The sequence below is a fragment of the Nocardia sp. CNY236 genome (assembly GCF_000482385.1).
Taxonomy (GTDB): Bacteria; Actinomycetota; Actinomycetes; order Mycobacteriales; family Mycobacteriaceae; genus Nocardia.
This window is the reverse complement of the sequence record NZ_AXVD01000002.1, coordinates 173015-288357: the sequence shown is the minus strand read 5'-3', so window position 1 is coordinate 288357 and position 115343 is coordinate 173015. Positions and strand designations below refer to the sequence as shown.

Here is a 115343-nt window from a genome sequence, read left to right as displayed (position 1 = left end):
GGTCGCAAGCGCGCGCGCCAACTGTGGGGCGCGGGGTCGACGAGTTCGCGAGCGCGTTGGTCCAGACACATCTGTAGTTGCCGCGCCAGTGTGGCGCTGCTGGACCAGCGATCGGCGCGGTTCGGTTCGAGGCAGGTCAGCAGGACCCGACGCAGTGCGGCCGGGCAGTCGGGTGGAACCCGCTCCAGTGCCGCAGGATCGACCCCAGCGCTGCGTCGTTGCAGCATGGCCTCCAAGGTGGTGTTGTCTCCCTGGGACTGCGCGGCTGCCGTGCTGTCATCGAACGGCTTGACTCCGGTGAGTAGTTCCCACAGCACGACGCCGAGGGAGTAGATATCGGCGCGGGTGTCCAGATCGGCGGCGCTGTAGTCGAAGCCGGGATGGCAGGCTTCCAGTTGTTCGGGTGACATGTAGCTCAGTGATCCACCGAAATAGGCCACTGGACTGGCGCCTTCCACATTGCGACTGAAACTGATGTTGAAGTCGGCCAGTTTCGGCACGGCCTCGGCGGTGAGCAAGACATTGGCCGGCTTCACGTCACGATGCAACACACCGTGCGCCGAGGCGTAATCCAGGGCTTCGGCCAGCCGCTGACCCAGCCAGGCCACCGTCTCCGGCCAACTCGATTCGGCGATCTCGGCGCGCACGCTGGAATCGGTGGGACGAATCTCGCCCTTCTCCTCCATCGCCGCATCGACCGCATCCAGCAACAGTCGACCGTTGCGTTCCTGTGGCGCGGTCGCCCGCACCCAGCGCAGCACACCCAGCAGGGTGCCGCCGGGCAGGAACTGCATATACAGCAGACGTAATCGGCGCCCGGAGGTGTCGGTGTGGTCGAGCAGACGTTGATCGAACACCCGCACGATGTAGTCGTGGTCGAGTTGGGCCAGCGTCTGCGGCTCGGTGCCGCGATCGGCGGATACCTTGACCGCGACCAACCGTTGCAGCGACCGTTGCCGGGCCAGGAAGACCCGAGCGAAAGCACCCCGACCCAGGCTGGTCAACAGGTCGAAATCATCGATCTGCTGGCCGGTGTGCACCTGGTCGAGCATGTCACTTTCACCCGTACCGGTGTCGATCGTGGTCGGCAGGGCGGTGGCCGCGCCTGTCGGGTCGGCAGAGGTCGTTCCGGTCATCGCTGCTCCGGTCGTGGCCATTGCGGTCATCTCGTAACTACGATCGGACCCGATGGTTTGGTTCAATCCGGTGTCGTCGAGGGCAGAGCGGGTGAGTTCGACACCGACCCGGGTGGAATCCTCCGGTAGCGCGCGACGCGTGCTCTGATCCATGTCCTCGGTGTTCAGCAGGCTACGCAGTTCTTCGGCTTGACACGGGTATTCGCGCAGACACTCGCGGGGATCCACCCGTTGCCCGCTGTGGCGTCGGATGACGAACTCCTCGTATACCAGACCAGCGGGGATCTCATCGAGCGTGAGTTCCGGAAATTCGGCACAGTAATCGGTCAAGCGCTTACGAGCGGTCGGTTCGGGCATCGTGCCCGTCCCCGCCCGCCGCAGCCAGCGATTACGCAGGTCGACGCGGATCAGTTCGACGAGAGCCTCGCGACGCAGAGTCCTTGCGTCGGGGAGGTAGTCGGTGATCGTCGGCGGCCGGCGAGTGGATTTCCAGGCCGCTGTGAAGGCAGCCACCGCATCGAATTCGGTATGCGGCAAGAGACCGTAGTCGTCGGTACTCGTACCGGGATCGGAACTTCTTTCGGAGTTCACACTCATACTCGGACCTAGTGGCTCGGCGGACACCGCGTCATCCGCATCGGTCGTTCTTCCGGGGCGGTGGAAATTCTCGCCACACCCGACACCATTATCCCCCGCGCCGTATTCGAAATGATAACTTGCGGCTCGACAGTGGATCACCCGATTTCGGCAACGAGGCGACGGGGGACGACCGGCACATGTCAGATGAGACCGCGGTGGTGGCAGATGGCTCGAATGCGGGCAATCGTCGGGCGGAGCCGTCCCCGACACGTGGCCCGGCGGTGACGATTGCGGCGGGTGTACGTGATGGCCAGCTGTTGCCAGGCCGGATTGCCGCGGATGCCATGCTGGGTTTCGCAGCAGCGTGTCGGGAGTCGAATGCGCTCGGCGCAGTCCCGACGCACCAGGTCATGGTCGAGGCCGCCAGGGTTGCGCGACGGGTCGACCTCGACATGTTGCCCTTGGCCGGCGTGCCGGTCGGGGTCGAACGCACCGCGCCGGTCGAGGCCGGCCATTCGGTCGTTACCAGATTGCAGGACGCGGGCGCGGTGATCGTCGGCCTCGCCGGCGCGAGCGCGGACAATCCATTCGGGCGGGGTGCGGTCGCGTGTAATCCGTGGAACACCGCACGTGTGGCCGGTGGTGCGGCGGGCGCGGCAGTCGCGGCTGGGTTGGTACCGGTCGCGTGCGATGGCGGTGATGGCGAAGCACGAGTGGCGGCCGCTCACTGTGGGGTATTCGCTATCGAGCCGGGTCGCTATCGCGGTGTCGACGCTTCTGCGTGCGCGACGATGGTGGAGGCCGGCGTGCTGGCGACCACGGTGGACGATGCCGCGCTGGTATTGGCCGCGTTGGCTGTGCGGCAGGATCTGGCGGACGTCGACCCACCGGGTCGACTGCGCATCGGTGTGGCCGTCGACCCGCCGTCGCGGCTGATTCGTGTCGACCGGCATTGGAGAGCTGCCGCCCGCCGAGCGGCGTCGATCGCGGCCGTGGCGGGCCATGCGGTCGGTTCGACGGTGCTTCCCCATGACGACCCGACATTCGCGGTTCTCGTGCGTCGGTTGGCTTCCGGCGCCCACGATTGCTCGGCGCCGTCCCGGTCCACTCGGCTGGCGCGCCGGGCGGCCCAGTGGGTGGGCGACCTCGTGTGCCCGGACCAGATAGACCGGGTCGAGGCACACCTACTGGAATTCTTCGACCGTTACGACGTGTTGATCACCCCCACGGTGGCAGCGCCACCGCCACCGAGTCGACCTCGGCAACTGTACCGCCGGTCGGCGAAGCTACTCGCCGACATGAGGTCTTCTCCTTTTATCCCATTGTGGAATCTCGTTGGTTGGCCTACCGCATCCGTGCCGATGGGTGTGCATCCTCGGTCGCGAACCCCGGTCGCAGCCCAGTTGGTAGGCCCGCCTGGAAGCGAGTCCACGCTATTGCGGCTCTCGGCGCAAATGCAGGCCCACCGCCCTTGGCAGCGCACGGTCTCCCGAGGCTCGGCTGCAGGAGTCAGACGCTGACCGACTGGCGTGCTGCGAATCCTCCCTCGACGGCGCGTCCGGCGAACTCCAGAATGGTCGGCCGATGGTCATCGGCGCGCCATGCCACAGCGAGTTCGCATGGCGCCAGCCCAGCAACCGGTCGTGCCGTCAGACCGGGCCAGCGGTACATGGGCACGTTGTTTTCGGCGAGCAGACAGACGCCGAGGCCCAGACTCACTGCTTCCAGCCGGTCTTCGGGAGTTGCGGCTTCGGCGCCGATCTTCGGCGGGCGTCCGCCGCGTCCATCGTTGCCAAGCCAGAAGTCGCGGACCGCACCCGCCTCCGTCGGCAGCGCGACGAACGGTTCATCGAGCAACTCGGTGAACTCGACTGTCCCCGAGACGGCCAGGGGATGATTCTCCGGGAGGAGTACCCAACGCTGCTCGGTACGCAGCACCTGCCAGCGATAGCGGCTGTGATCCGGCAGTGGAAGCCAAACCAGAGCCAAGTCGGCTTGGCGGCCGGCGAGCCCACTGGAGGAGTCGGTCCAGGAGGCCGCGTGGAGCGCGAGGCGGTGTCCGCTGGCGCTCTCCAGGTCGTTGAGCAGTCCCCGACCCAGCGCGGACTGGATGCCGACCCGAAGGACTTCGCCGGCTTCCTTCAGTGAGACGTTGGTGACCTCCCACAACTCCAGGATCTTGCGAGCACCCTCGAGCAGTTCCTTGCCGGCTACGGTCAGCGCCACGCTGCGTTGGTTGCGGTCGAACAGGACCACGTCGAGTTGGCGCTCCAGTTGGCGGATCTGACGCGACAGGGTGGGTTGAGCGATGTGCAGCCGCTGAGCGGCGTTGGTGAAGTGCAGTTCCTCAGCGACGGCGACGAAATACCGCAGGTCGCGCAAATGCGGGTCCATAGCCCCTTGCTATCAGAATCGGTCTTGAATTTCCAGCCTTATCAGGCCGAAAAGTTCGTATATGGCAACGGAAACAGTCGTCAGGTTTGTTAGAGACAGCATATTGCTTGTGTCAGTATTGCGCAGCATGCGGACGGCGAATTTCTAGCATCCTCCGATATATCTTGCTGCGGCCAGTTTGAGACTATTTGACCAGCGTTAATAGGCATATCGCATGGATGGGATCCTCACTTTCGTGGCTTGCGAGGATTGCCGCAAATCGGCTGTTTGTGTGCTATCCAACAGTTGTCGCATGTGGCCGGCTCGATAGTGATATTCATCACAATAAATGGCGAGCCCGAGTGGCTTGCGCGCCCAGTGCTCATCCGCACAGAGCGCCGCCGCTGGGAATCCCAGCGGCGGCGCCCGAATCCATGGCGAGAATCAGCCGCTGCGCGCTCGCTTCTCGTATGCCTCGCGTTGTTCGGAATCGACAGCATCGAGCACCAGGTGGCTCGAGCCCAGGGCCCGGCCGATACGGTCACCGAGCCGATCCGGCAGCAATCCGACGACCCGGGTGACGAATCCGGCCACCGCGGTTACTCGGACCTTCGACTTCGGCCTCGCGATCAGGGTGGCGACGGCGTCGGCGATCTCCTTTGGTTCGGCGTTGCGGAAGGGACCGGAATCGAGGCCGGATCCGAGTTCGGTGTTGGTGATCGTAGGCAGTACCGAGGAAAAACTCAGACCGCTACCGTGATACTCCTCGCGGAGCGTGTCGGTGAATCCCACCACCGCGTGCTTACTCGCATTGTAGGTGGCCAGGCCCGGAAGGTGCGTCTCGCCTGCGAGCGACGCGATATTGACGACATGCCCGGTGCCGCGCGGCAGCATCCGATGTAGGCCCAGCTTGGATCCGAGGATCACGCCGTAGATGTTGATATCGAGAATTCGACGGGTGACGTGGTCCGATTCGTCGGTCAGTTTGCCGGTCGGCATGATGCCCGCATTGTTGATCAGGACGTCTATCGGGCCGAGCGTACGTTCCACGTCATCGAGGAACTGCTCGAAGGAGGCCGGATCGGTGACATCGAGCCGGCCCTGGTACTCGAATTCATGTGTGGTCCCGGCCTCCTTGACGGCCGCCTCGTCGATATCGCCGATGGCGATCTGCGCGCCGAGACCATGCAAGGTGCTTGCGGTGGCCAACCCGATGCCGCGAGCGCCGCCCGTGATGACGACCACTTTGTCACGAATCCGCGCAGCCTGGCGGCGACTGCGTCGTGTCGCGGTCATTTGGTGCCTCCCCCGAGTTTCAGGAGCGCGGAGACGTTCAGCCGCCGAAGGCCGCGGGCCCCCGCCGCACGCATGATCCCGAGCATGACGAGAAGCTTGGACATCGAATACGGATACCAGAACAGTTCTTTGGGCCGAGGCGGCACGAGCGGCGTGGTGATCGCTTGCTGCCGGCAATATTTGCGTACCCCGTTCGCCCCGCCCCAGCGCGCACCGACGCCGGACAGGCCCCAGCCGCCCATCGGCAACGCGTAGCTGAACAGATTGGCGAATACATCGTTGATGTTGACCGCGCCCACATCGAGCTGTCGGGCGATTCGGGCGCCGCGGGCCTTGTCGTCCGTCCATACCGAGGCCGACAGTCCGTACACCGAGTCGTTGGCCAGTCGGATCGCTTCCGCCTCGTCGGCGACCTTCATCACGGGTAGCGTCGGGCCGAAGGTCTCCTCGGTGACACACGACATGGTGTGGTCGACATCGACCAGTACCGTCGGCTCGAATGCGGTGCCGAACGCGGCGCGTCCACCACCGGTCAATACGGTCGCTCCTGCAGCGACGGCCTCATCGACGTGCCGTTGTACGAGGGCTGCTTGATTCTCGTTGGCCAGCGCGCCGATATCGAATCGCGAGTCGTGTCGGTCGATGCCTTGACGCAAGGCCTCGACATTGGCAGTCAATTTGGTGACGAACTCGTCGTATACCGCCGCCTCGACATACACCCGCTCTACGGAGATGCATACCTGTCCGGAGTTGAACATGCCGCCGAATGCGATGCCGTGCGCCGCGCGGTCGAGGTCGGCGTCGGCCAAGACGATGGCGGGGTCTTTCCCACCCAGTTCGAGGCTGTAGGGGACCATGCGCTCCGCGCACGCGGTGGCGATCTTGCGACCGGTGGCGGTGGATCCGGTGAACTGGACGAAGTCGGCGTTGTCGACTACCGCCGCGCCGGTCGCTCCGGTCCCGGTGACCGCACTGAAGACCGGTGGGGCGCCGATGGCCGCCCAACCCTTCGCCAGTTCGACCGCGGACAGCGGGGTCACCTCCGAGGGCTTGAGGACAACTGCCGCGCCAGCGGCAAGCGCAGGAAACACGTCCATCACCGGCATGGCCAGCGGAAAGTTCCATGGTGTGATCACACCGACCACCGGGTACGGACGATAGACCGTGGTCAGACGCTTGACCCTGGCGAGTGGACTGTGTGGTGAGGGGTGCTCCTCGGCGAGGAACTCGGCCGCACCCCGCGCGTAGTATCCGATCAGATCAGTTGCGAAACCAGGATCTATCAGTGCTTCCGCCCATGGCTTCGCGGTCTCCGACTGCACGACCGAGGCCAGCCGTTCGGTGTTGTCGATCAACCAGTCCTGGAACTCGAGCAGCCACGCCTTACGCCCCTTGGGGCCGATCGCTTCCCACTCCGGCTGATACAGACGCAGCTCTTGGACCGTGGCCGCGACTGCCGCCGAGGTCTCGTTGGGCACTGTGCCGACGATTTCGCCGGTCCCGGGGTTGTGGACGTCGATGACGGATGGTCGGCCGAGCTCTGCAGTCTTCTCGGGCGGCGCGTGCTCGGCCGCCGCCGTTGGTGTGGTGCTGTTCGGTCCGGGCGCCGGTTCGATCTTGGTCACTGTTGTTCTCCGCCGATACTGCGTCGATTGGTATTGCCGGAGTGTCGGCGAAGCATGGTCTACTGCTGTGATTCGCGACACACATATATGATCGTGACACAATAGAAGCGGACTTTCTTGGCCTATTTGGTCAACCGCTCTGGAGCTTTCTGTGGTTTGGATACAATCATGAGGTAGCTTGTGAGGTTCAGGGGATGACAATGACCGATCCACCGGCTCCGAGCACCGAATCCTGGCCGAGTCCGGATGTGGATCAGGTGCGCGCGTGGTTGGCCGACTACGTCTCGGATGCGATGCGTGTTCAGACTCTCGAACGGATCGTCACCAGGCTCGACGATGTCGTTGTCGCGCGCATTCCCGAACTCGCTGATCGCGATATGCGTCGTGACCTCGCGGCGAGTACTCGGGCTCAAGTACGCATCGTGCTCAGCCGCCTGGCCAGCGACACCTTCGAATTCTCGCTGCCGCAGGAGGCGCACGTGTTCGCGCGTAGCGTCGCCCAGCGAGGATTCGAGCTTCGCCTGCTGTTGCGCGTCTATCACGTGGGGATGGAGGCAGTGCTGGCCTATATGACCGAAGTGATCGAGCAACGCCGTTCATCCACGCCGGGACTGGAGCGTGTGGTGCTGCTGCGGTTGTTCGAGCTCACCACCAAATGGGTGAGCGCCTCGGTCGAGTTGCTCACCGACACCTATATGCAGGAGCGAGAGCATACGCTGCGCGCCGCGCTGAATCGGCGGACGGAGACCGTGCGGGCGCTGCTCGCCGGTGACGAGGTGGACGCCGGTCAGGCGTCGACCAGGCTGGGCTATCGGCTACGGCAGCAGCATGTGGCCTTCGTGTTGTGGACCGACGAGTTGGGGGCTGCGCCTCACCGCCCGAACGCGGAGGCGACCGGCTCCTTGGAGCGAGTCGCGGTGGAGCTGTCCTCGGCTCTCGGCAGCGGACCTGTGTTCATCGTGCCTTCTGGTGCCAGCGCCCTATGGGCATGGGTCGGCGTGGAGGACGCGGAACACGGTATCGAGCTCGGTGTGCCGGGGCAGGTGGAGAGGCGGACCGCGGCATATGTCGAGGCCCCGTTTCGTGTCGCGTTCGGCGCGCCGGGCGAGGGTGTCTCTGGGTTTCGCCAGAGTCATCGCGAGGCAGTCGCTGCCAGACAGGTGGTCGAACGTTCACCTGGAAACAGTCGACGGGCCGTCGGGTATCCCACCGTGGAGATCCCGTATCTGGTGGGCGTGGACGACGAGGCCATGCGTGGGTTGGTGCGGCGTGAACTGGGAGCGCTGGCGGGCCGGGACGCGAACACCGCGCGACTAAGGGAGACTCTGCGTGTCTACCTGCGCAGTCGCCATAGCCCGGAGGCGGCAGCGAAGGAGCTTGGTGTGCACAAGAACACGGTCCGCTATCGCATGCAGCGGATCGAACAGCTCATGGGTTTTCCGATCGAAACCCGAAGCATGCCCGTGCAGGTCGCGTTGGATTGTGTCGCTGTCTACGGCGCCGACATCCTGTCCTGAACGAGCTTCGATCACCCGCCTGCCGATCACCCGCCTGCTGCGGCCTCGCGCGCAGCGATACGACGCAGCGGCGGTTCGGTGGTCGGCGGAACCCTGCGCTCGGGCAGTTCGGCGAGCAATGTCGTGGTCGCCGCCGCGATGGCCGCGACAGCCTTGTCGACCGCGGGTTTGGTGGTCGAACTCAGGCCGGACAGGCCACCGACCTTGCGCACGTACTGCTGTGCGGCGGCATAGATCTCCTGATCGGTTGCTGCAGGTTCCAGGCCACGCAGGACGGTGATGTTTCTACACATGTGAGAACACTAGCCTCAGATCGCGACCGGCGTCAGCGCAAGCCGACACCGCTGTGAAAATCCTTCGAGCCGCACCCGTTCGGCACGGTGGGGAAAACACCGAACCGTCGGCAAATACCTGCCGGATGCAGCCGCGAATGGGGAACAATCGGGTCATGTCTGCACGCGGTGTACCCACCTTGACGACGTTTCCGTACTCGGAACTGGATGAGCGCGAAGAAGACCATTGGTCCGGTGCGGCGGTCTCCGACGCCGAACTGCGTGCATTGGCGCTCGGGGCCTTCTATTCGGCGCGTTGGGACGCCTTTCACGACGCGCTGCTGCTCGGACCGGAGCGGGTGCATCCACTCGGTGACCGGCGCGAACTGGCTATCGATACGTTGACCGGTGCGTGGGGGATCACCGATGGCACCGAGGCGCAGGCGTCGATGGAGCAACTGCTCGGTGGCATGCATGCCCCGCTGTATGCGCTGGTGCATCCCTTGGTCATGGCCTCGATCAATGCCAGTGAGCGGGACCGATTCGGTGAGCGTGCCGATCGCCACCGGGCCTTTCTACGACAAGTCGCCGCATTCCGCGGCATGGACAATCCGGAGGTGTTGGTCCGCGACTACGACATCTGGTCGCAGGCAATCAAGATCGGCTTCACAGATCACCTGGTGCGGCCACTGCCCAGCGACATCCACGCCTGGGACCTGGCCAGGGTGGTCGCGGTGGCCAGGATGGCCTACACCGCGGGGTACCTCGACGCCGACGTGGCGTGGCGCTACCTGCGCCGTGCCCTACCCTTGGCGCAGCGCAAATATCGCAATTGGCGGCAGTTCGGGGACGCATATCTCACCGGCTGGACCTACTGGCAGGCCTGCGAGGACCTAGCCGAGCTCAAGAGTGGCGGCGTCGACCGCCGTCGGGAATTGCTACGGCTGTGGCTGCGTCCGACCAGTCCGTGGCGTCGGGTGGCCCTGAACTCAGTTTCCGTCGGGGAGTGAGCGCAAAATGCCGCGCCCGTAGCGCTGGAACTGAGCGTCATCGACCATTCCGAGGGAGTGCCGCTCGACCAGGAGTTCCCATTCCGAATACAGCTGGGCTACCCCGGGGTCTGCCGCGCTGGTAGCGCCATCGGCGGATTCCCGGCGCACCGCGAAGTTCACCGCGCAGGTGACCCGCTCGGTGTCGGCGCGATCGGCTCCCGAGAAGCGCAATGTCCGACTGCCGTCGTGCACCTCGACGCCTGTCGAGTCACGCCCCACGGTCATCTCGCTGGAGCCCGTGGCAGAGGCTACGGTGGTACGCGCACCGGTCACCACCGGTATGGGCAGTTCGTGCGCATACCGGGATTCGCCGATGGGGATGAACAGCAGGCGTTCGGTCGTCACGGCCAACAGGCCGGTGTCCGCGCCCGCTGGTGGGTGCGCCGTCATAACGGCAGTCTCCAACACGTACTCATCCGACGTCACGCACCGATGGAGGGCCGCGATCGCCTGCTTCACGTCCCGTCGTGCTCGCATTCGGTCCGTTGCTCGGTCCACGTCCGCCCGCATGGGGCCGCCGCGGCCCCATGCGGGCACCGGAGGCTGCAGGTCAGGGGCGGCGACATCGATCCGCTGGGTGGTCAGGATGTGGGCATTGATCCGGTCTACGATCCCGGCCGCAGCGGGGACGTCGTGCTCGGCGATCAGGACCGGCAGCGGCGTGCGGTCTGCGGGCACACCCGTGAGGACCGGCGTCGGGTATCGCAAGTAGATTTCGATGACCACCGCGTCGTCGGCCCGTCGGTTCAACCGTACTTTGAGCAGGTCCGACACCGGGACATCGAGTACGCGCTCGCCGTCGGATCCGGGTCTCAGCACGGTCAGTCTGCCGCGGCCGTGACGCAGAATCGCTGTGGGTGTCCGTAATTCGACTATGTCCATACCCCCTGCGCTCGTGTCCGATGTGCGGCATTCTCGCGTGTTCGGTGATAGGTGAACTACCGCCTCCCAGCTCGTCGTACCCGCCGTGATGTTGTGTCGTCGCTCACGATAGGCCGAACATGCCATGATTGTTGCCACTTGGAGGAAGCCGGACGTGGAGACGTCGGGAACCACCGGTGGCCCCTGTCCGTTTACCTCCTTAACTGCACCTGCAGCCCAACTGTGCGATGTGTCGAGTAGACCGTACGCGGTAACGTGGCATGTCCGCATCCGAATCCTTGCGGAACCGGACGCGTCGAACGCATCGCTAGGCAAGGACCGGAGACACCGGAAAGGACTGGCCGTCACGGCCGACGCTCTATGAACCGCAAGACTGTGTTTCGCACCCTGGCCATAGTTGCGGGCATCGTGCTCGTGATCTATGCGTTCAGCCATTTCGGCAATGACACGCGGGGCTGGAAGAACGTCGATACCTCGGTCGCTCTGAGTCAGCTCGAGAACAAGAGCAACGTCCAGAAGGTTCAAATCGACGACCGTGATCAGCAGCTACGCATCGAACTGAAGAACGGTAACGACGCCACCGACGGTGAAACCAAGATCTTCGCAAAATATCCGGGCGGCGGCGAGACCTCTGCGCAGATCTTCGACGCTGTGAAGAACTCCGGTGCCGACTACGACACGGTGGTCAAGCAGGAGAGCTGGTTCACCCAGATCCTGTTGTTCGTCATACCGATGGTCATCCTGTTGGGGCTGTTCGTGTTCGTGATGGCACGGATGCAAGGTGGCGGCCGCGGCGGCATGATGGGCTTCGGCAAATCGAAGGCCAAGCAGCTGTCCAAGGACATGCCCAAGACGACCTTCGCCGACGTGGCCGGAGCCGACGAAGCGGTCGAAGAGCTCTACGAGATCAAGGACTTCTTGCAGAATCCGGTTCGCTACCAGGCCTTGGGTGCGAAAATCCCCAAAGGGGTTCTGCTCTACGGTCCGCCCGGCACCGGTAAGACGTTGCTGGCTCGTGCGGTCGCCGGCGAGGCCGGCGTACCCTTCTTCACCATCTCCGGCTCGGACTTCGTGGAAATGTTCGTCGGCGTCGGCGCTTCTCGGGTGCGTGATCTGTTCGAGCAGGCCAAACAGAACAGTCCGTGCATCATCTTCGTCGACGAGATCGACGCGGTCGGCCGGCAGCGCGGCGCCGGGCTGGGCGGTGGCCACGACGAACGCGAGCAGACCCTCAACCAGCTGCTGGTCGAGATGGACGGATTCGGCGACCGCACCGGCATCATCCTGATCGCGGCTACCAACCGCCCCGATATTCTCGATCCGGCGTTGCTGCGACCAGGTCGATTCGACCGACAGATTCCGGTCAGCAACCCCGATCTCGCCGGGCGTCGCGCCATTCTGCGTGTGCATTCACAAGGCAAGCCGATTTCGCCGGAGGCCGATCTGGACGGTTTGGCCAAGCGCACTGTCGGTATGTCCGGCGCGGATCTGGCCAATGTGATCAACGAGGCGGCTTTGCTCACTGCTCGCGAGAACTCTGCGGTGATCACCGGCGACTCGCTCGAGGAATCGGTCGACCGAGTCATCGGCGGTCCCCGCCGCAAGAGCCGAATCATCAGCGAACACGAGAAGAAGATCACCGCATACCACGAAGGCGGACATACCCTTGCCGCCTGGGCGATGCCGGACATCGAGCCGGTGTACAAGGTCACCATCTTGGCGCGAGGCCGTACCGGCGGCCACGCCATGACGGTGCCCGAGGACGACAAGGGTTTGATGACTCGCTCGGAAATGATTGCGCGCCTGGTCATGGCGATGGGTGGCCGTGCCGCCGAGGAATTGGTGTTCCACGAGCCGACCACCGGCGCATCCTCCGATATCGACCAGGCCACCAAGATCGCCCGTGCAATGGTCACCGAGTACGGCATGAGTGCCCGGCTCGGTGCAGTCCGCTACGGTCAGGAGCAGAGCGACCCGTTTCTCGGCCGTTCCATGGGAATGGGCTCGGAATACTCGCACGAGGTGGCGGGCGCGATCGACGAAGAGGTTCGCAACCTGATCGAGGCCGCGCACACCGAGGCGTGGGCGATCCTCAACGAGTACCGCGACGTGCTCGACGACCTGGCCACTGCCCTATTGGAACGGGAGACCTTGCACCGCAAGGATCTCGAGCAGGTCCTTGCGGCGGTACAGAAGCGTCCACGCATCACTACATTCGATGATTTCGGTGACCGAGTGCCCTCGGACAAACCGCCGGTGAAGACGCCGGGCGAACTGGCCGCCGAACGCGGTGAATCCTGGCCGCCGGAGCCGCTGACGAAGCCGTTGACCGCGGCCACGCAGCGCGAGCAGCAGCCCGCCAACGGCTATCCGCCGCACGATGATGGTCGTGGCGCTGCACCGCAGTACGGGGCGCCCGGCTACCCGTTGCCGCCGTCGTCGGCTCCTGCCTACCCGCGCTCGGGGACACAGGGCTCCCGCCCTGATTACGGCGCTCCTGCGGGTTGGTCGGCACCCGGCTGGCCACCGCGAGACGAGCCGCCGCGGCCCGCGCAAGCCGGCGGCTGGGATCCACCGCAGCACGCTCAGCCCGTCTACCCGCAGCGGGGCGGTCCGGAAGATCACGACCACACCAGACAAGCCGACCACGCCGGGCACGGTGATCAGGCCGGCTACGGCAATCGTGCGGGCTATGGCGATCCCGCGGGCTATGGCGATCGTGCGGGCTATGGCGATCGTGCGGGTTATGGCGATCGAGCAGGCTATGGCGATCAGGGTTACGACGAGCCACGTCGCGAATCCGACCGGTGAGGATTGCGCCGGCGGGTGAAATAGGGCGATAGGGATAGACCGAACGGTCGATTCCGAGGTATGCCGATTAGTCTCGACTGTGGGGCGCCCAGCCTGCCGACGCCCCAGGAGTTTGGAGGTGTCCTCGATTGTCGGCCAACAATCACGACGGTGGCCACACCCTTACCGAGTCGGAGGGTGCACGGCACCGCGGTGTCGACATCGGTACCGCCGAGCGCGGACCGGTCGCTCTGCACACCGGCACGTCCTTCGACCAGGACCGCGCCGAGGCCGCGGTTCGGGAGTTGCTGATCGCCATCGGCGAGGATCCGGATCGGCCGGGCCTTCGTGGCACGCCCGCGCGGGTCGCGCGCGCCTACCGAGAGACGTTCGCCGGCCTCTACGTAGAACCGGATTCCGTGCTGGACACCACCTTCGACGAGGGGCACCAGGAACTGGTATTGGTACGGGACATTCCGCTGTTCTCCACCTGTGAGCATCACCTCGTCTCGTTTCACGGGGTCGCCCATGTCGGCTACATTCCGGGCCCGCACGGTCGGGTGACGGGCCTTTCCAAGTTGGCCAGGTTGGTCGATCTCTACGCCAAACGCCCGCAGGTACAGGAGCGTTTGACCAGCCAAGTAGCTGATGCCGTCATGCGCAAGCTGGACCCGCGAGGGGCGATTGTGGTCATCGAGGCCGAACACCTGTGCATGGCGATGCGCGGAATTCGCAAACCGGGCGCCAGTACCACCACGTCCGCCGTGCGCGGACTTCTTCAATCCAATGCTGCCTCGCGCGCCGAGGCGCTGGACCTCATCGTACGGAAGTGAGTGCCGCTCAGGTGAACGATCTCGTCGGCGCGGGTGCGCGCGACGGTCGCCCGTGTGCGGTGATGGGGGTGGTCAACGTCACCGGCGATTCGTTTTCCGACGGCGGCAGATATCTGGATCCCGACGCAGCCATTGCACATGGTGTTGGGCTCTATGCAGCCGGCGCGGACATCATCGATGTCGGTGGTGAGTCGACCAGACCGGGTGCGGTTCGCATCGCGGCCGAGGTCGAGGCCGCGCGAGTGCTGCCGGTTATCCGCGGGCTGGTCGCGGCGGGCGTACCGACCAGCGTGGATACCATGCGTGCCTCGGTGGCAGCGGCGGCGATCGAGGCGGGAGCGATGGTGGTGAACGATGTCTCCGGCGGGCGTGCCGACCCCGACATGGTTCGGGTGGTGGCCTCCGCTGCGGTTCCATGGATTCTCATGCACTGGCGTGCGGGCGCCGGCTACCGACACACCAGTCCTGCCGATCACTATGACGATGTCGTTGCCGAGGTGCTCGCCGAGTTGACCGTTCAGGTCGACTCGGCCGTCGCTGCGGGGGTGGAACCCTCCCGCCTGATCCTCGACCCTGGTCTGGGTTTCGCGAAGAACGCCGAGCACAACTGGGCGCTACTCGGTGCACTGCCCGATTTCGTCGCATCTGGGCTACCGATCTTGATCGGTGCGTCGCGCAAGCGCTTCCTCGGCGCATTGCTCGCCGACGACGCCGGTCCGCGTCCGCCCGACGGTCGTGAGACGGCAACCGCAACCATTTCGGCGCTTGCCGCGCTCCACGGAGCGTGGGGTGTACGCGTGCACGACGTACGCGCGTCATTGGATGCGATCAGTGTCGCCGCCGCGTGGCACGGTGCCGCTCGGCAGCGTGCGGCCCAGCACGACGCCGACCGATCCAGAATTCGAGGAGAGCACCGATGAGCCGGTCACCGGTTGGCGTCGAAGCAGTCGCGCCCCTATCCGATCCGCGGCGGAGTGGAACGGATCGGATCGAACTGCGTGGCCTACGCGCTCATGGGCATCACGGGGTGTTCGATCACGAACGCCGCGATGGTCAGGAGTTCGTGGTCGACCTGACGGTATGGGTCGATTTCACCGCCGCCGCGGCGTCCGACGACTTGGCGGACACTGTCGACTACAGCGTGTTGGCCGAGCGCGCGGTCGGCATCGTTCAGGGACCTGCGCACCATCTGATCGAGACCGTGGCGGCGCACATCGCCGACGATGTGCTGGCCGATCCCCGGATCGAGTCGGTCGAGGTGGTCGTGCACAAACCAGCGGCGCCGATTCCACAGTCGTTCACCGATGTTCGGGTAGTCGCGACACGCAGTCGTCGGGGTCGCGCCGAATGAGCGAATACGCAGTCGTGGTGGTTGCGCGCATCGAGTCGGTCCGAGCGCAGGAGGGTCCATGACCCGTGCGGTGCTGTCCATCGGATCGAACCTGGGTGATCGGCTCGCCCACCTGCGGTCCGTTGTCGACGGATTGGGCCATCGAGTGATGGCCGTTTCCGCGGTGTATTCGACTGCGCCCTGGGGTGGTGTCCCGCAGGAGGACTACCTCAATGCCGCGGTGCTGGTGGAAGATTCGGCCTTCAGTTGTGCGGACTGGTTGCGGCGGGGTCGAGACCTGGAGGGCGCCGCCGGTCGGGTTCGCAGCACACGCTGGGGGGCACGGACGCTCGATGTGGACGTGGTGTGGTGCGCGGCGGTACGCGACGGTCGGCTGGCAGCATGTCGAAGTACCGATCCGGATCTGATTCTGCCGCATCCGCAGGCGCATCGCCGAGCGTTCGTGCTGGTGCCCTGGCTGGACGTGGCTCCGGACGCGGTAATCGAAGTCGAGGGCAGGTCGTATGCTGTCGTGGATCTGCTGGCGCGCATGGACTCGACCGAGCGCGCGGGAGTACGCCGCACCGAGTTCTCACTGACGGACACGTCGCTGTGAAACCGAAGCCGACTCGCATCCTCGATCTGGTGGCGAACGTGCTCGTCGCGACGATCGTCGCCTGGATCGGCACCAGGTTGGCATATGACACCTTCCCGCCGATCTCGGTCTTCGCCGGGGCGTCGCTCTATCCGGTGGCTGTCCTCGAGGTACTACTCGCTTTCGTGATCCGAGCCAGGGTCGGCGACGATCAGATCGGCGATGGTCGACACCAACTGCATCCGATCACGGTTGCTCGCGCCGTAGCGCTGGCCAAGGCATCGGTGCAGGTGGGCTCCGTCGCTGGCGGCATCTGGCTCGGATTCCTGTTGTGGGTCTTTCCGCAGCGTGGCGCACTGCGTGCCGCGGCTGCCGACAGCCCAGGCGCGATCGTGGGGATGCTGGCGGGGGCAGCTCTGGTGGCCGCGGCCCTTTGGCTGGAGTATTGCTGTCGAGCGCCGGAGGATCCATCCAATGATGTAGCTACCACATAGCTAGTGCCTCGAACGGGATCGCGAAACAGAACCTGGGCGTGGACTGCTGTTTTGGCTACCCTGGCTGGCATGGTTTCACCCTCCCGTAACAGCACGTCCCGTCGATGGTGGGACGCAGCGGGAAGGGTGTCCCTGGGCGGCTTGATCCTTTTGGGCCTGCTAGCCAGCATTTTTCTGGTATTCAGCGAGAATGTCCAGTTCGTCCGTGTGGGGTTGGTCGCGGCGCTGTGGGCCGCAGCCATCGGCGCACTCGCCGCGACGAAGTACCGCAAAGAAGCGGCGATCGGCTCGGCCAAGGCTCGCGATCTACAGACCGTCTACGAGTTGCAACTGGAGCGGGAGGTCACTGCTCGACGCGAGTACGAACTCGGCGTCGAGGCGAGAGTGCGAGCGGAGGTGGGTGCCGATGCGGACCAGCTCACGGCGCTGCGAGCCGAACTCGCGGTGTTGCGGCAGAGCCTGCAGCGATTGTTCGACGGAGGCCTGCCGCAGGATCGCCCGGCCCTGCGAGCAGATGCGACCAGAATTCAGGAGCTGACCGGCTCTGGCACGGTATCGGCGAATGATAGCTCGGCGGACGCCAAGATATGGGCCGTTGTCGCCGACCAGCAACCGCCCGGCGGCACCACACCGGTTTTCGAGCCCGACCATCCCGCGCCGCCGGCCTTCGCCAGCCCTTTCGACGAGCCGGTCACCGCAGAGACCGATGTGGTCTCCCCGGAGGACGGCGAAATCCCCGGACCTGCTGGGCCGGTGGAATCGCGCGGCTGGGCGGACTCCGGTATCGCGCCGGGTGCTGCGTCACCCGGTCGCCGCACGACCGCGCCGACCGTAGCGTCCCAATCACGGCCGACGAACGCGCCCACAGTGGGAATACCAGGCCGTCGGCAGCATCGACGTCGGGGCGGCAGTGACGATGCCACATCGTCGCGCCGGTTGTCCGTTGCCGAAATCATGGCCAACCTGCAGTCCGAGGACGGGCAACAGCGGTGATCGCGGTCGCGTGTCGACACGGAACTGCGTTCTAGATCACGCTCCCTGCTCTGGCATCCGCAATCTGTGTGTCGATATCCTACGGGGCGTACCGTCCGGTACCCGCAGAGCGGGACTGGAACGACATCGAGAGGACAACGGTGACCTCGAGAAGGGTTGATTTCGATGCCGTGACCGCGGGTCGCGACATGGCCCCTGCGCGTTTGACGGTGGGAATCGTCTCGGCAGGACGCGTGGGCTCTGCGCTGGGCGCAGCACTGGAGCGAGCCGGACATGTGGTGTTCGGCGTGTGCGCGATTTCCGATGTCTCGGTGCGTCGCGCTCGGACGCGACTGCCGGATTCGGAGATCCTGTCGATCGAAGAGGTCGCTGCTCGCAGTGAGCTGTTGCTACTGGCCGTTCCCGATGCCGAGCTCGCCGGCCTGGTCCAAGGTTTGGCCCGTGCGCGTGTCGTGCGACCGCGCACGATCGTGGCGCACACGTCGGGAGCGAACGGTGTCGGTGTGCTCGCTCCCCTCGCCGAGGTCGGCGCCGTTGCACTGGCCATCCATCCGGCTATGACCTTCACCGGCCACGACGAAGACCTGCGCCGTTTGGCCAACGCATGTTTCGGCATCACCGCCGCCGACGAAGTCGGCTACGCGATCGCACAGTCGTTGGTGATCGAAATGGGTGGGGAACCGGTCAGGGTGCCCGAGGACAGTCGCATGCTGTATCACGCTGCGCTCGCACATGGCAGCAATCACCTGCTGACGGTGGTGGTCGACGCGTTGGCCGCGCTACGTGTGGCGTTGGACGGTCCCGGACTGCTCGGTCAACAGGAAATCGACGATCAACCGGGGGGGCTGGCCGAGCGCTTGCTCGCTCCTTTGGCTTCGGCCGCGCTGGACAACGCATTGCGTCGCGGCCAGTCGGCCCTGACCGGCCCAGTAGCCCGCGGCGACGCGGACGCAGTGGCTGCGCATCTATCGGCTATGGCCGCAGTGGATTCGCGGCTGGCCGAGGGATATCGTGCGCTCTCGCTGCGCACTGCCGAACGGGCGGATGCCGCCCCCGCGATCTTCGAGTTGCTGGAAGGACATTGATGTTCGAACCGAAACCGGGCGCCTACGCGCCCGGGAAGCTGACCGTGCACCACGATCCCGCAGCTCTTGCCGCCGTTTCCAGTGCCCTGCGAGGTGTCGGTCGTACTGTCGCTCTGGTTCCGACCATGGGTGCGCTGCACGAGGGCCATCGTGCGCTCGTGCGTCGGGCCAAACGGACCAATCAGGTTGTCATCGTATCGATTTTCGTCAACCCTCTGCAGTTCGGCGCGGGCGAGGACCTCGACAGTTATCCCCGAAGCCTGGACTCCGACATCGAGCTGCTCCGCGCCGAGGGAGTCGAGTTGGTGTTCGCGCCGAGCGTGTCCGACATGTACCCGAACGGCTCGCGCACCACGGTGCTTCCCGGTCCACTCGGCGTCGAACTGGAGGGCGCCAGTCGCCCAGCTCATTTCGCAGGCATGCTCACTGTGGTTGCCAAACTGCTCCAAATCGCCCGCCCGACCGAGGCGTTCTTCGGTGAAAAGGACTATCAGCAACTCACGCTGATCCGACAGCTGGTCGGTGACTTGAACTTCGATGTGAAGATCACCCCGGTCGCGACGGTACGTGAGCCCGATGGATTGGCCCTGTCCTCACGCAACCGTTATCTCGACGCGGCACAGCGCGAGTCGGCGCTCGCGCTGTCGGCGGCATTGATGGCGGGCATGTACGCCGGGGGATCGGGTGCGGCCGCGGTGCTCGCGGCGGCTCGGCAAGTACTCGATGCTGCGAGCGGTATCGAACTCGACTATCTGGAGTTGCGCTCGGCCACGTTGGGTCCCGCGCCCGCAACAGGGAATGCCCGACTACTGATTGCGGCAAGGGTAGGGGACACCCGGCTGATCGACAATGTCGCCGTCGTTCTCGATGCTCCGACCGACAGTCGGCCGGTCTCTGGTTCGCGGCTTGTTGCGAACTCCGCTCGAGCGGCGTCCGAGCCCGCTCTGCTCCCACCCGTGAACTAGAAAGGGCGATGCCTTGCTGCGCACAATGATGAAGTCGAAGATCCACCGGGCGACCGTGACACACGCCGATCTGCACTATGTCGGCTCGGTGACGGTGGACCAGGATCTGCTCGATGCCGCCGACCTATTGGAAGGCGAGCAGGTCTGCATTGTGGACATCGACAATGGGGCCCGGCTCGAGACCTATGTCATCGCCGGCGAGCGGGGGTCCGGAGTGATCGGGATCAACGGGGCCGCGGCGCACCTGGTCCATCCCGGGGATCTGGTCATCGTGATCGCCTACGGTCAGCTCGACGAGCAGGAGTTGACCGAGTACGACCCCAAGGTCGTGTTCGTGGACCAGCGAAACCGTCCGGTGGAGCTGGGTTCGGACCCCGCGCATGCCCCAGAGGGCTCGGGTCTGACCTCGCCGCGCAGCCTGTCGGTCGTCTGAGAACCGGCGACCGAGACATGTTGTTGGCCATCGATGTCCGAACCACCAGTATCGAACTCGGGCTCTTCTCCGGCAGCGGGGCCCATGCGACACTGGTGCGGCACTGGCGGATGCATACCAACTCGCTGTTGACCGCCGATGAATTCGCGATGCAGGTACGTGGGCTGGTCGGTGCGCAGTTGGACGAAGTGATCGGCGTCTGCGCGCTCTCGACGGTCCCTCCGGTGCTGCGGGAACTGCGCGGAATGTTCCGCCAGTACTGGGGGCATGTACCACACGTATTGGTGGAACCCGGCGTGCGTACCGGGATTCCACTGTTGGTCGACAACCCGAAGGAAGTAGGCGCGGACCGAATCGTCAACTGCCTCGCGGTCCATCAACGGTATTCGTCCCCGGCGATTGTCGTCGACTTCGGTACGGCGATCTGTGTGGATCTGGTTTCCGAGAAAGGGGAGTTTCTCGGCGGAGTCATCGCCCCAGGCGTGGAAGTCTCCATGGAAGCGTTGGTGGAGCGCAGTGCATTGCGGCGTGCCGAGTTGACCAAACCGCGTTCCGTGCTGGGGAAGAACAGCATGGAGTGTCTGCAGTCGGGGGCGGTGTTCGGTTTCGCGGGGTTGGTCGATGGGCTGATCGATCGGATTCGCGACGAGTTGGCGGCATTCGCCGGTGACGACGTCGCCGTGGTGGCGACCGGCGCGACCGCTCCGCTGATCATCCCGGAGTCCGAGACCATCGACAACCATGATCCCTATCTCACGCTGACTGGGCTGCGGTTGGTCTTCGAGCGCAACCAGCGCCGCAGGTGACGTGCCGTACACGGCGTGATGAAACGGCCACGTGTAGAAACTGCACAGCATCCTGATACGATGCGTTGGTGTTCTTCATGAGTGCGCAGGAGTGTTGTCGAGGCTGACCGGCCTCGACCGATCGAGGCCGACCATCTGACCTCGACCGACACAACCTCCTGGAGATTCGCTCATGCGTTCTTCGCAACGTCCTGTATTCCCGCTATTCGGTGCCTCTGCGTCCACCGTGCCGTTGGACCGGCCATCTGGACTCGTCTCGCCCACCCGGTGGCGTCTGGCCGATCTGGTGTGTTTGACCGACGTCTACTCCGAAGGAATATCGGCCGACTTCTACGATTCTGTACGCGGCGATCGGTCGGCCGATACGCGTTGGGCGATCAGACTGTCGGTCGAAGACGAGGTCGACGTGTGGTTGATCAACTGGGCGCCAGGCGCCTCGACCGCGCTCCACGACCATGCTGGATCCCTCGGTGCGCTCACCGTGCTCAGTGGTGCACTGTCCGAATACCGCTGGAACGGAACCGAACTACAGCGCCGCACCCTGAGCGAGGGTGATCGAGCAGGATTCCCGATCGGTTGGGTACACGACGTCACGTGCATGCCCACCGGTGCGGTCGGCGATACCGATTTCACCGCGCCCGCCGTTCGGACGCTCAGTGTGCACGCGTATTCTCCGCCGCTCACTGCCATGTCGTATTACGAGGTGACCGTTCAGGGCACTCTGCGGCGCACCCGAACTGTCCTTACCGATGAACTCCAGGGTGATCGGTGATGAACCACTCGACCATCGCCCGAAGGTCGGCGAACACGCAGACCCACCTGAACCGCGTATACGCCGGCGAACTGCCCGACGCGGTGGCTAGGGGCGCCATTCTGGTGGATATCCGGCCGCAGGCACAGCGTGGGCGGGAGGGGACCCTACCCGGTGCTTTGGTAATCGAGCGCAATGCGCTGGAATGGCGGTTGGACCCGTCGAGTTCGGCTCGGTTGGCCCTGGCGACCGATCATGATGTGGAGTGGATCATCGTCTGCTCCGAGGGCTATGTCTCGAGTTCGGCCGTTGCAGCGCTACAACGACTCGGATTGCGCCGGGCAACCGACCTCGTCGGCGGCTATCGGGCATTGAAGGCGACCCGGATGCAGCACGTCGCTGTCGGCGCGGCCCACTTCGCGCGTGAGGTCGCCGCGCTTGCCTCTCTGTAATTCTCCGGTCGCTTTCTGTCTCGAAATACCGCACTCTGCAGCTGTTTTCGACCTCAATCTATGCACGCACGCTATTTTTCGGTCTTCGCACCCGCAGTCCGGCCGTATCCGAAAGCTCAACCGAACCGAGACCGTTTCGTTACTGCGGGCCAAAGTCCGGGCGGGCCGCAAAACGATTTTTGGTGCACGCTAGTGTTGTGCGACGTGAGCACTCCGAACTCTGCATCATCGAGCGTGTCGACATCGGATTCGAGCCCTGCCATAGGGTCCGACACCGACGGCGCGCCAGAGCAGATACGGATTCGGCGAGACAAGCGTCGGCGACTACTCTCGGCGGGCGGTGAAGCCTATCCGGTCGCCGTCCCGCGCACGCATAGCCTGGCAGAAATTCGGGCCGCATATCCGGACTTGCCCGCGGACGCTACGACCGGCCATGAGGTCGGCGTTGCGGGCCGTGTGATTTTTATGCGCAATACCGGCAAGTTGTGTTTTGCCATGCTTCAGGACGGCGACGGAACCAAGCTGCAGGCGATGGTCGGACTCAACGGCGTCGGCGCGGATGCGCTGGCCTCCTGGAAGGCCGATGTCGATCTTGGTGACTTCGTTTTCGTGCATGGGGAAGTCATCGCCTCGCGGACCGGGGAGTTGAGTGTCATGGCCGACTCCTGGCTGATGGCGGCGAAGGCGCTGCGCCCACTGCCCGTGGCGCACAAGGAGATGAACGAGGAATCACGGGTAAGGCAGCGTTATGTGGATCTGATCGTGCGCCCGGAGGCCCGGGAAATGGCGCGTACTCGGGTCGCTGTGGTGCGTGCCCTACGCGCGGCGCTCGAGCGTAGGCAGTTCCTCGAGGTAGAGACCCCGATGTTGCAGACGCTGCACGGCGGGGCCGCGGCCCGACCGTTCGTTACGCACTCGAATGCCCTGGAAATGGACCTCTACCTGCGCATTGCGCCCGAACTCTACTTGAAGCGCTGTGTAGTCGGTGGCTTGGAACGGGTTTTCGAGATCAATCGGAACTTTCGCAACGAAGGTGCGGACTCCACGCATTCGCCCGAGTTCGCGATGCTGGAGACGTACCAGGCGTATGGGACCTACGACGACTCGGCGGTGATGATCCGCGAATTGGTGCAAGAAGTTGCCCAGGAGGTGTTCGGTACCCAGGTGGTGACTCTGGCCGACGGCACCGAATACGATCTGCGTGGCGAGTGGGCGACTGTCGAGATGTACCCTTCGCTGTCGGATGCGCTGGGTGTCGCGGTCACCCCGGAAACATCGATCGCCGAATTGCGTGCGCTTGCCGATCGGGTCGGGCTGGAAATTCCGCAAGACAAGGGCTATGGTCACGGAAAAATCGTCGAGGAACTATGGGAACACCAGTATGGCGACAAGCTGTACGCGCCAACTTTTGTGCGCAACTTCCCGGTCGAGACGTCTCCGCTGACGAGGCAGCATCGCACGCTGTCGGGTGTCACGGAGAAGTGGGATCTCTATGTGCGCGGCTTCGAGTTGGCAACGGGCTATTCGGAATTGATCGATCCGGTGGTCCAGCGCGAACGGTTCGCTGCCCAGGCGCGGTTGGCCGCGCAAGGCGATGCCGAGGCGATGGTGCTGGACGAGGACTTCCTGGCCGCGATGGAGCATGGCATGCCGCCCACCACTGGAACCGGTATGGGAATCGATCGCTTGTTGATGGCTCTGACGGGATTGGGAATCCGAGAAACGATACTGTTCCCAATTGTGCGTCCGGTCACTAGGTGACCAGTACTGCAAAGAAGCGACTCCGTGTTGGAGTTTCCGGAATTCGGGGTATTCTTATCTCGGGTAATCGGCCCAGTATACGGGTCGCACGATTTCGAGAGGACGTTCATCTCATGGCAAAGAAGGTCACCGTTAGCCTGATCGACGATGTCGACGGTGAGTCCATAGCGGACGAGACCATTGAGTTCGCGATCGACGGTGTGTCATACGAGATCGACTTGTCGTCGGCAAATGCAGCGAAGCTTCGCGATGGTTTGGACGAGTGGGTTTCGAATGCGCGTCGAGTCAGTGGTAGGCGTCGGGTCAAAGCTTCCTCGGCTGCATCCGGTGCTCCCAAGAGTCGGGTCACCATCGACCGGGAACAAAGTGCGGCAATTCGCGAATGGGCGCGTCGGAATGGGCACAAGGTGTCCGCGAGGGGTCGTATCTCTGCCGACATCACCGATGCGTACAACAAGGCCGCGAAGGGATAGTTCAATTGTCGTCCGCCGTCCTGGCGAGTCGTGTGACGCCGGGACGGCGGTGTTGTTTTGTGATAGAGCTTCGAACACGGGCGACAGCGATCTTGCCCGGGGATACCCGGACGCGGCACCATGGAAACGTGCGACAGTCACTGGCGGCATGGAGAGGTTGAGAGGTATCGGGGCAGTGCCAGGATTCGTCGGATCGTTTTTACGCTTTACCGATGACGCAGGTCGGCAGCAGGAGTTCGTGCTCGCACCGGAGCGTGGCCGCGTCACGATCGGGCGTTCTTCGCATGCGGATCTCGCCCTGAGGTGGGACGCAGAGGTCTCTCGGCTGCACGCGGCGATCGAATATCTCGGGGCACACTGGACCATCATCGATGACGGTCTGTCCCGCAACGGCACCTTCGTCAACGGCGATCGCCTTGCCGGTAGGCACAGACTGATGGCGGGCGACATCATCCGGGTGGGTACGTCCCGGGTTTCTTTCCACGAATTCGGGAGTGTGACCGATGACGTGACGCGGACGTCTCTCGCTTCGATTCCCACGGCACGTTCGCTCACCGCGACGCAACGCTCGGTATTGGTCGCGTTGTGCCGGCCTTACAAGCATGGGGCGGGTTTCGCCACTCCGGCGTCCAACCAGCAGATCGCCGAGGAGTTGTTCCTCAGTGTCGACGCGATCAAGACTCATCTGCGTACGTTGTTCGCCAAGTTCGGAGTGGAGGATCTGCCACAGAACCAGAAACGGGTTCGCCTGGCCGGACTGGCCATGCAGAGCGGGTTGATTTCCGACCGGGACTTGTAGGCCTTCGTCCTTTTGTCGGGTCGAGCTACCCCGACAGCCGCAACGGTACGGAGGCGTCAGCTCGAAATCCGGTCGGGTTCTCACCAGACCGGAGGCATTTGCTCCTAGTTCGCTGGAGCGCAGTCGGTGCCTGGATGGTGCGGTATCGTTCTAGAACAGGTTTCAAATGTGGAGGTTGCCGTGCCCCGTATTCGATGCTGGTCTCTGCTCGTCGTAATGCTTGTCGCCGTTTCCGGTGCCATGTCCGGCGCCGCACATGCCCAGCAATATCCAGTCGAATACGACTTCTCTGTCGGAACTCTGGCCGAGATAGCGCATCCGGGCGGGTCGTTGCCCGGCGCCAACGACTGGAACTGCCGACCTGGCGCCGCACATCCGAACCCGGTGGTCCTCACCCACGGCACCGGCGGTGGAAAGCAGACCAATTGGGGCGTCTACGTGCCGTTGTTGGTCAACAACGGCTACTGCGTCTATGCGGATACCTTCGGAAACTACGACATACCCTGGCCCGGTTCGGCCATTGGTGGGATGCTTCCGATCGAGCAGAGCGCCGGGCAGCTCGCGGCATTCGTCGACCAGGTGCTCGCCGCGACCGGCGCCGCTCGGGTCGATATCGTCGGCCACTCTCAGGGCAACTTCATCGGAAATTACTACGTCAAGCGGCTCGGTGGAGCGGCAAAAGTGGACAAGTTGGTCGCATTGGCGCCTCCGTGGCTGGGCACCGACGCCGGGTTGGAGGAGGTCCGTGAGTACCTCGGGCTCCTGGGTGTGCGGGAGGCATACGACGCTGGCATCGAGGCACTGTGCCGATCTTGCGTGCAATTCTCGCCGAACTCGGATTTCGTCATGGCGCTCAATGCGGATGGCGTCTATCACCCGGACGTCGCATACACGAATATCGTGACGGCTCGGGATGAATTGGTGGTCCCGTACACCGCGGGGTTGGTGGACGGTGTCGGCGTCACCAACATCGTGGTTCAAGACGGTTGCCCGACGGATTACAGCGAGCATGCGGGTCTTGTGGGCAGTCCCCGGGCGGCGGCCTTCGCGCTCAATGCACTCGATCCAGCGCACCCTCGCCCGGTGCCGTGCAGTTATATCGCTCCATTCACCGGGAGGCCGTCCTGACCCACGCGGTCGTCCTGAACCGATCGCTGTCCCGCGACCGTCCGGCCATCCGTTCGCTGAGGGCAAAACCTGGTCGGAAACGAATCCCGCATCGCTCACGTTATGAGTGAATGACGGTGCCGTCGGCTGTCGCCAATAGGGTGGACGGGCGGACGGCAGCATCCCCCGCCAACTACAGTGGAGGAGGGGGCCGCAACCCCCCGGGCTTCATGGCAGGCTGACGCCCACGGTTGTACACAACGCACTGCGGCGTCTGTTGCCAGAATGTCGGAGCAGGAGAGTGAGGGAGCGATGTTCGAGAGGTTCACCGACCGCGCGAGGCGTGTCGTTGTCCTGGCCCAAGAGGAGGCCAGGATGCTCAACCACAACTACATCGGCACCGAGCACATCCTGCTGGGGCTGATCCACGAAGGCGAGGGCGTCGCAGCCAAGTCGCTGGAATCGCTCGGTATTTCGCTGGAGGGCGTGCGCAGCCAGGTGGAGGAGATCATCGGCCAGGGGCAGCAGGCTCCCTCCGGTCACATTCCGTTCACACCGCGGGCCAAGAAGGTGTTGGAGCTGAGCCTGCGTGAGGCCTTGCAGCTCGGCCACAACTACATCGGCACCGAGCACATCCTGCTCGGCCTCATTCGTGAGGGCGAGGGCGTGGCTGCGCAGGTGTTGGTGAAGCTCGGCGCCGATCTCAACCGCGTGCGTCAACAGGTCATCCAATTGTTGTCCGGATACCAGGGCAAGGAGCCGGTCGAGTCGGGTTCGCGCGGCGAAGCGGGTACTCCGTCCACGTCACTGGTACTCGACCAGTTCGGCCGAAACCTCACCCAGGCTGCACTCGAGGGCAAGCTCGACCCGGTCATCGGCCGCTCGAAGGAGATCGAGCGTGTCATGCAGGTGCTCAGTCGCCGCACCAAGAACAACCCGGTGCTGATCGGCGAGCCCGGCGTCGGTAAGACCGCCGTTGTCGAGGGTCTCGCGCAGGCCATCGTCAACGGTGAGGTGCCCGAGACCCTGAAGGACAAGCAGCTCTATACCCTCGATCTGGGTTCGCTGGTCGCCGGCAGTCGCTACCGCGGTGATTTCGAAGAGCGCCTGAAGAAGGTGCTCAAGGAGATCAACACGCGCGGCGACATCATTCTGTTCATCGACGAGCTACACACCCTGGTCGGCGCAGGCGCTGCCGAGGGAGCCATCGATGCGGCGTCGATCCTCAAGCCCAAGCTGGCCCGCGGTGAGCTGCAGACCATCGGTGCGACCACGCTCGACGAGTACCGCAAGTACATCGAGAAGGATGCCGCTCTGGAGCGCCGCTTTCAGCCGGTGCAGGTGGGTGAGCCCACCGTCGAGCACACCATCAATATTCTCAAGGGTCTGCGCGACCGCTACGAGGCGCACCATCGAGTTTCCATCACCGACGGCGCTTTGGTCGCTGCCGCCACTCTGGCCGACCGGTACATCAACGACCGCTTCCTGCCGGACAAGGCGATCGACTTGATCGACGAGGCGGGCGCTCGGATGCGAATTCGTCGTATGACCGCCCCGCCGGACCTGCGTGAGTTCGACGACAAGATCGCCGAGGCACGTCGGGAGAAGGAATCGGCGATCGACGCGCAGGATTTCGAGAAGGCTGCGCGGCTGCGTGACAAGGAAAAGCAGCTCGTCGCCAAGCGTGCTGAACGCGAAAAGCAGTGGCGCTCAGGCGATTTGGATGTTGTCGCCGAGGTCGATGACGAGCAGATCGCCGAGGTGCTGGCGAACTGGACCGGCATTCCGGTGTTCAAGCTCACCGAGGAGGAGACCACCCGGCTGCTCCGTATGGAGGAAGAGCTGCACAAGCGGATCATCGGCCAGGAGGATGCCGTCAAGGCTGTCTCCAAGGCGATCCGCCGCACACGGGCTGGTCTGAAGGACCCGAAGCGTCCGTCGGGTTCGTTCATCTTCGCCGGACCGTCCGGTGTGGGTAAAACCGAGTTGTCCAAAGCGTTGGCGAACTTCCTGTTCGGTGATGACGACGCGCTCATCCAGATCGATATGGGCGAGTTCCACGATCGGTTCACCGCCTCGCGGCTGTTCGGTGCGCCCCCGGGATACGTCGGCTACGAAGAGGGCGGCCAGCTCACCGAGAAAGTGCGTCGCAAGCCGTTCTCCGTGGTGTTGTTCGATGAGATCGAGAAGGCACACCAGGAGATCTACAACACCTTGTTGCAGGTCCTGGAGGATGGTCGCTTGACCGATGGCCAGGGCCGGACGGTGGACTTCAAGAACACAGTGCTGATCTTCACCTCGAATCTCGGCACTGCGGACATCTCGAAGGCCGTCGGCTTGGGCTTCTCGCAATCCAACACCGAGGGTTCGAACTACGAGCGGATGAAGCTCAAGGTCAACGACGAGCTGAAGAAGCACTTCCGGCCGGAGTTTCTCAACCGTATCGATGACGTGATCGTTTTCCACCAGCTCACCACCGAGCAGATCGTCGAGATGGTGGACCTGATGATCGGTCGCGTAGCTACTCAGTTGAAGAACAAGGACATGGCGATCGAACTCACTGCGCCGGCGAAGAACCTGCTGGCCAAGCGTGGATTCGATCCCGTACTCGGTGCTCGTCCGCTGCGGCGCACCATTCAGCGCGAGATCGAGGACCAATTGTCGGAGAAGATCCTCTTCGGCGAGATCGGTCCCGGACAGACCATCTCCGTGGATGTGGAGGGCTGGGATGGCGAGGGCTCCGGCGAGGATGCCAAGTTCACCTTCACCGGCAAGGCCAAACTGACCAAGGCCCCTGCCGAGGAGAAGCCGGAGGTCGTGTTGACCGGCGCCACCGAAGGCTCGGCAGAGTCGGCGGCCAGCGGCGAATAGATTTCACTCGACCAGAGGGTCTCGGTTCCACCGAATCGGTGGAACCGAGACCCTCTGGTCGTTGTGAAGCCGGACTCTCCCATGGAGATAACTGTTTGATTGCCGTTGGGGGTGACTACTCGTGATGGTGCATTGGCCAAACCATTGCCCATGGGCTTTGGGATTGGCCGACCGGTGGTCCGCCGATGGGCGGACGAGGGTAGTTTCGTGCCGAGTTGTCGGACGTTCATCAGCGAAAGGACCGTGATGCCCACACGTACCGCGCGCACCGCTTGGACCGGCACCCTGCACCAGGGCTCGGGTCAGGTCGAGCTGACCAGTTCAGGCATAGGGAAATACGATGTGTCGTTCCCCGAGCGTTCCGCTGACACGGCGAATGGTACGACCAGTCCGGAGGAATTGCTTGCGGCCGCACATTCGTCGTGCTACGCGATGGCGCTCTCGGCGCAGATTGCCAACGCAGGCGGTGTTCCGGATAGCCTGGACATCACCGCGGACGTAACTCTCGGCCTGGACCCGGTGGGTGGTTTTCGGATCACCGCGGTCGCATTGAAGGTCCGTGGTCGCGTCCACGGTATCGGAGCCGATGCGTTTCAGGCTGCGGCCCACGCCGCGAAAGCGGGTTGCCCATTGAGCAAGGCGTTGGCGAGCGTGGATCACATCGCCCTCGACACGGCGGCCGTTGCGTACTGACCACCGCCTCGTCCCCGCGCACTCGAAGCGCGGGGAACGGGGCGACCAGCCTGGCGGGCGCGGATCAGGCTACCGATGTGGTCGCTCGATTTTCCGGCGTGCGGGCTCGTTCCGAGAACTCGGTGAGGGCCGCGAAGCCCAACGCAAGGCAGGCCCACAGCGTCGCGGTCTGGGCCAGCGATGCCACTCGGAACTGCCACAGCAACGTAGCGGGGAAATCGGTGCCCACCTCGTTGGCGCCCGGCAGGACGATGTAGCCGACAGCCGTCACGAGAACGAATGCGGCAACGCCACCGATCAACCCGAGCGTGGGCAACATTCGACCGCGTAGGACCCGAAACGCCCCCACCGCGGCAGCCACGGCCGCGATCCCGAGCAATACTGTTGCCAGCCACAGCAGCGTCCGCTCGTTCATGGTATCCGGATTGCCCACTGCCGGCGGATTGGCCGGATACTTGAAGAACGGCACCGCCACGATCGCCGCCCAGCCGGCAGCGCCCAGAACCATTGCCAGCAGTGGCCCGGGCAGCGACGTATAACGCCGCACGACATGTGCAACCGAAGAGTACAAGGCACCGAGGGCAAGTCCCGCCAGTCCGAGCGCTAGGAACTGCCCGAACTTCTGGCCGGTGCGGCTTACCAGTGCTTCACCCTCACCATGGGAATGCCCACCCGATGATTCGCCGTGATCGGAGTGGCCGTGCTCGGATGCGGAGCCTGCCTCTTCGAGAGCTATCGCGGCATCCAAATGAGGTTCGCCGATGAAGTATCCGACTGTCGCGGCCACGATCCCGGCGACCAGACCGGCCAGCAGGCCCCGCATGAGCAATGTGGCCAGCGAGCCGCTCAGTGGCACGGAAGCCCCAACAGATGGCGGCCGTCGTGCATCAGCTCGTGGAGAAACATCCCGCTGCGCGAAATCACGCCCTGGTCGAATCCGACCAGGTAGAGCGTGAGCAACGCGAGCACGACGGCACTTGCTATGACAAGGGCGCCGGATAGCGGCGATTCGGATGCCCTGCTGGGTGAATAGGCGATAGCCATTCGAGTCCTCCTCGGGATACGCGTCCCATCGGGTGGTGGCGCGACGGTGCCGGTGTCTGGCTTTCCGGCACCGGACTCGGTGCATGGAACACAGTGGCGCGACCGCTCCGGAATTTCACCGGAATTACCGCATCACCCTCGCATTTGTCCCTCGAACTGTGACATCTATAGACGCCCGGCGTCAACAGGCCCGGCATGGCGGCTGCGGTTGGGCCCGCCGGCCGGGCGGTTCGCGTGGACACCAGGCGTCTGGGTCAGCTCGCCGGTTTCGCGGCGACGTCGAGTACGACCTCGAACTCCAGTAGCGATGCGCCGGTCGCGACCGGCTTGCGCGCTTCGCCCGCATGTGCTTCACGCGCGGGTCCATCCCGCCACGCGGCGAAGGAATCCTCCGAGTCCCACTGGGTGACAACGAAATACCGGTTCTCTCCGGCGACCGGGCGTAGGAGCTGGAAGCCGAGGAAACCAGGTGAATTCTCGACGGTATGCGCACGATGGGCGAACCGCTTCTCCAATTCGGGGCCGGCGCCTTCTGGAACCTCGATTGCGTTGATCTTCACAACAGCCATGCCCCCACGCTAGCGTTCGCCGCCCGACATCCGCCCGAGTATCTCGTATTGTCGAACTGATGTTGCATGACGAAGGCGGAGCAGGCGTCCCGATTTTGCTACTGCACGGCTTGATGGGCAGTGCGCGCACATGGTCTGCCCAGCTGGATTGGTTGCGCGGATTCGGTCACGTCTACACCTTCGACGCAGCGGGCCATGGCAGGCCGGCGCCTGTGGAGCCGACCACCGAGGCCTTCGTCGCAGATCTGTCCGCGGGCATCGCGACGATCACCGAGCCGATGGTGGTGATCGGGCATTCGATGGGTGCGTTGCACGGATGGATGTTCGCGGCCACGAGACCGGAGCGGGTCCGAGCGTTGGTGGTCGAGGACATCGCCCCCGATTTCACCGGGCGCACGGCCGCCGACTGGGCCGCGATGATCGAGCTGTGGCCACAACCGTTCCCCGATGCCGAGGCGGTGCTCGAGTATTTCGGACCGGTGGTCGGGCGGTATTTCCTGAACTCGTTGCGGTACGAGGTCGACGGGTATCGCCTGCACGGCTCGGTGGCGACCTTCCGCGGTATTTCCGAGGAATGGGGGTTGCGCGACTTCTGGCAGCAATGGCGCGCGGTGCGGGTGCCCGTGCTGCTGTTGGAGGCGGAGCATGGAATCACCCCGCCGGGGCAGATGCGGCAGATGGCCGCCACGCACCCGGACGCCGAGCATGTCCTCGTTCCAGGCGCGGGGCACCTCGTCCACGACGAAATGCCCGAGCGCTACCGGACCGAGGTGGAGCGCTTCTTGCGACGAGTGCTCGTCGACTGAGCGCCTCGACCGGGTCCGAGTGTCGCCACCTGCGCGCGGGTTCAGCGCTGTTCGGGAATGTGTCGTTCAGGGGCGGTATCACCTTCCCCTGGCGGATCACCTTCCCCTGCCAGCGCGAACAGTCCAGCCGCGGTTTGTTCGACCAGGCCATCGGTCAGTAGCGAATCCAACGCACGGTCACGCTGACCGGGGTCACGGGTCCACGCCAGGTCCAGGCATATCCGTTCTACCGGCCCACCGGCCAGCCGCAACACCTCGAGTAGGCGCCCGCGAGCCTGGCGGTCGGTGCCGTCGTACTTCTGGCCACGGCGGACGATATCGGACGCCGGCCGGCCCGCGGCGACCCACGCGCAGCTCGTGAGTGGGCAGCGCGTGCAGTCGGGAGTGCGTGCGGTGCACACGGTGGCCCCGAGTTCCATCAAAGCTGCAGAGAAGACGGTGGCCAGTTCGACCCGGCGTGGCAGCAGGGCCTCGGTTTCGACGAGGTCGCGCGCCGACGGATTGCCCGCCGCGGCGCGTCCGTGGACTGCCCTGGCAACTACGCGACGGACGTTGGTATCGACCACTGGAACACGTTGGCCGTAGGCGAAGCAGGCAATCGCGCGGGCGGTGTAAGCGCCGATGCCGGGCAGGTCGAGCAGGAGGTCCACCTCGGCGGGCACCTCGTCGTGGTATCGGGCAGCCAGTACGCCGGCGCACTCGTGTAGCCGCAATGCGCGGCGAGGATAGCCCAGCGTGCCCCAGGCGCGAAGTACATCGGCGGGGGAGGACGCGGCCATCGCCGAAGGCACCGGCCAACGCACCACCCACTCACGCCAGACCGGTTCGACCCGCGCCACCGGGGTCTGTTGCAGCATGACTTCACTCATCAATATTTGCCAAGGGGTGACCGTGGTGGTGCGCCAGGGGAGATCGCGCGCGGCCTGGCGATACCACGTCACCACAGCGTTGACCTCGATATGCCGCGGTGCTTCGACCTGCGCTGTCCTCACCGTTTCCACCCCGTCACCGACGTCCGAAGTTGCTCACTTGTAACCAGTCATATTCGCCAGTTACGCAACCTTTGTGCACAATGGTCGATATGCCCGATTTGGATCCGATCAATGCCTGGAAATCCCTTCGAGATGGCAACGAGCGCTTCGTCGCCGGCGCGATGCTACATCCTGGCCAGGGAGCAGCCGACCGGGCCGCGCTGGTCGGCGGCCAGCATCCGCACGCGATCGTGCTCGGTTGCAGCGACTCGCGCGCCGCTGCCGAGTTGATCTTCGACCAGGGCCTGGGCGACATTTTCGTGGTGCGCACCGCGGGACACGTGGTCGACAACTCGGTGGTCGGTTCGATCGAATACGGAGTGCAGGTGCTCCGAGCGCCGCTCGTCGTCGTGTTGGGACACGAGAGCTGCGGTGCGGTGAAGGCAACCATCGCTGCGCTCGACGGTGGCGGGGTCCCCGGCGGATTCATTCGAAGCGTGGTGGAGCGCGTCACGCCGTCCATTCTGACCGGACGGCAGGACGGGTTGTCCACTGTCGACGAGCTGACGGCCAGGCACGTAGAGGAGACCAGCCGGCTACTCATGGACCGGTCGACTGCACTGGCTCAGCGCATCGAAGCCGGCGAATGCGCGATCGTTTGCGCGACCTATGGACTGGGTGATGGTCGAGTGCAGGTTCATCGGACCATCGGCGATATCGGCGCGGCTGCCTGATCCGTCTGGTCGGCGGTCGGTGCGCCGGAATGTACCCGCCGCCTCCGGGACCCGCACGGCCGACACGCCGAGGCCCTGACTCGCTGCGCCCGGTCCTGCACCTACCGTTGAGTCGTGCTGGAACCGCATGGACCGCTGCCACCGGAGATCTACTGGCGTCGACGTGTGCTCGCCGTGGGAATCCTGGTCGTCGCGTTCGCATTGGTGAGCTGGGTGACGCTGGTGATCCTGCGCGGAGGTGGTGCGCCCGGCGATGCCGAGTCCGACTCGGTCGCGGTCGAATCCACCGAATCCGCCGCGGCCGAGCCATCGGATGCGGCGGACCTCGAGGCGCCGACACCACACGCCGACGCCACCCACGTGGTATCCGCAGGGCCGTGCCCGGACCAATCGCTGGCAATCAAGGTCACGGTCGAGCAGCCGACGTACCAGGTCGGTGAACAGCCGGTGTTCGGAATCGTCATCACCAACATCTCGACGGTGACCTGCACTCGCGACATGGGTTCCGGGCTCCAACAGGTTTCGGTCCATACGCTCGACGGTCAGCGGCAATTGTGGTCGAGTACCGACTGCTATCCCGATGGCCAACCCGACATTCGGACGATGAATCGTGGCGAGCAGGCGGCGTTCACCGTGACCTGGTCGGGCTCCACATCGCAGCCGGAGTGCGTGGGTGAACGGCTGCAGGTGCCGCCCGGTGCCTACAACGTGGTTGCGCAACTCGGCACGGTGCGCAGTGCGGCCGAGCCGTTCAATCTCGCCTGAGCGAGTGGCCGTTCGATCTCGCCTGAGCGAGTGGCCGTTCGATCTCGCCTGAGCGAGTGGGCTCAGCCTGCTCCCCGAGTCGTCGTCGGGCGCGGGGCGCGGATCCCCGACGTGCGAATGGCCGTGCGCACGTCGCCGACCTCGTGTATTTGCATCGTGCTTTTCACCGAGTTCAGGCCTGGGGGCACCAGCGCAGTTGTGAACCCCAAGCGTTCGGCCTCGGCCAGTCTGCGGGCCAGACCGGTGATCGTGCGAACCTCACCGGCCAACCCCACCTCGCCGAGTATCACCCAGCCCGGAGGTAGTGGGACATCGGCCTCGGCGCTGGCGATGGCCAGTGCGATGGCCAAGTCCGCGGCCGGTTCGACCAGTCGCATTCCGCCGACGGTCGCGGCATAGACATCGCTCCGGCCGAGGAATACCCGGCCGCGGCTCTGCAGGACCGCCAGCACCATGGCGACTCGGTTGTAGTCGAGCCCGCTCACTGCGCGGCGTGGTTGCGGGATCTCGGTTTTCACAGTCAAGCCCTGTACTTCACCTAGCAGTGGCCGTTTGCCGTCCATGGCAACGGTGATCGCGGTCCCCGGCACCGAATCGGTCCGGTGGTGCAGAAACAGGCCGGACGGATCATCGACGCAGGTGATGCCCTGTTCATTCAGTTCGAAACAACCCACTTCATCGGCGCTGCCGAAACGGTTCTTGACGCCGCGCACCATCCGGAGGGTGGAATTCTTGTCTCCCTCGAACTGCAGCACCACATCCACCAAATGCTCCAGTGTGCGTGGACCGGCCACCGCGCCGTCCTTGGTGACATGACCGACCAGCAGAACCGCGATCCCTCGAGTCTTCGCCAAGGAGGTCAGGGCGGCGGTCACCGCGCGTACTTGAGCGACACCGCCGATGGCGCCATCCGTGTCGGGCGCGAGCATGGTCTGTACCGAGTCGACCACGACCAGGGTCGGGCGCACCTGCTCGACATGCCCGAGCACGACAGCCAGATCCGACTCCGATGCCAAGTAGACCCGGTCGTGTACCGCGCCGGTGCGATCGGCACGCAGCCGAACCTGCCCGGCCGACTCCTCCGCGGTGACGTACAACGATCTCTCGTCGCGCTGGGTCGCCCAACGATGTGCCACCTCGAGCAGCAGGGTCGACTTGCCGACACCGGGCTCTCCGGACAGCAAAACCACCGCGCCGGGCACCACGCCACCACCGAGGACTCGGTCGAGTTCGCCGACACCCGTCGACCGCGCTCGGGTGACTCGAGAGTCGATCTGTGTAATCGGCGCTGCTGCCGTCGTAGGCAGCATGGCCACCCGGCCGCCGGAACCGACTCCTGGCCCGGCGACTACCGCGTCGATCGTCCCCCAGGCCCCGCATTCGGGACATTTGCCCACCCACTTGGCAACGTCATGCGAACACGCGGAGCACCGGAAGATCGGCTTGGTCTTTGCCACACGCGCACCCTACGCACCGCGTCGGACAGCGATGCCTAGCGTGTGCTCGGCGATGTCGTCAGTGCCCGCCGCCGGCCCCGGCTTCGGCCGGACCCGACATGTCGGATTCGTGGCGCTCGGTGTGCAGACCGGCGTCGACCGGGACCGAAACCTGCACGGTTCCGTTGTTCTTGAAGTTGAACGAGAGGTTGTAGGTCAGACCAGGTGTGATGTCTGCGGTCAGGTCGGTGATCTCGATATGGATCGGATTGGCTTCGGGGTTGTCGGTGGTGTCCGCTCCGGTGCCGTGTGCGCCCTGATCCTCCGCGGTGGTGGTGGTCGTTGTCGATTCCGGCTCGGCCGGCTCGGATGCGGCGACGACAGTCCGCTGCGGTGCGAGTTCGACGCTGTCCGCGCCCTCGGCCGGAGTGATCTCGACGGTACCCAGATCCGAGGTGATGCTGACCAGTTCGTCAGCGACGGCCTCGGCGGTGTTGATCATGGACAACGCGACGATCGCCTTGTCGCCTTCGCTATTGGTGTAATCGGTGCCGTCGGCGGGGTACACGATGTGTACGTTTCGCAGTGCGATACGGCCGACATCGGCACGGTTGCCGTTCACCGCGGCCACCTGATCCGCGGTCTGGGAGATCTGGCCCGCGCCGCAGCCGGACAGGGTGATCGCCGCCCCGGCGGCGAGTGCGGCAACCGTCATCACGCGACGTCGCGCCCTCTGCGGGGCAGTCACAGCTTTCAGGGCAATCACGGGTTGTCCCTTCATGTCGACCGGGCTCTAGCTTCGCTCGGGAGCGTAATAACTAGGCAGCGTAGTAGTTCCCTGGTGGGACCCGAGCGCGGGGGCGGTGCTCCCACGAGCATCGCCCCCGCGAAGCCGGTCGGTGGCCGCCGCGAAGCTTGTCGGGGTGTCGGCAGGGGTACCTCATGGCGACACCCCGTGGGTCGGTAACATTTTGGTGGACGTTCTCGAGTTGCGGTGCGGATGCCGAGTTCTGATCGAGGCGACATGGTCGCCGAAGCCGCGGGATAACTCGTTCTGGCCCAACGCAATGCATACCGCCTGGCTTCTGTCAAGTCCCGCAGTTGCCTCGTTGTGGCCCTGACCTGCACAGTTGATCGCGCCGTTACCGAGTCGCATGTTAAACTGTGAACATCGAAAGGGGCACGGGACACATGATGTTTAAGGTCGGAGACACCGTCGTTTACCCCCACCACGGAGCGGCGCTGATCGAAGCAATCGAGACTCGCACCATCAAGGGTGAGCAAAAAGAGTATCTGGTCCTGAAGGTCGCCCAAGGCGATCTTACTGTTCGCGTTCCTGCGGAGAACGCCGACGATGTCGGCGTTCGTGACGTCGTCGGCCAAGAGGGGCTCGACAGAGTCTTTCAGGTTCTACGCGCCCCGCATACCGAGGAGCCGACCAACTGGTCCCGCCGTTACAAGGCCAACCTGGAGAAGCTCGCCTCCGGTGACGTGAACAAGGTGGCCGAGGTCGTTCGTGATCTCTGGCGCCGGGAGCAGGATCGCGGCTTGTCCGCGGGCGAGAAGCGCATGTTGGCGAAGGCCCGGCAGATTCTGGTCGGCGAACTCGCGCTCGCCGAGGGCACCGACGACGGCAAGGCCGAAACGCTGCTCGACGAGGTCCTCGCAGCGGCTTCTTGACCGTGGCTGCGTTCGATTCGACCACGGTTGGGTTCGATTCGACCACGGTTGGGTTCGGCGGTCGTCGGGACGGCGGCCCTGTTGTCGCCTTGGTTCCTGCCGCTGGTCGCGGCGTGCGCCTCGGGGAAGCGACCCCCAAGGCGTTCGTGACGATCGGCGGTACGCCCATGGTTCGGCTCGCGGTGGAGCGGCTGATCGCCTCGGCTGCGGTCGATCGAATCATCGTGATGGCACCCAGCGACCTCGTCCGGCGCGCCGCTGCTGTCGTGCCGACGTCGGATTCGGTCCGTGTCGTCGTCGGCGGCGCCGAGCGCGTCGACTCGGTGCGGGCTGGCATCGCCGCGGCGCCCGACGCTACGCATTATCTGGTGCACGACGCCGCCCGTGCACTGACCCCGCCCGCGCTGATCGCGCGGATCGCAGCGGAGCTTCGTGCGGGCTGTCCCGCGGTCGTTCCTGCATTGTCGGTCGCCGACACCATCAAAGCCGTCGACTCCGCGGGTGCGGTGACCGGCACACCGGATCGTGCTGGACTGCGGGCGATACAGACGCCTCAGGGCTTTTCCGCCGACCTGTTGCGCAGGGCCTACGCGGCGGAAGGCGCCGACGTCACCGATGATGCGGGACTGGTCGAACGGCTCGGTGTTCGAGTCGCCACGATCCCCGGTGATCCATTGGCTTTCAAGATCACCACACCGCTCGATCTCGTGCTGGCCAACGCCGTACTGGCCGGCGCCGACCTCGGTCGGGTGGTGGCGCCGTGAGTATGCGTGTCGGTATCGGCAGTGACGTTCATCCGCTGAAGGCCGGGCGTCCCTGTTGGATGGCGGGGCTGTTGTTCGACGGTGCCGATGGCTGCGCGGGGCACTCCGACGGCGACGTCGCGGTACACGCGTTGTGCGATGCCCTGCTGTCGGCAGCCGGGCTCGGTGATGTCGGCACGGTGTTCGGAACCGGACGTCCGGAATGGGCAGGTGTCTCTGGCGCGGCCATGCTGAAAGAGGTGCGCAGACTGCTGGGCGAAGCAGGCTTCGACGTGGTGAACGCAGCAGTGCAGGTGATCGGCAATCGGCCCCGAATCGGACCCCGCCGCGTCGAGGCACAACAGGTGCTCGGCGAGTTGCTCGGAGCTCCGGTGTCGGTGTCGGGCACCACCACCGACGGCCTCGGCCTGACCGGTCGCGGCGAGGGGGTCGCGGCAGTGGCGACCGCGCTGCTGAACGCGTGTCGCTGAGCCTGCTCCCGCGGACCCGAGCCGGTCCAAGAACCCCCTTGTACACCAGCTAGGATCGACTGCCGTGACGCTGCGCCTCTTCGACACCGACACGCGGACCGTGCGTGATTTCACGCCGTTGGTCCCCGGCCGTGCCTCGGTGTACCTGTGCGGCGCCACCGTGCAAGGGCAGCCGCATATCGGCCACGTCCGCAGCGGAGTCGCCTTCGACGTGTTGCGTCGCTGGTTGCTCGCGCACGACTACGACGTGTGGTTCATCCGCAATGTGACCGATATCGAGGACAAGATCCTGGTCAAGTCCGGTGAAGCGGGCAGGCCGTGGTGGGAGTGGGCGGCTACCCACGAGCGCGCTTTCGACCGCGCCTATGACCAGTTGGGAGTGCTGCCGCCGTCTGCAGAACCCCGTGCGACCGGCCACATCACTCAGATGGTCGAGATGATGCAGCGACTGATCGATCGTGGGCATGCCTATGCTTCCGCGGGCAATGTCTACTTCGACGTGGTCGGTTATCCCGAATACGGGAAGTTGTCCGGTCACAAGCTCGACGACGTTCATCAAGGCGAGAGTGCGGGCGACGGCAAGCGTGACCCCCGGGACTTCACCTTGTGGAAGGCAGCGAAGCCGGGCGAGCCGAGTTGGCCCTCGCCGTGGGGACCGGGCCGACCGGGGTGGCACCTGGAATGCTCCGCGATGGCGGAATTCTATCTCGGGCCGGAGTTCGACATCCATTGCGGTGGTATGGATTTGGTGTTCCCGCACCACGAGAACGAGATCGCCCAGTCGAAGGGGTCGGGCGCCGGGTTCGCCAGGTACTGGTTACACAATGGCTGGGTGACCATGGGCGGGGAGAAGATGTCCAAATCACTGGGCAATGTCCTGTCGGTGCCGAATGTGCTCACGCGGGTTCGGGCGGTCGAACTGCGGTTCTACCTCGGCAGCGCACATTACCGATCGATGCTGGAGTATTCGGACAAAGCGCTGTCCGATGCGGCACAGTCCTACCAGCGCATCGAAGCATTCGTGCACCGGGTGATCGATCGCGGCGGCGAGATTCCGATGGGCAAATGGACCGATGCGTTCGCCGCGGCGATCGATGACGACCTCGCCGTGCCGCGGGCGCTGGCCGAGATCCATCGCGTGGTGCACGAGGGCAACAAGGCGCTCGAGGTGGATGCGATCGACTCCGCGCGTGACCTGGCCAGCCAGGTGCGCGCCATGCTGAGTATTCTCGGCGTCGACCCCCTCGACCCGCACTGGCGGACACCGGGAGACTCCGCGGCTGCATTGGGTGCGTTGGACGTATTGGTGCGTGCGGAGCTCGACCGGCGTCAGGCGGCCAGGGCCGAGAAGGACTGGGCGAGCGCGGACACCGTGCGCGCTCGGTTGCATTCCGCGGGTATCGAGGTCACCGACACCCCCAGCGGCCCCGAATGGACGCTCGGCACAGCACAATCCGGAAAGATCGTGTAATGGCAGGTAATTCACAGCGTCGTGGTGCGGTCCGTAAGAGTGGCAGCAAGAAGGGCGCAGTGGTCGGGTCCGGCGGTAAACGTCGGCGTGGACTCGAGGGGCGAGGCGCGACGCCGCCTGCAGAGAAGCGGACCAAGCATCCGGCCGCCAAGCGGGCGGCTGCGAAAGCCAAGTCCACGCACGGACGTCCGGCCGGCGGTGGGACGTCCCGTTTCCCGGGCCGCCGGCACCACGACGACGGTCCCGAGTGGGTGCTCGGGCGCAATCCGGTCGTCGAGTGCCTGCGCGCCGGAGTGCCTGCCACTGCGCTCTATGTCGCTGTGGGCACCGAGAACGACGACCGATTGACCGAGAGTGTGCGGCGAGCCGCCGATACCGGTATCGCCATCCTAGAGGTGCCGCGCACCGATCTGGATCGTTTCAGTGCCAACGGTTTGCACCAGGGCGTGGCGCTGCAGGTGCCGCCGTACCGCTACGCGCATCCGGACGACCTGCTCGACCGTGCCCGCGATTCGGCGGCTCCGGCCCTGCTGGTCGCGTTGGACCACATCTCCGACCCGCGCAACCTCGGCGCCGTGATCCGCTCGGTGGCGGCCTTCGGAGGACATGGTGTCGTGATCCCGCAACGTCGCAGTGCGAGCTTGACGGCGGTGGCCTGGCGCACCAGTGCGGGCGCGGCGGCGCGCCTCCCGGTCGCACGGGCAACGAATCTGACACGCACGTTGAAAGGTTGGGCCGCCCACGGCATACAGATCGTCGGCTTGGATGCGGGCGGCGACATCACCGTGGACGAGTTCGACGGCCGTGAGCCGACTGTTGTCGTCGTGGGCTCGGAGGGTAAAGGACTGTCTCGCCTGGTACGCGAGAGTTGCGATGCCGTGCTGTCCATTCCGATGGCCGGTCCGGTGGAATCGCTCAACGCTTCGGTCGCCGCCGGTGTGGTGCTCGCGGAAGCCGCTCGCCAGCGTCGGGCGTGATCGGAGGATTTCTCGGCGCCGCGCTTTCCATGCGCTGGTGTCGTGGAGAGCAGTGCCGACCAGCGGGTTGAAATGACGTGCGGCGGTGGGGGATCCCCGTAGAATTCGGCTGGTGGTGATACCGAATCAGCCAATCGGCCAGCCGATCGAGCATCCGAACGCGACTGCTGTGCTGTTCCTCGGCGCGGTGAGCATCCTCTGCTTCGGACTGACGGGACCAGTGGCGTGGGTGTTGGGCAAGCGCGCGCTCGATCAGATCAACGCCTCCGGCGGCGCATACGGCGGTCGCACCCAGGTCAGAGTAGGTTATGTCCTCGGTGTCGTCGGCACCTTCTTGATGATCGGTTTCGCGACGCTGTATCTGCTCATCTTGCTGGGCGGAAATGCCTAACTCAGACCGGGGTGGTCGTGGTCGCCGACAACGTCTGTAGCGGGCCATTCCGTACTGACTCTGCCCGACCACTCGGGCTGCCTGCGATCCCGAAATGCGGCCATGGCTTCGTCGCCGTCGATACTCTGGGCGGCGTGCTCGTTGAGTTCGCTCTCCAGTCGCCCGACTACGCCAGCGCTCATGCCGAGCCCTTCCCACAGCAGTCGTTTGGACAGCGCCACCGACAGCGGGGCCGGACCATTGGCAATGTCGTGTGCTACGGCGAGCGCCGTGGGCAGCACTTCGTCTGCGGGTAGACAACTGTTGGCCAGACCGAGCGCCTGTGCTTCGTCACCATCGAAGGTGCGTCCGGTCAGCAGGACGTCAGCGGCGTTGGCCATGCCGATCAGGCGAGGTAGTAGCCAGTGCGCGTGGCCGTCGGCCACAACTGCGCGGCGAACCTGGTTGAGCGCGTAGACCGCGTCCCGCGCTATGTAGCGCATATCGCATTGTAGTGCGAGTGCCAGGCCGATGCCGACCGCGTGCCCGTTCACCGCCGCGATCACCGGTTTACGGACGCGCCACGGCGGTGGATCGATGCTCGCGCTGACGACTCCGACCCGACTGGACAGGTCGGCCCCGGCGCAGAACGCAGGTGGGGTGCCGGTGACGACCACGGCGCGGACGCTGTCTTCTCGGTCGCAGCGGCGCAGTGCGGCGCCTAGGGCGGCGCCCATGGTCGGGGTGAAGGCGTTCTGCTGCGCGGGTCGGTTGAGCGTGAGCACGGCGATGCCCGCGGAGACATCGACGCGCAGTTCCGTACTCATGCCACAGGATGGTAGCCGACCAACGACAGGCCGACCGGGCCGAGATCGTCGGCTATCCGTGCAGCACTTTCCGTCCGATCGCATACTTGTGGACCTCGGTCGGCCCATCGTAGATCCGAAAGGCACGCATATCCCGGAAGATCATTTCGACGACGGTTTCGTCGCTGACGCCGATGCCACCGAGCACTTGCACACAGCGGTCGGCGACTTTGAACAATTCCTCGGAAACGAACGACTTGGCCATGGAACTTTCGTGTCGCGCGTGCTCGCCGTTGTCCAGTAGCCAGCACGCATGCCAGATGGTGAGCCGGCACTGGTGCAGCGCGATCTCATTGTCGGCCAGCATGAACGACACGCCTTCGTGTTCGCCGATCGGCTTGCCGAACGCGGTACGCGTGCGTGCATGCTCGATCGCGATACGCTGGACGCGTTCGGCCGCACCGAGCCAGCGCATGCAGTGCGTCAAGCGGGCCGGAGCCAGCCGCAGCTGGGCATACCGCAGCGCTCGGCCCGCCGAGCCGAGTAGCGCGGATCGGGGGAGAACCACGTCGTCGAAGCGAACCACCGCGTGCCCCGCTACGTAGTTGCGGTCCATGGTGTTCATCGTGCGCTCGATGACGATGCCGGGCTGGTCGCCATCGGTGACGAACAGTGTGGGTCCTTCGGGTAGATGCGGGTTGGCCGCAAGTCTGGCCATGACGATCCAGGTCTTCGCGCCCTTGGCGCCGGTGATGAGCCACTTGCGACCGTTGACTCGGAAGCTGTCGCCATCGAAGGTGGCTTCGGTGGCCAGTTGGCTCGGGTCGGAACCGGCGCCGCCGGGTTCGGTCATGGCGAAGACCGAACGGCGATGCCCGCTGACCATCGGTGCCAGAAATCGCTGCACCTGGTCCGGGTCGGCGACCTTGGACAGCAGGAACATGTTTCCCTCGTCGGGCGCCGCGCAGTTCATCGCTATCGGGCCGAGTGTGGACCAACCGGCCGCTTCGAAGATCACCGCCTGCTCGAGATGGGTCAGCCCGCGTCCGCCGAGCGACTCGGGCGCTTGTACGGTGAGCAGCTGCTGCGCCCGGGCGAGCTCGATGAGTTCCTGCCGCAGGTCGTCGGTGGGGCCGTGCGCGGTCATGCGCGGGTCGCGTTCGTAGGGGACGATCGAGTCGACCACGAACTGGCGCACTCGGTCGCGTTCGGCGGCGAGCGCGGCGGGAATTGCGAAGTCGATCATCCTGGGCACCGTTCCGTCGAGGAGATCTGTCGAGCATAGGTCGAAGTCGGTGGCGCTCACACGACCGCGCGCGGATTCGGCGCGCGGCGAGGGCTGGTTCGGTCGGCGCGGGAGAACCGACGGCGACGGCCGATCACTCGACACGTGAGATAGATCAGAAACGACAGCGTGGTGACGAATGTCGAGACCGGCACGCCGGGCGCCAGCGACAGAATGATGCCACCGACCGCGGCGATCTCGGCGAACACCACCGACAGCACCGTCGCCGCGGCCGGATTCGCAGTGAGCTGTGCCGCCGCGGCGGCCGGGGTGATCAGCAGTGCGAGGACCAATAGCGCGCCGATGATCTGCACGCCGAATGCCGCGGTGACACCCAGCAGCACCGCGAACACGACCGACAACATGCGTACGGGCACTCCGCGGGCCACCGCCACTTCTGGATCGGAGCTGGCGAACACCAGCGGTCGATAGACGACCGCGAGCACCGCGAGCACACCGGCCGAGCAGATGGCGAGAAGTCCGAGGCCGTTGTCGCCGACACTGACCACCTGTCCGGTCAGCAGCGAGAACTTCGAACCCGCGCGGTCGGGACCCAGCCACAGAAACAGCACCGACAACCCGAGCCCGAACGAGAGCAGCACCGCGACCACCGAATCGCGTTCGCGCGCCCGAGTGCCGAGCACACCGAAGAGCACAGCCGCGATCACCGATCCTGCGATGGCGCCGATGCCGACCCCGATCCCGGCCAGCAATGCTGCGGCGGCCCCGGTCAGCGACAATTCACTGGTGCCGTGCACGGCGAAGGACATCTGCCGACTGATGATCAGCGGACCGATGACTCCGGACAGGAGCCCGAGCAGCGCCGCGGCCAGCAGGGCTTGCTGAACGAAGTCATAGGTCAGCAGGTGCGCGGTGGTGGTGAAGTCCAGCATCCGCATCGCGACGCCGGAGAGCTTGTCGATCATGTGCACATTCCACTCGCGTCCACCTGCGGGTTCGAGTGTGCAGAGCTGCCATTGGCGCGCCGACCGCGGTCGTTCACACACGAGCGGTGCGGGAGGGCCTGCGTGGCCGCCTCGCCAGAGATCGGATCGCTCGATGGCACAGCGGGAGAAGGCAATACGGAGGACGGTGATGGTACATCCGGCTGCGGACCGTGCGCCTCGAACGCACCGGTCGTCGAGCCGTGGCAGTGCCCGCCTGCCGCGCCGAGGGCGTCCAGCGCGTCGCCGGTGCCGACGACCACCAGTCGCCCACGCGTCCGCAATACCTCCACATCGGTGCGATACAGTTGCGAGAGCACCGCCGAGGTCATCACCTCGTCCGGCGTCCCGATCCGAAACTTCCCGTCGACCAGGTACAGCACTCGATCCACCAGCGGAAGAATGGGATTGATCTCGTGTGTCACGAAGAGTACTGCGGTATTGTGGGTGCGCCGGCGACGATCGATCACTTCGGCGACGAGTCGTTGATTGGCCAGGTCCAGGCTGAGTAGCGGTTCATCGCACAGCAGTAGCTTCGGATTGCCGACCAGGGCCTGGGCAACGCGCAAGCGCTGCTGTTCACCTCCGGACAGGGCATCCAACGCTGCGTGTGCGAAGTGCTGCGCGCCGACGTCTGCAATGGCAGCGGCTACCTTGCGCTTGCGTTCGGCGCGTGCCCGCAACCCGAGCCCCCAGCGGTGCCCATCGACGCCGAGGCCGACCAGATCGATGCCGCGTAGCTGGACGCCGGCGTCGATTGTCTTCTGTTGTGGCACATAGCCCAACGCGGGATTTCCGGTGCGCGCCGGGGCGCCCGCGATGCGCACGCCACCCGAACTCAGCGCGAGCTGGCCGAGCAGGACCTTCAACAACGATGTCTTACCCGAGCCGTTCGGCCCGAGGACAGCGACGAATTCACCGGGTTCGACGGTGAGGTCGAGATCGTGCCAGAGCGTTCGGTCACCGAATGACAAGCGAGCGGCTTCCAACTGTACGGGGGCGTGCTCGTGACTCGATCGCTCTGGTTGGGCACATTTCGTATGCTCGGTGGGCTCGGCTGCGATAGTCATCGTTCAGCCCAATGCATCGGCGAGCACACGCGCGTTCTGCGTCTGCCATTGAAGGTAATCCAAGTCATCGGGCAGGGTCTCGGTCACTTCGACGATGGGAATCCCGGCATCTTGTGCGATGTCGCGCAAGGCATCGGTGGTCGAGTCGCGAGTCTGGGTGTTGAAGATCAGTGCCTCTACCTGCCCGGTGGTCAGCAGGTCCCGGGTGACCGCCACAGCCGCTGGCGACGGGTCGGTTTCCTGCTCTATCGCCTCCTGGAACTCGTGTGGTGTCAGGTCCTGGGCCTGTGCGGCGCTAAGTAGGTAGTGTGCGAGCGGTTCGGTCTGCAGCACCGGCGTTTCGGGATGTTCGGTCGCGAGGTGATCGGTGATGGCAGTGATCGCGGCAAGCCGGTCGCGGTAGGCTTGCGCGCGCTCGGCATAGGCAGTGGCATTGTCCGGGTCCAGTTCCCCGAGCTGGGTCGCGATCTGGTCGACAACCACAGCGACCGTGCGCATGTCATACCAGACGTGCTCGTTGTCGTCGCTTTTGTCGACTCGGGCCGCAAACGCATTCACCGCGTGCTCGGTCCTGCCCACAACTGCTTTTGCGGCGAATTCGTCATATCCGCCGCCGTTGTAGATCACCAGGTCGGCGTCGGTCAGCGCTGCGGACTCCGCTGCGGAGGTCTCGTGCGAATGCGGGTCGGCGAACTGATCGGTGATCAGCGATTGGACCGTGGCGTCGGGACCGGCGACGGCTGCGGCGATGTCACCCCAGACGTTGGTGGAGGCGACAACGGTCGGTTGGTCGTCCTGAGTGGCGTCGCCGCAGGCGGAAAGCGCCATCGCCGAGGCGATCCCCACAGCGACGCCGGCACATTTTCTGACGAATCGGGTTCTCACGCGGGGGTCTCCTGGTAACACAGTAGAGCATAATGGAAATCGTTTCCGTTAGAATATAGCAGGGCTGTCTCGGCCGGTGGCGAGTCGTACGCAGGGTGGCACCGAATACGCAGGGCCCCCGAACGCTTCGTCGTTCGCGGGCCCTCGAGTGCCGGTGCCGTCAGACCAGTGCGGCCTCCACCGGCTGTCCGAGCAGTTGTGCGCAGCGCAACAGACCGAGGTGGCTGTAGGCCTGTGGGTGGTTGCCCAGAGAGCGTTCGGCGACGGGGTCGTACTCTTCGCTGAGTAGTCCGGTCGGGCCCGCGACATCGACCAGCTGGGCGAACAGCGCTTCGGCATCCGAGCGCTTTCCGATCAGCAAGTACGCTTCGACCAGCCAGGCCGCACAGAGATGGAATCCACCCTCACCGCCGGGCAGGCCGTCGTCGCGACGATAGCGATAGACGGTCGAACCGCTGCGTAGTTCGGCCTCGGTGGCCACCACGGTCGCGGCGAAGCGCGGATCGGACGGCTCGATCAGGCCACTGAGTCCGATGTGCAGGGTCGCCGCGTCCAGATCGGTGCCGTCGTAGGCCGCGGTGAAGGACTGCACCTCGTCGTTCCAACCCTTGACCTTCACTTCGTCGGCAATCGTGTCCCGCAACACTGCCCAGGCCGGATCGGTCTCGCGATCGAATTTCTGGGCCAGTGTCAATGCTCGATCGAGCGTCAGCCAGCCCATGACCTTCGAATACACATGATGGCGAGGGGTACCGCGGATCTCCCAGATGCCGTGGTCGGGTTCTTGCCACCGTCGCTGTACCGCTGCGACCATGGCGCGCACCAGCTCCCAGTCGGGATCCGGCAGCACTTGAGTCGGATGGGTGATCCCGCGCACTTCCCTGGCGTGTGCCAGGCTCGAGATCAGATCGACGATCGGACCGAATACATCCAGCTGCACCTGCATGTTCGCTGCGTTGCCAACCCGTACCGGGCGCGAGCCCGCGTAGCCCGGCAGCTGGTCGATCGACGCCTCGGGTGGCAATGTCTCGCCGTACAGCGTGTAGAGCGGGTGTAGACGCTCGGGACCGGGCAGGGTCTCCAACACCTGGTGCACCCAGCCCAGGAAACCTTCGGCCTCGGTGAACGATCCGAGCGAGACCAATGCGTGCGCGGTCAGGGCCGCATCACGCAGCCAGCAGTAGCGGTAGTCCCAATTGCGTACGCCGCCGATGTCTTCCGGCAAGGATGTGGTCGCGGCCGCCAGGATCGAACCGGACGGCACATGCACCAAGCCGCGCAAGGTCAGTGCGGAGCGTTTCATCAAGTCCGGCTTGAGGGTCGGCAACGTGAGTTGGGTGGCCCACTCCGACCAATAGCGTTCCGCATTCCGCCGGCGGTCCGGTTCGTCGATCTCGGCTGGATCGAGATCATTGGTACCGCACCGTAATTCGAGCATGATCGATCCCTTCGAGGGGTCGACCACAGCACGCGCGGACTCGTGCGTCCCATCGGTGACGATCTCCCAGTGCACACCGAGGGAGCGCAGGACGATCGGATCGTTGGTGCCGTGAACTCGCAGCCCGTCGGTGCGTGCTTCCAGACTCACCGGCACCTGACCGAATTCCGGTCGTGGGGCGAAGGTGACGACGGCTCGCGCATCGCCGGTGATCACCCTGGTCAGGTCGGTTCGGGTCGGCGCGACGTCGTGCGGTAGGTAGTCGACGACTTGTAAGCTGGCCCACCGCGTTTCCACGGTCATCGTGCCGTCGACGTAACGTTGCGACAGCGGTAGCCCCGGCCGCTCGGGCTCGATGGTGAAGTGACCGCCCTGCGGGCCGCCGAGCAGGTGCGCGAACACCGCCGCCGAATCCGGTTCCGGATGGCAGAACCAGGTTACGGTGGCGTCGGGGGTCAGCAGCGCCACCGAGCGTGCGTTGGCCAGCATGGTCAGCCGCTCGATGCGGGGTGCGCTGGCACCTGCCAGCCAGGTACGGCGTTCCTCGAGCAGGAACGCCAGTGCCCGGGCGACCGCCTCGGTGTTGTCCACTTGGAACTTGGCCAAGCTCTCTCCGGGGCCGACCTTGATACCGATGTCGGGACCCGACAGCACTCGAAATGCCTTCTCGTCGGTGACGTCGTCGCCGAGGAACACTGCAGCCGAGGCGCCCGCCTGGTGCCGCACCGTGTTCAGTGCAGTGCCCTTGTCGGTTTGCACCACCGCCAGCTCGATGACGGCCTTGCCTTCGGTGACCTGGACTCCGAACCAACATGCCGGGCCCAGCCTGACTTGGGACAAGGCGCGATGCCCGATCTCCGGGCTCGCGTTGCGCACATGGAGGGCGACGCTGGCCGGCTTGGTCTCGACGGTCACGCCGGGATTGTCCGCCGCGATTTGACTCAGCGCCGACTGCAGTTCTTGGAGCAGATGCTTGGCGTCGTTGTCGATAGCGTGTACGAAGCCCACGTCGAATTCCGAGCCGTGGCTGCCGATCAGCTGTACCTCGACGGGTAGTCGAGACAATGCGGCGAGGTCCCGCAGTGCGCGGCCGGAGATCACGGCAGCCGTGGTCCCGCTCAGGCCGGCGAGTGCCCGCAGCGCGCTTACCGACTCCCGATGGGGATGGGCCTTGGCCGGGTCGGACACGATGGGCGCGAGCGTCCCGTCGTAGTCCGATGCGACCAGCAGCCGTGGCACGCGCGCGACCGTCGACAGTGCACGACGAAGTTCCAGTGGCAGATCCTGTGCGCTCACGCAATCCAACCTAGTGATCGGAGAAATTTTTCCGGGGGTGTGAAAACAATACTGTGTTGAATTTGCCGCACAGTGACGTGCTGGTCGTGGTGCGCGCGCCCAGCCGTGAACAGCGAATCTGCCCAATCGAGCATCGACTGGGCACATGTGGACCGCGAGCGGGTGAGCTGTCGATTCGAGCCCGTGGGTTCGGCAACCGGTCGTACGACCTGGATTTGAGTTTGCTAGAGATGCGCTGGTGGGGGTCAGGCCCCCGTATTGCGCTCTCCGAGCAAGAGGTCGACAGTCAGTTCCAGGCGTTCGGTGACGTCTGTCGCCGAGGCGCGTCGGGTCAGCCAAGCGACCAGGTTCGACAACCACACGTCGCTGATCACGCGCGCGATGGCCATCTGACGTTCGTTCGGGTCGCCGTCGTTCATCGCGCGCGCGAACACCCGGTCCATCACCTTCCCGACGCGGTCCACTTCGGCGGCAGCCGAAGCGTCGGCGAACATGAACGCGCGGGTCATCGCCTCGGTGAGCAGTGGGTCACGCTGCATCATTCGAGTGATCTGGGTCAGCAGCAGATGCATGCGCTCTTGCGGGGACCGACCGGCGAGCGGCTTGCGTTTGCCCTCGAACTGCTCGAATTCACGGGCGAGTGCCGAGACCAGCAGATGCACTTTCGAAGGGAAATACCGGTAGAGCGTGCCGACGGCGACGTCTGCACGCTCGGCCACCGCTCGCATCTGCACCGCGTCGTACCCGCCTTTGGACGCCAACGCCAAGGTTGCGTCCAGAATCCGCTTACGCCGCTCGCGCTGCGCCGCCGAGCTCAGTTCGTCCTCGCGAAGCGTGGTGACCGTAGCGGTAGGCAGTGCCACGCCCGGGTCGGCTGGCTGCGAACGGGACGGGCTGGCCATTGATGAATGTCCTTTCCGGAAACATCGTTTCGTCGGCTACGTGCGCGCTCTGCCGTGGCGGCGGTGGTCGCTTGACTTACGCCCGGCTAGGATATTAGAACATGTTCTAGGTGTGGGAGTCACGCCGGAAAGGCGGTATTGAGTGTGACCATCGCCACCACTGAGGAGCACAAAGCCGTTCAGGAGTCGATCCATGGGTGGGCGGCATCGATCCAGCCGATTGCAACGATGCGAACGGGCCGGAGCGACTACTGGCGGGCGTACTGGCCCGGGTTGGCCGAACTCGGGATCTTCCGTGTGGCATTGGCCGAGCACGCGGGAGGTGCGGGCGGCTCGGTCGCCGATCTCGCCGTGCTGGTCGAGCAGGCGGCGCATGATCTGGTCGGGGGTCCGGTGCTCACGACGGCGCTGGCCAATCTGATCACCGCGGGATACCTCGAGGAGGACCAGCCCTGCGGGGTCGGGCTCGACGTCGTTGTCGGCCCGACGGCAAGCATACCTGCGGCAGATGATCCGCTTACGCTCACGGGTACCTGGGAGTACGTCCTCGGCGCCGCACCAGGTACGGCCGTGCTGCTTCCGGTCGAGCTCCCCCATGGGCAGCGCTGGTGTCTGATCCCGCCCGATGCGGACGGCGTGGAGGTGGAGCCGTTGACGCCGCTGGATCCGAGCACGCCCTTGGCGCGGGTGCGCTGCGCTGGCCATACGGTTCCCCCCGAGCGGACGTTCTCCGCACCGTATTCCGCCGAGGATTTGCTGGTCGTACTGGCAGTCGCCGAGCTGTCGGGCATCGCAGGGTGGTGCCTGGAAACCGCGGTCGACTACGCCAAGGTGCGTGAGCAATTCGGGCGCAAGATCGGATCGTTTCAGGCGGTCAAACACATCTGTGCGTGGATGTTGTGTCGTACCGAACTCGTTCGTGCCGTCGCGCTGGATGCCGCGGCGGCCGCAGACGAGGGCGGCGCCGAGTTGCCGATCGCCGCCGCAGTCGCGGCCGCGATCGCGTTGGATGCAGCGGTCGAGACGGCCAAGGATTGCATCCAGGTGCTCGGTGGGATCGGCTTCACCTGGGAGCACGATGCGCACCTGTACCTGCGCCGGGCGGTGGCGCTACGCCAGCTGCTGGGCGGATCGGCGCGTTGGCGCGCGCGGGTCACCGAGCTGACCCGTCAGGGCTCGCGGCGTACCACCGGCGCCGACCGGATCTTCGCCGCCGACGGCGTCGTTTCTGCGGACCGGGACGGCGCGGACGAGGTGGAGGCAGAGATCGCGCGGATTGCGGCGCTGCCCACCGATCAGCAGCGGGATGCACTCGTCGATGCCGGTCTGGTCATGCCGCATTGGCCCCGGCCCTATGGGCGCGCCGCCGATTCGATGACCGGTCTACTGATCGCGGAGGAATTGCATCGCAGCGGGCTCACCGTGCCGGATATCGCCATCGGCGGATGGGCCATCCCCACCGTGCTGCAGTACGGCACCGAGCAACAGATCGACCGGTTCGCCTGGCCGACACTGCGGGGCGAGGTGGTGTGGTGCCAGTTGTTCAGCGAACCCGAGGCGGGTTCGGACCTGGCGGCACTGCGCACGACCGCGCATCCGGTCGAGGGTGGGTGGGTGCTGCGCGGGCAAAAGGTGTGGACATCGTTGGCCGACCGAGCGGATTGGGCGATATGCCTGGCGCGTACCGACCCGAACGCGCCCAAGCACCGCGGCATCACCTATTTCCTGGTCGATATGCACAGCCGGGGTCTCACGGTCCGCCCTTTGGTGCAGATCACCGGTGAAGCGCACTTCAGCGAGGTCTTCCTGGACGAGGTGTTCGTACCGGACGATTGTGTGGTCGGGACGGTGAACAATGGTTGGCGAATCGCCCGATCGACCCTGTCCACCGAGCGGGTCGCGATGAGCGGCAATGGCATCGGCCCGGTGCTCGAGGACTTGCTCGCACGACTGCCCGCGACCGGTCCCGGTGCCGAACTGACGAGTGACCGACTCGGCGGACTCGTCGCGGAGGCGATTGCCGGGCTTCTGCTCGAGCAGCGGGCTACCGTGAAGATGCTCGCCGGCGGCGATCCGGGCCCCCAGAGTAGCGTGCGCAAGCTGGTCGGGGTGCGTCATCGTCAAGCGGTCGCAGAGTTCGCGGTCGAGACCGCGGGGCTCGACGGCGCAACCGAGAGCGATGTCGGGCAGTCGTTCTTGCTCACGCGCTGTCTGTCGATCGCTGGTGGAACCGAGCAGATTCTGCTCACCCTGGCCGGGGAGCGGATTCTCGGTTTGCCTCGTGATATGGACAACTAGCCATCGAGACGACGGGAAAGAGAGCGTGGACTTCACCAGAGACGAGGCCCAGGACGCGGTGGCCGAAGTCGTCGTGAGTTTGATGGAGCGTGAATCCGCCCGCGATATGCGACTGTGGCCGCGCCTGGTCGATTCCGGCTTGCTGGCAGTACCGATACCGCAGTCGCACGGCGGCGACGGTATGGGCCTGCTCGGTGCATCGGTGCTGCTGACCGAATTGGCCATGGACGCGGCGGCAGTGCCGGCCCTGCCCACACTCGGCTTCGGTGTGCTGCCGCTGGCTGCCTCGGCGCCGGAGAGTGTTCTGGCGGCAGTGTTGCCCGAAGTCGGCAAGGGCGCTGTGCTCACTGCCGCGCTGAACGAACCGGCGGCGCCGTTCACCAGCAAACCGGAGACCACGGCGATCACCACCGGTGAGACGACCCGCGTCTCCGGGTGCAAGGTCGCCGTGCCCTATGCCGAGCAGGCTCGTTGGGTAGTGGTGCCAACCAATTCCGGTTTGGCCCTGGTCGATTCGGACGCCGACGGACTGGTCATGACGCCGACACCGGCCTCCGGCGGTATCCCCGAATACACTGTGTCGCTGGAACAGGTGGAAATTCCAGCCGACCGGATATGGCCGACCGGGCTGGCCGACCTGCACCACTTGGCGCTCGCTTCGATCGGCTCCGTCGCCGACGGACTGCTCGAGGGCGCGATCGTGCACACCGCCGAACACCTGCGGACCCGACATCAGTTCGGCAGGCCCTTGGCGCAGTTCCAGGCGGTGGCCCAACAGATCGCCGATCTCTACATCGCCTCGCGCGCCCTGCATGTCGCCGCGGTCTCGGCGACGTGGGCACTGGCCCACGACGACGCGAGTCCGCAACACCGGGAACGTACCGACGACGACCTCGAGATTTTGGCCTACCTGGTGGCCGATGAGTTGCCGGCCGCGATGCAGAAATGTCATCACCTGCACGGCGGCCTCGGTGTGGACATCACTCACCCGATGCACCGCTACTACTCGCAGGCCAAGGACATCGCACGCTGGCTCGGCGGGGCATCGCTACGACTCGACCGATTGGGGGCGAGATGTTCATCGACCTGACTGCCGAGCAGCGCCGGCTGCGCGACGAGTTGCGCAGCTACTTCGCCGATCTCGTCTCCGCCGACGAGGAGGCCGAGATGGCCGTGAACCGGCATGGCGAGGCATACCGCGCGGTCGTGCGGCGGATGGGACGCGATGGTTGGCTGGGCGTAGGCTGGCCGAAGGAATACGGTGGTCAAGGCTTCGGGCCGGTCGAGCAGCAGATCTTCTTCAACGAAGCGGTCCGAGCGGACGTCCCGCTTCCTCTGGTCACCCTGCTGACCGTGGGTCCGACCTTGCAGCAGTTCGGCAGCGAGGAGCAAAAGCAGCTGTTTCTGCCCGGGATCTTGTCCGGTGACATCCATTTCGCGATCGGATATTCCGAACCCGAGGCAGGTACCGATCTGGCGGCCTTGCGCACCTCGGCGGTGCGCGACGAGTCCGGGGACTGGATCGTCAACGGGCAGAAGATCTTCACGACCGGCGCGCACGAGGCCGACTACGTATGGCTGGCATGCCGTACCGGCTCGGTCGAGGCGCGACACCGAGGCATCACGCTGCTGATCGTCGATACCTCCACCCCTGGCTACTCCTGGACACCGATCATCACCTGTGACGGGGCGCACCACACCAACGCGACCTATTTCGACAATGTGCGTGTTCCGGCGAATATGCTGGTCGGGGCGGTAGACCAGGGCTGGAAGCTGATTACGACGCAGCTCAATCACGAGCGGGTGAGCCTGGGCCCGTCCGGCAAGATCGAACAGCTCTACGACCGGGTGCGGGATTGGGCACAGGCCCATGGTGTGCTCGGTCGGCTCGACGTACGGCGATCACTCGGCCGAATACACGCCATGGTCAGAGTGAACGAGTTGTTGAACTGGCAGGTGGCTGCCACTGTCGACGACGACCGGTCTCGAGTGATCGCCGATGCCTCGGCGACCAAGGTCTTTTCCACCGAGTCACTGCAAGAGGCGGGCAGACTGGCCGAGGAAGTCATCGGCCGCTACGGCGATCCCGCCGACCCGGCAACCGGTGAGTTGCTCACCTGGCTGGATCGCAGGACCAAGCAGAACCTCGTGGTGACTTTCGGTGGTGGGGTCAACGAGGTGATGCGCGAGTTGGTCGCCTCGTCCGGACTGCAGTTGCCGCGAGTGCCCCGATAGCGAACCCGCGAGTGCCCCGACAACGAACCAAGGAGTCCCGCGTGCCGGATACCACTACTCCGGAAGAAATCATCGCCGCGGTCGAGGCCATCCAGGCGGCGGGCGAATCGACGCGCCGCATGGGGCGTGATCCGGTGAACCAGCCGATGATCAACAACTGGGTCGAGGCGTTGGGCGACACCAACCCCATCTACATCGACGAGGCGGCCGCGCGCGCTGCCGGGCATCCTGGCGTGGTCGCACCGCCGGCCATGGCCCAGGTGTGGACCATGTTCGGGCTCAGGGGTTCTCGGCCGGACGACGACCCGATGGGCGCGGCCATGACGCTGTTCGACGCCGCGGGCTATACCTCCGTGGTGGGCACCGATTGCCGGCAGACCTATCATCGTTACCTCGAAGTCGGCGAGCAGGTTTCGGCCACCAGTGTGTTGTCGGAAGTCAGCGGGCCGAAGCGGACGGCATTGGGGGAGGGCTGGTTCGTCACTTTCCTGACCACGTGGCGGGTCGGCGACGAGGTGGTCGCCGAGATGCTGTTTCGACTGCTGAAGTTTGCGCCAGGCACTGTCGCACCGAAGTCGGCGCCGCCGGAGCGAGTCAAGCCGTTGCCCTCTCGGGACACCGAGTTCTTCTGGGAGGGAACCACAGTCGGCGAACTGCGTATTCAACGGCTGCCGGATGGGTCGCTGCGCCACCCGCCCATTCCGGCGATCTGGCAGGACACGTCGATGTCGACCGACTATGTCGTCGCCTCCGGGCGCGGCACCGTTTTCAGTTACGTCGTGCACCATGCGCCGAAGGTGCCCGGGCGGCAGGTGCCGTTCGTGGTCGCGCTGGTCGAATTGGAGGAAGGTGTGCGCATGTTAGGGGAGTTACGAGGGATCGACCCAGCCCAAGTGCGGGTCGGTCTACCGGTCGAGGTGGGTTTCGAACGACTCGACGACGAGTCGAGGCTGCCGTTCTGGCAGGTGGTCGTGTGACCGTCAGCAGTGAACCGCCGGCCGTGCGTGTCGGCACCGTTCTGCCCGAACTGGTGATCGAGGCCGACCCGACGTTCGTGATCAGCTCGGCGCTGGCCACCCGGGATTTTCAGGACGTGCACCACGACCGGGACAAGGCCGTTGCCCGTGGCTCCAAGGACATTTTCGTCAATATCCTCACCGACACCGGCTTGGTACAGCGTTTCGTCACCGATTGGGCCGGTCCCCGGGCGGTCATGAAGTCGGTTGCCGTGCGGCTGGGCGTACCGCTGTACGCCGGTGACACGCTGCGGCTGACCGGTATGGTCACCGCGTTGGACGGCGACGACATTCACATCGACGTGGTCGGCAAGGACAGTCTCGGCGATCACATCAAAGCCTCGGTCGTCATCACAGTGCGGAGGGTTCATGACTGAGCGCAGCTTGTCCGGCCGGGCGGCCATTGTCGGCATCGGCGCTACCGACTTCTCCAAGGATTCTGGTCGCAGTGAATTGCGACTGGCGGCCGAGGCGGTCACTGCGGCGCTGGCGGATGCCGGCCTCACGCCCGAGGATGTCGATGGGCTGACCACCTTCACCCAGGACTCCAATACGGAGGCCGCCGTGGCCCGGGCGGTCGGGATTCCGCAGCTGACGTTCTTCAGTCAAATCGGCTTCGGCGGGGGCGCAGCCTGTGCCACCGTCCAGCAGGCCGCTATGGCGGTGGCTACCGGCACAGCCGATGTGGTCGTGGCGTATCGCGCGTTCAACGAGCGTTCGGTATCACGGTTCGGACAGTTCTCCACGGCGTTGGCCGCGGCGCCTACGTCGTCGGGCATCGACGCGGGCTGGTCGTACCCACAGGGGCTGGGAACCCCCGCCGCGCAAGTGGCGATGGTCGCCCGGCGCTACATGCACGTCTACGGTGCCACGAGCGAGGATTTCGGCCGCGTTGCAGTTGCCGATCGCAAACATGCGGCGGTGAACCCTGCGGCGTTCTTCTACGGCAAACCGATCACATTGGCCGATCATCAGAATTCTCGTTGGATCGCCGAGCCGCTGCATCTGCTGGACTGCTGTCAGGAGTCCGACGGCGGGGTCGCGATCGTGGTCACCAGCGTGGAACGTGCGCGAGATCTGCCGCAGCCTCCGGCGGTGATCGCTGCTGCTGCACAGGGTTCCGGCGCAGATCAGTACGTGATGACCAGCTACTATCGCGACGCGCTGACGGGTTTGCCGGAGATGGGGCTGGTCGGTGACCAGCTGTGGGCGCACAGTGGGCTACGCCCCGAGGACATGCAGGCGGCGATCCTCTATGACCACTTCACGCCATTCGTTCTCATGCAACTGGAGGAACTCGGTTTCTGCGGCCGCGGTGAGGCGAAGGACTTCATCGTCGACGGTGCCATCGAGATCGGAGGCCGGCTTCCGCTGAACACTCACGGCGGGCAACTCGGCGAGGCCTATATCCATGGCATGAACGGGATCGCCGAAGCTGTTCGCCAGATCCGCGGCACGTCGGTCAACCCGGTGGACGATGTGGAGAACATCGTGGTCACCGCGGGCACCGGTGTCCCTACCTCGGGTCTGGTCCTGTCCGCGGCGTGAGTGCCTCCGACGTCCCGTGAGATGCGCTCGCCGGCCGGTCGCGGTCGCTACGATCGAGGTGTGATCATGATCGAAACACCCTATACGGGTCATGTCTCGCCGGGGTCGAATCCGCAGCGGCGTGAGGTGCCGGGCGCTCGCATCCTCAAGATGTCGGTTGGGGGCGCCGACAACAACGTCTATCTGGTACAGGATGCCATGACCGGCGCAGCGCTGCTCATCGACGCGGCCAACGAAGCGGACCGTATTGTCGCGCTGATCGAACAGGAAGCGCCGGGGCAAGTGCAACTCGCGGTCACCACCCATCAGCACATCGACCACTGGTGGGCATTGCCCCAAGTGGCCGAACTCGGAATCTCCACGGCCGCACACGAACTCGATGCCGGTCCCCTGCCGGTGCCGCCGGATCGGCTCCTCGCCGACGGTGATGCCCTCCGGATCGGGGACTTGGAGTTCTCGGTGATTCACCTGCGCGGCCACACGCCGGGCTCGGTCACGCTCGCATTCACCGATGGTGTAGGCCGTACACATCTGTTCACCGGCGACAGTTTGTTTCCCGGGGGCCCTGGGCGGACAACGAATCCTGAAGACTTCGACTCGCTGTTTACAGACCTGACCAGCAAAATCTTCGACCAATACGATGATGACACCGCTGTCTACCCCGGCCACGGCGATGACACCACGCTCGGCGCTGAGCGTCCTCACCTAGGCGAGTGGCGTGAACGTGGCTGGTGATGGGTCCGCCGCGGTTGCACCCCGTACTCGCGGTTGTCCGAGTGGCGTGCTCGAGGGTGGTGGCCCATGGGTGTGGCTCCCGGACCGCGCCGGTGGCATACGGTGACGATAGACGTTCGCGTGGCGGGCTCACCGGGCTGTCAGATACACCGACAACACGTTCGTGATTTGATCGACGCTGGCGGCGCTACCCGGCGCCAGCTGGGAGCGGTTTCCCGTGAATCGATCGAAGACCACACCTTCCAACACCGCCACGAAGTCGGCGGCGGCGGTGTGCGGATCGCTCGAGATGGTGTGCAACAGTTCTCGCGCGCGCTCGATCGAGAACAAGCTCTGTGCGAGCTGGGCACGGAGCTCGGGTTCGGTGTGCAGTTCGGTGAGCAGCGCTTGGCGCGCGATCAGGTGGTTGCCGCGTTCGGTCAGCATCCGATCGACCCACTCAGCGATGTGTCGCGCGATCGAATCGGAATCGAATGCTGCCCGCGCGGCAGGTGGCTCGATCCGGGCTGCGGCGAAGTCTGCGCGTGAGCGCTCGACGATGCGGCCGGTGACCCCTGCGAGCAGTGCCCGCCTGCTGTTGAAGTAGTAGGAGGATGAACCCGTGGGTAGGTCGAGGGCGGTGTCCAGTGCGCGGTGAGTGAGCGCGCGGATGCCGCGCGTCGCGATGATATCGATGGCCGCCTCGGCGAGCCGAGTGCGCCGGTCGTCTGTGGACATGATCACCTTTCGAGACGTTTATCTCCTGATCCTCTACAAATGTAGAGGATCAGGAGGTGTCATGGAAATCGATGTCATCGAGTGGGATTCCGATCAGATGCAGGCGGTTGCCCGGATGCGAGGGTTGCTCGATCGGCGCGGTCGGCCGAGGCGCCGTCGGCGCGGTCTCTATCTGTACGGCAGACCGGGCCGCGGCAAGACCATGCTGCTGGACCACTTCTTCACCGCGGTGAACTCGGAACGCAAGCAGCGCTATCACTTTCACAACTTTTTCGTCGAATTACACGCCACAGCACGAGCATTCGGTTCCCTAGGGGCTGCGGTGAACGGACTGTTGCCGGACGTCCGGCTGGTGTGTTTCGATGAATTCCACGTGCACGATATCGGTGACGCGATGCTGATCGCACGGCTACTGGACATCTTGTTCGCCCGCCGGGTGCTGGTGGTGGTGACCTCCAACTATCCGCCGCAGGAGCTACTGCCCAACCCGCTGTTCCACCACAAGTTCGTGCCGACCATCGAGCGGATCCTTGCCCACATGGATGTCGTGCCGGTCGACGGCCCGGTCGACTATCGCGCTCGTATCGCGGGCGGCGGATTCCATACCGGATTCGCAGACGGGTGCTACGTCGTGGAGCCGGGCTGCGGTGGACCACACCGGGCCGCGGTAACCCCAGCTGCGTCCGCTGGCTGCGCCGAACAGTCCGTTGCCCCGCGGTGGGCGAGCGAACCGGCGGTGGAGATACCGATAGGTGGGCGAACCGTGCGGGCGATTGCTGCCGACAGCGCTACGCTGACGATCGACTTCGCCGATGTGTGCGCGGTGCGTACGTCGGCAGCGGATTATGTGCAACTCGCGCGACAGTTTCCACGGTGGGAACTGCGCGGTGTTCCGCCGCTGGGCGCGGCGCCGCCGGACCAGGTGATGCGTTTGGTGAACCTCATCGATGTCCTCTACGACGCCGGCTGCGAGCTCACCATGATCGCGTCGGTAGCGCTGGGTGATCTCGTCCGCGGCGTTCGGGGCGTACCGGATCTCGAGCGTATGACGAGCCGACTGGGTCAACTGCCTCGCTCTGAGCCCGAGGCAGCGGAGTAGTCGTTCGGCGTGCGGCTCGGCATAGCGGAGCTTGCGCCGGCAAGGGCTCGATGTACTCGATTTCGTCCCGAGCGCACCGCACGACATGCAACCATGTGCGCAAACACGCTGTACTCGGATTTGGTGGTAACTCAGTGGCCTGGGCACGCGCGCCGATACTGCGCGTGATCGTGCTGATCACGCTGGTAGTTTGTGCCGTCCTGGCGCTGCGCGGATACATCCCGGGAACCGGCGACACTCGGCCGGCCGAGCACACCCCCTCCGTACTGTCGGTCGCGCTGATGCCGGTCTTGCTAGCGGTTTCGATCGTGATCCTGGTGGCTGGGGTGCTCGCTGGTCAGCACCGGTTGCCGCTGGCCCTGCCGCAGCCGCAGCGGGACGAAGAGCGCCGATCGTGGCGGATCGAGCGGTTGGGTCCGGCGGTGCTCGGAGTGCTCGCGGTGCTGGCTCTGCTGCTCGCTGCCGGGTTCGCGATCTATTCGATCGCTCCGACCCGCTCGGACGCGCCCGAGTCGCCGGCGGCGCCCGTGACGAGCACCGACGCACCTACCCAGCACGACACTGCGGCGCCGGCCGAGCCCGGGGGCACCGCGGCACCGGAGCCGTCCGGTTTCGCCCAATTGCTGACCGGTATCGCGGCCGCCGGTCTGCTGGCGGTCGCGGTCACCGGCTCGGTGGTGGTTGCGGTGGCGTCTCGGCGACGGTCGCCGCCTCCAGCACCGACTCCGCCTCCTGGTGAAGCTACCGCAGCGCACTCGCTGGTGCGTGCCGCCGAGATGGGTCTCGCTGCGATGACCGCACCCGGCCAAGACCCCCGCAGCGCGATCATCGCCTGCTACCTCGCCATGGAGCAGGGCTTGGCATCTGCGCGCTCCGCGGCCCCGCTGGTCTCGGACACACCCACGGAGGTACTCGCCCGAGCCTTCGATCGAGGTGCGTTGCGCGACGCGTCCGCACGAGAACTGGTAGCGCTGTTCGAGGAGGCCAGATTCAGCCCGCACGCCATGCTGGAGTGGCAGCGTATGCGAGCCGAACAACTGCTGCGCGTGGTGCTCGCCGACCTCGAGGAGGAGGCGCCGACGAGTGCTCGAGACCACGAGCAGCACCCGCACCGGACCGGCGAGCGTGCGAGAAAGGAGCGGGCATGACTCGAATAGCCGCCGTGATGGCCTGCCTGATCGTTGTCGCGGTTGTCGAGTTGGTGGCGGTGCATCGTGCGCGGGACCTGCTGTCGGTCTTCGTCGCGATCCCGGTCGCGATAGCGCTGGGCTGGCTGATCTGGTCGTTGTCGGCTCGTCGCGACCCCCGCGACGACTCCGATGTCGACGGTATGGCGAATGGGCCGGCGCAGATGCTGGCCAGCTGGGAGGCCAGGACCCAGATCCTCGCCGATCGGGCCGACGGTACCCGAGCGGAGTGGGACCGTTACCTGCGTCCCTTGCTGGCCCGTGAGTTCGAACTGGCCAGTGGCCAGCGCGGAGCGAAGAACCGGCGAGCGGCGGAAGCGGCGGGCATCCACCAGTTCGGACCTGAGCTGTGGCCATGGGTGGATCCGGCCGATTCGGCATGGCGTGACGAGACCAGCCCGGCGCCGGGACGAGCGGCGTTGGAGGAGATCCTGTGTCGCTTGCAGAGAATGTGACGTGAGATGAGGCAGGTGCGAATACGCCGATGACCATGCCGATGGAAGCGACCGTCCGACGCAGTGAGGCCGTGCTCCGGGAATTGTCCAGGGTCGTGGTCGGTAAGCGCGACGAGTTGCAGTTGATTCTGATCGCAGTGCTGTCCGGCGGTCACGTACTGATCGAAGACCTGCCCGGCCTCGGCAAGACGCTCATCGCGCGATCGTTCGCTGCCACGCTCGGGCTGCGCTTCACCCGAGCACAATTCACCCCGGACCTGCTACCCGCCGATCTGCTCGGGTCGACGATCTACGATATGTCCTCCGGTCGGTTCACCTTCCGACGTGGTCCGGTGTTCACCAACATGCTCCTGGCCGACGAGGTGAACCGCACTCCGCCGAAAACCCAGGCCGCGCTCTTGGAGGCGATGGCCGAAGGCCAGGTCAGCATAGACGGCGAGACCTATCCGCTGCCGCAACCGTTCATCGTGCTGGCCACCGACAACCCGATCGAATACGAGGGCACCTACCCGCTACCGGAAGCCCAGCTCGACCGGTTCGCCATCCAGCTGCGCTTGGGATACCTGTCCGAACACGACGAGACGCAGATGATCCGGCGCCGACTGGAACGTGGTGGCGCGCCTGCGCAGGTCGGCCAGGTCGTGGATGCGCAGGGTCTGCTGGAGATGCGCCAATCGGTCGAATACGTGACCGTGCATCCCGACGTGGTCGGATATGTCGTCGCATTGGCCGCGGCGACCAGAGGACATCCGCAGGTCGAAGTCGGGGCGAGCCCACGCGCCGAACTCGACCTCGTGCAGATGTCCCGCGCGCGGGCATTGCTGCACGGTCGCGACTTCGTGATCCCCGAAGACGTGAAAGCGCTGGCCATCCCGGCTATTGCGCACCGAATCACGCTGCGGCCGGAGATGTGGGTGCGCCGCATCCGCGGCGAGGATGTGATCGCGGAACTGCTGCGCCGCCTTCCGGTTCCGCGTGCCAGCGTGTCATGAAGCATCGTGACGTCGGCTCCACGGTCGACGCCGAACTGCACTGGCGGCCGGCGCCACTGGCCTTCTTGCTCGCCGGGTGCGCTGCGGCGGCTCTGGTGCTGGCCGTGCTGCTCGGCAAAGGGCAGCTGGTGGTCTTCGCCGCGCCGCTGCTCGGTGTGCTCGTCACGGCGCCCTGGCAGCAGACGTCCACCCGGGTCCAGCTCGACGGCGGTGGCACGGTGCGGTGTTTCGAATCCGAGGAAGTGGTGCTGGCGGTGGCCGCATACGTCGAACACGGCCACGCGCTGTTACGGTTGAAACCCGAGTGTCCCGCGGGCCTCGAGCTTCGGATCGCCGCGGCCAACGAATCCGGGCACGCGCCGGCCGGGTTGCACCTTGCGCTCACGGCGCGCCGATGGGGGCGATACCCCGTGTCGGTGCGGGTGTCGGCCCTGAGTCCGGCAGGGCTCGCGATCGCCACGGTTGTGCTGCCGGCAGGTCAACTGTTCGTCTACCCGATCACCGACCCGCAGCCGATGCGTGTGCCGCACACCGATCTTCCCGAGCGACTGGGTACCCACCTGACCCGCCGGCACGGCCCCGGAGTCGAGTACGCCGATATCCGCGCCTATGCGCCCGGCGACCAGCTGCGCTCGGTGAACTGGGCGGTCAGTGCGCGGCGTGGGCGACTCTACGTCACCGAACGGTTGACCAACCGCTCCGCCGACGTCGTTGTGCTGGTCGACACTTCGCAGCAGGCCCCGGGGCCGGCTACCGACTCGCTCGAGCTGTCGGTACGCGGTGCAGCGCAGGTCGTGCAGTCGACGCTGCAGGCCGGTGACCGGACCGCGGTGGTGTGCCTGGGCCGAGCGCCGCGCTGGCTGCGGCCGGACATCGGCCGGCGGCAGTTCTACCGCATCATCGATACCGTGCTCGGGGTCGGCGACGAGCACGTTCCCACGACCGGAACCCTGGCGCCGCACGCGGCGGTGCCGCCGGGCGCGATCGTGGTGGCATTCTCCACGCTGTTGGATACCCAGTTCGCACTCGCCCTGATCGACCTGCGCAAGCGCGGCCATACGGTGGTTGCGGTAGATGTGCTACGCGGTGCGCCCTTCCGGGAGGATCTCGATTCGGTTCTGGCCCGGATGTGGCAGCTCGAGCGCGCAGCGATGTACCGGGACATGGGCGCGGTCGGCGTCGACATCGTGGCCTGGCCGCAGGGCGCTCGCTTGGACCAGGTCTTGCGCATGCTTCCAGAGCATCGTCGAAGTCGGCGGGTGCGCCGGTGATTCGTTTCCTCGCTGTGGTCTCCGGCCTTCTGCTCGCGGCGGTGATCGCCCTGCTGCAGCCGTGGGCGGGTATACCTGCGGTGATCCTCGCCGCGGGCGGCTGGTGGTTTCGCTCGGTGGCGGTCGGTGCAGTGCTGCTTGCGCTCGGTGTGCTCGCGGCCGGCGAAGCCGGTGTGCTCGCTTCTGCGGCAACGGGATTGGCGGCCACCACGTACATGCTGAACGCGACGTCGGTGACCGCGCCGCGCGGGGTGGTACCCACTACTCTGGCGTCGCTGATCGCCGCGGTCGGCTTCACGGCTGCCGCTGCCGCTGCCGCACTGGTGCCGCTGCGCCCGGCGTGGGCGCCGTTGGCGGCTCCAGTGGTGATCGTCGTGTTGTATGCGCTGGTGATCGAGGGCTTGGCGGCGCGGCGGCTGCGTGGGGACTGACCCCGGGCTGGTGATCGCTCACGGTGGGTGCGGGGTCGCCTCGGGCGGTGGCGCGTCAGGCGGGCCGAAATCGCAGGGTGACGTCGCCGAGAACCGGCGCCTCGTCGCGCTCGACGACGGTCGCGGCGATGGTGAGCTCATCGGTGCCTCGCCAGATTCGGGTGTGGATCGTTTCTCCTGGGTAGAGCACCCCCGCGAAGCGGGCGCGGAAGCCGGTGACGCGGCTGGTGTCGGCGCCGAGCACGGTGTCGGTCACGGCCTTGCAAACGAGGCCGTAGGTGCACAGTCCGTGCAGGATCGGGGCGGGAAACCCTGCTGACCGAGCGAATTCCGGGTCCGAGTGCAACGGGTTGCGGTCGCCGCACATCCGATAGAGCAATGCCTGCTGTGGCAGCGTCGGCGTGGTGATGTCGAAATCCGGTTCCCGGTCGGGCAGTTCGGTCTTGGCGCTGGGTCCCCGGTCGCCACCGAAACCGCCCTCGCCCTTGGCGAACACCGAGGATCGCGCCGTCCACAGCGGGCGTCCGTCGGTGTCGGTCGCGGTGTGCTGCTGAACCACGACCGCTGCCGAGCCCTTGTCCCAGAGCTCCACGATCCGACCGGTGCTGGTTGCTTTGCCTGCCGCGGGGATCGGCTGGTGCAGCTCGACTTCCTGATGGCCGTGCACCACTTTGGCCAGATCGATGTCGACGCCGGGGAAACTCACCGTCGGCGCCTCGGTGATGTGCAGTGTCGGCGCTACCGTGGCGAATGTCGGCAGCACCTTCGGTTTCCGATCATCGAGGTAGGTCAACTCGGCCGGGTCCTGCGAGCGTGCACCCGCACCCAGACCGAGGTGGTAGAGCTGCACATCCGATGCGGTCCACGCGAACTCCTGGCTCGGTAGTTCCGCGCCGAGCGCGATCTTCGGGTCGATGGGCATCGGTACTCCTTGTGCGTGCTATCGGAGGGACGTGGTGGCGCCGGGGTAGCGCTTGGGGACATGTCCGTCCGGTGGCCTCAGTCTTGCCCACTCGGCGTGCCGGCGCTGGCGCAATGCGGGTCGAATCACGCTCCGGGCGCTGCGGCGGCGGATTGTCGTTGCTTGCGTTCGGCGATGTCCAATACCGCGAGGTATCCGAAGGTGATCGCCGGACCGATGGTGGCGCCAGGTCCGGCATAGGTATGGCCCATTACCGGGGCGCTCACGTTGCCCGAGGCATAGAGACCGTCGATGGCGGTGTCGTCCTCGCGTAGCACTCGGCCGGACGTATCGGTCACCAGACCGCCCTTGGTGCCGAGGTCACCGGGAACGACCTCGGCTGCGTAGAACGGTCCCTGCTGTAGTGCTGCCAGGCACGGGTTGGGTTTGACCGTGGGGTCACCGTAGTACCGGTCGTAGGCGCTGTCGCCGCGGTGGAAGTCCTCGTCCACTCCGGTGGCGGCGAAGCCGTTGAACCGCTCGACCGTAGCGGCCAGATTCTGTTCTGGCACGCTGATTTTCGAGGCGAGCTCGTCGAGTGTCGGTGCCTGCACGATACGGCCGTTCTCCATCCATCGTGACGGGAATCGCTGGCCGGGCTGGAGCCCGGCGAACAGGTAGCGATTGCGGTAGCGCTGGTCGAACACCAGCCAGGCAGGCAAGTTCTCCCCGGCACCGTCTCCTTGGCCGTGCTCGCCGCCGTACATGGTGTGCACCGCCTCGACATAGGGGGCGGACTCGTTGCCGAACCGCTTGCCATCGGCGTTGACGATGATGCAACCGGGCTGATTGCGTTCGGCCAGGCAGAACCATGTCTTGCTTCCGGCGAAGATGGTCGGCCCCCACCAGGCATCGGCCATGATGTCCACGGCTGCGCCGAGGTCGAGACCGGCGCGGATGCCGTCGCCGGTATTGGCTGCCGCGCCCGCGGTCCATTCGGTGGTGATGGGCTCGCGCTGGTAGGTGTGCCGCATCTCGGCATTGTGCTCGAAGCCGCCGCATGCCAGCACCACGCCGTGGCGGGCGGTGAAGCGGACGGGTTCGCCTCGGTGTTGCGCCTCGACGCCGGTGACTCGATCGTTCTCGATGATCAGCCGGGTCAGGGGAGTCTCCAACAGTAGGGGCACCTGCGCGTCCATCAGACCTTTGCGCAGCGCGGCCATCAGCGCTTGCCCCAGGCCCAGCAGATGTTTGCGAGTCAGTCGGGCCCAGGTGGTGCGTGCGCCGACCCGCATCGCGCGCACCATGCCGCGAGGGTGTCGCCGGATGAGATTGAGCTGTTTGAAGTCGGCTTGGGTGACCACGACATTCAACGGGGCCTTGCCGTATCCAGGTTCCAGATTGAAACGCTCGGAACCGAGGACCTTCGCGTCGAATGGCTTCGGTTCGCAGGAGCGCCCAGTTGCGCGGCCCCCGGGGGACTCGGGGTAATAGTCCGAATAGCCTGGTACCCAGCGCATTTTCAGTGGCGTGTGGTCGAGGACGAAGTCGAGGGCCTCGGCTCCGCGATCGATGAAGGTGTCGATCCGTTCCTTCGGTACGACGTCGCCGATGATGGCATGCAGGTAGGTTCGCGCGTCCTCACGATCGTCGGGGCGGCCGGATGCGCGCAGCGCCTTGTTGCCCGGGATCCACACTCCTCCGCCGGAGCGTGCGGTCGACCCGCCGTAGCGGGCGGCCTTTTCGATGACCACCACGCTGAGCCCATGGTAGGCCGCGGTGAGGGCGGCGGTCATGCCGGCGGCGCCGCTGCCGACCACCACCACGTCGTATTCCCGATCCGTCATGTAGAACACGTTATAGAATGAACGCGCTGTTGGTCTATGTTGTCTGGCAGATCACTTGCTCGTGATCTCGTTTGTCGAGGAAACTTGTTTCAATTCAGGACCGGAGTGCAGGATATGGACCTCGAATGGGACCTCGCCGCCGATGTGGTTGTGGTCGGTTTCGGCGCGGCCGGTGCGGCAGCGGCGTTGGAGGCGGCCGCGACCGGCGCGCAGGTGCTCGTGCTGGAGCGCTTCGCCGGCGGCGGCGCGTCGGCTTTGTCCGGTGGCATCGTCTACGCCGGTGGTGGCACCTCGGTGCAACGGGCGGCCGGTGTCGAAGACACCCCGGAGGCGATGTATGCCTATCTCGAACGTGAGGTCGGCGACGTGGTCAGCCCGCAGACGCTGCGCCGGTTCGTCGCGGAGAGCCCGGCCCTCATCGAGTGGTTGAAGCAACACGGCGTGCCGTTCGACGCCGCATTGTGCCCATACAAAACGTCCTATCCGAACGACGACTACTACCTGTATTTCTCCGGCAGCGAGATCTCCGGCGCATTCGGTGACATTCCGGCTGCGCAACGCGGGCATCGCGTCAAAGGCAAAGGTACCTCCGGTAAGCGCCTCACCGCGCCGCTCGCTGCGGCGGCATCTCGGCAGGGGGTGCGCGTGGAAACTCGCACGCGAGTAACCGAATTGATCACCGATGGCGCCGGCGCAGTGGTCGGCGTCGAATGCCACACACTGCGCGAGGCTCCCCGTTGGGTACGGTGGCGCTACACCCGCATGGCGCAGATCGCGGCCAAGCCGGGTATCTACTACCCCCCGTTGCGTTGGATGCTGGACCGGCAGATGCGGCGGTTGGAGCGTGTATACGGCAGGACCATCCGGGTCCAGGCCCGGCGCGGTGTCGTCGTCAGCGCCGGTGGGTTCATCGCCAATCGTGAGATGATGCGCGAGCACGCGCCCGCCTATCGCGGTGGACTCCAGCTCGGCACCATTGCCGACGATGGCCGCGGCATCCTGATGGCTCAGCAGGCCGGTGCGGCCGTCGACCGCATGGATGCCATCTCCGCGTGGCGATTCATCTTGCCGCCCAGCGCCTTCACCGGCGCGATCCTGGTGGATGCGGACGGTCGTCGAGTCATCGACGAGACCCGCTACGGGGCAGCGATAGGCCGCGCATTGGTCGCCGAGCACGGCGCCAAGGGGTGGTTGTTGGTCGATGACGTGCTGATGCGTCGCGCGATCGGACAGATCGCCGGCGAGGCCACCTGGTTTCAGCGCATGCAGTTCGAAACCATGCGTCGCACCGCGATTCGCGGCGCGACGGTGGAGGTCGCCGCCGCGAAAGCGGGCATCGACCCTGCCGGATTGCGTGCCACTGTCGAAGCGCACAACGCCGCAATCGACGCCGGCGCCCCCGATCCGGTCGGCAAGCCCGCGGAATTCACCGTATCCGCCCGGACCGGCCCATTCTGGTTGTTGGATGTGGGTATCAAACCGAGCCTGACCAACCCGTGCCCCATGCTCACTCTCGGCGGCGTTGTCGTGAACGAGCGCACCGGAGCGGTCGAGTCGACGCAGGGTGTCGATATCCCCGGCCTCTATGCGGCTGGGCGCACCGCGATCGGCATCTGCTCGAACTCCTATGTCAGTGGGCTGGCGTTGGCCGACTGTGTTTTCTCCGGCCGACGAGCGGGCCGGTCGGCGAGCGAGCAGCGCTCGTCGGTCGAGCGAAGAGATCGCGATCGAGCAAGTGCGGAAGGAAATTAGTGTGCTGTCCGACACGGCGCGAGCCGAATTGGCCGACGAACTCGAACGTGCCGAGCGCGAACGGGTGCCGATCGATCCTTTGATCGCCGGGCATCCCGACATCGATGTGGTCGACGCCTACGAGATCCAGTTGATCAATATTCGCCGCAAGCTCGATCGAGGTGCTCGGGTGGTCGGCCACAAGGTGGGCCTGTCCTCGAAGGCCATGCAGCAGATGATGGGCGTGGACGAACCCGATTACGGGCACCTGCTCGCGGATATGCAGGTCTACGAGGATGTTCCGGTCGAAGCCGACGGCTATCTGTTTCCCCGGGTCGAGGTGGAGGTCGGGTTCGTGCTCGGCGCCGATCTTCCTGGTGCGCACTGTACCGAACAGGACGTGCTGGCTGCCACAGTGGCCCTTGCGCCAGCGATCGAACTGATCGACTCGCGAATCAAAGACTGGAATATCGGACTGGCCGACACCATTTCCGACAACGCCTCATCAGCTGGCTTCGTGCTCGGTGTTCAGCGCGTCGCGCCGGCGGACATCGATGTCACCGCAATCGACGCGGTGCTCACGCGCAACGGTGCGGTTGTCGCGCAGGGGCGCAGTGACGCGGTGCTCGGCGATCCGGTGATCGCGGTCGCTTGGTTGGCGCGCAAAGTCGCGGATTTCGGTGTCCGGCTCAAAGCCGGCGACATCGTTCTGCCCGGATCGTGCACCCGCGCCATCGATGCGCGTCCGGGCGATGCGTTCCATGCCGAGTTCGCCGGACTCGGTTCTGTCCGTCTGCAATTCACCTAGGGAGGATGCCGTGTCCGCGAATGGGACCGTCACCGCCGCGATCGTCGGGTCCGGAAATATCAGTACCGATCTGCTCTACAAGTTGCTGCGCTCGACGAAGATCGAACCACGCTGGATGATCGGGATCGACCCGGACAGCGAAGGTCTGAAGCGCGCTCGCGGGCTGGGTCTTCAGACCTCGCACGAGGGTGTGGACTGGTTGCTCGAGCAGTCCGAGCTACCGGACCTGCTCTTCGAGGCGACCTCGGCGTATGTGCACCGCGCGGCGGCGGCCCGCTATGCCGAGGCGAACATCCGGGCGGTGGACCTCACTCCCGCCGCCATCGGGCCGGCGGTGGTGCCTCCGGTCAACCTCGGGGCTCATCTGGACGCACCGAATGTCAATATGATCACCTGTGGTGGGCAGGCGACGATCCCGATCGTCGCCGCGGTATCACGGGTGGTCCCGGTGCCGTACGCGGAGATCGTCGCATCGGTGTCCTCGGTCTCGGCCGGCCCCGGTACGCGCGCCAATATCGATGAATTCACCAAGACCACCAGCCGGGGTGTGGAGACCATCGGCGGAGCGCAGCGCGGTAAGGCGATCATCATCCTCAACCCTGCCGAACCACCCATGATCATGCGCGACACCATCTTCTGCGCCATTCCCGACGACGCCGACACCGCCGCGATCGCCGACTCCATTCATGCAATGGTCGGCGATATCCAGCAATACGTGCCCGGATACCGCCTGCTCAACGAACCGCAATTCGACAGCCCTTCGGTCGTGTCCGGCGGGATGGCGAAAGTATCGGTGTTCGTGGAGGTCGAGGGAGCGGGAGATTTCCTGCCGCCGTACGCGGGCAACCTCGACATCATGACCGCAGCCGCCACTCGAGTAGGCGAGGTCGTCGCCGAACAGATCGTCTCGGCCCAGGTGTAAGGAGCGTTTCATGGTCTACTCAGCAGAACTCGATATCCGTATCACCGATACGTCGTTGCGGGACGGGTCGCACCACAAGCGTCATCAGTTCACCGCCACCGAGGTTCGTGACATCGTCGCCGCGCTCGACGGCGCCGGCGTGCCGGTGATCGAGGTGACTCATGGCGACGGACTCGGCGGCTCGTCGTTCAACTATGGATTCTCCAAGACTCCGGAGCAACAGTTGGTCGGCATCGCCGCCGAGACGGCTCGAGATGCGAAGATCGCCGTGTTGATGCTGCCCGGCGTCGGCGTGAAGGAAGACATCAGAATTTCCCGGGACAACGGCGCGTCGATCTGTCGCATCGCCACGCACTGCACCGAGGCCGACGTGTCGATCCAGCATTTCGGGCTTGCCCGTGAACTCGGCTTGGAGACGGTCGGATTCCTGATGATGTCGCACACCGAGCCACCCGAGGTGTTGGCGAAGCAGGCTCGCATCATGGCCGACGCGGGTTGCCACTGTGTCTATATCGTGGATTCCGCCGGTGCTCTGGTGCTCGAACAGGTTTCCGACCGGGTCGCGGCATTGGTCGCCGAACTCGGTGACGACGCTCAGGTCGGGTTCCATGGCCACGAGAATCTCGACTTGGCCGTCGCCAACTCCGTCTACGCCATTCGTGCCGGCGCCACCCAAATCGACGGCAGTGCGCGGCGTTTCGGAGCCGGCGCCGGTAACACTCCGGTCGAAGCATTGGTCGGCGTCTGCGACAAGCTGGGTGTCGAGACCGGTATCGACTTCTTCGCCATCGCCGATGCCGCGGAAGACGTTGTTCGGCCCGCGATGCCCCAGGAATGCCTGCTCGACCGCCAAGCACTCATGATGGGCTATGCGGGGGTGTATTCCAGCTTCCTCAAGCACGCCGAGCGTCAAGCCGAGCGTTACGGTGTGTCCGCGGCCGAAATGCTCGTTCGTGCGGGCAAGCGCAAGCTTGTGGGTGGACAGGAAGATCAGCTCATCGACATCGCTTTGGAAATTCAGCGGGAGCAGACGGTGGTCTCTGCCTGAGCAAGGGCGGTGGGCGGCATTCGGGCTGCCCACCCCGGACCGAGCCCCACAGTCCGAGCCTCCACAGCCCGATAACTGCCCGAAACCTACAACCAGGTATCCAAGGTCGTGGTGGTGAGGAAGTGTTCGAGGTCGGCGCGCCAGGGCGCCGGGGTGGTCTTGTCGGGTTCGATGGCAGTGTATTGGCCACGGTAGAACAACAATGGTCGGCCGGCGGCCGTTGTCTCGGACAAGGACTGGACCCGGCCGATCACGATGTAGTGATCGCCACCGTCGGCCACGCGATCGACTGTGCATTCGATGACGGCCAGGGCATCGTGCAGTGCCGGGAGGTCGAGGTCGGAGGTATACCAGGCGGCGTCGGCGAACTTGTCGGCTGTTCGAGAACCGAAGCGGGCGCACAGCTCACGCTGCTGCTCGGCCAAGACATTCGCACAGAAGCGGCCGGTCTTCTCGATCGCGGCCCAAGACCTCGACGCCTTGGTCGGGCAGAACAGCACCAACGGAGGATCCAACGACAGGGCGGCGAACGACTGGCAGGCGAAGCCGACCGGTTTCTGGTCACTGTCGAAGGTGGTGATCACCGTGATACCGGTACAGAACTGGCCGAGGACGGTGCGGAAATGCCGGGGATCGATCTCACCCCCGGCCTGCGGTGTGTCGGCTCCAGTTCTCGATGGTTCGGCATTCGACGGTTCGGCTCTCGACGGTTCGGCCCCGTCCCTGGTGGTGGATTCGTCCAAGGTCATCGCCTCGCCTGCCTTCTCGATCACTGCGGTCGCTGTCCGACGCTGAAATCGTGACCCCACAGACTCACTGCGGTGGATTCCCGGGCAATCCAGTCGCTGTCGTCCACTTCCAATCCCTCGCAGCCGAATTCGACATCGAACCCGCCGGGCGTCTTCATGTAGAACGATAGCATCTTGTCGTTGACATGCCGCCCGAGCGTCGCGGACATCGGAACCTGCTTGCGCAGTGCACGATCCAGACACAGCCCCACGTCGTCGGCCTGCTCCACTTCGAGCATGAGATGCACGATGCCGCTGGGTGTCGGCATCGGCAGAAATGCCAACGAGTGGTGGCGCGGGTTACAGCCGAAGAAGCGCAGCCAGGCGGGCTCGCCATCGGCCGGTCGCCCGACCAGCTGTGGTGGCAGCCGCATCGAGTCACGCAGTCGGAAGCCGAGCACATCTCGATAGAATTCCAGGGCGGCTTTGTCGTCTTTGGTGCTGAGTACCACGTGCCCGAGTCCTTGCCGCTCGGTGACGAACCTGTGCCCGTACGGGCTGACCACCCGGCGATGTTCCAAAGCGACACCGTGGAATACCTCGAGGGTGTTGCCGGAGGGATCGTCGAATCTGATCAACTCGTAGACGCGACGTTCGGCCAGTTCGGTAGCGGTGCCCTCCTTGTAGGGCACGCCCGCAGCGTCCAGTCGGCCGCGAATATCCTGTAAGTCTGCGGCATTCGCGGTCTCCCAGCCCGAGAGCTGGAGCCGGTCCTTTTCGCCGGGAACGATTACCAGCCGGGCGGGGAACTCGTCCAAGCGAAAATACAGCGCCTCGGGGTCGCTGCCCTTGCCCTCGACCACCCCGAGGACCTTCAGCCCATACTCCCTCCAGGCGGCCATGTCGGTCGCCTCGATGCGTAGATATCCCAGTGAGCGAATTCCCATCACTTCTCCTTGGTGCCGGCGAGGAAGTCGATGGCCAAGCGATTGAATTCGTGGAACTTCTCCAGCTGGGCCCAGTGCCCGCATGCCCCGAAGACGTGCAGCTGGGCACGGGGGATCATCTTCGTGGCCACGATCGCTCCGTCCAGTGGGTTCACCCGGTCCTCGCGCCCCCAGATCAACAGCACCGGTTGCCGGAGCTTGTAGGCCTCGCGCCAGAGCATGCCCTTCTCGAAGTCCGGACCGGCGAAGGATTTGCCCATGGCGCGGGTCGCGGCAAGCGACTCCGGGGCGCTGGCAGAGGCGAACCGCTCGTCGATCAGTTCTTCGGTGACCAGCGACTGGTCGAAGACCATGACACGCAGGAACGCCTCGAGATTGTCCCGAGTCGGCTGGTAGTTGAAGGCGGACAGCAGTTTCACCCCCTCGGTCGGGTCGGCGGAGAACACATTGGCGCTCAACCCGCCCGGGCCCATCAAGATCAGCTTTCCGGCTCGATCCGGGTAGTCCAGCGCGAACCGCACCGCGGCGCCGCCTCCGAGCGAATTGCCCAGCAGGTGCACTCGTGTGGTGATCTGCATGTGGTCGAGCAGATCCGCGAGGGCCGCGGCGCTATGGGTGAAATATTGCGGATGATCGGTCGGCTTGTCCGAAAGGCCGAATCCTGGCTGGTCCACGGCGAGCACATGGAAATGCTCGGCGAGCACTGGAATGTTGCGGGCGAAGTTCGACCACGAAGACGCGCCGGGACCCCCACCGTGCAACAGTACGATCGTCGGTCCGGCGCCTTCACCCGCCTCGTGGTAGTGCAGGCGCAGGTCGGGGCGCACTTGCGCATAGCGGGAGGTCGATTCGGCGGTGAGTTCGACGGTTGCGGGCATGATGGACTCCTATACCATCCCGTCGGTGACCGGGAGCCCGAATTCGTGGGTGCCATACATGACGTAGGCACGCTCGGGATCGTTGGCCGCATGCACTCGGCCGGCGTGGGCGTCACGCCAGAATCGCTGTAGTGGAGTTCCGTTCGACAGCGCGGTGGCGCCCGAGCTTTCGAAGAGCTTGTCGATCGCCGCGATGCAGCGGCCGGTGGCACGCACCTGATCGCGCCGGGCGCGTACGCGAAGATCGAACGGAATCTCCTGTCCCTTTACCAGAAGTGCGTATTCGTCGGCGACATTGCCGGACAGTTGTCGCCACGCGGCATCGATGTCGCTGGCGGCTTCCGCGATACGTACTTTGGCAAAGGGGTCTTCTTTGGCCTTTTCGCCCGCGAATGCTGCGCGAACGCGTTTGCCCTGGTGTTCGACGTGTGCCTCGTATGCGCCATAGGCCATACCGACGATCGGCGCGGAGATCGTGGTGGGATGGATGGTGCCCCACGGCATTTTGTATACCGGGTCGGTATTGCGCGCCAAGCCAGGCGATTTCAACTCGCTCATGGCGCGGAAGCTCAGGAAGCGGTGCGCTGGTACGAACACGTCCTGGACCACGATCGTGTTGGAGCCGGTTCCGCGCAGCCCCACCACGTTCCATACGTCATCGATCCGGTAGTCCTCGCGCGGGAGCAGGAAGCTGCCGAAATCGACTGGCTTGCCGTCCTTGATCACCGGGCCGCCGAGTACCGTCCAGGTTGCATGGTCACAACCGGACGACCACGCCCACGCGCCTTTGACCAGGTATCCACCATCCACGACGGTGCCGGCACCCATCGGCGCATAGGACGAGGAGATACGTACCTCGCTGTCTTCGCCCCAAACGTCTTCCTGTGCTTGCTGCTCGAACAGAGCCAGGTGCCAGTTGTGTACCCCGACGATGCCCGCGACCCAGCCGGTGGAGCCACACGCGCTGGCGATCGTGCGTGCGGTGTCGTAGAACACCACCGGATCGGCGGCATGGCCACCCCACTGTTTGGGCTGGAGTAGCCGGAAGAAGCCGGTCTCCTGCAACGCCTTCATGGTTTCCTCGGGTATACGCCGGAGGTCTTCGGCCTCCTGTGCGTGCTCGCGCAACATCGGCAACAGCGCTTCGACCCGTTCGGTCACTTCTTGCGTCATCTCGGGACCTGCTCCTGCTTGGTCGATCGACAGAGGATACGTTTTCGTCTCTGAGATTAGAACAGGTTCCTATTTATGTCGAGAACCTCCGCCGCCCCCTCGTCGAAGGTGGGCCCATGCAGGAAGTGTGGTCGACCGCTGGCGTCGCGGGGATCAGTTTTGTAACGTGTTCTAGTGTAGAAGGAGGAGGAATCGCGATGGCAGTTACCCCACACGGGCGCGGTGCGAAGGTCCGAGATCTCGATGTCGGCACTGTGCCCAACCGGTATGCGCGGGGATGGCATTGCCTGGGTCTGGCCAAGACGTTCCGGGACGGTAAGCCGCATGCGGTCAATGCGTTCGGCGTCAAACTCGTCGTCTGGGCCGATCGTGCTGGTGAGCTGCAGGTACTCGACGCGTACTGCAGGCACATGGGCGGCGACCTGAGCATGGGCGAGATCAAGGGCGATGACATCGCCTGCCCATTCCACGATTGGCGTTGGTCGGGGACCAGCGGGAAGTGCACCGCGATTCCATACGCGCGTCGTGTGCCGCCGTTGGCCCGCACTCGGAGGTGGACGACGCTGGAACGTAACGGCCAGCTGTTCGTCTGGCACGATCACGAGGGCAGTGAGCCCCCGCCCGAGGTCACCATTCCATATATCAAGGGTCCTTATACCGATACCGACGGCGGCCCGGTGGAGGTCTGCGACAGCGGCTGGACCGAGTGGACGTGGAACTCGATCCTGATCGAAGGCGCCAATTGCCGTGAGATCATCGACAACGTGGTCGACATGGCCCATTTCTTCTACATCCACTATGCCTTCCCGACCTATTTCAAGAACGTCTTCGAGGGTCATATCGCCACCCAGTTCCTGGAGACCAAGGGCAGACCGGATATCGGTATGGCCTCCAAGTACGACGGCGACACGCTGTTGAAGTCCGAGGCCGCCTACTACGGGCCTTCCTACATGATCAACCCGTTGACCAACATCTACAGCGGTTACGAGGTCAACAGCGTCTTGATCAACTGCCACTACCCGGTCACCCAGGACTCCTTCGTCCTGCAATGGGGTATTACGCTGGAGAAGCCGCAGGGCGTCGAGGGCGATATGGCCGACCGGCTGGCCGAGAAGATGACCGACGGTATCAGTGTGGGGTTCCAACAGGACGTCGAGATCTGGAAGCACAAATCCAAGGTCGAGAACCCGCTGTTGTGCGAGGAGGACGGGCCTGTCTATCAGCTGAGGCGATGGTACGAGCAGTTCTACGTCGATCGGGCCGATGTCACCGAGAAGATGACCCAGCGCTTCGAGTTCGAGGTGGACACCACCAAAGCCAATGAGGCATGGGAGGCCGAGGTCGCCGAAAATCTCCGGCGCAGGCGCGCCGCGGAGGAAGCCGAGGCAGGTGTCTGATGAGCGCCAGCTGGGCGAAGGCACCCGATTTCGCCGATCAGCCCGCTCGGCGTGCCGAGGTGCGCGCGCAAACGGCGCTCGACCGGCAGCGGTATCTCGAGGATGGCCTCACCCCCTTGCGGTGTCAGGCATGCGGGAGCCAGGTGTTGGTGCGCAAGAGCAGCGCACGGCAGACGTCGGTTCAGTGGACCGGCGATCCGGCCGAGAGCTGCCCGCTGTTCGCCGAGCTGGGCTCGAGCGGTCAGGGGCCAGGCGGACCGCAGTCCTGTCCCCAGCTGAGTCGCACCATCGCCTGGGCCGTGAACGAGGGCGTGCTCCACATCCCCGAGTAGCCGCGAGGCAGTGCATCGGTCAGTCCAGCCGAAAGTCGGCGAAGTCGAATCCGGGCGCAACGATACAGCTGACCAGGACGTACTCGTCCCCCGCCGGCCGAGCCCACTGACTGGCCCCGCTGGGCACAACGGCTTGCGGCAACTGCTGGCGTTCCACGTCGGGGCCGAGAATCACCTCTTCGCCGCGGATGTTCAATGCCAGTGGTCCGCCGCGATGCCAGAGCCACACTTCGTCCGACCGCAGGGTGTGCGGGGCGGAGCGCTCGCCGGGCAGCAGGAGATAGTAGATCGCAGTCGCGCTCGCGCGCGAACCGCCGTACCCCGGTGGGGTGAAATCGACCGGACTGGTCCATGTCTGGCGATACCAGCCCCCTTCGGGATGGGGCGCCAAGTCGAGCGCGGCGGCGAGGGCCGGTCGGGTGTTCGTCATGACTCGACTATGCCCGATCTCGTTCCGTCGCGCCTCGACCGGCGCTCCCGGATCAGGCGAACGGCGAGCGTGGCCGTTCCTGGAGTTCGCCGTCCAGGTAGATGTCCACCTTCTCGCTGTAGAAACAGACCAGACCGGCGACTTTTTGGCTCTCGGGAAGCGGTGTGCGGTAACCCCAGACATAGTCCGGGTAGTCCGTGCCCTCGATCCGGACGCTCCAATACTCCGCGGTGCCCTTGTACGGGCAGCGGGTCCTGGTGTCCGACGAATGAAGCAGGTCCATCCGAACATCGGTCATCGGCAGGTAATACCGCGCGGGCAAGCCGGTTTCGAAGAGGATTCGCGGTGTGTGTGAATCCGCGACCGTGACGCCGTCGATTTCCACCCGTACATGCCGTGAGCTGGCCAGAATATCGACACGCGAGTACGGGTTGCGTGGGTGGACGTAGATCGGCTCGTCCTCTTCGAACCATTCGTCCATCGCGTCCCAGTCCAATCTGACCAGGTCGCGCAGTTCGAGCAGGGAAGAGTCGTGGTACCGCAGCGCTGCTTCGGTGGCCGTTGTGCCGTCGGCGACGACGTCGTAGCCGGTCGCGTCGCCGCGGCTGGTGGAGTGCCGAGTGCTGCCGTTCGGTTCGAGCTTGACCCGCACATCGGCGACCGGCAGATAGTAGGTCGGGTAGTACGGGTTCTCCCATACGAGTACTGGTCTGACCGTATCGGCCACCAGATGTCCGCCTAGATAAGCCCGCACCCGCTTCTGGCTGGTCTCGACTTTGACGTGGCCGCGCCTCGTTTCGGTCATATCCGCTGATTGTACCCTCGCGTGAGGTGGCGGACAGGTGTGCAGCGGTATGCGGGCGCGGGCAGCGATTCGATCACCTCGCGCCGTGTTCGAAATGTCACCTCGAAGGCGCCGGCGATGGTCGCTTCACCGCCACGTCACGAATTGACAAATCTCTAACGAGGCGTGCGCTGACGTGCCGATAGCATGGACGGTGGCCCGAGTGCTCGTTTCGGCGCACTGGGTCCGGCTCCTGGTCGCATCGTGGAACCCCAGCGGTTCTCGGCGACAGTGGAGGGAACTCGAGAGGAGGTGACTGCAGCTGCGCCCAGATCATTCGCGAGCCGGCAGGTGTGCCGGTTTCGTGAACCGCTCCTCGGATCGGGACGACCGGCCTACCCTGGCCACTGGCCGGAAGAACCGATGTCGAGGGGAAGGGAAACGCGCTGGATTTCCAGCGCGCCGCGCGGAACGGGACGAGGTGCTGACCCGTATCGGCTCCAGTGGTTCGAGTTCGTCGCCGCATTATGGACTCGTCGTGGAGAGTGGATGCGTTGTCGAGGGGATCAGGTCGCCCGCTCGGGTCGGGATCGTCGTCGAGATCCGGCCGTTCGTGACGCCGACAGGTGGACGGTGTGCGGACCGGAGCCCGGGCAGCAGACCTATCGTGTCAGCCGAGCCTTGTCCCGTTTCTCGTCACTGCATCGGGTGAACGGCGGCCCCTGGGAGGCTGTTGCGTCATCCGGTGCGCGCATCGGAATCGGTTCATCCCACCTGTAGGAGTGGGCGTTGCGGCATGCCGAACAGGTGCGAGTCGGCGTGCGCGCGTTTGAAGAACAGCTGTGCGTCGTGCTCCCAGGTGATTGCGATTCCACCGTGCAGCTGGATGGTTTCGGCGGCGATCGCATTCAATGCCTCCGAGCAGTGCACGCGAGCCACCCAGACATCCTCCGCGGCGGACGCACTGTTCGCCGCTACGGCCGCCGTCGCCGCGTCGGAGGCGGACCTGGCCGATTCCAAGAGCACGTACATGTCCGCCATGCGGTGTTTGAGTGCCTGGAAGCTGCCGATCGTTCGGCCGAATTGCACCCGTGATTTGGCGTAGTCCACGGTCATCTCGAGACACCGGTCGGCCGCCCCGACCTGTTCGGCGGCCAACGCAGCCCACGCGATTTCGCGTAGCCGGGCGCTCGTCGTCACCGGATCGCCGGTGCCGAGGCGCCGGGCGGGTGCCGCGGTGAAGGTGATCTCGGCAAGACTGCGGGTGGGATCCATGCTCGGCGTGGATTGCCGGTGCACGCCCGTCGTGGCCGAATCCACCTCGAACAATCCGGTCGAGGTCACGGCGACCAGGGTTTCGGCGGACATCCCGTGCAGCACGTAGTGTGCGGTCCCGGTGAGGGCGCCATCGCTGTCGTGCACGCCCGGCTCGTCCCACCCTTGCTCGCCTGCCCAGCACAGTGCGATTGTCCGTGTGCCCTCGGCCAGCTCGGGCAGCAGCCGGGCGCACGCCTCGGAATCCTCTGACAGCACCAGCGCCTGCCCGCCGAGTACGGCCGAGCCGAGCATCGGCACGCCCGCGAGTGTGCGGCCCAGTTCGCGTATCACCAGCAGAGATTCGACCAGGCTCGCGCCGAAGCCGCCGTAGGCTTCCGGAATGGCCACCGCGGAGACACCGGTCTGTGTACACAGCAGTCGCCACAGCGCGGGGTCGTAGCCGAGTTCGGTGTCCATCGCCGCGCGCACCGCGGCCGACGTTGCGTGTTTGGACAACAGCGCGCGAATCGAGGCAAGGAATTGCTGCTGTTCCGCGGTGATCATGTGATACCTCGTGTGGTGCGGTCGTGCGTGGCTTCGTCGCGCAATGCGTGGGCGATTCGCGCGCGATGGTGCTGTGCGGTACCCCAGGCCGAACGCAGCGCGGTCACCTTGGTCAACCACAGTGACAGGTCGTATTCGGCGGTGTAGCCGATCGCGCCGTGTACCTGAAGTGCGGCGCGAGCCGCGCGGTAGGCCGCCGACCCGCAGGCGAGTACCGCGGCCGACACGTCTCGGCTGCGAGTGGGTTCCGTCGTGGTCAGTGCAGCGCGGTAGAGCAGCGGTTCGGCCAGGTCCACCGCGATGCGCACGTCGGCGAGTTTGTGCTTCACGGCTTGGAACTGGCCGATCGGCGTGCCGAACTGTCTGCGCTGTTTGGCGTACTCGGTCGAAGTCTGTAGCAGCGCTCGTCCGGCCCCGAGTAGTTGCGCTGCACACGCCAGCGCACCCATGTCGAATCCCGCTTCCACGGCGAGTCGTATCCGCTCACTCTCGTTGGTGACGGGGTCGTCGGCGGCGACCGTGAACAACCGACGTGCCGGATCGAGTGAGCGCACCTGGCCGGTACGGTGTCCGATCGACACGATGCTGTCGTGCGCCACGAGTACGACTTCGGCGGTGTCGGCGTCCACTGCGACCGTGCTCTGTTCGGGTGCTGCGAAACCGATGGTGCCCAAGGCGGCACCCCCCGCGAAGCCGGGCAGCCATCGCGCGGCCAAACCGTCGTCCGGAAGGGCTTGCAACAGTGCGGGAATTGCGGCCGCGGTCTCGATCAGCGGACCCGGTGCGGCAGCTCGCCCGATCTCCTCGAAGGCAACGACCAGGTCGATCGGTTCGGCGCCGAGCCCGCCGTATCGTTCGGCGACCGCCAGTCCGAGCACACCGGCTCCGGACAACTGCCGGATCAGCGCCCGGCCCGGTCCCGGATCCCCTGAGGCCCATGCACGCACCGCGGCCGGTGTACGACCGGCGTCCAGCAGCTTACGCAGGCTGGCGCCGAAATCCAGGTGTTCCGCGCTGAGCGCGAATCTCATCGAGTGCTTCCTCTCGGTAGTCCGAGCAGCCGCTCGGCGATGATATTGCGCTGAATCTCGTTGGTGCCGGCATAGATCGGTCCGGACAATGCGAACAAGTAGCCGTCGGTCCACGGCCCAGAGCGCTCGGCTGTGGCGCCGAGTAGGTCGAGCGCGGTTTCGTGCATCGCGATGTCGAGCTCGGACCAGAAGACCTTGGTGATCGAGGATTCCGCGCCGAGCTTGCCGCCTTCGTCGAGCCGGGTCACCGTGCCGAAGGTGTGCAGTCGATACGCTTCGCTGCCGATCCAGGCATCCACCACCGCGTCGCGCTGTGTGGAATCGTCCTGGTCGCCTACCTGCAGCCACAGGTCGATGAGTCGCTGGGCGGTGGCGCTGAAGCGGCCTGGGCTGCGCAGCGAGAGGCCGCGTTCGTTGCTGGAGGTGCTCATGGCCACCCGCCATCCTTGGCCCGCGGCGCCGATCACATCACGGTCGGGCACGAAGACCTCGTCGAGAAAGATCTCCGCGAAGCCGGGCTCACCGTCCAGTTGTGGGATCGGGCGGACCGAAACCCCATCGGCGGTCAACGGGAACATCACGTAGGTGAGCCCGTGGTGCCGATCGGCCTCGGGGTCGCTGCGGAACAACCCGAACGCCCAGTCTGCGAACGCGGCCCGCGAACTCCAGGTTTTCTGGCCGCTCAACAGCCAGCCGCCGGTGGTCGGCCGGGCGGTGGATCGGATGCCGGCCAAGTCGCTGCCGGCTTCCGGCTCCGACCAGGCCTGCGCCCAGATGTCGTCGCCGCGCGCCATTCGCGGCATGATCCGCGCCAATTGTTCCGGGGTCCCGTGCTCGAACAGTGTCGGGGCCAGAAGGAATATCCCGTTCTGGCTGACCCGTCCCGGTGCGCCGCCGGCGTAGTACTCCTGCTCGAACAGTACCCATTCCAGCAGCGAAGCGTCGCGCCCGCCGAACTCCTCGGGCCAGGCGACCACCGAGAGCCGGGCCTCGGCGAGGGTGCGTTCCCAGGCGCGATGTGCTTCGAAACCGGCCTTGGTGTCCATCGAGGGCAGCGGCTTCACCGGCTTGTTGGCCGCGATGAACTCGCGTACCTCTCGCTGGAAGTCTCGAGTCGCCTGGTCGAAGTCCAGATCCACTACGTCGTTCCGTTCTGTCCCGCGCCGCTCGCGGAAGCCTTCATCGAGCTGGCGTTCATTCCGCCCAGTGAGTCGGCGCCGACTTCGGCGTTGTGCGCATGTGCGAAGTGGTGTAACCCGAAGACCGAGTCCATGCCCGAACGCATGCCCATGAGATCCTCGGCTTGATTGACCGCCTTCTTGGTCAATGCGAGGCCGAATTGCGGCATCGCGGCGATTTTTTCGGCCAGCGCAAGGGTTTCGGACTCGAGGTCGGCGCGCGGCACCACTCGGTTGACCATGCCCCACTCCTTGGCCTGCGCGGCGCTGAACCGGTCGCCGGTGAACAGGAATTCCTTGGCTGCGCGCGGGCCCATCACCCAGGGGTGCGCGAAGTACTCGACACCCGGGATCCCCATGCGGACCACTGGGTCGGAGAAGAACGCATCATCGGAGGCGACGATCAGGTCACACACCCATGCCAACATGAGCCCGCCTGCGATGCACGCACCGTGCACCATGGCGATGGTCGGTTTCGGAATCTCCCGCCAGCGACGGCACATGCCGAGATAGACCTCGAGTTCGCGGGCGAAGCGCTGATCGCCGCCGACTCGGTCGACATGGTCCCACCACAGCGCCGCCTTGTTCGGATAGCGCACGTGGTGGTCGCGGCCCGGGGTGCCGATGTCGTGACCTGCGCTGAAGTGTTTTCCATTGCCTGCCAATACGATCACCCCGACGTCGGGGTCTTCGACAGCACGCTCGAACGCAGAATCGAGCGCATAGGTCATCACCGAGTTCTGCGCATTGCGATATTCGGGCCGGTTCAGCGCGACGAGTGCGACACGACCTCGCCGCTCGTAGGTGACCACTGCATCCTGTGGTCGTTCTGTTTCTTCCCGCGCTTCGACGGGCCGTGCCGGTTCGGGCATTACGACATCTCCTCCTCACGCAGTCGGCGCTTGAGCACTTTGCCGGCCGAGCTGTAGGGCAGGTGATCGCGGAACTCGACGAACCGCGGCACCTTGAAGTTGGCCAGCACAGTGGTGGCGTGCGCGATCACTTGGTCCTCGGTGAGCGTCGAACCGGACTTGCGCACCACGTACGCTTTGCCGACCTCGCCCATCCTGGTATCGGGTACGCCGACCACGGCGGATTCGGCGACACCGTCGAGTCGGGCCAAAGCTTGTTCGATCTCGGCCGGATACACATTGAAACCGCCGCAGATGTACATGTCCTTGAGTCGGTCGGTGATCTTCAGGTAGCCCCGCTCGTCGATCGTGCCGACGTCGCCGGTGTGCAGCCAGCCGTCGGCGTCGATGGTCCGGGCGGTGCTGTCCGGGTCGTCGAGGTAGCCGACCATCACATTGGGTCCACGCATCAAGACCTCGTCCGCTTTGCCCAGCCGCAGTTCGAAGTCTGCGATCGGTCTGCCGCAGGTATTCGCAATGGTTTCGGCATCGTCGTCGGCCCCACACATGGTCCCGAAACCCGCGGCCTCCGACAAACCGTATGCGGTGATCACGATATCGAAGGCGAGTTCTGCGCGCATCCGTTCGACCAGCACCACCGGCACCGTCGCAGCCCCGGTGACGGCTACCCGGAGCGTATCCAACTCGTACTCGTCGCGCTCGGGGAAGTCCAAGATCGTCTGGTAGATGGTGGGCGGACCGGGCAGCACCGTGATTTTCTCCGTGCCGACCAGCCGCATCGTCTCCGGTACGTCGAAGGTCGCCTGCGGGATGATGGTCGCCCCGGTGACGAGGCAGGCGAGGATGCCCGCTTTGTAGCCGAAGTTGTGGAAGAACGGGCTCACGATCAGATATCGGTCGTCGCTCCGGACGGTGGCGCACTGCGCCCAGGCGCGGACCACCGCGAGGGCTTGGCGATGCGCGACCAGGGTGCCCTTGCTGCGGCCGGTGGTGCCGGAGGTGAACATGATGTCGGACAGGTCCTGCGGGTCCACCGCTTCGGCGCGCTTGTCTGCGTCGGCAATAGCGACCTGCGTGGCCACCGTCGCCAGATCGGACCATTCCAGTGCCGCATCATCGGTGTTGCCAGCGTCCGGTTCGACCGGTATCACCACTACGGTGTCGATCGCGAGTTCCGGCGCTGCGGTGCGTAATTCGGCGAGTCGGTCGCGTCCGAGGAACGGTCCTGCGACGAACAACGCTCTCGCGTGCACGCGCTCGAGCACATCGACGGCTTCGTCTGCGACATAGCGGGTGTTCAGCGGCACCAGGACGGCGCCGCAGTAGTGTGCGGCGAGTGCGGCGATCACCCAGTGATAGGTGTTCGGTGACCACATGGCCACCCGGTCACCGGGCTGGACTCCGCGCGCGATGAGTGCCCGTGCGACCTCCTGGACCGCTTCGAGTAGTTCGGTCCAGTCCAGCCGGGTCGTTCCATCGGCGATCGCTGGTGCGGTACCAAAGGTTCGTGCGGCATGGTGCAGTGCCATCGGTGTCGTCTGAGCAGTGGTTGTCACGGTTGTCCTCACCGTCTCCGGATTCACTTATGCGCACACTCTACAAAGCAAGTGCTTGGTAGGTTATCCTACCGGCGTGGGTGCAATCCAGACCTCAGAATCCGACATGGTCGGACCCGACGGGGCGAATTCCACGGCGGCCGATGTGCGATTCGCTGCCGAGGTGCGTGCGTGGTTGGCGGAGAACCTCAGCGGAGAATTCCGTGCGCTGCGCGGGCTGGGCGGGCCCGGTCGCGAACACGAGGCATTCGACGAGCGCCTGGCATGGGACCGGCATCTGGCCGCTGCGGGATGGACGTGCCTGGGCTGGCCCACGCAGTATGGTGGGCGCAACGCCACGGTACGCCAGCAAGTGATCTTTCACGAGGAATACGCCAAGGCCAATGCGCCCGCCCGGGTCTCGCACGTCGGCGAGGAACTACTCGGCCCGACACTGCTCGCCTTCGGCACCGCGGCTCAGAAAGACCGGTTCCTTCCGGGGATCCGCGCGGTCACCGAACTGTGGTGCCAAGGGTATTCGGAACCCGGTGCCGGGTCGGACCTGGCTGCGATCAGCACCGCCGCCCGGCGTGACGGCGACGAATGGTCGATCGACGGTCAGAAGATCTGGACGTCGCTGGCGCACGTTGCGGACTGGTGTTTCGTCCTCGCCCGGACCGAGCGTGGCTCGAGCAGGCACAGAGGTCTGTCGTATCTCCTGGTGCCGATGAAGCAGTCGGGCATCGAGGTGCGTCCGATCGTCCAATTGACCGGCACCTCGGAGTTCAACGAGGTGTTCTTCGACGATGCCCGCACCTCGTCCGATCTGGTGGTCGGTGAACCCGGGGACGGGTGGCGTATCGCCATGGGCACTCTGACGGTCGAGCGCGGCATCTCCACTCTGGGCCAACAGATCCGCTTCGCCCGCGAACTGGCCGATATCGAGGCGTTGGCCCGCCGTCTCGGGGCAGCCGAGGACCCATCGATCGCCGCGCAGATCGACCGGGCATGGGTCGGGCTGCGGGTGCTGCGCGCGCATGCGATGCGCACGATGGCAGGAGCGAGTGTGGACGACAGCGGTCGAGCGTCGGTGGCGAAGCTCTTGTGGGCCAACTGGCATCGCGGGCTCGGAGAGCTGGCGATGACCGTACTCGGCGCCCGTGGCCTGGTCGCGGACGGCGAGGATCTCAGCGAATGGCAGCGGTTGTATCTGTTCACCCGCGCCGACACCATCTACGGAGGTTCGAACGAAGTGCAGCGCAACATCATCGCCGAGCGCGTGCTCGGGTTGCCCCGTGAGGCGCGCCCATGACGGGGCCGCTTTCGGTCGCCCCCGAGCCGACTCCCGGGCACGGGCTGCTGGCCGGACGCGCAGCGGTGGTCACCGCCGCGGCCGGCACCGGAATCGGGTCGGCCACTGCCCGCAGGCTGCTGGCCGAAGGAGCGGACGTGGTGGTTTCCGACTGGCACGAGCGGCGTTTGAAGCAGACCGAGACCGAACTCGCCACAGAATTTCCCGAACGGCGGGTCGCGGCGATCCCGTGCGACGTGCAGAGTACCGAGCAGGTGAACGCCCTGGTCGATGGTGCGGTCGCGGCCATCGGCCGGATGGACATCATGGTCAACAATGCGGGGCTGGGTGGGGAGACGGCCGTGGTCGACATGAGTGACGACCAGTGGGACCGTGTCCTGGACATCACCCTCAACGGCACCTTCCGCTGTACGCGGGCAGCGCTCCGGTATTTCCGCAATGCGGGGCATGGCGGCGTGATCGTGAACAATGCCAGCGTGCTCGGTTGGCGCGCGCAGTACGGTCAGGCGCACTATGCCGCTGCCAAGGCCGGTGTGATGGCGCTGACTCGGTGCACTGCGCTCGAAGGCGCCGATTTCGGTGTCCGGGTCAACGCGGTGGCCCCGAGTATCGCCCGACACGCCTTCCTGGACAAGGTCAGCTCCACGGAGTTGCTCGACCGACTGTCGCAGCAGGAGGCGTTCGGCCGTGCGGCCGAGCCGTGGGAAGTCGCTGCGACGATCGCAATGTTGGCCAGCGACTACACCACCTACCTGACCGGCGAGGTGGTCTCGGTCAGTAGTCAACGCGCCTGAGCAGCCGGTCGTGTCGCTCGCCGTGTCCACACCCTGCTCGACCAAGCAAATGCTTGGTTGTATCATGGGGCGCGTGACCGTCCCAGATGCCTCGAAATCCGCACGGCGTAGCCAGTTGCTCGCCTTGGCGGCCGAATTGTTCGCAGAACGCGGACTCCGGGCCACCACGGTGCGCGACATCGCCGACGCGGCCGGGATCCTCTCGGGGAGCCTCTATCACCATTTCGATTCCAAGGAGTCGATGGTGGACGAGATTCTGCGTGGTTTCCTGGACGATCTGTTCGGTCGCTACCGGGAAATCGTCGCTTCGGGATTGAGTTCGCGAGACACGCTGGAAGCTTTGGTACTCGCGTCCTGCCAGTCGTTCGACCGCTGGCATTCTGCGGTGGCGATCTATCAGGCCGAGGCCAAGCGGCTACGGACCGCGCAACGGTTCGACTACATCGCCGATTACAACCGTGAGTTCCGCGAGCTCTGGCACCGGGTGTTGACCAACGGCGTAACCGACGGCAGCTTCCGGCCGGAGCTCGACGTCGAGCTGACCTACCGATTCCTGCGCGACACGGTATGGGTTGCGGTGCGCTGGTATCGGCCCGGCGGCCCCATCACTGTCGACAATCTTGCCAAGCAGTATCTGACCATCGTGCTCGACGGGCTCACCGTCCCCGAGCACACAAGGTAGGAGCCACTTCCATGTCAGCACCGTCCGCCTCCCGCCGTCCCTACACCCCGCTGAGCGACGCGTACGTGATCGATGCCGTACGCACGCCGATCGGCAAGCGCGGCGGCGCGCTGGCCGGCACTCACCCGGCCGACCTGGGGGCGACCGTCCTGCGTGGCCTGCTGGATCGCAGCTCGATCGACCCGGGCGCCGTGGACGATGTCATTGTCGGTTGTGTCGACAACATCGGGCCACAGGCAGGCAATATCGGGCGCACCATGTGGCTGTCTGCGGGCTACCCCGAGGAGGTTCCCGGGGTCACGGTGGATCGGCAGTGCGGATCCAGCCAGCAGGCGATCAATTTCGGCGCGCAGGCCATCATGAGCGGGACGGCCGAGGTGATCGTCGCGGCCGGCGTGCAGAACATGAGCGCCATCCCGATCTCCGCGGCCATGCTCGCGGGCAAGGAGTACGGTTTCGACTCGCCGTTCGTCGGTGCGCACGGTTGGGACCACCGCTACGGCACCGGCGAGGTGTCGCAGTTCCGTGGCGCGCAAATGATCGCCGAGCGGTGGGGAATCAGCCGTGCGGATATGGAGCGCTGGGCGCTGCGAAGCCACGAACGCGCGCGCGACGCGATCAAGAACGGTCGTTTCGACAACGAGATCGTTCCGGTCGGTGACTTCTGGATCGACCAGGGACCACGAGAGACCAGCCTGGAGAAGATGGCCGCGTTGCCCGCGCTGGTCGACGGCAGTCCGCTCACCGCCGCGGTCTCGAGTCCGATTTCCGACGGCGCGAGCGCGACGTTGCTGGCCTCCGAGTGGGCGGTGCACGAATACGGCCTGACCCCACGAGCTCGAATTCACCATGTCAGCGCCCGTGGCGCCGATCCGATCGTCATGCTCGCCGCGCCGATTCCCGCGACCAAGTGGGCGCTGGCGAAGACCGGTCTGACCATAGACGACATCGATGTGATCGAGATCAACGAGGCATTCGCCTCGGTGGTTCTCGCTTGGTTGCACGACAGCGGCGCCGACCCGGCGCGAGTCAATGTCAACGGCGGCGCGATTGCTCTAGGCCATCCGCTCGGCGCTACCGGGGCAAAGCTGTTCGCGACTCTGCTCAACGAGCTGGAACGGGTCGAGGGCCGGTATGGGATGCTCACCATCTGCGAAGGCGGCGGCACTGCCAATGTGACCATCATCGAACGCCTGTCGCGCTGAGTCGCGGCCGACGTCCACCCGCCGCGCGGGCTCCCGCGCCGGTGGTGTGGATGTCGCGTGACGGTTCAGCTTCGTGCTCGGTCGGTTCCCGCTCGAAGCGCGGCCAGCGCGTCGATCCGTGCGACCGCGTCGGTGACGATTCGATCCACGAGTTCCTGGCAGGTGGGTAGATCATCGATGATTCCGGTGACCTGCCCCGCGGCGAGCACACCTGCTCGAGTGTTGCCTTCGACCAGCCCGGCGCGAAGCAGCATCGGAGTATTGGCGGCCATGATGATCTGGGACCAACTGAGGTCCTTCGTCTTTCGCATCGTGAGCCCGTCGCGGATCATGCTGGACCACTTCATGCCGGTCATGCTCTTGAACCGGGCAGCATTGGCGGCGGCCGCAGTCAGCCCCCGCCAGCGGCCCGACTGTTCCAGGCGTTGCACCAGCTCGGTGTTCAGCACGCGGTGCGGGATACCGTCGACCTTGGCCGACACCACGGTGTCCTGCAGATGCCTGCGCAGATATTCCTGCTTGACTGCATCGGGCACCGTGCTTTCACGAGTGAGTAGGAACCGCGTTCCCATGGCGATTCCGGCCGCGCCGTAGGACAGGGCTGCGGCCAATCCGCGGCCGTCGAAGAACCCACCGGCCGCGACCACAGGAATGTCCACCGCATCCAGCACCGACGGCAGCAGCAGCGTGGTGGCTACCGGGCCGGTGTGCCCACCGCCCTCTCCGCCTTGCACGATCACTGCATCCGCACCCCACGCTGCCACCTTGACCGCGTGTTTCGCTGCACCGATCGAGGGGATGACCACCACGCCCGCATCTTTGAGCTTTGCGATGAGGTCTTGTCTGGGCGCGAGCGCGAACGACGCTACGGCAACCTTTTCTCTGATCAGCAGATCGATTCGTTCGACGGCGTCGACGGCGTCGGCGCGAATGTTCACGCCGAACGGTTTCGAGGTGTGCGCTTTGGTCTTGGCGATGGCGGCTTCGAGTTCTGCGAATGTCATCGTGGCCGAAGCCAGGATGCCGAGGCCACCGGCTTCGGCGGTGGCCGAAACCAAGCTGGGGCCCGCCACCCACCCCATGCCGGTCTGCACGATCGGGTGTTCGACGCCGACCAGGTCGGTCAATGCGGTGCGTAGTGCTGCGCTCATGACGGGACCTCGGAGTTGCGGCTGGTGGTGGGGTCGAGCACTTCTCGGAGCAGCCGCAGCTCGTCCGCGGTCGGTGTACGGGTCGTGCCGGCTTCGGCCAGCCCCGCGACCTCGAACGAGGTGTTCTGTGCGACCTCCTCGGCAGTGACGCCGGGATGCAGACTACGCGCGCGCATGGTGTGCTCGGGCCCGGCGAAATCGAAGACTCCGAGATTGGTGACCACACGGTGTACGTCGAGGAAGCGGAAGGCGGGATTCGCGGGATCGGTATGGTCGTAGCCCACGCCGGCGACGATATCGACCCGGTCGACGAACACGCGCGTGGTATGTCTCGCGACCCAGTAGCTGGTTGCGTGATTGATGGTGTTGCCCGGTGCACCGCGTACGCCGAACATCTGCCGCGTCGGCTGTTGTAGCGGTCCGAACGCCGAGATGTTCTGGTTGCCGAAGCGGTCGATCTGATTGGCGCCCATCACGACATGTCGACGTCCGGCGGCCAAGACATCGAAGATCTTGCGCAATGGCATCCATCCCTCGATCGGCGCCGTGCCGCCGAGTGGCGGGCATTCGGCCTGCAATAGCGCCTCACCGTCGGACATCAGCAGATCCGGCTCGGTGGTGAGTTTGGCCAACCGTGCGCCGAGCAGTGACATCGGCGTCATCGGGCTGACCATGACTTCCCCTGCGCCGCGGAAGATATCCGCACATGCGACCGCGCATACTTCGGCGCGGGTGATCGTCTGGGTGTCGCTCATGATGCTCCCTGTGCGAATCGGCGAACGGCGGCCTGATAGTCCTGTTCGGAGCCGGCCAAGTAGGTGTCGACGAATCGTTGCCACGCCTCGGGTGTCTTCGCGGACTCGACGTAGTGTTTCTGAAACGCTTCGTCTCGGCCGTAGCTGTCACCGGCCAGGGTGAAGTGCGCGCCGTTGGCCGACTCCACCACACCGTCGACCATCAGCCGATTGAGTAGTAATGCTTGCAGTGGAACGCTTTTCACCAGTTCGGCGGTCTCTACGACCCGCTCCACCGTGAGGTAGCGGCGGTCGGCGGCCATGCAGAACAGGTCGTCGAAGTAGGGGTCGACTCCGATATAGGCCGCATTGCCGTGCGGGTCACCGAGATTCATGTGCACCAGCGCCGCATCCAGCGTGAGTGCAGGCATCGCGATCAAGGTCTCCAGGGCGCCGTCCGGGCCAGGGTACGGCGACTCGACGGTCTTCAGCTCACCCGCCCAGAAGTTAGGGACGTCGGAGCCGAGCCCGGCGCGGATCGGCAGAAACGGCAGCCGTGCCCCAGCCGCCTCCAGCCCACATTTGAGCATGCCCTCATCCATCTCGCGGGCGAGGATCGCGCCCGAGGTGCGTGCCTTGGCGAACCATGGGTCGTAGAACGGCGGCGAATCCAGTGACACGAAGCCGTAGTACGCCTTGCGTACCTTTCCCGCCGCGCACAACAGCCCGAGGTCCGGTCCACCGTAGCTGACTACCGTCAGATCGGTCAGATCCGACCGAAAGATGGCTCGTACCAGCGCCATCGGTTTGCGTCGCGACCCCCAACCACCGATGCCTATGGTCATCCCACTGCGCAGTTCGCCGACGACGTCGTCGATCGACATCCGTTTGTCTCGCATGACTTTCGCTTCCTCTCTGCGTGGCGGCTCGTCCCGAATTCGCCTCGATGCACGTCACCGCCGGGGTCCGTCTGTCGCGTGGTGGTCTCACCCACTCGACTTGCGTGCTGCGAGGTCGTCGTCGAATCGAGCGCGGATCTCGTCGGCGACGCCGGCGAGGTTGAGTTCGAACGTGAAGCCCTGCTCGTATCGGTAACTGCGGTGTACGTCCTGCCCGTCGATACCGTTCAGGGCTCGTTTCGCCGCGCGGATCACTCGGCCGTCCTTGGCGGCGATGGTCGTGGCCAGCTCGATAGCGGTTGCGTCGAGTTCGGCGCGCGGAACCACCTGGTAGACCGAACCGAAGTGCTGAAGTTGCTGCGCGGTGACCGTGCCCGCTGTGAAGAACAGTGTCCGCATCAGATGTTGGGGCACCAGACGCGCCAGATGCGTCGCCGCGCCGAGCGCACCCCGGTCGACTTCGGGCAGACCGAAGGTGGCGTCGTCGGATGCGATCACGACGTCCGCATTGCCCACCAGCCCGATGCCGCCCCCCAGGCAATAGCCCTGCACCACGGCGATGACCGGCACTTGGCAGTCGTAGACCGCGCCGAATGCCTCGAAACACCCGTGGTTGGCCTCGATCAGCGCTCGATGGCCGGGTTCGGCCTGGATTTCTTTGATGTCCACGCCCGCGTTGAATCCACGGTTGTTCGCGCGCAAGACGATCACTCGAGTATCCGGGTCGCGACCCGCCGCGCGTACCTCGTCGGCGATCGCGAACCAGCCGTCGGTCGGTATGGCGTTGACCGGCGGGTAGTCGACCGTGATCACAGTGATGCCGCTCGATTCGGAGTGGCGGTTGATCCCCATCGCAAGTCCCATCGTGTGTACCGGCGTAGTGGCAAAGCAAGCAGTTGCTTGGTAGGTTAGCACGGTGGCACTCGAAATCGATCTGGCCGGGCGCGTCGTCGTGGTGACCGGTGGCGTTCGCGGCGTCGGCGCCGGAGTCAGTAGGGCGCTGCTCGCCGCCGGTGCACAGGTTGTCGCGTGTGCGCGGCGGCCGGCCGACGGTCCGATCGATGTCGACGGGCGAGCGATCGACTTCGTGTCCTGCGATATCCGGGATGCCGACGCGGTGCACGAGCTGATCGAGACGGTCATCGAGCGTTACGGTCGATTGGACCACCTGGTGAACAATGCCGGCGGCGCTCCGTTTGCCCTCGCTGCCCGCGCGAGCGAGAACTTCCACGCGAAGGTCGTCGAGCTGAACCTGCTCGCCCCACTCGCGGTGGCGCGCGCGGCCAATGCGGTGATGCAGCGGCAGGACGAGGGTGGTTCCATCGTCAACGTCTCCAGTGTGAGTGGGCATCGTCCCTCGCCAGGTACCGCGGCCTACGGTGCCGCCAAGGCCGGGGTGGACAGCCTCACCGCGTCCCTCGCCGTCGAATGGGCGCCGAAAGTACGGGTCAATTCTCTCGTGGTCGGACCGGTCGACACCGAGTTGAGCAGACTGCACTACGGCGACCAAGACGGCGTCGATGCGGTGGGTCGGACCATCCCGCTCGGGCGCCTTGCCCGGCCCGACGACATCGGCCGCTGCGCGGTGTTCTTCGCCTCGCCGCTGGCCGCATACGTCAGTGGCGCCACGCTGTTGGTGCACGGTGGCGGCGAACGGCCCGCCTTCCTCGGCGCCTCCACAGCGGAGCATCAGTCCTGAATACCCGGGATACGAGAGAGGGACACCGATATGGACACCGAACAGATCTGCGCTGGGCGCGTCGTCATCGTCACCGGCGCTGGCCGAGGTATCGGCCGGGCGCATGCGCTCGCCTTTGCCGCGGCAGGCGCGCAGGTGGTGGTCAACGACCTCGGCTCGGCGCTGGATGGTGCAGCGACCTCGGAGACGCCGGCCGAAAACGTCGCTGCGGAGATAACGGCACTGGGCGGCTCGGCCGTGGCCAATCACGACGACGTCGCGGATTGGGAGGGAGCGCGACGGCTGGTGCGCGAGGCCATCGATACCTTCGGTCGATTGGACGTGGTCGTCAACAACGCCGGATTCGTTCGCGATCGGATGTTGGTCAATCTGAGTGAGGACGAGTGGGACGCGGTGATCCGCGTGCATCTCAAAGGGCACTTCGTGACCATGCGGCACGCGATCGAGTACTGGCGCGCCGAATCCAAGGCGGGCCGTCGAGTCGACGGCAGAGTCATCAACACCAGTTCCGGTGCAGGCCTGCAAGGCAGTGTCGGGCAAGGCAACTACGGTGCGGCCAAAGCCGGCATCGCTGGACTCACCGTGACGGCCGCGGCCGAATTCGCTCGCTACGGCGTGACGGTGAACGCAATCGCGCCCGCCGCTCGGACCAGAATGACCGAGACGGTGTTCGCGGAGACGATGGCCAAGCCAGAGGTCGGCTTCGATCCTATGGCGCCCGAGAACGTGTCACCCCTGGTTGTCTGGTTGGGCAGCACGCAGTCGGCGGCCGTGACCGGACGGATGTTCGAAGTCGAGGCCGGAAAGATCGCTGTGGCCGATGGCTGGCGGCACGGAGCGCCCGTCGACCGTGGCGCCCGCTGGGATCCAGCCGATATCGGGCCCGTCGTGGCCGGCATGATCGCCAAGGCAACTCCGCCGGAGCCGGTGTACGGCACCTGATCGGACGAATCAGCGGGCATGGGCGCAGGCTGGGGGTTATTATGACGCCCATCCGTTGGAAGTCCCGGATGTGAGTGGCGATCCGGCAAGGTACTGCGCTTCGACTGATGAGGGGAAGGTTCGGCGCATGACTGTAGGTCGCAAGGTTCCCGTGCTCGCGCTGGCTGCTCTGCCCGCGGGCTCTGGGTTGTCGGGCTCGAGCGCGGTCATCGGCCTCGGATGGCTTCGGTCTGTGCCGGGTCGCGGGCCGCGCGGTACTCCTCGACGGGGACGCCGGTACTCGAAGTCGGCGGTCGCCGCCAGGGAACTGCCAGCCCGGGACGGCCCGTGACGGCGATGTGTCGATGAGTGCGGCCGACGCGCGCACTCGTATTCCGCCCACGTGGTCGGGGTGGTGTTGGGTTCGTGTCCACGAAGTTGTTCGATGCCGCTTTCCGTCGAGCGCGTATTAGCCGGCGGGCGAGATAGGACACGAGTCTGGTCGGCCGAGCTGAACCGGGTGGGCGGGCAGCATTCCGATGAGTGGAATACCGCGGTGGGCGCGTGCATTCGGTCACGACCGCAGTCGGTGTTGTCTGGGCAGAGCGCATCGTGGAGTTCTCGAATTGCGATTGCGTATGCAAAACGCAATCGGTCCAACGCAATTTTGCGAATCCGGCAGGCAATTCGAACCAACCGGTACGGTGGGAATCCGCTTCGGGGCGAACATCGGAAAGGTCGCGCGTGTCGAAAACGGTTACCCGGGTGGCCGATCCACGCTATAGCGCAACCGGCCCACGGTCTGCTCGTTTCTGAGCACGACCGCGAGCCGGTTGTATGTATGTGGCAGAACCTATTCGGTCCCGTCCGGAGGAATTTCGGGCAATCCCTCACTAGCCCGCAACTTCTCCGCCATGGAGGTGAGCAAGTTCTGCGATTCTTCGGACAAGTCGAATGCCCTACTCGACAGCCGACGCAGTCCATAGCCCTGCAGCTGGGAGAGTAGTTCCAGATCGTGATCGATCTTGGCGGCATAGATGTCGTTGAAGAAGTAGTCCGGTTTGACCTTGAAAAACTTGGCCAAAGCGGCCACCGTCTCGTCGGATGGGTTTGTTCGCTGTCCCGACCGCAACTGTGACAGATACGGTTTCGAGATCGGATGCCCGGAGGCCGTCAGCGCTGCCGCGACCTCCGCGTTGGTGTGCGGCTTACGCCCGGGGGGATGCACGGTTTCGAACAGCTTGTTCAGCCGCGCCGCGAAATCAGCCATTGTGAGCCGCCCAATTCCCTTCGCTGTACTAACAGTCGTTATCTCGGATACCTATCATTGATATTAGCGGCTCAGTAGCTGAAAACCTACGCCTGATTCCGAAATTCCTTGAAGCTTCTAGGTCGAACGCGGGTGGACGGGCCGTGGCCATCGCGTTTGCGGGCCACCCCAACGGCTCTTGCGAACACGTGTTGTGGCCCGATTCCGGCCCGTAGCCGCGGTCTAGCGGCGAGGAGTTGTGGTAGCCATAAGATAGCTGATGCTTCATCAATTGGCCGATATGTGAATTTTTGTGGTGTACGACACGTTTTCGGGGCTGGGGCGTGAAGCTTCAACTCACCGTTCCGAGGTGGTCGACGCTCTCACAGGCGTTCGATGATCGTCCCTGTCGCTAGTGCGCCACCGGCACACATGAGAATCATGGCTGTGCTGCAATCGCTGCGCTCCAACTCGTGCAAAGCTGTTGTGAGAAGACGTGATCCGGTCGAGCCGACGGGGTGTCCGAGTGCGATGGCGCCGCCATTGACATTGACCCGATCCAGGTCTGGGCGATGTACGGAGGCCCACGAGAGTACGACCGATGCGAAAGCTTCGTTTACTTCGAACAGGTCGATGTCACCGATATCCATGCCGGAACGCTCGAGCAGGCGGGTGCATGCCTGGACCGGGCCGTCGAGGTGGAATTCCGGCTCCGCGCCCACCACTGCTTGGGTGACGATCCGGGCGCGCGGCGTCAAATGTGCTTGTCGAGCGGCTTTTTCGTCCATCAGCAGCAGTGCTGCGGCGCCGTCGGAAATCTGCGAGGAGGACCCCGCGGTGTGTATGCCATCTGCCAGAACCGGTTTCAGTGAGGACAAGCCTTCGATGGTGGTGGCCCGTAGTCCCTGGTCCTTGGTCACCTCCAGTTTTTCGCCAGTGGGACGACCCTCCTTGTCGACCACGGGAGCACTGATCGGGAGTATCTCGCGATCGAACCGACCCTCGGACCACGCTTGGGCGGCCAAGTGCTGTGACCGTGCACCGAACTCGTCCACGTCCGAGCGAGTGATGCCACGTCGCTTGGCGATTCGTTCGGCCGCCTCGAATTGGTTGGGCAAGTCGATGTTCCACGATTCGGGCCGACGTGGACCGGCATTGTCACCGACGTTGGCTCCCAGGGGGACTCGGCTCATCGCTTCCACGCCGCAGGCCATGCCGAGCTCGATCGCGTCTGCCGCAATCAATCCTGCGATCAGATGGTTGGCTTGCTGCGCCGAGCCGCACTGGGTGTCGATGGTGGTGGCGCCGACCTGCCAGGGCAGCCCAGCGTGCAGCCAGGCGACTCTGGTGACGTTGTTGGACTGTTCTCCCGCCTGGGTTACGCAGCCGCCGATGACCTGCTCGACCTGCGCGGGGTCCAGGTGGGCTCGCTCGAGGAGTCCGCGCTGAGCCAAGCCGAGGAGTTCGGCTGCGTGCAGACCCGATAGCCAGCCGCCGCGCTTGCCGATCGGGGTGCGTGCTGCTTCGACGATTACCGGTGTGCCCATGTCCAACCCTTCCGTATGGGACAGAAAACTGTAACGCGTTCGCGGTGCTGCCGGGACGGATCGAAACCGGTTTCTTTCCTCGTTTCCGCACCTGTGCTTGAATGATTATAGAACGTGTTTCAGTTTGTCGAAGGAGACATCTGGTGGTAGGTACTCGGAATTCCCGGCCGAATCTGCCGGACGGGTTCGATGTCACGGACCCGAACATCTACGCCGAGCGTGTCCCGGTCGAGGAGTTCGCAGAACTACGCCGGACTGCGCCGATCTGGTGGAATCCGCAACCGCCGGAAGTCAGTGGCTTCCACGACAGCGGTTTCTGGGTGATCAGCAAGCACGCTGATATCAAGGAAGTGTCGCGGCGCGACGACGTGTTCTCCAGTTTCGAGAACACGGTGATCCCACGATTCAACGACGACATCCCCCGTGAGCAGATCGAGATGCAGCGCATCGTCATGCTGAACATGGATGCGCCCGAGCACACCAAACTGCGTAAGATCATCTCGCGTGGGTTCACCCCGCGCGCGATCAATGGGCTGCGTGCCGAACTCTCGGCTCGGGCCGAGTCGATCGTGAAGGCCGCGGCGGAGTCGGGTTCTGGCGATTTCGTCACGCAGGTCGCGTGCGAGCTGCCGTTGCAAGCGATCGCCGAGCTGATCGGCGTCCCGCAGGAAGACCGGATGAAGGTCTTCACCTGGTCGAACGAAATGACCGGCTATGACGACCCGGAGAACACCGCCGACCCACTCGCATCCTCGATGGAGATTCTGAGCTATGCCTACCAGATGGCGGCCGAGCGCAAGCAGTGTCCGGCCAACGATATCGCGACCGCACTGGTCGAGGCCGACATCGACGGCGACAAGCTGTCCGAAGAAGAGTTCGGCTTCTTCGTGATCATGCTTGCCGTCGCAGGCAACGAGACCACCCGCAACGCTATCTCCCACGGCATGATCGCATTCCTGGAGAACCCGGATCAGTGGGAGCTGTTCAAGGCCGAACGCCCGGCCACGGCGGCCGACGAGATCATCCGGTGGGCGACCCCGGTCACGTCGTTCCAGCGGACCGCGTTGGAGGACGTCGAAGTCGGCGGTGTCGAGATCAAGAAGGGGCAGCGAGTCGTTATGCTCTACCGCTCGGCGAACTTCGATGAGGACGTCTTCGATCATCCGGAGAAGTTCGACATCATGCGGGCGGACAACCCGCATGTTGCCTTCGGCGGTACTGGTGCGCATTTCTGCATCGGAGCGAATCTGGCCCGACTCGAGATCAACTTGATCTTCAATGCCATTGCCGACCATCTGCCCGACATCACCAAGATCGCCGATCCCAAGCGGCTGCGTTCGGGTTGGCTCAATGGGATCAAGGAGTTCCCGGTCGACTACAAGACCTGCCCGGTCGCGCATTGAGCAACGACAAAGGCCCTCGCACCGCAGCGGCGGTGTGAGGGCCTCCGGCCGCTCGGCGGCCGTGTGAGAGTTCTGCCGCTCGGCGGCCGTGTGAGAGTTCTGCCGCTCGGCGGCCGTGTGGAGGTTCTGCCGCTCGGCGGCAGTATGGGAGTGCTGCTGCGCAGCAGCCGTAGGCGAGTGTTACCGCTGGGCTGGTAACACGTCAGTCGAGCGGCCGCGCGGTCTCCATTGCGCGGTCGATCTCCCAGAACGTGCGCAGAGCCGTGATCTTGCCGGCGTTGTCGACCCGGTAGATGAACACGCCGTCCGCGTCGATCCGTCGGCCGCCGATCGAACTGCGGACGGTGCCGGTGAACGCGACTTCGCTACCACAGGCAAAGGAGTCGCTGAACAAGAATTCGATCGTTTCGGTCGCGGCGACCACCGCATCCCAGAAAGTGGCGATGGCCGTCGGGCCGCGGTGCCCCTCGCCGACCGGATCCAGGCCGGAGGGACCGATGGGGTCTTCCACAATGGCGTCTTCGGCGAACAGCGCCAACCAGGCCTGCTTGTCCCGGGCGCGCACCGCGGCCTGCGACGCCAATCCCGCGGTCCTGGCTGGATGATCGGTAATAATCATTCGCACTCTCTCCTATCCGGTGGATAGCATTCACCGCGCGGCTACGATCGGCTCCGTGATGTATTGTTCGGCGAACTTGCGTATCGAATCCTGTTTTGCGGCGAGCTGGCCGTCGAAGCCGATACCGTCGGCCAACCAGGGCACCACGATCGCGTCGGTCACCCCGACGTCGGCGAGGTCCTGATAGCCGGACCGGCCGGATCGATCGACACACACTGCCTGGATTTCGAAGGATTGTTCGGCCCGACCGAACTCCGAACGCAGTGTGGCGAGCTCCTCGATGGTGCGCTGCAGCACGTCATAGGTCATCATAGCCGAGCTCCAGCCGTCACCGACTCGCGCGGCACGTCGCAGCGCTGCAGCAGTGTGCCCGCCGACGTAGAACGGCACCGGCACACGAGGCGCTGGACTGACCTGCAGCGGATCGAAGTCGAAGAACTCGCCGTGATACTCGACCATCCCTCCGGACAAGACCAGTTTGATGACCTCGATCATCTCGTCGACCCGGGCGCCGCGCCGCGCGAACGGAACCCCGCACCACTCGAATTCTTCGGGTGCCCACCCGACGCCGACGCCGAATCCGAAGCGATCGCCCGACAGGTTGGCTACCGAGCCGACTTGTCGGGCCAGTAACAGGGGATTGCGCGACCCCAGTTTCATGACGTTGGTGTAGAAACGAATCCGGCTGGTGACCGCCGCCATCGCGGCTGCCGCGACGAGCGGATCGACCCATGGTGTGTCCGGCCCCCAGAACCTACTGCCGTCGGCGGTGTATGGGTACTTCGCGCTGGCCGACTTCATGAAGAACAGCGAGTCCGGCAATGCGATCGACGAGAAGCCGCATTCTTCGGCGGTCTGCGCGAGCTCGAGGAGTTGGTCCAGCGGACTCATCGCGACGCCGAGGGTGAACTGCAATGTAGTCATCGGGGCTCCGATCCAACAACCCACATCGAGAAGTACTGGGAACCTCCGCCATAGGCATGCCCCATCGCCCGACGGGCGCCGTCGACTTGGTAGTCACCGGCTCGTCCCATCACCTGCTTTGCGGCCTCGGCGAATCGGATGAGTCCCGACGCACCGATCGGATTCGACGACAGGACGCCGCCGGAGGGGTTGACCGGTAAGGTGCCACCGATCTCGGTCTCACCCTTGTCGGTCAGTTTCCAGCCTTCGCCTCGGGGAACGAAGCCGAGATTCTCCAACCACATCGGTTCGAACCAGGAGAACGGCACGTAGATCTCGGCGACGTCGATCTCTTCCAGTGGGTTGGTGATGCCCGCCGCTTCCCACAGTGCCGCCGCCGCATCCTGGCCGGCTCGGGGATCGACTTGGTCGCGTCCGGCGAACGTGGTCGGCTCGGTGCGCATCGCGGTGGCATGCACCCAGGCGATCCTCCTGCCGGTTGCCTCCACAGCGGCGGCCGCCTCCGCATCGCCGAGCACGATTGCGCATGCACCGTCGGAGGAGGGGCAGGTCTCGTCGAAACGGATCGGATCCCACAGCATCTGTGATGCGAGCACCGACTCCAGTGTGATGTCGGGTTGTTGCAGATGCGCGAGCGGGTTCTTGGCGCCGTTGCGGCGATCTTTGACCGCGACCATGGCGCCTACGTGGCTCGGTGCGTTCGAACGCCGGATATACGAGCGCACGTGGGGTGCGAAATAGCCGCCCGCGCCGGCACCCACCGGCATGGTGAACGGTACCGGAATCGACAACGCCCACATGGCATTCGATTCCGACTGCTTTTCCCAGGCCACCGCGAGTACCCGCTTGTGTACGCCGGCCTGGACCAAATTGGCTGCGACGACGCCGGTGGATCCGCCGACCGAGCCGGCGGTGTGCACGCGCAGTAGGGGCTTGCCGACGGCTCCCAGGGCATCCGCCAGATACAGCTCCGGCATCATGACGCCCTCGAAGAAGTCGGGGGCTTTGCCTACGACGACGGCGTCGATATCGGCGATGGTCAATCCGGCGTCGTCGAGGGCACGATCGATTGCTTCGCGGCACATGCCGGCCATCGACACATCGGTACGTTTCGTCACATGATGGGTTTGTCCGGTGCCCAGCACCGCAGCTGGATAGCTCATCGGGTCTCCGATTCCAAGACGGCCACGAGGTTCTGCTGGAGCGCGGGTCCGCTGGTGGCATGCGCCAGTGCCCGGTGGGCCGAGCCGGTCATGATCGCCTCGGCCGCGAAGCCGATGCGCTCGAGTCCGGCGGCGAACATGGGGTTGGCCGCCAGCGGGCCACCGGACGGGTTCACTGCGGTGCTCTCGCGCAGACCGATGGCCTCGGCCAGGATCAACTGTTGGTGGCTGAACTGCGCATGGAGTTCGGCCACGTCGAAACCATCGGTGTCTCGGCATCCGACGGCCGCCGCAGCGGCTGCGGTCGACGCAGAGACGGTGAGGTCGCGTGCGCCGAGCGCCGAAGTATCCACTCGGTGGGCCATGCCAGTGATCCACGCAGGCCGGGCGCACAGTTCCCGGGCGCGATCGCCCATCGCAAGTACGACGGCAGCCGCGCCATCGGTAATCGGCGCAATGTCGTGCGCGCGCAGGGGATCAGCGACATATGGCGTATCCAGCAACCGATCGACATCGCCTGATGAGCCGGCGACCACCGCCGCCATATCGCGCTCCGACCAGCGACCCGCGTCGAGCCCGGCCCGGGCCTGCAGTCCGGCAATGGAGATCGCGTCCGGCCACAACGGAGCCACGAGGTAGGGATCCATTTGCATGGTGAGTACCTGGCGCAGTGTGCCTGCCGACGACTTGCCGAAGCCATACACCAGGGCCGTCTTCGCTTGGCCCGAGCGCAACTTCACCCACGCCTCGTACAGTGCCCATGCGCCGTCCATTTCCACGTGCGATTCGTGGATCGGTGGCACTGCGCCGATCGCGTCGATAGCGGAGATGAACGAGAAGGCGCGTCCGGCGAGAAAATCGGACGAGCCGGAGCACCAGAAGTCGATATCGGCTTTGGTGATGCCGAGTCGGTCGTAGAGTTGCTGGAAACAGGGAACCAGCATCTCGACACCGTTGGTGGTGCCGAAAGTCTCCGGCACATGGGGTGAGTGGGCGAAGCCCACGACCGCGATATCGGTTGCCTTGTCGGTCAACGTGCGCCTCTCAGAGGTGGTGGCTGTAGGTCTCGTAGTCGGCGTCCGGCTCGCCGGTGGGACGGAAGTGGTCCACGTTCTCCAAGCCGTAGCCCCATTCCTCTCGCGGCTTCCACACCGCTTTCACCCGCATGCCCATCCGCACTTCGTTCGCGTCGCAGCCGAGCACCAAGTGCAGCACGGGAATGTCCGCGCCATCCAACAACACGTAGGCCGCGACGTAGGGCGGTGTGATCCGCTGCCCGAGGAACGGCACGTTCACGATGCAAAAGGTGGTGACGGTGCCGTGGTCGGACAATTCGATGAAGTCGTCGGTCGGTCGGCCGTCGGTGGGGTTCGCGCCGCGTGGCGGGAAATACACCTTGCCCTTGGGGTCGGTGCGCGCGCCCACCAGCTTTCCCTCGGCGAGCCCGCGCAAGTACACGGTTTCCTGTGGTGATGCGGTGTGTTTGTAGGACAGGTCCACCGGTGTGGTCAGCATGGTCACCGGTTCGGCCGAGTCGTCGACTGCGCCGGTCGAGTCGGAGGTCTCACCCGGATCGAAGCACACGATGTCGTGGATGGTTCCCGTGGTGGTCTCGGCCCACCGGGCGGTCACGCGTAGGCCGGTGTGGATGTCCTCGGGCGCTGCGACATCGACTGCGTGCAGCAATGCGGTGTCCGCGCCGTCGAGGCGAATCAACGCCCAGGCGAACGGGCGGTCGAAGGGTTGTCCGGGTAAGGGTTCGCCCACCCAGGTCCACGATTCGACCGTCCCGGTAGCGGCGACGTCGACGAATTCGGTCAGTGGCGCGGAGGTCACCGGATCGTATTCCGGTGGCGGAACCAGCACTCGGCCATCCGTGCCCCGGACGCCGACGATCGTATGGTTGCGCAGTTTGCCGAGAAAGGTTCCGATGGTGGTGCCAACGGAGCGGGTGTAGTCGAATCGCACCCGCAGGGGCGCGCTGAGTACTTCGGGTACGGTGTCCGATCCCGTGCCGCTCCCATCGGCGATTGCCGTGGATACAGTATTCCCCTGTGTCACGATATTGAGTAGAACAGGTTCTAACTCTGCTGGCAAGCAATTGATCGGAAAGGGGTCCGGCGTGAAGTTCGGATTGCAACTCGGGTATTGGATGGCCCAGCCGCCGACGAACGCGGGTGAACTGGTGGTGGCGGCCGAAGAAGCCGGGTTCGACGCCGTGTTCGCCGCCGAATCCTGGGGGTCGGACTCGTTCGGTCCGCTGATGTGGTGGGGTTCGTCGACGCAGCGAGTGCGGTTGGGCACCTCGGTGGTGCAGATGTCGGCGCGGACGCCGACGGCGACCGCGATGCATGCGCTCACGCTCGATCATCTCAGCGGTGGTCGTGCGATTCTCGGTCTCGGCGTCTCGGGACCGCAGGTGGTGGAGGGTTGGTATGGGCAGCCGTTCGCCAAGCCGCTACAGCGCACGCGCGAGTACGTCGACATCGTTCGGAAAGTACTGGCGCGTACCGAGCCGGTGACGAGCGCCGGGCCGCACTATCCCTTGCCCTATACCGGCCCTGGGTCGATGGGGCTGGGCAAGTCGCTCAAGCCGATCGTGCATCCGCTGCGCGCGGATCTGCCGATATGGCTGGGTGCGGAGGGGCCGAAGAACGTCGCGCTGACGGCCGAGATCGCCGATGGCTGGCTGGCTATCTACTACGCGCCCAGGCTGGCCGGGATGTACAACGATTGGCTCGATGAGGGGTTTGCCCGGGCCGGTGCGCGGCGCACGCGAGAGGACTTCGAGATCGCTGCGACGTGCCAGGTCGTGATCACCGATGACCCGGCGAGCGAATTGGAGCGGATGCGTTGGATCATGGCGCTCTATATCGGCGGCATGGGGGCTCCGGAGATGAATTTCCACGCGCAGGTGTACCGGCGCATGGGATATCACGACGAGGTCGACGAGATCGCGCGGCTGTTCCAGTCGGGTAAGAAGGCTCAGGCCGCGGCGGCGGTTCCGGATGAGCTGATTCTGGACACCGCGATCATCGGGGACGAGGAGCACGCGCGCAAGCAGCTCCGGGTGTGGGAGGCCGCGGGCGTCACCATGATGCTGGTGTCGGTTTCCGATACCGAACAGTTGAGCCGATTGATACCCCTTGTCGAATAGTAGAACACGTTCTAAATTCAATAAGGTGACAACCCAGGATCCAGTGAACGTTCTCGGTCTGTGGAACATCGCCGACGCCGAACCCGATCGGATTGCGATGGTCGATGCCTCCGGGCGGGAGGTGACATATCGCGAATTGGCAACCCTCGCCGACCGTTACGCCACCGGCTTACGGGGCCTCGGCCTGAAAACCGGAGATGCACTGGTGAGCATGGTGCACAACTGTGTGGAGGCCATTGCCGTCTACTTCGCGGCCTACCAGTCCGGGTTGTACATCGTGGCGGTCAACTGGCACCTCACCGGGCCGGAGGTCGCCTACATCCTGACCGACAGCGAGGCGAAGGCGTTCATTGCCAGTGACCGATTCGCCGCCGCCGCTCGGGCTGCTGCCGACGAGGCGCAGCTGCCCGCGGCGGCACGCTTCGCGGTGGGTGAAATCGAGGGCTTCGCACCGTTGGCCGAGCTCGGCCCCGCAGGTGCCGGCCGGCCGGCCGGCCGCAGTACCGGCGCGCCCATGCTCTACACATCGGGAACCACGGGGCGGCCCAAGGGAGTTCGGCGCCCGCTCACCGGGGCCGATCCCGATGTCGTTCCGCCACACACGACCGCATTCTTCGGCCTGTTCGATCTCACGCCCTACGACGACCATGTGCACATCTGCGGCTCCCCGGTGTACCACACCGCGGTGCTGAACTTCGCCACCATTTCGATCCAGCTGGGCCACAAGCTCGTCCTGATGGATCGCTGGGATGCGGAGGAGATGCTTCGGCTGATCGACAGATATCGGGTGACACACAGTCACATGGTGCCCACTCAATTCCATCGGCTGCTTGCGTTGCCGGCGGAGGTGCGCGCCAAGTACGATGTGTCCTCGCTGCGCAGCATGGTGCACGGCGCCGCCCCGTGCCCACAGGCGACGAAGCGGCAGATGCTCGAGTGGTGGGGACCCACGGTGACCGAATACTATGCCGCCACCGAGGGCGGAGGGACCGTGATCAACGGTGCCGAGTGGCTGCGTAAGCCGGGGTCGGTCGGCAAGGCGTGGCCGTGGTCGGTGATCCAGGTGCTCAGCGAAGAGGACGGCTCCGAGGTTCCGGTCGGCGAACCCGGACTGGTCTACATGCGCATGATCGGCTCGAGTTTCGAATATCACCACGACAAAGCCAAAACCGAGGATGCGCGAGTCGGTGACTTGTTCACTGTTGGCGATATCGGGCACCTCGACGAGGACGGCTACCTCTACCTGCACGACCGGCGCTCGGATTTGATCTTGTCCGGTGGGGTGAACATCTACCCTGCCGAGATCGAGAACGTTCTGATCACCCACCCCAAGGTCGCCGATGTCGCGGTCTTCGGCATCCCACATCCGGATTGGGGCCAAGAGGTCAAGGCGGTGGTACAACCCGCCAGTGGGATCGTGGGCGATGCGGCGCTCACCACGGAGTTGTTGGAGTTCGCAGCAAGCCAATTGGCCAAGTACAAGAGACCCAAGTCCATCGACTATTTGCTCGAAATGCCCCGCGACCCCAATGGGAAGCTCTACAAGCGCAAGCTTCGCGACCGCTATATCTCCGCGCCGTGACGGTGAAGTCCGGATCGTGCCGGGTCAGGCGGGCTCTCGAAGGTCCGGCGCGAGACCGAACTGTGGGAAGAGCCGGTCGGTATCGAGGAAGAAGTTCAGCCCCGCGATGCCATTGCCGTCGAGTTCCAGCACGATGATCGACCACGCCACCCGGACACTGGGATCGATGCCGGGCTTGTACTGGCCGAAGGCCGGCAAGCCATTGGCACCGTGCAGGGGGACGAGTCGCGAATCGCGGCACGCGCTTCCGGCGCCGAGCATGAAGGCGGCCACGTCCTGGGGGCCGCGAATCCAGAATGCGTAGGGCGGCATGGACATCGCCACATCGTGTTTCAGCAGGGCGGTGAGTGCGTCCATGTCGTAGGCTTCGAATGCTGCGACGAAGTTGTCCACCAACTCCCGTCGCCGAGGGTCGGCCAGGTGGTGGTCGTCGGTGATCGTCGGCGCGATGTCGGACATGGTGGCCCGCGCTCGCTGGAGGGCGCTGTTCACCGACGCGGGTGACAGCGTGAGTGCCTCGGCGGTCTCTTTGGCGGAGAAGCGCAAGACCTCACGCATGATCAGGATCGCACGTTGTGTGGCGGGCAGGTGCTGGCAGGCGGCGACGAATGCCAGACGAAGCCCGTCCTTGGTGCTGGCGTGCTCGGCTGGATCGGCGCCGAAGGAGAGTGCGTCCGGGATGGGCTCGATCCACAGGTAGTCCGGCCGTGGCGCGGGTACGGTGGAACCCGGTTGCGACGGGCTGGACAGGTCCATCGGCCGCGCCCTGCGTTGCACGCCGCGAAGCATGTCCAAGCACACGTTCGTGGTGATCTTGTACAGCCAGGATCGAACGCTGGCCCGACCTTCGAACGAGGCGTAGGACCGCCACGCGCGCGTGAACGCCTCCTGCACAGCGTCCTCTGCCTCGAAGGTGGAGCCGAGCATCCGATAGGCATACCCGCACAACTCTGTGCGATGGCGCTCGAACGCGGCGCACACATCCGGAGGGTGCGCGGACGGCTTGTCGGAAGGGTCGACCATGGGGTCACCCTGCCACACGCCACCGACACGAACTGGCTCTTCAGGGCGCCGGCCGACGAAATGAACAGTGGAGGCGGGCCTGCCCGCGCCGTGCGCTGCTCGGTGCTCTCAGCTGCCGGTGAACGTGGGCTTGCGCTTCTCCGCAAACGCTTTCGGGCCCTCTTTGGCATCCGTCGACCGGAACACCGCCATGCCGAGTTCGGCGTCGATCCGGAAGGCGTCGTTTTCCGGCATGGCCTCGGTCTCCCGGATGGTCCGGAGGATGGCCTGCACCGCGAGGGGACCATTGGCGGCGATCTTCTCGGCGAGCTCCAGCGCTGTGTCCAAGGCGGTGCCGTCCGGCACCACATGCCCGATCAGGCCGATCTCCTTGGCTTCGCCCGCGGTGATGTGCCGACCGGTGAGCAGGATGTCCGCTGCGACGGTATAGGGGATCTGGCGTACCAACCGCACCGCCGAGCCTCCCAGCGGGAACAGGCCCCAGCGTGCTTCGGAGACACCGAATTTCGCGCTCTCGCCGGCCACGCGGATATCGGTGCCCTGCAGGATCTCGGTACCGCCTGCGATCGCCGGGCCCTCGACGGCCGCGATCAGCGGCTTGGTCAGTCGGCGGCCCTTGAGTAGAGCCTCGATCGTGGACAGATCCCAGCCGCCGCCGGCAAACGAATCACCCGGGTGTTGGGCGGTCATCGCCTTGAGGTCTGCGCCCGCGCAGAATGCGCCGCCCGCGCCGGTCAGGATCGCCACGCGGATATCCGGATCGTTGTCCACCTGGTCCCAGGCGTCGCGCATGATCGACATCATCTCCGCCGACAGCGCGTTGCGCGCTTCGGGGCGGTTCATGGTGACGACGAGAACATGGTCGCGCTTCTCGACGAGGCAGTGCGGCATAACTGATTCTCCTGACTTCGAACCTTGTCAAAAACAGTAACACGTTCTATTTTTGTAAGTGTGAGCTACAACATAGCGGACCTTGTCGAACATGCCATCGACCTGATGCCCGAACGTGTCGTTCTGGCTGACGGCAGCCGCGAGATCACCTACGCCCAGTTGGAAGAGCGGGCCAACAAACTCGCCCACTATCTGCGAGAACAGGGAGTCCATCCAGGCGACAAGGTGGGCATCTACTCACGCAACACCATCGAGGCCGTCGAGGCGATGGTCGCGATCTTCAAGGCGCGGGCCGTGATGATCAACGTCAATTATCGCTATGTCGAGAACGAGTTGCAGTATATCTTCGACAACTCGGACATGGTCGCGTTGATTCATGAACGTCGCTATAGCGACAAAGTCGCGGCGGTTCGTCCGAAAACCCCGGCACTGCGCACCGTCGTTGTCGTGGACGACGACACGACGGGCACGATTCCGACAGCCGCGGATTCGGTGGAATACGAGTCCGCGCTCGCACAGTCGTCGGAGACGCGCGATTTCGGCGAGCGATCTCCGGACGATCTGTACATGCTCTACACCGGTGGCACCACCGGCATGCCCAAGGGCGTGATGTGGCGCCAGGAGGACGTATGGCGCGTACTCGGTGCGGGCATCAACTTCGTCACCGGTGAATACGTGCACGACGAATGGGAATTGGCAAAGGTCGGCGCGGGCAGCCCGGCCATGGTGCGGTTTCCGATCCCACCGATGATTCACGGTGGCTCCCAATGGGCCACCTTCCACAGCTTGTTCGGTGGCGGCAAAGCGGTGATGATCCCAGAATTCTCCGGGCACGGGGTGTGGCAAGCCGTCGACGAACACAAGGTCAACCTGATCTTCATCACCGGCGACGCGATGGCGCGCCCGATGCTCGATGCCTTGGTCGAGGGGAACCCGCAGACGGGTGCACCGTACGATTTGTCGAGTTTGTACGTGATGGCCAGTAGCGCTGCGCTGTTCTCGCCAACGCTCAAGGACCGCTTCCTCGAACTGCTGCCCAACCGGATGATCTCGGACTCGATCGGCTCTTCGGAGACCGGCTTCGGTGGTCTGGCCGTCGTGACCAAAGGCGCGACCCACACGGGAGGTCCCCGAGTGAAGATCGACGCCTCCACCACGGTGCTCGACGAGGGCGGCAATCCTGTGCAGCCCGGTTCCGGCGTGGTCGGGGTCTTGGCGCGGCGTGGTCATATTCCACTCGGCTACTACAAGGACGAGGCGAAGACTGCCGCGACCTTCAAAGAATTCAACGGGATTCGCTACGCCATCCCCGGTGACTATGCCCGAGTCGAGGAGGATGGCACGGTCACCATGCTCGGCCGGGGATCGGTGAGCATCAACAGTGGCGGTGAGAAGATCTTTCCAGAGGAGGTCGAAGGGGCACTCAAGACGCACCCGGAGATCTTCGATGCCTTGGTGGTCGGCGCCGAGGACGACCGGTGGGGCCAACGGGTCGTCGCTGTCGTCCAGTGTCGCGGCGAGATCCGACCTACGCTGGAGGAATTGCGTCCTGTGCTCACTCAGGAGATCGCCTCCTACAAACTGCCCCGCAGTATGTGGTTCGTCGACGAGATCAAACGCTCACCGGCAGGCAAGCCCGACTATCGCTGGGCCAAGGAACAAACTCGAGCGCGTCCCGCGGACGACCAGGTCGACGCCGGTTCCACATAGGAGGATGTTTCGGCGGCTGGCCTGCGCGTGGCGCCCGACCGACTGGGGCCGGCGGGTGCACTACCTACCGGCCCCGGCGAGAGTGTGCCGGCCGGGTGGCCACTCGAGCAGAAGGTGGCCGACCCGGCTAGGTGGCCAGCTGAGCGCCGATCGCACGAAGATGGTCGGTGCCCGGGCCGAGGGCGAACTCGTTGTGTTTGGCGGCCGTGAAGTAGTTGTGCACGATATGGTCACGGTCGATGCCGACGCCGCCGTGCACGTGGACTACGGTGTGCGCCACCCGATGTCCCGCGTCGGCTGCCCAGAATTTCGCGGTGTGCACTGCTTCGGCCGCGGGCAAATCCTCCGCCATCAGCCATGCGGCCTGGGTCACCGCCAGCCGCAGACCCTGGACATCGATATATGCGTCGGCAAGACGCTGAGCGACGGCCTGGAAGCCACCGATCGTCTTGCCGAACTGTTCACGTTCCTTCGCGTACGCGGCAACCAGTTCGAGGGCTCGTTCCAGTGTCCCCAGTTGCAGTGCGCTGATTCCGAGCCAGGCTCGGGTAAGGATCCAGTCCAGAATCTCTGTGCCGGCGGCAACGGCGCCGAGCAATTCGCCCGGTGTGTCGGCCAGCTCGACCCAGAACTCAGGGCTGTGGTCGACGTTCTGCTGGGCAGTCACCTTTGCCGCTGCGGGGTCGACCGAGAAGACCGCGGTGGTTCCGGAGACGGTGGCAGGAATCAGCATCCGCTCGGCTCGATTCACATAGGGCACTGTGGTTTTGACGCCGGTCAGTCGCCAGCCTGCGGCCGTCTCGACCGCCGTGGTCGTCGGTTTCGCGGGCTCCCAGTTGTGCTCTTCGGCCAGAGCCACCGTCAGGATGACGCTGCCCGCGCCGGCGCGAGCAGCCAAGTCCTGGTGCGCCGCGGCGCCGAAACGGGCCAGCGCGCCCGCGCCCAGGACGACCGACCACAAGTACGGCGCCGCCGCCAGGTGCGAGCCCAGTTCCCGCAAGATGGCCACCTGTTCGAGCGGGCCGAGGTCGTTGCCGCCAACCGACTCGGGCAGTGCCGCTGCGAGTACTCCGGTCTCGGCCAGCGCGTTCCACACCTGTGGGTCGAACCGTTCCTCGGCGGTGTCGAGTTCACGCAACCGGTCGGCGGTGACCAGCTTGCCGCACACCTCGCCGGTCAGCCGCGAAAGGTCCAGTTGTGCTTCGGTGGGGGTGAAATCCATGGTGGTCTCCCTGTTTTCGATCAGCGCGCCGCAGCCGGCTGGCCGAGGGCGGTCATGGCGATGATGTCGCGCTGCACCTCGTTCGTGCCGCCGCCGAAGGTCAGAATGAGTGCTGCGCGATGCATGCGCTCGAGCCGTCCACGCAGCTGCGCGCCCGGGGAGTCCTGGCGTAGATAGGCGTGTGGCCCCAGCACTTCCATGAGCAGTCGATAGGCCTCGGTGGCCAGTTCGGTGCCGTATACCTTGCAGGTCGAGGCGTCCCACGGCCGTGGCGCCGCCTCGCCGCCGGCGTCGGCGCGGCTGGCGATCTCCCAGTTGAGCAGTTTGAGATAGTCGACCTTGGCGTGTACTCGGGCGAGATTGAGTTGCGCCCATTGCTGGTCGATCACACGAGAGCCGTCGGCGGCCTTGGTGGTACTCGCCCATTCGATCGTCTGGCGCAGTGCGAGCGTCAACGGCGCGGCCGAGGTGAGTGCGACGCGCTCGTGATTGAGCTGGTTGGTGATCAGCGCCCAGCCGCCGTTCTCTTGGCCGACCAGCGCGTCCGCCGGTACCCGGACATCCTGGTAGTACGTTGCGCTGGTGTCGGGGCCTGCCATGGTGTGTACCGGAGTCCAGGAAAATCCCTCGGCGCTGGTCGGCACGATGAGCATGCTGATGCCCTTGTGCTTCTTCGCCGTCGGGTCCGTGCGCACCGCCAGCCACACGTAGTCCGCGTAGGCGATGAGACTGGTCCACATCTTCTGGCCGTTGATCACATAGTCGTCGCCATCGCGCACGGCGGCGGTGCGGAGGTTGGCCAAATCGGTGCCCGCGCCCGGTTCGGAGTAGCCGATGGCGAAGTGCAAGTCGCCGGCAGCGATCTTGGGCAGGAAGAACGTTTTCTGTTCCTCGCTGCCGTAGTGCATGATCGTCGGTGCAACGGAGTTGATGGTCAGGAACGGCACCGGCGCGCCTGCGATCGCGGCTTCGTCGGTGAAGATCAATTGATCCATGGTCGGCCGGTTCTGGCCGCCGTATTCCTCGGGCCAGCCCAGGGCCAGCCAGCCATCCCGACCCATCTGCCGGACGACTTCGCGATAGACGTTGCCGTGTCCATACTCGCCGGTCTGTGCGCTCAACGCCTCCCGACGTTCGGGAGTGATCAACTGTGCGAAATAGTCGCGCAACTCCGCGCGTAGCTGCTCCTGTTGCGGCGTGTACGCGATGCGCATGGCAGTACCTCGGCCTTCGTCGAATCGGGGTTCATCCGATCATTGCATATAGACTGAAACATGTTCCAGTATCGCTGGACAATCGAGTTCGTGGCACACCAATGGGGCGCGATCGTTGTAGGCTTTGTTCCAGAGTGGTGGTAAAGGAGTTGTCATGAAGGTCAGTGTCGATCCGGACCAGTGCGAGGCGAACGGAATCTGCGTCGGAATCGCCCCCGACGTGTTCGAACTCGACGACGAGGATGTCTTGCACATTCACAGCGCCGAGGTGCCCGCCGAACGGCTCGCGGACGTGGAGGATGCTGTCGCTCAGTGCCCGAAGGCGGCGCTCCGCTTGGAGTGACCGATCCTTGTCCTAATGTGAAACACGTTCTAAAGTCGGCCGCGTGAGCAATGATGTGAACCTTGCGGGTCGAGTAGCGATCGTGACCGGCGCCGGTGCCGGATTGGGGCGGGCCGAAGCGCTCGCGCTCGCCGGCGCCGGCGCTTCGGTCGTAGTCAACGATCTGGTGGAGTCCGACGCGGTTGCCGACACGCTCGCCGCGATCCGAGCCGTGGGCGCCAAGGTCGAGTTCGTGGCGGGCAGTATTGCCGAGCGGGCCACAGCCGATGCGCTGATGCGCACTGCCGAGGAGTCGTTCGGGTCGATCGATATCGTGGTCAACAACGCCGGTATCACTCGAGACCGCATGCTGTTCAACATGTCCGACGAGGAATTCGACGCGGTGGTGGCGGTGCACCTGCGGGGGCATTTCCTGTTGTCGCGCAATGCTGGCGCGTACTGGCGGGCCAAATCCAAAGATGCGGGCGCCCCGGTCTATGGCCGACTGGTCAACACCTCCTCCGAGGCGGGGTTGCTCGGTCCGGAAGGTCAGGCCAATTACGGCGCCGCCAAGGCGGGCATAACCGCACTGACCCTCTCTGCCGCGCGGGCGCTGTCACGGTACGGCGTACGCGCCAACGTGATCGCCCCGCGGGCACGCACTGGTATGACCGCGGAAGTGTTCAGTCCTGCCCCCCAGGGGCAGGACGATCCGCTCTCGCCCGACCATGTCGCACGATTGGTCGCGTACCTGGCATCTCCTGCCGCCGATGCGATCAATGGGCAGTTGTTCGTCGTCTATGGGGGAATGGTGGCGCTCATGGCGGCACCGGTCGTCGAACGTCGGTTCGACGCGACGAGTGGGCGATGGTCGACCCGAGATCTCGCCGATACGCTCGGCGGCTACTTCACCGATCGTCGTCCGAATGAGACGTTTTCGGCATCGTCGCTGATCGACTTGGGTTGAGGGCCGTAGCGCGTTCGCGATCTACGTTCCAACTGTTGATCATGTGATCGGCGCTTGGTAGACATGGGGATGGGTATGTTCCACTTCACAAAGGTGGGATCATTCTCGGGTCGAGCTGGTTTCAATTTTGCAGGCCATCTTTCCGGTAATTGCACGTCAAAAGTATGGAAATTGCACCCAAGGCTTGCTGAACGTGTTCTAATCGTTGCGGCGGTGGACCGTGCGGAGAGGCGCGAGGGTCGCATGTGCCGGTCGAGCAAGGAGGATCGCGGATGAACGAGGTCCTTGCCGTGCCGTTGCGAGCTGTCGGTGGATTCTTCGAGCTCGTTGCCGAGGTGGCCCGTTCGGCCGTGCGCAGGCCGTTTCAATGGCGTGAGTTCACCGACCAGTCTTGGTTCATCGCTCGAGTGTCGATCATGCCGACATTGCTGGTGGCCATTCCGTTCACCGTTCTGGTCACTTTCACGTTGAACATTTTGTTGCGCGAGATCGGCGCAGCCGACCTCAGTGGCGCCGGGGCAGCTTTCGGTGCGGTCACGCAGATCGGACCGATCGTCACCGTGCTCATCGTCGCCGGGGCCGGTGCTACCGCGATCTGCGCCGATCTCGGAGCACGTACCATTCGCGAGGAAATCGACGCCATGCGGGTACTGGGTATCAACCCGGTACAGCGTCTGGTAGTGCCGCGAGTACTCGCATCGATGTTCGTCGCGCTGATGCTCAACAGTTTGGTGTGCACCATCGGAATCGTCGGCGGGTTTCTTTTCTCGGTGTATTTGCAGGATGTGAACCCGGGCGCGTTCGTCAATGGCATCACGCTGCTCACCCACCTGCCGGAGCTGGTCATTTCGGAGGTAAAAGCCGGGCTGTTCGGGCTGATCGCGGGGTTGGTCGCCTGCTACCTGGGCTTGAACGTCAAAGGTGGACCCAAGAGTGTCGGTGATGCAGTCAATCAAACCGTGGTTTTCGCCTTCATGGCTTTGTTCGTGGTGAACGTGGTGGTTACCGCGGTCGGTATCGAGTTCACGGCGCGGTGACATAGTGGCTTTCGTTATTGCATCCCGCTTCCCCCGCGCTGTCCGACGTGTGCGCCGGATGTCGGACTCGTTGGACACGGTGGGCCAACAGGCGGTGTTCTACAGCAAGGCGATAGGAGCCGTGCCGCGCGCATTGGTGCACTATCGCACCGAAACCATCCGGCTGATCGCGGAGATCAGCATGGGTACCGGCGCGTTGGCGGTCATCGGCGGCACGGTGGTGATCGTCGGATTCCTCACCCTGTTCGCCGGCGGCACCATCGCCGTGCAGGGCTACAGTTCATTGGGCAATATCGGAGTCGAAGCGCTCACCGGATTCTTTGCGGCATTCATCAACGTCCGCATCGCCGCGCCCGTGATCTCCGGTATCGGACTGGCCGCTACGATCGGAGCCGGCGCAACCGCGCAGCTGGGGGCCATGCGTGTCGCCGAAGAAATCGACGCGTTGGAGTCGATGGCAATCCGCCCGGTGCCGTATCTGGTCGGTACCAGGGTGCTGGCCGGGATGATCGCGATCATCCCGCTCTACGCGCTGGCGGTGATCGCCTCGTTCTTGGCGAGCCGATTTGCCACAGTGGTGATCTACGGACAGTCCGCGGGGGTGTACGACCACTACTTCTCGACGTTTCTCATTCCCAGCGACATCCTCTGGTCGTTCGCCCAGGCGATTTTCATGGCTCTCGCGGTCATGATGATTCACACCTATTACGGCTACAACGCGGCAGGCGGACCGGTCGGTGTGGGTATCGCGGTAGGTAATGCGGTACGGACCTCGCTGGTCGCGGTGGTCACCGTGACTCTGCTCATCTCGCTGGCCATCTATGGCACCGCGGGCAACTTCCATCTCTCCGGGTAAGCGACATGGCGGAATCGAAGCATACGGAAGGCCGTCTCCTGCGGGCGCTGCGCGGCGGACTCGGTCT

111 protein-coding genes, 1 pseudogene and 1 riboswitch (1 of these 113 cut by a window edge) are annotated in these 115343 nt (G+C 65.0%); of the genes and pseudogenes, 64 read left to right on the top strand and 48 right to left on the bottom strand.

Annotated features, from left to right (window positions below; all coding sequences use genetic code 11):
- A protein-coding gene (locus tag K940_RS26755; protein ID WP_081706113.1) for a serine/threonine-protein kinase crosses the window boundary here: on the bottom strand, positions 1-1733 show its 5' portion. 829 nt of this gene lie to the left of the window's left edge; only the first 1733 of its 2562 coding nucleotides appear in the window; its start codon is at positions 1731-1733; its stop codon lies off the left edge, out of view.
- Positions 1734-1912: 179 nt separating this feature from the next.
- On the opposite strand from K940_RS26755, the gene K940_RS0103210 reads away from it, so the two are divergent.
- Positions 1913-3235 (top strand): amidase family protein, encoded by a 1323-nt coding sequence (locus K940_RS0103210; protein WP_028476341.1) that lies wholly within the window; start codon positions 1913-1915, stop codon positions 3233-3235.
- On the opposite strand, the gene K940_RS0103205 is transcribed toward K940_RS0103210, so the two are convergent.
- The 3 genes from K940_RS0103205 to K940_RS26750 all read right to left on the bottom strand — a co-directional run bounded on the left by K940_RS0103205 (position 3225) and on the right by K940_RS26750 (position 6904).
- Positions 3225-4109 (bottom strand): LysR family transcriptional regulator, encoded by an 885-nt coding sequence (locus K940_RS0103205; protein WP_028476340.1) that lies wholly within the window; start codon positions 4107-4109, stop codon positions 3225-3227. The two genes, K940_RS0103210 and K940_RS0103205, sit on opposite strands and share 11 nt — an antisense overlap.
- 423 nt (positions 4110-4532) lie before the next feature.
- On the bottom strand, positions 4533-5384 hold the full coding sequence (locus K940_RS0103200; protein WP_051406818.1) for an SDR family oxidoreductase: 852 nt from the start codon (positions 5382-5384) through the stop codon (positions 4533-4535).
- Positions 5381-6904 carry an aldehyde dehydrogenase family protein gene (locus tag K940_RS26750; protein WP_051406840.1) on the bottom strand — a complete coding sequence of 508 codons (1524 nt, stop codon included), beginning with the start codon at positions 6902-6904 and terminating at the stop codon, positions 5381-5383. The genes K940_RS0103200 and K940_RS26750 overlap by 4 nt, the downstream gene beginning before the upstream one ends.
- 305 nt (positions 6905-7209) lie before the next feature.
- On the opposite strand from K940_RS26750, the gene K940_RS0103190 reads away from it, so the two are divergent.
- Positions 7210-8526 carry a CdaR family transcriptional regulator gene (locus K940_RS0103190; protein ID WP_155980725.1) on the top strand — a complete coding sequence of 439 codons (1317 nt, stop codon included), beginning with the start codon at positions 7210-7212 and terminating at the stop codon, positions 8524-8526.
- Between the two features lie 26 nt (positions 8527-8552).
- Here K940_RS0103190 and K940_RS0103185 read toward each other — a convergent pair whose 3' ends face one another.
- Positions 8553-8819, bottom strand: coding sequence for a DUF2277 domain-containing protein (locus K940_RS0103185; RefSeq protein WP_028476337.1), 267 nt, complete (start codon positions 8817-8819; stop codon positions 8553-8555).
- A gap of 155 nt (positions 8820-8974) precedes the next feature.
- Here K940_RS0103185 and K940_RS0103180 point away from each other — a divergent pair, with 155 nt between their 5' ends.
- On the top strand, positions 8975-9808 hold the full coding sequence (locus K940_RS0103180) for a DUF1266 domain-containing protein (RefSeq protein ID WP_036527396.1): 834 nt from the start codon (positions 8975-8977) through the stop codon (positions 9806-9808).
- Here the strand turns inward: K940_RS0103180 and K940_RS0103175 are convergent.
- Positions 9788-10732, bottom strand: coding sequence for a hypothetical protein (locus K940_RS0103175; RefSeq protein WP_028476335.1), 945 nt, complete (start codon positions 10730-10732; stop codon positions 9788-9790). The two genes, K940_RS0103180 and K940_RS0103175, sit on opposite strands and share 21 nt — an antisense overlap.
- Positions 10733-11092: 360 nt before the next feature.
- Between K940_RS0103175 and ftsH the strand changes: the two genes are divergently transcribed.
- From ftsH to K940_RS0103080, 19 genes are all read left to right on the top strand, one after another.
- Entirely contained in the window at positions 11093-13543 is a 2451-nt protein-coding gene (gene ftsH, locus K940_RS0103170; protein ID WP_028476334.1) for an ATP-dependent zinc metalloprotease FtsH, read from the top strand.
- 200 nt (positions 13544-13743) lie between these two features.
- Positions 13744-14355: a GTP cyclohydrolase I FolE gene (folE, locus tag K940_RS0103165; RefSeq protein ID WP_196812088.1), complete on the top strand. Its 612-nt coding sequence runs from the start codon at positions 13744-13746 to the stop codon at positions 14353-14355.
- Positions 14356-14417: 62 nt separating this feature from the next.
- Complete coding sequence (gene folP, locus K940_RS26745) at positions 14418-15275, top strand: dihydropteroate synthase (protein WP_051406839.1); 858 nt, start codon at positions 14418-14420, stop codon at positions 15273-15275.
- Entirely contained in the window at positions 15272-15706 is a 435-nt protein-coding gene (gene folB / locus K940_RS0103155) for a dihydroneopterin aldolase (RefSeq protein ID WP_081706112.1), read from the top strand. The genes folP and folB overlap by 4 nt, the downstream gene beginning before the upstream one ends.
- Positions 15707-15764: 58 nt before the next feature.
- Complete coding sequence (folK, locus tag K940_RS0103150; RefSeq protein WP_028476331.1) at positions 15765-16301, top strand: 2-amino-4-hydroxy-6-hydroxymethyldihydropteridine diphosphokinase; 537 nt, start codon at positions 15765-15767, stop codon at positions 16299-16301.
- Complete coding sequence (locus K940_RS0103145) at positions 16298-16774, top strand: DUF3180 domain-containing protein (protein ID WP_028476330.1); 477 nt, start codon at positions 16298-16300, stop codon at positions 16772-16774. The genes folK and K940_RS0103145 overlap by 4 nt, the downstream gene beginning before the upstream one ends.
- A gap of 69 nt (positions 16775-16843) precedes the next feature.
- The gene (locus K940_RS0103140; RefSeq protein WP_081706111.1) at positions 16844-17767 is read left to right on the top strand and encodes a DUF6779 domain-containing protein; all 924 of its coding nucleotides are present in this window, start codon (positions 16844-16846) and stop codon (positions 17765-17767) included.
- Positions 17768-17955: 188 nt separating this feature from the next.
- Positions 17956-18852 carry a Rossmann-like and DUF2520 domain-containing protein gene (locus tag K940_RS0103135; protein WP_028476328.1) on the top strand — a complete coding sequence of 299 codons (897 nt, stop codon included), beginning with the start codon at positions 17956-17958 and terminating at the stop codon, positions 18850-18852.
- On the top strand, positions 18852-19817 hold the full coding sequence (panC, locus tag K940_RS0103130) for a pantoate--beta-alanine ligase (protein WP_028476327.1): 966 nt from the start codon (positions 18852-18854) through the stop codon (positions 19815-19817). The genes K940_RS0103135 and panC overlap by 1 nt, the downstream gene beginning before the upstream one ends.
- Before the next feature lie 13 nt (positions 19818-19830).
- Positions 19831-20250, top strand: coding sequence for an aspartate 1-decarboxylase (panD, locus tag K940_RS0103125; RefSeq protein ID WP_028476326.1), 420 nt, complete (start codon positions 19831-19833; stop codon positions 20248-20250).
- A 17-nt stretch (positions 20251-20267) separates the two neighbouring features.
- Entirely contained in the window at positions 20268-21056 is a 789-nt protein-coding gene (locus K940_RS0103120) for a type III pantothenate kinase (protein WP_028476325.1), read from the top strand.
- A gap of 172 nt (positions 21057-21228) precedes the next feature.
- Complete coding sequence (locus K940_RS0103115; RefSeq protein WP_051406816.1) at positions 21229-21828, top strand: cysteine dioxygenase family protein; 600 nt, start codon at positions 21229-21231, stop codon at positions 21826-21828.
- Complete coding sequence (locus K940_RS0103110) at positions 21828-22259, top strand: rhodanese-like domain-containing protein (protein WP_036527312.1); 432 nt, start codon at positions 21828-21830, stop codon at positions 22257-22259. Before K940_RS0103115 ends, K940_RS0103110 begins: the two co-directional genes overlap by 1 nt.
- A gap of 261 nt (positions 22260-22520) precedes the next feature.
- Positions 22521-24020: a lysine--tRNA ligase gene (gene lysS / locus K940_RS0103105; protein ID WP_028476322.1), complete on the top strand. Its 1500-nt coding sequence runs from the start codon at positions 22521-22523 to the stop codon at positions 24018-24020.
- 113 nt (positions 24021-24133) lie between these two features.
- Positions 24134-24493, top strand: coding sequence for an Lsr2 family protein (locus K940_RS0103100; protein WP_028476321.1), 360 nt, complete (start codon positions 24134-24136; stop codon positions 24491-24493).
- A gap of 148 nt (positions 24494-24641) precedes the next feature.
- Positions 24642-25292 carry an FHA domain-containing protein gene (locus K940_RS0103095; RefSeq protein ID WP_036527311.1) on the top strand — a complete coding sequence of 217 codons (651 nt, stop codon included), beginning with the start codon at positions 24642-24644 and terminating at the stop codon, positions 25290-25292.
- A gap of 216 nt (positions 25293-25508) precedes the next feature.
- On the top strand, positions 25509-26420 hold the full coding sequence (locus tag K940_RS0103090) for a triacylglycerol lipase (protein ID WP_081706109.1): 912 nt from the start codon (positions 25509-25511) through the stop codon (positions 26418-26420).
- Positions 26421-26711: 291 nt separating this feature from the next.
- Positions 26712-29270, top strand: a complete 2559-nt coding sequence (locus K940_RS0103085) for an ATP-dependent Clp protease ATP-binding subunit (protein ID WP_028476318.1) — start codon at positions 26712-26714, stop codon at positions 29268-29270.
- A 246-nt stretch (positions 29271-29516) separates the two neighbouring features.
- Positions 29517-29963 carry an OsmC family peroxiredoxin gene (locus K940_RS0103080; RefSeq protein WP_028476317.1) on the top strand — a complete coding sequence of 149 codons (447 nt, stop codon included), beginning with the start codon at positions 29517-29519 and terminating at the stop codon, positions 29961-29963.
- A gap of 64 nt (positions 29964-30027) precedes the next feature.
- On the opposite strand, the gene K940_RS0103075 is transcribed toward K940_RS0103080, so the two are convergent.
- The 3 genes from K940_RS0103075 to mhuD all read right to left on the bottom strand — a co-directional run bounded on the left by K940_RS0103075 (position 30028) and on the right by mhuD (position 31576).
- Complete coding sequence (locus tag K940_RS0103075; protein WP_028476316.1) at positions 30028-30819, bottom strand: CbtA family protein; 792 nt, start codon at positions 30817-30819, stop codon at positions 30028-30030.
- Entirely contained in the window at positions 30810-31007 is a 198-nt protein-coding gene (locus K940_RS0103070) for a CbtB domain-containing protein (protein WP_028476315.1), read from the bottom strand. The genes K940_RS0103075 and K940_RS0103070 overlap by 10 nt, the downstream gene beginning before the upstream one ends.
- Positions 31008-31036: 29 nt before the next feature.
- Positions 31037-31189, bottom strand: a riboswitch (cobalamin riboswitch).
- A 72-nt stretch (positions 31190-31261) separates the two neighbouring features.
- Entirely contained in the window at positions 31262-31576 is a 315-nt protein-coding gene (mhuD, locus tag K940_RS0103065) for a mycobilin-forming heme oxygenase MhuD (protein WP_028476314.1), read from the bottom strand.
- Between the two features lie 59 nt (positions 31577-31635).
- On the opposite strand from mhuD, the gene K940_RS0103060 reads away from it, so the two are divergent.
- A complete protein-coding gene (locus tag K940_RS0103060; protein ID WP_028476313.1) occupies positions 31636-32382 on the top strand; it encodes an alpha/beta fold hydrolase in 747 nt (248 codons plus the stop codon).
- Between the two features lie 41 nt (positions 32383-32423).
- Here K940_RS0103060 and K940_RS26740 read toward each other — a convergent pair whose 3' ends face one another.
- Positions 32424-33374: an A/G-specific adenine glycosylase gene (locus K940_RS26740; RefSeq protein WP_304412479.1), complete on the bottom strand. Its 951-nt coding sequence runs from the start codon at positions 33372-33374 to the stop codon at positions 32424-32426.
- Between the two features lie 89 nt (positions 33375-33463).
- On the opposite strand from K940_RS26740, the gene K940_RS0103050 reads away from it, so the two are divergent.
- Entirely contained in the window at positions 33464-34087 is a 624-nt protein-coding gene (locus K940_RS0103050) for a carbonic anhydrase (RefSeq protein ID WP_028476312.1), read from the top strand.
- 114 nt (positions 34088-34201) lie between these two features.
- On the top strand, positions 34202-34852 hold the full coding sequence (locus tag K940_RS0103045) for a hypothetical protein (RefSeq protein ID WP_028476311.1): 651 nt from the start codon (positions 34202-34204) through the stop codon (positions 34850-34852).
- Positions 34853-34914: 62 nt separating this feature from the next.
- On the opposite strand, the gene radA is transcribed toward K940_RS0103045, so the two are convergent.
- Positions 34915-36309, bottom strand: a complete 1395-nt coding sequence (gene radA / locus K940_RS0103040; RefSeq protein WP_028476310.1) for a DNA repair protein RadA — start codon at positions 36307-36309, stop codon at positions 34915-34917.
- Positions 36310-36367: 58 nt separating this feature from the next.
- Complete coding sequence (locus tag K940_RS0103035) at positions 36368-37036, bottom strand: hypothetical protein (RefSeq protein WP_028476309.1); 669 nt, start codon at positions 37034-37036, stop codon at positions 36368-36370.
- 443 nt (positions 37037-37479) lie between these two features.
- On the opposite strand from K940_RS0103035, the gene K940_RS0103030 reads away from it, so the two are divergent.
- The 6 genes from K940_RS0103030 (at position 37480) to K940_RS0103005 (ending at position 42041) form a co-directional block, all read left to right on the top strand.
- Positions 37480-37968, top strand: coding sequence for a CarD family transcriptional regulator (locus tag K940_RS0103030; RefSeq protein WP_028476308.1), 489 nt, complete (start codon positions 37480-37482; stop codon positions 37966-37968).
- Positions 37969-38057: 89 nt separating this feature from the next.
- Positions 38058-38732, top strand: coding sequence for a 2-C-methyl-D-erythritol 4-phosphate cytidylyltransferase (gene ispD / locus K940_RS0103025; protein ID WP_028476307.1), 675 nt, complete (start codon positions 38058-38060; stop codon positions 38730-38732).
- A 2-nt stretch (positions 38733-38734) separates the two neighbouring features.
- The gene (gene ispF, locus K940_RS0103020; RefSeq protein WP_028476306.1) at positions 38735-39202 is read left to right on the top strand and encodes a 2-C-methyl-D-erythritol 2,4-cyclodiphosphate synthase; all 468 of its coding nucleotides are present in this window, start codon (positions 38735-38737) and stop codon (positions 39200-39202) included.
- A 64-nt stretch (positions 39203-39266) separates the two neighbouring features.
- A complete protein-coding gene (gene cysS / locus K940_RS0103015; protein WP_028476305.1) occupies positions 39267-40673 on the top strand; it encodes a cysteine--tRNA ligase in 1407 nt (468 codons plus the stop codon).
- Positions 40673-41650: a 23S rRNA (guanosine(2251)-2'-O)-methyltransferase RlmB gene (rlmB, locus tag K940_RS0103010; RefSeq protein ID WP_028476304.1), complete on the top strand. Its 978-nt coding sequence runs from the start codon at positions 40673-40675 to the stop codon at positions 41648-41650. Before cysS ends, rlmB begins: the two co-directional genes overlap by 1 nt.
- A 112-nt stretch (positions 41651-41762) precedes the next feature.
- Positions 41763-42041, top strand: coding sequence for a DUF4190 domain-containing protein (locus K940_RS0103005; protein WP_028476303.1), 279 nt, complete (start codon positions 41763-41765; stop codon positions 42039-42041).
- Here the strand turns inward: K940_RS0103005 and K940_RS0103000 are convergent.
- The 7 genes and pseudogenes from K940_RS0103000 to kstR all read right to left on the bottom strand — a co-directional run bounded on the left by K940_RS0103000 (position 42038) and on the right by kstR (position 50646).
- Positions 42038-42847 carry an enoyl-CoA hydratase/isomerase family protein gene (locus tag K940_RS0103000; protein WP_028476302.1) on the bottom strand — a complete coding sequence of 270 codons (810 nt, stop codon included), beginning with the start codon at positions 42845-42847 and terminating at the stop codon, positions 42038-42040. The two genes, K940_RS0103005 and K940_RS0103000, sit on opposite strands and share 4 nt — an antisense overlap.
- A gap of 52 nt (positions 42848-42899) precedes the next feature.
- Positions 42900-44072: an acyl-CoA dehydrogenase family protein gene (locus tag K940_RS0102995; protein ID WP_028476301.1), complete on the bottom strand. Its 1173-nt coding sequence runs from the start codon at positions 44070-44072 to the stop codon at positions 42900-42902.
- Between the two features lie 56 nt (positions 44073-44128).
- The gene (locus K940_RS26735) at positions 44129-45037 is read right to left on the bottom strand and encodes a metal ABC transporter permease (RefSeq protein ID WP_051406815.1); all 909 of its coding nucleotides are present in this window, start codon (positions 45035-45037) and stop codon (positions 44129-44131) included.
- A 230-nt stretch (positions 45038-45267) separates the two neighbouring features.
- Positions 45268-46125 (bottom strand): annotated as a pseudogene (locus K940_RS26730) (metal ABC transporter ATP-binding protein); the annotation flags it as partial.
- 3 nt (positions 46126-46128) lie between these two features.
- Entirely contained in the window at positions 46129-47010 is an 882-nt protein-coding gene (locus tag K940_RS0102980) for a metal ABC transporter solute-binding protein, Zn/Mn family (RefSeq protein WP_028476300.1), read from the bottom strand.
- A 160-nt stretch (positions 47011-47170) separates the two neighbouring features.
- A complete protein-coding gene (gene otsB, locus K940_RS0102975; RefSeq protein ID WP_028476299.1) occupies positions 47171-49744 on the bottom strand; it encodes a trehalose-phosphatase in 2574 nt (857 codons plus the stop codon).
- 245 nt (positions 49745-49989) lie between these two features.
- On the bottom strand, positions 49990-50646 hold the full coding sequence (gene kstR, locus K940_RS0102970; RefSeq protein ID WP_028476298.1) for a cholesterol catabolism transcriptional regulator KstR: 657 nt from the start codon (positions 50644-50646) through the stop codon (positions 49990-49992).
- A gap of 144 nt (positions 50647-50790) precedes the next feature.
- On the opposite strand from kstR, the gene K940_RS0102965 reads away from it, so the two are divergent.
- The 7 genes from K940_RS0102965 (at position 50791) to K940_RS0102935 (ending at position 58478) form a co-directional block, all read left to right on the top strand.
- A complete protein-coding gene (locus K940_RS0102965) occupies positions 50791-52944 on the top strand; it encodes an acyl-CoA dehydrogenase (protein WP_028476297.1) in 2154 nt (717 codons plus the stop codon).
- A gap of 25 nt (positions 52945-52969) precedes the next feature.
- Positions 52970-54034, top strand: coding sequence for an acyl-CoA dehydrogenase family protein (locus K940_RS0102960; RefSeq protein ID WP_028476296.1), 1065 nt, complete (start codon positions 52970-52972; stop codon positions 54032-54034).
- Positions 54019-55179 carry an acyl-CoA dehydrogenase family protein gene (locus K940_RS0102955; protein ID WP_028476295.1) on the top strand — a complete coding sequence of 387 codons (1161 nt, stop codon included), beginning with the start codon at positions 54019-54021 and terminating at the stop codon, positions 55177-55179. The genes K940_RS0102960 and K940_RS0102955 overlap by 16 nt, the downstream gene beginning before the upstream one ends.
- 41 nt (positions 55180-55220) lie before the next feature.
- Complete coding sequence (locus K940_RS0102950; protein WP_028476294.1) at positions 55221-56156, top strand: OB-fold domain-containing protein; 936 nt, start codon at positions 55221-55223, stop codon at positions 56154-56156.
- The gene (locus K940_RS0102945) at positions 56153-56572 is read left to right on the top strand and encodes a MaoC family dehydratase (protein WP_028476293.1); all 420 of its coding nucleotides are present in this window, start codon (positions 56153-56155) and stop codon (positions 56570-56572) included. Before K940_RS0102950 ends, K940_RS0102945 begins: the two co-directional genes overlap by 4 nt.
- Positions 56565-57743 (top strand): lipid-transfer protein, encoded by a 1179-nt coding sequence (locus K940_RS0102940; protein WP_028476292.1) that lies wholly within the window; start codon positions 56565-56567, stop codon positions 57741-57743. The genes K940_RS0102945 and K940_RS0102940 overlap by 8 nt, the downstream gene beginning before the upstream one ends.
- A gap of 66 nt (positions 57744-57809) precedes the next feature.
- Positions 57810-58478, top strand: a complete 669-nt coding sequence (locus K940_RS0102935) for an MBL fold metallo-hydrolase (RefSeq protein ID WP_036527381.1) — start codon at positions 57810-57812, stop codon at positions 58476-58478.
- A gap of 129 nt (positions 58479-58607) precedes the next feature.
- On the opposite strand, the gene K940_RS26725 is transcribed toward K940_RS0102935, so the two are convergent.
- A complete protein-coding gene (locus tag K940_RS26725) occupies positions 58608-59195 on the bottom strand; it encodes a TetR/AcrR family transcriptional regulator (protein WP_036527310.1) in 588 nt (195 codons plus the stop codon).
- A gap of 61 nt (positions 59196-59256) precedes the next feature.
- On the opposite strand from K940_RS26725, the gene zapE reads away from it, so the two are divergent.
- The 6 genes from zapE (at position 59257) to K940_RS0102900 (ending at position 64630) form a co-directional block, all read left to right on the top strand.
- Positions 59257-60294 carry a cell division protein ZapE gene (zapE, locus tag K940_RS0102925; protein ID WP_028476290.1) on the top strand — a complete coding sequence of 346 codons (1038 nt, stop codon included), beginning with the start codon at positions 59257-59259 and terminating at the stop codon, positions 60292-60294.
- Between the two features lie 134 nt (positions 60295-60428).
- A complete protein-coding gene (locus tag K940_RS26720; RefSeq protein WP_231390220.1) occupies positions 60429-61442 on the top strand; it encodes a DUF4129 domain-containing protein in 1014 nt (337 codons plus the stop codon).
- Entirely contained in the window at positions 61439-61936 is a 498-nt protein-coding gene (locus tag K940_RS0102915; RefSeq protein ID WP_028476289.1) for a hypothetical protein, read from the top strand. The genes K940_RS26720 and K940_RS0102915 overlap by 4 nt, the downstream gene beginning before the upstream one ends.
- Positions 61937-61965: 29 nt before the next feature.
- The gene (locus tag K940_RS0102910; RefSeq protein WP_028476288.1) at positions 61966-62928 is read left to right on the top strand and encodes a MoxR family ATPase; all 963 of its coding nucleotides are present in this window, start codon (positions 61966-61968) and stop codon (positions 62926-62928) included.
- Positions 62925-64199: a DUF58 domain-containing protein gene (locus tag K940_RS0102905; protein WP_028476287.1), complete on the top strand. Its 1275-nt coding sequence runs from the start codon at positions 62925-62927 to the stop codon at positions 64197-64199. The genes K940_RS0102910 and K940_RS0102905 overlap by 4 nt, the downstream gene beginning before the upstream one ends.
- Positions 64196-64630 carry a hypothetical protein gene (locus K940_RS0102900; protein ID WP_028476286.1) on the top strand — a complete coding sequence of 145 codons (435 nt, stop codon included), beginning with the start codon at positions 64196-64198 and terminating at the stop codon, positions 64628-64630. Before K940_RS0102905 ends, K940_RS0102900 begins: the two co-directional genes overlap by 4 nt.
- Positions 64631-64685: 55 nt before the next feature.
- Here the strand turns inward: K940_RS0102900 and K940_RS0102895 are convergent, their stop codons facing one another.
- Both K940_RS0102895 and kstD read right to left on the bottom strand, forming a co-directional pair.
- Positions 64686-65552 (bottom strand): MaoC/PaaZ C-terminal domain-containing protein, encoded by an 867-nt coding sequence (locus tag K940_RS0102895; RefSeq protein ID WP_028476285.1) that lies wholly within the window; start codon positions 65550-65552, stop codon positions 64686-64688.
- A gap of 125 nt (positions 65553-65677) precedes the next feature.
- On the bottom strand, positions 65678-67387 hold the full coding sequence (gene kstD / locus K940_RS0102890; RefSeq protein ID WP_028476284.1) for a 3-oxosteroid 1-dehydrogenase: 1710 nt from the start codon (positions 67385-67387) through the stop codon (positions 65678-65680).
- Positions 67388-67492: 105 nt separating this feature from the next.
- Between kstD and K940_RS0102885 the strand changes: the two genes are divergently transcribed.
- The 4 genes from K940_RS0102885 to dmpG are packed head-to-tail and all read left to right on the top strand — an operon-like array spanning position 67493 to position 71887.
- A complete protein-coding gene (locus K940_RS0102885; protein WP_036527377.1) occupies positions 67493-69130 on the top strand; it encodes an FAD-binding protein in 1638 nt (545 codons plus the stop codon).
- Position 69131: 1 nt separating this feature from the next.
- The gene (locus K940_RS0102880; RefSeq protein WP_028476282.1) at positions 69132-69917 is read left to right on the top strand and encodes a 2-keto-4-pentenoate hydratase; all 786 of its coding nucleotides are present in this window, start codon (positions 69132-69134) and stop codon (positions 69915-69917) included.
- 10 nt (positions 69918-69927) lie between these two features.
- A complete protein-coding gene (locus K940_RS0102875; RefSeq protein ID WP_028476281.1) occupies positions 69928-70839 on the top strand; it encodes an acetaldehyde dehydrogenase (acetylating) in 912 nt (303 codons plus the stop codon).
- 10 nt (positions 70840-70849) lie between these two features.
- Positions 70850-71887 (top strand): 4-hydroxy-2-oxovalerate aldolase, encoded by a 1038-nt coding sequence (dmpG, locus tag K940_RS0102870; protein WP_028476280.1) that lies wholly within the window; start codon positions 70850-70852, stop codon positions 71885-71887.
- Positions 71888-71973: 86 nt separating this feature from the next.
- On the opposite strand, the gene hsaB is transcribed toward dmpG, so the two are convergent.
- Genes hsaB through hsaA form a run of 4 tightly spaced genes read right to left on the bottom strand, consistent with a single transcriptional unit; the run spans position 71974 to position 75613 of the window.
- Positions 71974-72660 carry a 3-hydroxy-9,10-secoandrosta-1,3,5(10)-triene-9,17-dione monooxygenase reductase subunit gene (hsaB, locus tag K940_RS0102865; RefSeq protein WP_231390219.1) on the bottom strand — a complete coding sequence of 229 codons (687 nt, stop codon included), beginning with the start codon at positions 72658-72660 and terminating at the stop codon, positions 71974-71976.
- Positions 72657-73562 (bottom strand): iron-dependent extradiol dioxygenase HsaC, encoded by a 906-nt coding sequence (hsaC, locus tag K940_RS0102860; RefSeq protein WP_028476278.1) that lies wholly within the window; start codon positions 73560-73562, stop codon positions 72657-72659. The genes hsaB and hsaC overlap by 4 nt, the downstream gene beginning before the upstream one ends.
- Positions 73562-74440 (bottom strand): 4,5:9,10-diseco-3-hydroxy-5,9,17-trioxoandrosta-1(10),2-diene-4-oate hydrolase, encoded by an 879-nt coding sequence (gene hsaD / locus K940_RS0102855; protein WP_028476277.1) that lies wholly within the window; start codon positions 74438-74440, stop codon positions 73562-73564. Before hsaD ends, hsaC begins: the two co-directional genes overlap by 1 nt.
- Positions 74441-74449: 9 nt before the next feature.
- Positions 74450-75613 carry a 3-hydroxy-9,10-secoandrosta-1,3,5(10)-triene-9,17-dione monooxygenase oxygenase subunit gene (gene hsaA / locus K940_RS0102850; RefSeq protein WP_036527308.1) on the bottom strand — a complete coding sequence of 388 codons (1164 nt, stop codon included), beginning with the start codon at positions 75611-75613 and terminating at the stop codon, positions 74450-74452.
- Between the two features lie 197 nt (positions 75614-75810).
- On the opposite strand from hsaA, the gene K940_RS0102845 reads away from it, so the two are divergent.
- Entirely contained in the window at positions 75811-77010 is a 1200-nt protein-coding gene (locus tag K940_RS0102845) for a Rieske 2Fe-2S domain-containing protein (protein WP_028476275.1), read from the top strand.
- On the top strand, positions 77010-77342 hold the full coding sequence (locus tag K940_RS0102840) for a hypothetical protein (RefSeq protein WP_028476274.1): 333 nt from the start codon (positions 77010-77012) through the stop codon (positions 77340-77342). The genes K940_RS0102845 and K940_RS0102840 overlap by 1 nt, the downstream gene beginning before the upstream one ends.
- A gap of 19 nt (positions 77343-77361) precedes the next feature.
- On the opposite strand, the gene K940_RS0102835 is transcribed toward K940_RS0102840, so the two are convergent.
- From K940_RS0102835 to K940_RS0102805, 7 genes are all read right to left on the bottom strand, one after another.
- The gene (locus K940_RS0102835) at positions 77362-77772 is read right to left on the bottom strand and encodes a cupin domain-containing protein (RefSeq protein WP_028476273.1); all 411 of its coding nucleotides are present in this window, start codon (positions 77770-77772) and stop codon (positions 77362-77364) included.
- A 52-nt stretch (positions 77773-77824) separates the two neighbouring features.
- Positions 77825-78577, bottom strand: a complete 753-nt coding sequence (locus tag K940_RS0102830; RefSeq protein ID WP_028476272.1) for a DUF427 domain-containing protein — start codon at positions 78575-78577, stop codon at positions 77825-77827.
- Between the two features lie 744 nt (positions 78578-79321).
- The gene (locus K940_RS0102825; RefSeq protein WP_028476271.1) at positions 79322-80377 is read right to left on the bottom strand and encodes an acyl-CoA dehydrogenase family protein; all 1056 of its coding nucleotides are present in this window, start codon (positions 80375-80377) and stop codon (positions 79322-79324) included.
- On the bottom strand, positions 80374-81408 hold the full coding sequence (locus K940_RS0102820) for an acyl-CoA dehydrogenase family protein (RefSeq protein WP_028476270.1): 1035 nt from the start codon (positions 81406-81408) through the stop codon (positions 80374-80376). The genes K940_RS0102825 and K940_RS0102820 overlap by 4 nt, the downstream gene beginning before the upstream one ends.
- A complete protein-coding gene (locus K940_RS0102815; protein WP_028476269.1) occupies positions 81405-82547 on the bottom strand; it encodes an acyl-CoA dehydrogenase family protein in 1143 nt (380 codons plus the stop codon). The genes K940_RS0102820 and K940_RS0102815 overlap by 4 nt, the downstream gene beginning before the upstream one ends.
- On the bottom strand, positions 82547-83458 hold the full coding sequence (locus tag K940_RS0102810; protein ID WP_051406813.1) for an enoyl-CoA hydratase: 912 nt from the start codon (positions 83456-83458) through the stop codon (positions 82547-82549). Before K940_RS0102810 ends, K940_RS0102815 begins: the two co-directional genes overlap by 1 nt.
- The gene (locus K940_RS0102805; RefSeq protein ID WP_028476267.1) at positions 83458-85014 is read right to left on the bottom strand and encodes a FadD3 family acyl-CoA ligase; all 1557 of its coding nucleotides are present in this window, start codon (positions 85012-85014) and stop codon (positions 83458-83460) included. The genes K940_RS0102810 and K940_RS0102805 overlap by 1 nt, the downstream gene beginning before the upstream one ends.
- Positions 85015-85090: 76 nt before the next feature.
- Here K940_RS0102805 and K940_RS0102800 point away from each other — a divergent pair, with 76 nt between their 5' ends.
- From K940_RS0102800 to K940_RS0102785, 4 genes are all read left to right on the top strand, one after another.
- On the top strand, positions 85091-86305 hold the full coding sequence (locus K940_RS0102800; protein WP_028476266.1) for an acyl-CoA dehydrogenase family protein: 1215 nt from the start codon (positions 85091-85093) through the stop codon (positions 86303-86305).
- Positions 86302-87099, top strand: a complete 798-nt coding sequence (locus K940_RS0102795; RefSeq protein WP_028476265.1) for an SDR family oxidoreductase — start codon at positions 86302-86304, stop codon at positions 87097-87099. Before K940_RS0102800 ends, K940_RS0102795 begins: the two co-directional genes overlap by 4 nt.
- A gap of 64 nt (positions 87100-87163) precedes the next feature.
- A complete protein-coding gene (locus tag K940_RS0102790; protein ID WP_196812082.1) occupies positions 87164-87781 on the top strand; it encodes a TetR/AcrR family transcriptional regulator in 618 nt (205 codons plus the stop codon).
- Positions 87782-87792: 11 nt separating this feature from the next.
- Positions 87793-88986 (top strand): acetyl-CoA C-acetyltransferase, encoded by a 1194-nt coding sequence (locus tag K940_RS0102785; RefSeq protein WP_369797454.1) that lies wholly within the window; start codon positions 87793-87795, stop codon positions 88984-88986.
- A 65-nt stretch (positions 88987-89051) separates the two neighbouring features.
- Here the strand turns inward: K940_RS0102785 and K940_RS0102780 are convergent, their stop codons facing one another.
- The 4 genes from K940_RS0102780 to K940_RS0102765 form a co-directional block, all read right to left on the bottom strand.
- On the bottom strand, positions 89052-90137 hold the full coding sequence (locus K940_RS0102780; RefSeq protein ID WP_028476262.1) for a nitronate monooxygenase family protein: 1086 nt from the start codon (positions 90135-90137) through the stop codon (positions 89052-89054).
- Positions 90134-90892 carry a CoA-transferase subunit beta gene (locus K940_RS0102775; protein WP_028476261.1) on the bottom strand — a complete coding sequence of 253 codons (759 nt, stop codon included), beginning with the start codon at positions 90890-90892 and terminating at the stop codon, positions 90134-90136. The genes K940_RS0102780 and K940_RS0102775 overlap by 4 nt, the downstream gene beginning before the upstream one ends.
- Positions 90889-91770 (bottom strand): CoA transferase subunit A, encoded by an 882-nt coding sequence (locus K940_RS0102770; RefSeq protein WP_196812081.1) that lies wholly within the window; start codon positions 91768-91770, stop codon positions 90889-90891. Before K940_RS0102770 ends, K940_RS0102775 begins: the two co-directional genes overlap by 4 nt.
- A gap of 87 nt (positions 91771-91857) precedes the next feature.
- Complete coding sequence (locus K940_RS0102765) at positions 91858-92622, bottom strand: enoyl-CoA hydratase family protein (protein WP_028476259.1); 765 nt, start codon at positions 92620-92622, stop codon at positions 91858-91860.
- Between the two features lie 64 nt (positions 92623-92686).
- Between K940_RS0102765 and K940_RS0102760 the strand changes: the two genes are divergently transcribed.
- Complete coding sequence (locus K940_RS0102760; protein ID WP_028476258.1) at positions 92687-93469, top strand: SDR family oxidoreductase; 783 nt, start codon at positions 92687-92689, stop codon at positions 93467-93469.
- A 30-nt stretch (positions 93470-93499) separates the two neighbouring features.
- A complete protein-coding gene (locus K940_RS0102755) occupies positions 93500-94411 on the top strand; it encodes an SDR family oxidoreductase (protein ID WP_028476257.1) in 912 nt (303 codons plus the stop codon).
- 832 nt (positions 94412-95243) lie between these two features.
- Here the strand turns inward: K940_RS0102755 and K940_RS0102750 are convergent.
- Together K940_RS0102750 and K940_RS0102745 are read right to left on the bottom strand one after the other, a co-directional pair.
- Positions 95244-95660, bottom strand: coding sequence for a helix-turn-helix domain-containing protein (locus K940_RS0102750; RefSeq protein ID WP_011207048.1), 417 nt, complete (start codon positions 95658-95660; stop codon positions 95244-95246).
- A gap of 362 nt (positions 95661-96022) precedes the next feature.
- On the bottom strand, positions 96023-97186 hold the full coding sequence (locus K940_RS0102745) for a steroid 3-ketoacyl-CoA thiolase (RefSeq protein WP_028476256.1): 1164 nt from the start codon (positions 97184-97186) through the stop codon (positions 96023-96025).
- A 101-nt stretch (positions 97187-97287) separates the two neighbouring features.
- Here K940_RS0102745 and K940_RS0102740 point away from each other — a divergent pair, with 101 nt between their 5' ends.
- On the top strand, positions 97288-98589 hold the full coding sequence (locus K940_RS0102740; protein WP_051406812.1) for a cytochrome P450: 1302 nt from the start codon (positions 97288-97290) through the stop codon (positions 98587-98589).
- A 202-nt stretch (positions 98590-98791) separates the two neighbouring features.
- Here K940_RS0102740 and K940_RS0102735 read toward each other — a convergent pair whose 3' ends face one another.
- The 5 genes from K940_RS0102735 to K940_RS0102715 are packed head-to-tail and all read right to left on the bottom strand — an operon-like array spanning position 98792 to position 103326.
- A complete protein-coding gene (locus K940_RS0102735) occupies positions 98792-99208 on the bottom strand; it encodes a nuclear transport factor 2 family protein (protein ID WP_028476254.1) in 417 nt (138 codons plus the stop codon).
- 30 nt (positions 99209-99238) lie between these two features.
- Complete coding sequence (locus K940_RS0102730; RefSeq protein ID WP_028476253.1) at positions 99239-100123, bottom strand: TIGR03619 family F420-dependent LLM class oxidoreductase; 885 nt, start codon at positions 100121-100123, stop codon at positions 99239-99241.
- 5 nt (positions 100124-100128) lie between these two features.
- Positions 100129-101295: a thiolase domain-containing protein gene (locus K940_RS0102725; protein ID WP_028476252.1), complete on the bottom strand. Its 1167-nt coding sequence runs from the start codon at positions 101293-101295 to the stop codon at positions 100129-100131.
- Complete coding sequence (locus tag K940_RS0102720; RefSeq protein WP_036527300.1) at positions 101292-102329, bottom strand: thiolase domain-containing protein; 1038 nt, start codon at positions 102327-102329, stop codon at positions 101292-101294. Before K940_RS0102720 ends, K940_RS0102725 begins: the two co-directional genes overlap by 4 nt.
- 10 nt (positions 102330-102339) lie before the next feature.
- A complete protein-coding gene (locus K940_RS0102715; protein ID WP_036527375.1) occupies positions 102340-103326 on the bottom strand; it encodes a Zn-ribbon domain-containing OB-fold protein in 987 nt (328 codons plus the stop codon).
- A 91-nt stretch (positions 103327-103417) separates the two neighbouring features.
- Here K940_RS0102715 and K940_RS0102710 point away from each other — a divergent pair, with 91 nt between their 5' ends.
- Both K940_RS0102710 and K940_RS0102705 read left to right on the top strand, forming a co-directional pair.
- Positions 103418-104452 carry an LLM class F420-dependent oxidoreductase gene (locus K940_RS0102710; protein ID WP_028476249.1) on the top strand — a complete coding sequence of 345 codons (1035 nt, stop codon included), beginning with the start codon at positions 103418-103420 and terminating at the stop codon, positions 104450-104452.
- 25 nt (positions 104453-104477) lie between these two features.
- Positions 104478-106034, top strand: coding sequence for an acyl-CoA synthetase (locus K940_RS0102705; RefSeq protein WP_028476248.1), 1557 nt, complete (start codon positions 104478-104480; stop codon positions 106032-106034).
- 24 nt (positions 106035-106058) lie between these two features.
- Here the strand turns inward: K940_RS0102705 and K940_RS0102700 are convergent, their stop codons facing one another.
- Positions 106059-107057 carry a sigma-70 family RNA polymerase sigma factor gene (locus K940_RS0102700; RefSeq protein ID WP_028476247.1) on the bottom strand — a complete coding sequence of 333 codons (999 nt, stop codon included), beginning with the start codon at positions 107055-107057 and terminating at the stop codon, positions 106059-106061.
- Positions 107058-107165: 108 nt separating this feature from the next.
- Positions 107166-107948 (bottom strand): crotonase/enoyl-CoA hydratase family protein, encoded by a 783-nt coding sequence (locus K940_RS0102695; RefSeq protein WP_028476246.1) that lies wholly within the window; start codon positions 107946-107948, stop codon positions 107166-107168.
- Positions 107949-108008: 60 nt separating this feature from the next.
- Here K940_RS0102695 and K940_RS0102690 point away from each other — a divergent pair, with 60 nt between their 5' ends.
- Complete coding sequence (locus tag K940_RS0102690; protein WP_028476245.1) at positions 108009-109658, top strand: acyl-CoA synthetase; 1650 nt, start codon at positions 108009-108011, stop codon at positions 109656-109658.
- Positions 109659-109785: 127 nt separating this feature from the next.
- On the opposite strand, the gene K940_RS0102685 is transcribed toward K940_RS0102690, so the two are convergent.
- Positions 109786-110880 (bottom strand): acyl-CoA dehydrogenase family protein, encoded by a 1095-nt coding sequence (locus tag K940_RS0102685; RefSeq protein ID WP_028476244.1) that lies wholly within the window; start codon positions 110878-110880, stop codon positions 109786-109788.
- Positions 110881-110900: 20 nt separating this feature from the next.
- Positions 110901-112094, bottom strand: coding sequence for an acyl-CoA dehydrogenase family protein (locus K940_RS0102680; RefSeq protein WP_028476243.1), 1194 nt, complete (start codon positions 112092-112094; stop codon positions 110901-110903).
- Between the two features lie 154 nt (positions 112095-112248).
- Between K940_RS0102680 and K940_RS0102675 the strand changes: the two genes are divergently transcribed.
- From K940_RS0102675 to K940_RS0102660, 4 genes are all read left to right on the top strand, one after another.
- Positions 112249-112437 carry a ferredoxin gene (locus K940_RS0102675; RefSeq protein WP_028476242.1) on the top strand — a complete coding sequence of 63 codons (189 nt, stop codon included), beginning with the start codon at positions 112249-112251 and terminating at the stop codon, positions 112435-112437.
- Between the two features lie 43 nt (positions 112438-112480).
- Positions 112481-113383, top strand: coding sequence for a 3-oxoacyl-ACP reductase (locus K940_RS0102670; protein WP_036527298.1), 903 nt, complete (start codon positions 112481-112483; stop codon positions 113381-113383).
- A gap of 272 nt (positions 113384-113655) precedes the next feature.
- A complete protein-coding gene (locus K940_RS0102665; protein ID WP_028476240.1) occupies positions 113656-114420 on the top strand; it encodes an ABC transporter permease in 765 nt (254 codons plus the stop codon).
- Between the two features lie 58 nt (positions 114421-114478).
- The gene (locus K940_RS0102660) at positions 114479-115276 is read left to right on the top strand and encodes an ABC transporter permease (protein WP_196812079.1); all 798 of its coding nucleotides are present in this window, start codon (positions 114479-114481) and stop codon (positions 115274-115276) included.
- The last annotated feature ends 67 nt before the right edge of the window (positions 115277-115343 follow it).

Excerpts from the sequence above, each read along its gene's own strand:
- K940_RS0102895 (WP_028476285.1), bottom strand. The coding sequence starts at position 65,552 with ATGCCCATCGACCCGAAGATCGCGCTCGGCGCGGAACTACCGAGCCAG.
- K940_RS0102790 (WP_196812082.1), top strand. The coding sequence starts at position 87,164 with ATGGGGCGCGTGACCGTCCCAGATGCCTCGAAATCCGCACGGCGTAGC.
- K940_RS26725 (WP_036527310.1), bottom strand. The coding sequence starts at position 59,195 with ATGTCCACAGACGACCGGCGCACTCGGCTCGCCGAGGCGGCCATCGAT.
- K940_RS0102840 (WP_028476274.1), top strand. The coding sequence starts at position 77,010 with ATGAGCGCCAGCTGGGCGAAGGCACCCGATTTCGCCGATCAGCCCGCT.
- K940_RS0103135 (WP_028476328.1), top strand. The coding sequence starts at position 17,956 with ATGGCCCCTGCGCGTTTGACGGTGGGAATCGTCTCGGCAGGACGCGTG.
- K940_RS0103205 (WP_028476340.1), bottom strand. The coding sequence starts at position 4,109 with ATGGACCCGCATTTGCGCGACCTGCGGTATTTCGTCGCCGTCGCTGAG.
- K940_RS0103200 (WP_051406818.1), bottom strand. The coding sequence starts at position 5,384 with ATGACCGCGACACGACGCAGTCGCCGCCAGGCTGCGCGGATTCGTGAC.
- folB (WP_081706112.1), top strand. The coding sequence starts at position 15,272 with ATGAGCCGGTCACCGGTTGGCGTCGAAGCAGTCGCGCCCCTATCCGAT.
- K940_RS0102680 (WP_028476243.1), bottom strand. The coding sequence starts at position 112,094 with ATGCGCATCGCGTACACGCCGCAACAGGAGCAGCTACGCGCGGAGTTG.
- K940_RS0102905 (WP_028476287.1), top strand. The coding sequence starts at position 62,925 with ATGAAGCATCGTGACGTCGGCTCCACGGTCGACGCCGAACTGCACTGG.
- panC (WP_028476327.1), top strand. The coding sequence starts at position 18,852 with ATGTTCGAACCGAAACCGGGCGCCTACGCGCCCGGGAAGCTGACCGTG.
- mhuD (WP_028476314.1), bottom strand. The coding sequence starts at position 31,576 with ATGGCTGTTGTGAAGATCAACGCAATCGAGGTTCCAGAAGGCGCCGGC.
- K940_RS0102675 (WP_028476242.1), top strand. The coding sequence starts at position 112,249 with ATGAAGGTCAGTGTCGATCCGGACCAGTGCGAGGCGAACGGAATCTGC.
- K940_RS0103030 (WP_028476308.1), top strand. The coding sequence starts at position 37,480 with ATGATGTTTAAGGTCGGAGACACCGTCGTTTACCCCCACCACGGAGCG.
- K940_RS0103050 (WP_028476312.1), top strand. The coding sequence starts at position 33,464 with ATGCCCGATTTGGATCCGATCAATGCCTGGAAATCCCTTCGAGATGGC.
- zapE (WP_028476290.1), top strand. The coding sequence starts at position 59,257 with ATGGAAATCGATGTCATCGAGTGGGATTCCGATCAGATGCAGGCGGTT.
- K940_RS0103175 (WP_028476335.1), bottom strand. The coding sequence starts at position 10,732 with ATGGACATAGTCGAATTACGGACACCCACAGCGATTCTGCGTCACGGC.
- K940_RS0103120 (WP_028476325.1), top strand. The coding sequence starts at position 20,268 with ATGTTGTTGGCCATCGATGTCCGAACCACCAGTATCGAACTCGGGCTC.
- K940_RS0102915 (WP_028476289.1), top strand. The coding sequence starts at position 61,439 with ATGACTCGAATAGCCGCCGTGATGGCCTGCCTGATCGTTGTCGCGGTT.
- K940_RS0102745 (WP_028476256.1), bottom strand. The coding sequence starts at position 97,186 with ATGGGCACACCGGTAATCGTCGAAGCAGCACGCACCCCGATCGGCAAG.
- K940_RS0103060 (WP_028476313.1), top strand. The coding sequence starts at position 31,636 with ATGTTGCATGACGAAGGCGGAGCAGGCGTCCCGATTTTGCTACTGCAC.
- folP (WP_051406839.1), top strand. The coding sequence starts at position 14,418 with ATGGGGGTGGTCAACGTCACCGGCGATTCGTTTTCCGACGGCGGCAGA.
- K940_RS0102795 (WP_028476265.1), top strand. The coding sequence starts at position 86,302 with ATGACGGGGCCGCTTTCGGTCGCCCCCGAGCCGACTCCCGGGCACGGG.
- hsaA (WP_036527308.1), bottom strand. The coding sequence starts at position 75,613 with ATGACGCAAGAAGTGACCGAACGGGTCGAAGCGCTGTTGCCGATGTTG.
- K940_RS0103080 (WP_028476317.1), top strand. The coding sequence starts at position 29,517 with ATGCCCACACGTACCGCGCGCACCGCTTGGACCGGCACCCTGCACCAG.
- K940_RS0103095 (WP_036527311.1), top strand. The coding sequence starts at position 24,642 with ATGGAGAGGTTGAGAGGTATCGGGGCAGTGCCAGGATTCGTCGGATCG.
- K940_RS0103210 (WP_028476341.1), top strand. The coding sequence starts at position 1,913 with ATGTCAGATGAGACCGCGGTGGTGGCAGATGGCTCGAATGCGGGCAAT.
- K940_RS0102770 (WP_196812081.1), bottom strand. The coding sequence starts at position 91,770 with ATGCGAGACAAACGGATGTCGATCGACGACGTCGTCGGCGAACTGCGC.
- hsaC (WP_028476278.1), bottom strand. The coding sequence starts at position 73,562 with ATGGGAATTCGCTCACTGGGATATCTACGCATCGAGGCGACCGACATG.
- K940_RS0103110 (WP_036527312.1), top strand. The coding sequence starts at position 21,828 with ATGAACCACTCGACCATCGCCCGAAGGTCGGCGAACACGCAGACCCAC.
- K940_RS0102825 (WP_028476271.1), bottom strand. The coding sequence starts at position 80,377 with ATGATCACCGCGGAACAGCAGCAATTCCTTGCCTCGATTCGCGCGCTG.
- K940_RS0102910 (WP_028476288.1), top strand. The coding sequence starts at position 61,966 with ATGACCATGCCGATGGAAGCGACCGTCCGACGCAGTGAGGCCGTGCTC.
- hsaD (WP_028476277.1), bottom strand. The coding sequence starts at position 74,440 with ATGCCCGCAACCGTCGAACTCACCGCCGAATCGACCTCCCGCTATGCG.
- dmpG (WP_028476280.1), top strand. The coding sequence starts at position 70,850 with ATGGTCTACTCAGCAGAACTCGATATCCGTATCACCGATACGTCGTTG.
- K940_RS0103115 (WP_051406816.1), top strand. The coding sequence starts at position 21,229 with ATGCGTTCTTCGCAACGTCCTGTATTCCCGCTATTCGGTGCCTCTGCG.
- ispF (WP_028476306.1), top strand. The coding sequence starts at position 38,735 with ATGCGTGTCGGTATCGGCAGTGACGTTCATCCGCTGAAGGCCGGGCGT.
- K940_RS0102740 (WP_051406812.1), top strand. The coding sequence starts at position 97,288 with ATGATTATAGAACGTGTTTCAGTTTGTCGAAGGAGACATCTGGTGGTA.
- ftsH (WP_028476334.1), top strand. The coding sequence starts at position 11,093 with ATGAACCGCAAGACTGTGTTTCGCACCCTGGCCATAGTTGCGGGCATC.
- K940_RS0102885 (WP_036527377.1), top strand. The coding sequence starts at position 67,493 with ATGGACCTCGAATGGGACCTCGCCGCCGATGTGGTTGTGGTCGGTTTC.
- K940_RS0102775 (WP_028476261.1), bottom strand. The coding sequence starts at position 90,892 with ATGAGCGACACCCAGACGATCACCCGCGCCGAAGTATGCGCGGTCGCA.
- K940_RS0102735 (WP_028476254.1), bottom strand. The coding sequence starts at position 99,208 with ATGATTATTACCGATCATCCAGCCAGGACCGCGGGATTGGCGTCGCAG.
- K940_RS0103000 (WP_028476302.1), bottom strand. The coding sequence starts at position 42,847 with ATGAGTACGGAACTGCGCGTCGATGTCTCCGCGGGCATCGCCGTGCTC.
- K940_RS0102665 (WP_028476240.1), top strand. The coding sequence starts at position 113,656 with ATGAACGAGGTCCTTGCCGTGCCGTTGCGAGCTGTCGGTGGATTCTTC.
- K940_RS0102725 (WP_028476252.1), bottom strand. The coding sequence starts at position 101,295 with ATGAGCTATCCAGCTGCGGTGCTGGGCACCGGACAAACCCATCATGTG.
- K940_RS0102995 (WP_028476301.1), bottom strand. The coding sequence starts at position 44,072 with ATGATCGACTTCGCAATTCCCGCCGCGCTCGCCGCCGAACGCGACCGA.
- kstR (WP_028476298.1), bottom strand. The coding sequence starts at position 50,646 with ATGGCCAGCCCGTCCCGTTCGCAGCCAGCCGACCCGGGCGTGGCACTG.
- K940_RS0103185 (WP_028476337.1), bottom strand. The coding sequence starts at position 8,819 with ATGTGTAGAAACATCACCGTCCTGCGTGGCCTGGAACCTGCAGCAACC.
- K940_RS0102830 (WP_028476272.1), bottom strand. The coding sequence starts at position 78,577 with ATGACCGAAACGAGGCGCGGCCACGTCAAAGTCGAGACCAGCCAGAAG.
- K940_RS0102845 (WP_028476275.1), top strand. The coding sequence starts at position 75,811 with ATGGCAGTTACCCCACACGGGCGCGGTGCGAAGGTCCGAGATCTCGAT.
- K940_RS0102765 (WP_028476259.1), bottom strand. The coding sequence starts at position 92,622 with ATGGGGATCAACCGCCACTCCGAATCGAGCGGCATCACTGTGATCACG.
- K940_RS0103070 (WP_028476315.1), bottom strand. The coding sequence starts at position 31,007 with ATGGCTATCGCCTATTCACCCAGCAGGGCATCCGAATCGCCGCTATCC.
- K940_RS0102780 (WP_028476262.1), bottom strand. The coding sequence starts at position 90,137 with ATGAGCGCAGCACTACGCACCGCATTGACCGACCTGGTCGGCGTCGAA.
- K940_RS0102660 (WP_196812079.1), top strand. The coding sequence starts at position 114,479 with ATGTCGGACTCGTTGGACACGGTGGGCCAACAGGCGGTGTTCTACAGC.
- K940_RS0102940 (WP_028476292.1), top strand. The coding sequence starts at position 56,565 with ATGACTGAGCGCAGCTTGTCCGGCCGGGCGGCCATTGTCGGCATCGGC.
- K940_RS0103090 (WP_081706109.1), top strand. The coding sequence starts at position 25,509 with ATGCTTGTCGCCGTTTCCGGTGCCATGTCCGGCGCCGCACATGCCCAG.
- K940_RS0102935 (WP_036527381.1), top strand. The coding sequence starts at position 57,810 with ATGATCGAAACACCCTATACGGGTCATGTCTCGCCGGGGTCGAATCCG.
- K940_RS0102750 (WP_011207048.1), bottom strand. The coding sequence starts at position 95,660 with ATGGCTGATTTCGCGGCGCGGCTGAACAAGCTGTTCGAAACCGTGCAT.
- K940_RS0103100 (WP_028476321.1), top strand. The coding sequence starts at position 24,134 with ATGGCAAAGAAGGTCACCGTTAGCCTGATCGACGATGTCGACGGTGAG.
- K940_RS0103140 (WP_081706111.1), top strand. The coding sequence starts at position 16,844 with ATGGTTTCACCCTCCCGTAACAGCACGTCCCGTCGATGGTGGGACGCA.
- K940_RS26735 (WP_051406815.1), bottom strand. The coding sequence starts at position 45,037 with ATGATCGACAAGCTCTCCGGCGTCGCGATGCGGATGCTGGACTTCACC.
- K940_RS0102700 (WP_028476247.1), bottom strand. The coding sequence starts at position 107,057 with ATGGTCGACCCTTCCGACAAGCCGTCCGCGCACCCTCCGGATGTGTGC.
- K940_RS0102695 (WP_028476246.1), bottom strand. The coding sequence starts at position 107,948 with ATGCCGCACTGCCTCGTCGAGAAGCGCGACCATGTTCTCGTCGTCACC.
- rlmB (WP_028476304.1), top strand. The coding sequence starts at position 40,673 with ATGGCAGGTAATTCACAGCGTCGTGGTGCGGTCCGTAAGAGTGGCAGC.
- K940_RS0102820 (WP_028476270.1), bottom strand. The coding sequence starts at position 81,408 with ATGAGATTCGCGCTCAGCGCGGAACACCTGGATTTCGGCGCCAGCCTG.
- K940_RS0102955 (WP_028476295.1), top strand. The coding sequence starts at position 54,019 with ATGTTCATCGACCTGACTGCCGAGCAGCGCCGGCTGCGCGACGAGTTG.
- K940_RS0103180 (WP_036527396.1), top strand. The coding sequence starts at position 8,975 with ATGTCTGCACGCGGTGTACCCACCTTGACGACGTTTCCGTACTCGGAA.
- K940_RS0103190 (WP_155980725.1), top strand. The coding sequence starts at position 7,210 with ATGACCGATCCACCGGCTCCGAGCACCGAATCCTGGCCGAGTCCGGAT.
- K940_RS0102755 (WP_028476257.1), top strand. The coding sequence starts at position 93,500 with ATGGACACCGAACAGATCTGCGCTGGGCGCGTCGTCATCGTCACCGGC.
- folK (WP_028476331.1), top strand. The coding sequence starts at position 15,765 with ATGACCCGTGCGGTGCTGTCCATCGGATCGAACCTGGGTGATCGGCTC.
- K940_RS0102810 (WP_051406813.1), bottom strand. The coding sequence starts at position 83,458 with ATGCCCGAACCGGCACGGCCCGTCGAAGCGCGGGAAGAAACAGAACGA.
- K940_RS0102685 (WP_028476244.1), bottom strand. The coding sequence starts at position 110,880 with ATGGATTTCACCCCCACCGAAGCACAACTGGACCTTTCGCGGCTGACC.
- K940_RS0102785 (WP_369797454.1), top strand. The coding sequence starts at position 87,793 with ATGTCAGCACCGTCCGCCTCCCGCCGTCCCTACACCCCGCTGAGCGAC.
- K940_RS0103085 (WP_028476318.1), top strand. The coding sequence starts at position 26,712 with ATGTTCGAGAGGTTCACCGACCGCGCGAGGCGTGTCGTTGTCCTGGCC.
- K940_RS0102835 (WP_028476273.1), bottom strand. The coding sequence starts at position 77,772 with ATGACGAACACCCGACCGGCCCTCGCCGCCGCGCTCGACTTGGCGCCC.